The following is a 109,933-nucleotide window of genomic DNA, read 5'->3' as shown; positions in this document are numbered from 1 at the left end:
TACAAGGACTACCTGCGCCCGCCCGCCAAGAGGAGGGAGAGGGAAGAGGGGGGAAAGGTCCTGGACACCAGCGTCCTGGTGGACGGCCGGCTCCCCGAGGTGGCGGCCACGGGTTTTCTGGAAGGCCCCCTCTACGTGCCCCACTTCGTCTTAAAGGAGCTCCAGCACTTCGCCGACAGCCCTGACCCCCTGAGGCGGGCCAAGGGGCGGCGGGGCCTCGAGGCCCTGGAAAAGCTCAAGGAGCTCCTCCCGCTAGAGATGGTGGAGGAAGCCCCCAAAGGGGAAAGCGTGGACGAGAAGCTCCTCTTCCTGGCCCGGGACCTAGGGGCGGCCCTGGTCACCAACGACCTGGCCCTCCTGCAGATGGCCCGCATCTACGGGGTGAAGGCCCTCTCCGTCCAGGCCCTGGCCCAGGCCCTGAGGCCCCAGCTCCAGGTGGGGGACACCCTCAAGCTCCTCATCTTTAAGGAGGGGAAGGAGCCCCACCAGGGGGTGGGCTACCTGGAGGACGGCTCCATGGTGGTGGTGGACGAGGGGATCCGCTACAAGGGCCAGGAAATAGAGGTGGTCATCACCCAGGCCATCCAGACCCAGGTGGGCCGCCTCTTCTTCGCCCGTCCCGCCGGCCAAAGCTAAGCGCCCAGAAGGTATAATGCCCCTGGCCTTCTAAGGCCGGGAGGTGGAGCTTGAACCTGCACGAGTATCAAGCCAAGGAGATCCTCGCCCGCTACGGGGTGCCGGTGCCACCCGGCAGGGTGGCCTACACCCCCGAGGAGGCCAAGAGGATCGCCGAGGAGTTCGGCAAGCGGGTGGTCATCAAGGCCCAGGTCCACGTGGGAGGGAGAGGCAAGGCCGGGGGCGTGAAGCTGGCCGACACCCCAGCCGAGGCCTACGAGAAGGCCCAGGCCATCCTGGGCATGAACATCAAGGGCCTCACCGTCAAGAAGGTCCTGGTGGCCGAGGCGGTGGACATCGCCAAGGAGTATTACGCCGGCCTCATCCTGGACCGCTCAAAGAAGCGGGTGGTCCTCATGCTCTCCAAGGAGGGGGGCGTGGACATTGAGGAGGTGGCCGCACAGCGCCCCGAGGCCATCCACAAGTTCTGGATTGACCCTCACAAGGGCCTGAGGCCCTTTGAGGCCCGGGAGATGGTCCGGCGGGCGGGCCTCGAGGGCAACCTCAACAAGCTGGCCCAGGTGCTGGTGGCCCTCTACCGGGCCTACGAGGGGGTGGACGCCTCCATCGCCGAGATCAACCCCTTAGTGGTCACCACCGAGGGCGCCATCGTGGCCGCCGACGCCAAGATCGTCCTGGACGACAACGCCCTCTTCCGCCACCCCGATCTGGCCGAGCTCAGGGAGGTGGAGGCCGAGCACCCCCTGGAGGTGGAGGCTAGCAACTACGGCTTCGCCTACGTGAAGCTTGACGGCAACATCGGCGTCATCGGCAACGGGGCGGGGCTTGTGATGTACACCTTGGACCTGGTGAACCGGGTGGGGGGCAGGCCCGCCAACTTCCTGGACATCGGGGGCGGGGCCAAGGCGGACGTGGTCTACAACGCCCTCAAGCTGGTCCTCAAGGACCCCGACGTCAAGGGCGTCTTCATCAACATCTTCGGCGGCATCACCCGGGCGGACGAGGTGGCCAAGGGGGTCATCCGGGCCCTCGAGGAGGGCCTCCTCACCAAGCCGGTGGTCATGAGGGTGGCGGGCACCGCCGAGGAGGAGGCCAAGAAGCTTCTGGAAGGGAAGCCCATCTACATGTACCCCACGTCCATAGAGGCGGCCAAGGCCATCGTGGCCATGGTGGGAGGTGCGGCGTGATCCTGGTCAATAGGGAAACCCGCGTCCTGGTCCAGGGCATCACCGGCCGGGAGGGGCAGTTCCACACCCAGCAGATGCTGGCCTACGGCACCAAGATCGTGGCCGGGGTAACCCCGGGCAAGGGGGGGACCGAGGTCTTGGGCGTCCCCGTCTACGACACGGTGAAGGAGGCCGTGAAGAACCACGCCATTGACGCCTCGGTCATCTTCGTGCCCGCCCCCGGCGCAGCCGACGCCGCTTTGGAGGCGGCCCACGCCGGCATTCCCCTCATCGTCCTCATCACCGAGGGCATCCCCACCCTGGACATGGTGAAGGCGGTGGAGGAGATCCGGACCCTGGGGGTGCGCCTCATCGGGGGGAACTGCCCCGGGATCATCAGCGCCGAGGAGACCAAGCTGGGCATCATGCCGGGCCACGTCTTCAAAAGGGGCAGGGTGGGCCTCATCAGCCGCTCGGGGACCCTCACCTACGAGGCGGCCGCCGCCCTCTCCCAGGCCGGCCTCGGCACCACCACCACCGTGGGCATCGGCGGGGACCCGGTGATCGGCACCACCTTCAAGGACCTCCTCCCCCTCTTCAACGACGACCCCGAGACCGAGGCCGTGGTCCTGATCGGCGAGATCGGGGGCTCGGACGAGGAGGAGGCCGCGGCCTGGGTGAAGGCCCACATGAAGAAGCCGGTGGTGGGCTTCATCGGGGGCCGCTCTGCCCCCAAGGGGAAGCGCATGGGCCACGCCGGGGCCATCATCATGGGCAACGTGGGCACCCCGGAGTCCAAGCTGAAGGCCTTCGCCGAGGCCGGCATCCCCGTGGCCGACACCATTGACGAGATCGTGGAGCTGGTGAAGAAGGCCTTGAGCTAAAGCCCTTTAAGACCCCGGCGTGGCGAAGGCCACGCCGGGGCACTTACGTCCTCCCCGTGGCCTCCGCCATGGCCAGGAGACGGGCGGCGTGCTCCTGGGTGAGCTGCCCCGGAAGGAGCCGCCAGGCCCAGTTGCCCGAAGGGCGCCCCGGGTAGTTCATGCGGGCTTCGGAGCCCAGGGCCAGAACGTCCTGCACGGGGTAAATGGCCAGCCTGGCCACGGACTTCATGCAAAGGCCCATGAGGGCCCAGGGCACCTCTTCCTCCTGGCGGAAGCTGATCCCCCAGTCCGCCAGGTACCGCTCCAGGAAGGCCCGCTCGTGGGGGGAGGCCGTGCGGTACCAGCCCAGGGTGGTGTCGTTGTCGTGGGTGCCGGTGTAAACCACCACCCGGCCATGGGCGGGGTAGTTGTGGGGGAGGAAGGGGTTTTCCATGCCGTCGTCAAAGGCGAACTGCAGGACCTTCATCCCCGGAAGCCCGTAGCGGTCCCGCAGGGCCTCCACCTCGGGGGTGATGACCCCCAGGTCCTCGGCCAGGATGGGCACCTGGCCGAAAACCTCCTGGATGCGGTCAAAGAGCTTCTCCCCCGGAGCCTTCACCCAGCGCCCCTCCACCGCCGTGGGGCAGGAGGCCGGGATCTCCCAGTAGGCCTCAAAGCCCCGGAAGTGGTCCACGCGCACCAGGTGGAATAGCTCCAGGGCCTTGGCGAGCCGGGCTATCCAAAAGGAGAACCCCTCTCTCTCCAGGACGTCCCAGCGGTAGAGGGGGTTGCCCCAGCGCTGGCCGGTCTCCGAGAAGTAGTCGGGGGGCACCCCCGCCACCACCAGGGGCCTTCCCTCCTCGTCCAGGTGGAACCACTCGGGGTGGGCCCAGACCTCGGCCGAGTCCTCGGCCACGAAGATGGGCATGTCCCCGATGATCTGGATCCCCAGGGCCTCGGCCTCCTCCTTGAGGGCCTTCCAGGCCTCAAAGAAGAGCCACTGGGTCCAGGCGTGGAAGGCCACCTCCTCCGCCAGGGCCGCTTCCGCCTCCTTCATGGCCTTCTCCTCCCGCCGCCTCAGGGGAAGGGGCCACCGGTTCCAGGGAAGCCCCCCGTGCTGGGCCTTGAGGGCCATGAAGAGGGCGTAGTCCTTGAGCCAGGAGGCCTCCTTCTCCTGGAAGGCGAGGAAGTCCTCCCGTTCCTTCCTGGGAGCCTTTTCCAGAAAACCCTGGTAGGCGGCCTTAAGGGCGGGCCATTTCCAGGCGTAGAGCCAGCCGTAGTCCACCCGCCCCTGGGGGAAGCCGGGGTCCTTTAGGACCAGGTAGCCCTTCTCCGCCAACGGCCTCAGGTCTATGAGGTAGGGGTTGCCGGCGAAGGCGCTGAGGGCCTGGTAGGGGGAGTCCCCGTAGCCCGTGGGGCCCAGGGGGAGGACCTGCCAGAAGCGCCCCCCGGCCCCTTTTAGGAAGCGGAGGAAGTCCCGGGCCTCGAGGCCCAGGACGCCCACGCCGTAAGGCCCGGGGAGGCTCGTGGGATGGAGGAGGAGGCCAAAGGCCCTAGGAAGCTCCATGCCCCAAAGTATACCCTGGGGCTGGAAAAGCTTCCAGGGACACCCGCCCCCCTACCCTACCCTGTTCCCCTTCTCGTCGTACACGTAAAACCCCCGGCCCACTTTGCGCCCCAACAGCCCCGCCTGGACCATGCGGCGAAGCAGGGGGGAGGGCCGGTACTTGTCGTCGCCGAAGCCCCGGTGGAGGACCTCCATGATGGCCAAGCAGGTGTCCAGGCCGATGAAGTCGGCGAGCTCCAGAGGCCCCATGGGGTGATTCATCCCCAGGCGCATGATGCCATCTATGGCCTCCTTGGTGGCCACCCCCTCCCTCAGGGCCTCCACGGCCTCGTTGATCATGGGCATGAGGAGGCGGTTGGACACGAAGCCCGGGTAGTCCTGGACCTCGAGGGGGGTCTTCCCCATCCGCCTGGCCACCTCCACCACCACGTCCCGGGTGGCCGCCGAGGTGAGCTCTCCCCGGATCACCTCCACCAGCCCCATCAGGGGCACGGGGTTGAAGAAGTGCATTCCGATGAAGCGCTCGGGCCGCCCCGAGTACCGCCCCAAAGCGGTGATGGGGATGGAGCTGGTGTTGGAGGCCAGGATGGCCTCGGGCTTGGCCAGGGCCCCAAGCCTCTCCAAGAGGGCCCGCTTGGCCCCCTCGTCCTCCACGATGGCCTCCACGATCAGGTCGGCCTCTCCCAGGGCCTCCAGGTCCAAGGTGGTGCGGATCCGCCCCAAAGCGGCCTCGAGGGCCTCCTCCGTGATGCGCCCTTTCTCCAGAAACTTGGCCAAGGAGCGCCGGATGGCCCCTAGGCCCCGCTCCAGGGCCTCCTGGGAGACGTCCAGGAGCACCACCTCGTAGCCCGCCTGGGCCGCCACCTGGGCGATGCCAGAACCCATCTGCCCCGCGCCCACCACGCCGATGGTCTTGACCTCCATAGGCCACCTCGGCGGCTATTTTACCCGCAGGTTCACCAGAACCACGCCCACAAGGGCCAGGGCGCCCCCCAGGAGGGAAAGGGGGGAAGGCACCTCGCCAAGCCACAGGTAGGCGATGAGGATGGCCAGGACCGGGGAGAGGTAGAGGAAGGAGGAGAGCCTGGAGGCGGGCGTCCTGGAGAGGGCGTAGGTCCAGGTGAGGTAGGCCAGGGCCCCGGGGAAGACCCCCAGGTAAAGGGCGGAAAGGAGGGCGGGCCGTGGGGCCTTTAGCAGGGCCTCGGGAAGCCCGGGGAGGAAGAGGAGGAGGGGCAGGGTGCCCAGGACCAGGGTGTAGACCGCGATCGCCTCGCTCCCGTAGCGGGCGAAGAGGGGCTTTTGCAGGACGAAGTAAATGGAGGTGGCGAGGGCCGAGAGGAGGATGAGGAAGGCCCCCGGGCTGAAGGCGAGCCCCCCGCCCTCCCCGAAGGCGATTAGGAGGGAGCCCAGGAGGGCCAGGGCGAAGCCCAGGACCCCCAGGGGGCGAAGCCTCTCCTTCAGAAAGAAGTAGGAGAGCACCGCGGTGAAGACGGGCCCGGTGGCGATGAGGAGGCTCGCCGCCCCGGCGCTCACGGTGAGCTGCCCAAAGACCAAGGCCACGTGGTAGACGGTGATGCCCAAAAAGCCCAGGAGGAAAAGCCGGGGCAGGTCCTCCCGCCTGGGAGGCCTGAGGCCCCGGGCCCGAGCGTAGAGGAGGAGGAGGCTTCCCGCCACCAAAAAGCGGAGGAGGACCAGATGCCCCGGGGAAAGCCCCTTGAGCCCCGCCCTGATGGCGGCGAAGGCGCTGGCCCAAAAGAGGATGGTGACCAAAGCGGCCAGGAGGGCTCTAGGCTCCATGGGGCAGGACCAGGTAGTAGAGGCCCCGATCTAAAAAGCCCCTCTCCAGGAGGGCGTTCACCTCCCGGGCCGTGACCCGGAGGACCCGGGCCTTGACCTCCTCGAGGGCCAGGTAGCGGCCGGTGTAGAGGTACTCCAGCCCCAGGTGGAAAAGCCGCCCCATGGGGGTCTCCCCGGCGAAGACCAGGCCCGTGGCCAGGGGGGTCTTGGCCTTCTCCACCTCCTCCTCCCCAACCCCTTCCCTGGCCAGGCGGGCCAGCTCCTCCTGGAGGGCCGAGAGGACCTCCCCCTTGTGGGCGGGGTCCGCCTGGACGTAGGCGTGGAAGAAGCCCGCCCGGTCCGCCTCCTCGTGGCCGAAGGAGGCCGCCTCGGCGAGGCCGGTGTCCACCAGGGCGAAGTGGAGCCTGCCCGAGCCCTCCTCCCCCAGGAGGTGGGCCAGGACCTGGGCGGGAAAGCGGGCCTCCTCCCCGTAGGCGAAGCCGGGGAAAAGGCCCACCAGGTAGAGGGCCTTGGCCTTGTCGTAGGGGCGTTCCAGAAGGCCGGTGGCGGGCGCCAAAGGGGGATAGGCCCGGCCCGCCTCCCCCCGGTAGAAGCCCTCGGTGAGGCGCTCCGCCTCCTCCAGAAGCCAGCCGAAGTCCACCTTCCCCGTGGCCGCCAGGACCATGTTGCCCGCCAGGTAGCGCCGCCTATGGTAGGCGGCCATCCCCTCCCGGGTGAGGGCCCTTATGCTCTCCTCCGTGCCCAGGACGCTGTTGCCCAGGGGATGGTCCCGGAAGAAGGCCCTCCTGGCCCAGTCGTAGGCCATGAAGCCCGGGCGGTCCTGGTAGCGGGCGATCTCCTCGAGGATCACCTGCTTCTCGGTGGCGAAGTCCTCCTCCCGCAAAGCGGGGAGCATGAGCCGGGAGAAGAGCGCAAGAAGGGGCGGGGCGAACTCGGGCAGGACCGCCCCGTAGTAGACCGTGGCCTCCTCCGAGGTGAAGGCGTTGTACTGGGCCCCCATGCGGTCAAAGGCCAGGTTGACGGAAAGGGCGTCCATCCCCTCGGGGCCCTTGAAGACCATGTGCTCCAGGAAGTGGCTCACCCCGCTCTCCTGGGGGGCCTCGTCCCGGGCCCCGGTCTTCACGAAGTAGCCCAGGGCCACGCTCCTGGCCTCGGGGAGGACCTCGGCGATGACCCTGAGGCCGTTTTTCAAGACCGCTTCCCTAAACATCCTCCACCTCCCCCAAAAGCCCCACCCAGGGGTCCCGGTAGGGGTGGGCCCTTAGGAAGGCGTTGACCTCCTCCAAGGTGGTGCCCTCCACCCTCGCCTCAATCTCGGCCAGGGGGCGCACCCGGCCCAGCATGTAGAGGTCCCGGGCCATGGAGGAGGCCCTGGTCCTGATGGACTCGTCCCCCATGACCAAGGCGGTCCTGAGGCCCACCTTGGCCCGGGCAAGCTCCTCCTCCGTGACCCCTTCGGCGAGCCTTTCCATCTCCTGAAGCATGACGGCCAAAGTCTCCTTGGCCCTATCCCTGGTGGTGCCGGCGTAGGCCATGAGGAGGCCCTGCCCCTTCACCCCCGCCGGGAAGGCGGAGACGGCGTAGACCAGGCCCCTTTTCTCCCGCACCTCGGTGAAGAGGCGGCTGCTCATCCCGCCGGATAGGACCTCGAGGGCCAGCCTGGCCGCGTAGAAGCCCGGGTCCTCGGGGCCCACATCGGGATAGGCCAGGCCGATCTGGACCTGGGCCGTGGGCCGCCTCAGGGCGAAGCGCTCCGGCGAGGCGAGGATGGGCGGGGGATAAAGGACCTCCTCCCCTTCCCAAAGGGCCAGGGGCTCCAGCGCCCCAAGGAGCCTCTCCCAGGAAACCCCCCCGGCCACGGCCAGGATGGCCCCCCTGGGGGTGTAGCGCCTCCCGAAGTCCTCCCTGAGGGCTTTGGGCGTGGCCCGCTTCAGGTCCTCCTCCCGGCCCAAGGGGTCGCGGCCGTGGGGGGAAAGAAAAACCCGCCGCCTGAGTTCAGAGAAAAGCTTCCTGGCGGGCTGGTCCTCCTGGGAGAGGAGGCTTTGCAGGGCCACGGAGCGCACCGCCTCAAACCCCTCCTCGGGAAGCCTGGGCCGGGTGAGGAGGAGGGCGTAGAGGCGGAAGACCTCCTCCAGGACCTCGGGCAGGAAGCTGGCGGCGAAGGCGGTGTACTCCAGGCCGGCCCCGCTACTCCGCCGCACCCCCAAGGCGTCCAGGGCCTGGGCCAGGCCCCTGGCGTCCAGCTCCCCCGCCCCCTTCCAAAGCCAGCCCTCCAAGAGGGTGCTGGCCCCTTCCAGGCCCTCGGGGTCGCTCACGGCCCCGGCGGGGACCAAAAGCTGGAAGGCCACGCCGGGAAAGTCCCGCTCCTCCAGGGCCACGGTAAGGCCATTGGGCCATCGCTCCACGCGGCTCACAGGCCTAAGGGTATCATGGGGAGCGTGAAGGAGGGGGAGGTCCGGGAAAGGCTCCTGAGGCCCATCCTCCGGGAGCTCCAGGACGGGGCCAGGGACCGGGTGGTGGTGGGGGGCCTCGAGGGCTTGGTCCGCAACCTGGCCCGCCCCTTTCCCAAGCTCCTGGACCTGTTCCAGGGCTACGGGGAGAAGGACCCCGAGGCGCGGAAGAAGGTCCTGGAGGAGGCCCTCCGCATCCTTCAGGACGGCCAGGAGAAGGCCCCACCTCCCGGGCCAAAGCCCCGGCTGAAGCCCCAGGACCCCGCCCACCTCCTGGCCCCGCCCCAAAGCCGGAAAAAGCTCTCCGAGCTGGGCCTTCACACCGTGCGGGACGTCCTCCACCACTACCCCCGCCGCTACGAGGACCGCCGGGCCCTCCCCGGCGTGCGCTACCTGGAGGACGGCCAGAAGGCCACCCTCTCGGTCAAGGTCCTGGCCAAGGAGCTGGTGAGGACCCCCAAGAAGGGGATGCAGCTGGTCCAGGTCAAGGCCATGGACGCCTGGGGGTGGCGGCTTACCCTGGTCTGGTTCAACCAGCCCTGGGTCCTCTCCCAGATAGAGGAGGGGGCCACGCTGATCGTCACCGGCCGGGTGCAGCGTAGGAACGGGGTCCAGCTTCTGGTGGAGCACTTTGAGGACGAGGGCACGGAGTCCCTCTCCACCGGGCGCATCGTCCCCATCTACCCCGCCAAGGAGGGGGTGGGGCAGGCCTTTTTGCGCCGCACCGTCCACCGGGCCCTGGAGATGGCCCTGCCCCTCCCCGACCCCGTGGAGCCCTACCGGGAGGGCCTGGCCCTCATGCCCTATTCGGAGGCCCTCAGGGCCATCCACTTCCCCGAGGACGAGGAGGCCCTCAAGAAGGCCCTTCTCCGCCTGAAGTTTGACGAGTACCTCCTCCTGGAGCTCAAGGCCCTCCTGGACGCCGGGGGGGTGGTCCTGGGGCGGGCCTTCCGGGTGGAGGAGGCCTGGGTGGAGGCCTTTAAAAAGGCCCTCCCCTTCCCCCTCACCCGGGCGCAGGAGCGGGTCATGGCCGAGATCGCAAAGGACATGCAAAGCCCCCGCCAGATGGCCCGCCTCCTCCAGGGGGACGTGGGCTCGGGGAAGACGGTGGTGGCGGCCTTCGCCCTCTACCTCGCCGCTATGAACGGGGCCCAGGGCGCCCTCATGGCCCCCACGGAGATCCTGGCCCGGCAACACTTCCAGAACCTCACCCGCTACCTCTTTCCCCTGGGGGTGAGGGTGGAGCTCCTTTTGGGCTCCATGTCCTCCCGGGAAAAGGAGGCCGCCCTGGCCCGGCTCCGCTCCGGCGAGGCCCAGGTGGCCGTGGGCACCCACGCCCTCATCCAGGAGGGGGTGGAGTTCCAAGACCTGGGCCTGGCCGTGGTGGACGAGGAGCACCGCTTTGGGGTTTTGCAGCGGCGGGCCCTCCTCAAGATGGCCAAGACCCCGCCCGACGTCCTGGTCATGTCGGCCACGCCCATCCCCCGCTCCCTGGCCCTCACCCTCTACGGGGACCTGGAGGTGAGCGTCCTGGACGAGATGCCCCCGGACCGCACCCCGGTAAAGACCAAGGTCCTCCCCCACCGCCTCCGCCTCCAGGCCTACGCCTTCGCCCGGGAGGAGATCAAAAAGGGGCACCAGGTCTTCGTGGTGGCCCCGGCCATTGAGGAGTCCGAGCTGGACCTGAAGGCGGCCACCCTCCTCTACGAGGAGCTCCAAGGCCTCCTCCCCGAGGCCAGGATCGCCCTCCTCCACGGGAAGATGCCCGCCCGGGAGAAGGAGGCGGTCATGGAGGCCTTCCGCCAGGGGGCCTACGACCTTTTGGTCTCCACCACGGTCATTGAGGTGGGGGTGGACATCCCCCGGGCCACCCTGATCATCGTGGAAAACGCCGAGCGCTTCGGCCTGGCCCAGCTTCACCAGCTAAGGGGCCGGGTGGGGCGGGGAGGGCTAGAGGGCTACGCCATCTTCCTGGCGGGGGAGGCGGGCCAGAAGACCATGAAAAGGCTAAAGGTCCTCGAGGCCTCCACCGACGGCTTTTACATCGCCGAGATGGACCTGAAGCTCCGGGGCCCCGGGGAGCTCAGGGGCACCCGGCAGTCGGGCTACCCGGAGCTTAAGCTTGGCGACCTGGCGGAGGACACCGAGGTCATAGAGCGGGCGCGGGCCCTGGCCAAGGCCATCGTGGAGGAGGACCCGGACCTCTCCCTCCCCAAGCACCAGGCCCTCAAGGAGGAGCTGAGGGCCCAGGCGGAGCGGATCGGCTTCCGGGAGGTCATCTAGCCCCCATGGCCCTCGAGGCCCTCCCCCACCCCCTCCTCCCCGCCTTCTTCTCCCCGGGCGGGGCTTTGCGGGCCAACGCCCTCCAGGCCTACCTCCTCTCCCTCACCCCCGCCTACGCCCCCTACGCCCCCCTTCCCGTGGTGCGGCTTTTCGTCCTCTCGGAAAAGGACTGGCGGGCGAGGCTCCCCTACCCTTACGGCCTCCCCTTCCAGCACACGGGGCTGGAGGGCCTCATCCTCTACGCCCCCCTCACCTACCCGGAGAGGCTCCTCCACCGCCTCCGGGAGGTCCTCCTGCCCCTGGGCCCGCCCCCCGGGGAGATCCCGGCCTTTTTGGACCTGAACCTGGGGCACGAGTACGCCCACGCCCTCCAGGTGGCCTGGAGGCTCCGCACCGGGGCCAGGTGGCTGGACGAGTTTTTGGCCAACTACCTCTTCCTCCTGGGGCTAAAGGAAAAGCGCCCCGAGCTGGCCCAGGAACTCCTCCTCTTTGGCGCATACCTGGCCCGCCTGAACCCCCAGAAGAAGAGCCTCTCCCTCTACGAACGAAGGAGGGGCAACCTGGAAAGCGCCCTCTGGTTCCAGGCCCACTTCACCCTAAAGGCCTGGGAGATCCTGGAAAAGGACGGGGACCGCCTCTTAAAAAGCTTTTTGGCGGAGGCCCCCCTGGACCGCAGGAAGGGCCACCGCCTCCTTCTCGCCCTCTACCCGGACCTGAAGGCCTGGTTCGCCGCCTTCGGCCTCAGGGGCGCACCCTAGGGGCCACCTTCCCCTCGGCCAGGGCCTTCAGCCAGTCCAGGAAGCTCACCTCCCCCACCTTCAGGGTGTAGAGCTCGGGCCGGGGCAGGATGCAGTGCTGGCTCCCCGGGGCCAGGTAGAAGGTGTAGTTCTCCGCCTGGGCCGGGGTGAGGACGGCCTTCTGGGCCTCGGTGGCCCACTCCCGGGCCGTGGCCTCGGAAGGGGTCCTCTCCCCCTTCATGAGGGCGTAGAAGTAGATCTGGGTGCCGTCCAAAACGGTGGTGTACTGGGCCAGGACCGCCTTGGGGTAGGCCCTGCTCAGGGCCAGGTAGATCTCGGAGACGCTGGGCCTGGCCGAAAGCCCGGGAAGCTCGGGGAAGCGGGGGTTCCAGCGGGCGTAGCCGGGGAAGTCCGGCGTGGCCACCCCCATCCCGGCGTCCCCGCAGACGGCGATCTGGGCGTTTTTGTAGGTGGAAAGGACTTTATCCGCCCAGAAGATGGCCCCGTAGGCCCCGGCGCTGCACCCGGTGACGAAGACCCGCTCCGCCTGGGCGTGGTTCCTGAAGACGTACTCCAGGGCCGCCTGGGCGTTCCTGGCCCCCTGGTGGTGGACCTTGAAGCCGCCGTAGTCCACCGTGGCCCGGCCCACGTGCAGGTCCCCCGTGCAGTAGGGCACGAAGACGTGGGTCCAGCCGAAGAAGGGGTTGGCCACGCTCATGCGGTTGTAAATGCCCTGGGCCAGGAGGAGCTCCTGCGCGTCCACCCGCTTGCGGTAGGTCTGGCTTTGCGGGCCGCAGGTGGCGGCGTCCCAGCAGGCCCCGCCACCCTGGAAGTCCAGGACCACCTTCTTGGGGTCCCCGGGGCTCACGTAGAAGCGGTAGGGGGAGCCGTCCGAGCACACCCCACCCGGCACCTCCACCGCCTTCCAGAAGGCCTCCAACCCCTGGGCCAACGCCAGGGCCAGCACCACCACCAAAGCGATAAGCCGCTTCATTCTTCTACCTCCGGAGGGCATTCTACCCGCCTTCCTGTACCCGGTCAAGAAACCAGCCCACCCCAAAAGCGAAACCCCTCCCCCGCCCCACCGGGCAGGAGAGGGGTCGCAATCCCCTTACGGGGCTAAGTGGCTTGCAACTGCAAGCGTTGGGGTTTAGCCCAGCGTGGAACATCACAATGTCGCAATCCCCTTACGGGGCTAAGTGGCTTGCAACGCGTGGCCGAATGGGTCCGGGACCATCACCGGGTCGCAATCCCCTTACGGGGCTAAGTGGCTTGCAACCTTTTGTCGGGGCCATCAAGTGGGCCGTCCAAGAGCTGTCGCAATCCCCTTACGGGGCTAAGTGGCTTGCAACACGTAGAGACCGGGGACGTGCGGGTATACATCCTCACTCGTAACGTCGCAATCCCCTTACGGGGCTAAGTGGCTTGCAACACTCTACCCCCCTAAGAATGCCCTTCTAGACGGCACCGCCGGAGGGGGTGTTTGTGAGAAAGATGAACCTTGGAATATACATCGGCCAAAGGGTGGGCGTTTTGCGGGGTTTAGGCCGATGGGAAGACTTCGGAAGAGGGGTCAAGGGAGAATGCATAGGCGAATATCGCCGTCCCCGTGGGAAGAAACTGGTTTTCAAGGTCCCCTCCCGGATGCCCGGGACATGGACATTATAGCACTTTCGGGCAACGGTGTACCAAGTACAAAAGTTTGTCGGGAGAGGCGTAAAGAAGGTTACTATACGCTACGGAAGCGTGAAGAGATGGCTTCGCCCCGTAACAAGGCAGATGGTGGAAGTAACTAGTGGATGCGTAAGTATTGCGGCGTGCACGCTTCTTTGCCCTGGCTTCGGCGTGGGCCGGGGTGAGGTGCCCCCTTCGGAAGGCGGCGAGGACCACGGCGTGTGCAAACATCACACGGCCCGGTTCAGGGTGGGTATACTCTTGGGAACATGGTTCGGGATGGGCTGGACCTGGCCCTGGCGGGGCTTCTCCACGACGTGGGCAAACTTTACGGCCGGGCCCTCTGGGGGGAGCGGGACGAGCGGCTTCCCGACCGCACCCACACGGCCTACACCGCCCATTTCGTCCAGAAGGAGGCCGAGCTCTTCCGAAAGGCGGGCTTGGACCCGGACTGGCTCGCCAAGACCGCCAGCCGCCACCACGAGGGCTGGCGGGACCGGCCCCAGTACCAGCCCCAAAGCCCAGAGGAGTGGTGCGTGGCCCTGGCCGACACCTACGCCTCCCAGGAGCGGGAGGAGGGCGGCCAGGGGGGAAGCCCGCCCGAGGTGCCCCTGCAGCCTCCCTTTAGCCAGCTCCGCCTCCAGGGCAAGGAGGGCAGGGATGGCGGCTACCTCCCCGTGGGGGGAGGGGGCCGGGTGGGCCTGGCCCCGGGGGCCCTCTACCCGGAGGCCAGCGTCCCCATGGGCAAGGCCACCTACGGCCGCCTGGTGGAGCGCCTCGAGGCCCGGCTTTCCGAGATGGCCCGCCTTTCCCTCACCAAGGAGGCCCTCCTCCTGAACCTCGCCCTCGCCTTCCAGGAGGCGCTTTCCCTGGTGCCCGCCGACACCCAGTCCGAGCCCGATGTGAGCCTCTACGACCACCTCCGCCTCACGGCGGCCATCGCCCACGCCCTCTGGCTCTACCACGGTGGCCAGCCCTCGGTGGAAGAGCTGCGGCGGGACGGGGAGAAGTTCCTCCTGGTGGTGGGGGACCTGGGGGGCATCCAGGGGCACATCTACCGCATCTCCGGGGCGGAGACGGGGGTGGGGGGCATCGCCAAGCGCCTGAGGGCCAGGAGCCTGGAGGTCAGCCTGGCGGCCGAGACCATGGCCCTGGGCATTCTGCGAAGCCTGGGCCTCACGCCCCTGAACCGCATCCTGGGGGCCGGGGGGAAGTTCTACCTCCTCCTGCCCAACACCAAGGAGGCCCAAGAAGCCCTGGAGGAGGCCCGGGAGGCCTGGGGGCGCTGGGCCCTCAGGCGGGGGGGAAGCCTTATACCCAACCTGGCCTCTCTGGCCTTTGAGGGTAAAGAGTTCCGCGACTTCGCCGGGGTCCTGAAGGCGCTTCACAAGGAGCTGGCCCAGGCCAAGCTCAAGCCCTTTCCCTTCCTGAAGAAGACCGAGGAGACCCGGGGCGAGGCCTTAAGGCCCTGCGCCGCCTGCGGCCTGAGGCCCGCCCTAAAGGACGAGCCCGGAAGCCTTTGCCCGGACTGCGAGCGGGAGCGGGAGGTGGGGGGGCTTCTTCCCAAGCGCGACCGGGTGGGCTTCTTCCCCGATGGGGCCCCCAGGCCCTTTTTCGCCTTCCCAAGCCTCAAGGTGGCCCTGGAGGACGGGCCTGGGGCGGTCCACGTCTTCCGGGCGGAGCTGGACTTCCGCCCCTCGGCCGTGCCCACCGAGGCCAAGCCCCTTCTTGGCCACCTGCCCCGGGTGGCCCACGCCCTGAAGGCCCAGGGGGTCTCCCTGGCGGACTACACCGCCTGGGCCCGGGAGGAGGGGCTTTTGGAGGAGGAGGAAGGTGGGGAGGACCGGGTCCTGACCTTCGGGGAACTGGCGGCCCTTTCGGAGGGCGCGCCCTACCTGGGGGCCCTCATGCTGGACGCCGACCGGATGGGGGAGGCCTTCGCCACGGGCTTCAAGCGGGAGGAGCGGGACCTGGCCACCCCAAGCCGTCTGGCGGCCCTCTCGCGGACCCTCGAGGTCTTCTTCGCCACCGAGGTCCTGGAGCTCATCCGGAACCCGGCCCTCTACGCCGGGCGCCTGGGGTGGGATGCCCTCAAGGCCAGGCGGAAGGGCGAGCGCTACCCCCTCATCTACAGCGTCTACTCGGGCGGCGACGACCTCTTCCTCCTGGGCCCGTGGGACGTCCTCCTGGACTTCGCCCTGGACCTGGAGAGGCTCTACGCCCTCTTCACCGGGCACGAGGCCCTGACCCTCTCCGGGGGGTTTGTGTTGGCGGGGCCCAGCCTGCCCATCCCCGAGCTGGCCCGCCTCCTCACCCGGGCGGAGAAGGCGGCCAAGGAGGCTGGGCGGGGGCGGCTTTTCCTCTTCGGGCAGGCGGTGCCCTGGGCCCATCTCCGAAATCTCCGCCAGGAGGTGGAGGCCCTGCGGAGCGACCTAAGGGCGGAACGGGTCTCCCGGGCCCAGGTCTACCGGTGGCTTTCCCTGTGGCGGCGGTTCTGGGGGCAGGACATGAACGAGGGTGAGAGGATGCGTTACAAGCCCCTCCTGGCCTACGCCCTGAGGCGGGTCCGGGAGCGGGACAAAGGGGCGTGGAAGAGGTACATGGGGCTTTTGGACCATCAGGGCCCGGCCTGGCGGTACCTGCCGGTCTGGGTCCAGTGGGGCTTATATCTTTCTCGGAAGACTAGGGAGGAGCCTTTGGAGGTGAAAGCATGAGTGGAAGCCTTATATCCAGGGCCTACAAGTTGGCATTTGAGTTGGTAGATAAGACGGCGCTCACATCCAGCCAGTTCCGCAACTACTTTGGGGAGCTTCGGATCATTTACAATGATTTTACAGAAAGGAGGGTTTCATGGGATGAAACCCGCCTGCGCCTGGAGCTATTGCTGGCACGGTTGGCTTATGGTACCCGAAAGAAGGGGGGTGTTCCCAGAGAGCTCTTTGAGGTTTTGGCCGAGATGTTAAAGGGTACTGTTGAAGCCGATGCAGAAAAGGGCCCAACTCTCTTGGAAAGCGCTATGCGGCAGGTAGAAGCAATTTTGGCCCTTTTCTACCCCTTGCGCGATCTCAAAGATGACATTGAGAACCACAATAGGAAAAATCGGCATAATCCCCGAGATTTCCGTAAGGAAGCCGAGCTCTTCTTCGGTCGCCTTTTGAAATAGGGGAGGTTAGGATGCAGCTCAAAAAGGTGCTTCGTATCCGCTCGGTCCTACTGGCCAAGACGGGCCTCAGGATCGGCATGAGCCGGGACCAGATGGCCATCGGCGACCTGGACAACCCCGTGATCCGCAACCCCCTCACCGACGAGCCCTACATCCCGGGCTCCAGCCTCAAGGGAAAGCTCCGCTACCTCCTGGAGTGGAGCCTGGGCGGCCCTTACATCCTGGAGGCCAAGGAGCGGCACGTCTACGCCTCCCCCGACCCCAAAGACCCCGTGGCCCGCATCTTCGGGCTGGCCCCGGAGAACGACGAGGCCTCCCTGAAGGTGGCCCGGGAGCGGGGCCCTACCCGGCTGTTGGTGCGGGACGCCTACCTCTTGGAGGACTCCAAGCGGGAGCTGGAGCGCACCGCGGCCAGGGGCGGGCTTTACACCGAGATCAAGCAGGAAGTCTTCATCCCCAGGCTTGGCGGCAACGCCAACCCCCGCACCACGGAGAGGGTGCCCGCCGGGGCCCGCTTCGGCGTGGAGATGGCCTACCGCGTCCTGGACGATCTGGATGAGGAGTACTTCCAGAACTACCTCCTTAGGGCGCTGGAGCTTTTGGAGGTGGACGGCCTGGGCGGGCACATCAGCCGGGGGTACGGCCAGGTGTACTTCCTCCACCCCAAGAAGCCTTGGGACGCCCAGGAGGGGCTTCCCCTGAAAGAGCGGCTTTTGGTGGAGGAGATCGCCCTAGGGGCCTAGCATGCGGGCCACCCTGTTCCGGCTCTACTTCGAGGGGCCCCTTAAGGAGCTTCCCCGGGCGCCCGCCCTCCTGGGCCACGTGCTCTGGTGGTACCGCTACACCCACGGGCGGGAGGCCCTCGAGGGTCTCCTGGAAAAGCCCCTGCCCTTCCGCCTCTCCAGCGTCTTTCCCGAGGGCTGGCTTCCCCGGCCCAAGCTACCCCCCGTCCAGGTGGAGGAAACCGAGCGGAGGAAGGCCATAAAGAACCTCACCCTGGTGAGCCTGGAGACCTTCCAGGCCTTGGCGGAGAAGGGAGAGGAGGTTCTGCTGGAGGCTCCGGAGGTTCTGGGCAGGGCCAGGCCTCCCGAACCCCGGAGGCTCCGCCGGAGCCGGGTGGGCATAGACCGGGGTACGGGGGCGGCCAGGCGGGGCATCCTCTTCACCCAGGAGCTCCTCTTCCCCGACCCCAGGACGGCCTACGCCCTTTACGTGATGGGAGAAGCCCCCTTTGACCTGCGGGACGCCCTGGCCTTTGTGGGAGAGATGGGCTTTGGCGGAGGGGCCAGCGTGGGGCTTGGCCGCTTCCGGGTAGAGGGGCCCCGGACGGTGGAGCTTCCCGAAGCCAAGGAGGCCAACGCCTACGCCACCCTGGCCCCGGGGCCACTGGAAGGCGCCCTTTACTACGATCTAGAGCCCTACTGGGGCCGGCTGGGCGGGGGCTATGTGGGTAGCAAGCCCTTCAAGGGCCCTTACCTCAGGACCCGGGAGGGGAGCGTCTACCAAGAGCCCACCGCCCTTTACCTGGACACCACCCCGCAAGACCCCCCGGAGGAGGGCGTCAGGGTGCGGGAGTTCCTGGGGGTTTTCCCGCTGGGGGTGAGGCTATGAGCTTCCTGGAGACCTTCCGCTTGGAGCTGGAGGCCATCAGCCCGGTCCACGTGGGTACCGGGGAGACCTATCCCGCCTACGCCTACGTGCCCGATTTTGAGAAGAAGGAGGTCCACCTCCTGGACCCCGGCGTCCTTCTCCTGGCCTTGCCCGAGGCCAGGCGCCGCCAGTACCTGGAGAAGGTAGCCCAGGGCCCCAAGGCCGCCCAGGACATCCTGGCCTACCTCCACAAGGAGGGCCAGCTTCCCCAAGAGGCCATCCTTCGCACGCTTCCCGCCAGCGTAGCCTTCCTGAAGACCATCCAGGAAGCCACGCAGGAGGCCCTTTTGGAGTGGCGGCCCCTGCCCCGCTCCCCCCTGGGGGCCTACCTACCCGGCTCCAGCGTCAAGGGCGCCCTGCGCACCGCCTGGCTTTTCTGGACGCTGGTGGAAAGGGACCAGGCGGCGACCTTTGACGAGAGGGAGGGGGTGTGGCGGCTGAAGAAAGGGAGCGGGGACGTCCACGTCCGCCCTTCCTGGAACCCTAGCCTCTGGGAGAACCAGGCCTTTGAGGGGGTGGTCCTGGGCTACATCCGGGAGGGGCGTCGGGGGATGACCCTTGATCTGTACCAGGACCCCTTCCGGGCGGTGCGCCTTTCGGATTCCGCTCCCCAGGAGACCTTCTTGAACCGCATCGGGGTATTCCATCCAAAGAAGGACACCTCGGGCCTGACGCTCCTGGCGGAAACCTTCCGCAAGGGAAGCCGCTTCACCCTGGGCTTCCGCTACCACGGAAGCTTAAGCCGGCACCGGGGCGTTTCCATGCCCATCCCCCCGAAGGACCTCCAGCGGGCTTTAAGGGAGTACTACACCAAGGTGGCGGAGTGGGAGCGCAGCTTTGCTGAAGAACATGGGCTCAAAAATGCCCTTGGTGTCTATGAGGATCTTTTCCAGCGCCTAAAGGACCCCGAGGTCTTCCCCATTCGCATGGGCTTTGGCTCAGGGCGCCTTGCCCTCAGGCTGGCGCTCCTTCTGCCCGAGGACCACCCGGAGGCCCAGGAGCCCAAAACGCGCAAAACCGCCGGGAGCGTGAAACCTCAGGATGGCCTTCCTTTAGGCTGGATGGTGGGGAGGTTCCATGCCTGAGGACCTGCAAACCCTCTGGGAGGCCTACAAGCAAGCCGTCCGTTCCGGCGGCAACCCGCAGGCCCTGTACCAGGAGATGGTCTGGCCCGCGCTGGTGGCCAGGTGGAAGGAAGCCCCCAACGTCCACCCCCGCCGGGAGGCCTTCGCCGTTTCCGTGCACACCCTGGGCACCAGCCCCGAGGCCACCATCTTGGCCATTCTCGGCACAGGGGCCGAACGGGTCTACGTCCTGCACACCAGGGAAAGCGCTTCCTATTTGGAGCGCCTGCAGAAGGAAACGGGTAAGCCCATCTACCCCCTAGAGGTCGGCAAAAGCGACGTGGCCGCCATCTACCGGGAGGTGAAGCGGATTCTGGACCAGCATGGCGATGTCCCCGTGGCCCTGGACCTGACCAGCGGCACCAAGGCCATGAGCGCCGGCCTAGCGGTGGCCGGGTTTTTCTTCCGCCGCTTCTACCCCAAGGCCCGCGTGGTCTACGTGGACAACGAGGACTACGACTCCGAACTCCGCCGCCCCCGGGCGGGCACGGAAAGGCTCATCATCCTGCAGGACCCCCACGAGGTCCTGGGCGAGGTGGACGCCCTTTTCGCCAAGGAGCTTTACGGAAGAGGGGAGTTCGCGCAGGCGGCCAAATACTTCCAGAAGATGGTGGGCGCCACCGGGGATGGGCGCTGGACCCTCTACCAGAGCCTGGCGGAGATGTACGAGGCCTGGCACGCCTTGAACCTCCCCGAGGCCCATAAAAAGGGCTCGGGCCTCCTGGAGAGGCTGGCCCAGAACGCCTGGCTCAACCACCCCCTGAACCGGAGCCGGGACCTCTTGGAAAAGCAGGTGTCCCTTCTGGAGGCGGGCAAGGCGTTCCTCGAGGGGAAGGACCTGGGTCACCGGAGGGGGGTGGGGGCGGTGGCCCGCACCCTCCTCCACTTAGGCGAAAAGGAACATCGGCCGCTCCTCGCCGCCCTTTACGCCTACCGGGCCCTCGAACTCCTGCTGCAGGAAAGGCTTTACCGGTATGGCCGCCTGGCGGACCAACCCAACCTGACCCCTGAGGAAGAAGCCGCTTTGCGGAACGCGCTGTCTGAGATTTTGGGCGAGCCGCCTTCGGCGGTGGAGGTCCCCAAGAAGCTGGGCCTGTTGCACCTCATCGGCCTGCTTCGGCTCCTGGGAGACCCCCTGCTGGCCGGCAAGCCCGCGGGCGAACTCCGGGGCCTTGGGGGGGTCCTCCAGGCCCGCAACACCAGCCTCCTCATCCACGGGTTTGAGGTACCCACCGGCAGGCAGGTCGGGGCCTTGAAAGGCCTCGCCAAGGACCTCCTGGCCGACTTGGACAAGGAGCTGGGCCCGGCGGTAAGCCTCGAGCCCCTGCCTTTGGGTTTCTGATGGTCCTGGTCGCCTTGGTCCTGGTCCTGGAAGGGGAGGGCCCCCCGGAGCCCCTGGGCCTGAGGGGGTTCTTCTACACCCTCCTTAAGGAGGCCTTCCCCGAGCTCCACGACCAGGGGGAAAACCCCTTTGCCCTGGGCTTTGGCCTCAGGGGAGGTGAGCCCTGGGCCCGGGTGAGCCTCCTCAGGGAGGACCTCTACGGCCGGCTTTCCCCGGCGCTGTTTGGCCTCGAGGGCCGGGAGGTGCGCCTGGGCAGGCCCTTCCGGGTCCGGGCCGTGTTGCAGGAGGGCCACCCCTGGGCGGGCCTCACCACCTACGCCCGCCTCTTCCAGGGGCCCCATAGCCCCAATCTGCCCCTAAGGTTTTATAGCCCCACCTTCTTCCGCCGCAAGGGGGTGCAGTATCCCCTGCCCGAGCCCCGCTTGGTCTTGGAGAGCCTCCTGAGGAGGCTCGAGGCCTTTGGCCCTTTGAAGGCGCCCCAACAGGTCCGGGAGGCCCTTCTGGAGAGGACCACGGTCCGCTTCCTGGAGGGGAGGACCCAGATGGCCAGGACGGAGGTGGACACCGTGGGCTTTGTGGGCAAGGTGGTCTACCACCTGCCCAAGGCCACGGAGGAGGAGGCCCTTTGGCTTTCCGCCCCGGGCCGCTACGCCTTTTTTAGCGGCGTGGGGGCCAAGACCAGCCTGGGCTACGGCCTAGCCCGGGCCTTCACTCAGGTGGGCCCTCAGGACGCCTAGGCTTAGCGCCAGAAAAAAGGGCCCGAGACCCCCATGCCGGGGTGGTATCAGGCCCACTCCACCCGGCTCCCCGAGGGGTGCTTGCGCACCCGCAGGCGGGCGGGAAGCCGCTCCGCCAGGGCCTCCACATGGGTCACGATGCCCACCAGCCGCCCCTGGGTGGGGAGGGACTCCAAGACCCCCGCCACCACATCGAGGGCCTCCGGGTCCAGGGTGCCGAAGCCCTCGTCCAGGAATAGGGCCCCAAGCCGGCCCTTGGAAAGCTCCTCGGAAAGGGCCAAAGCCAGGGAGAGGCTGGCGAGAAAGCTCTCCCCGCCAGAAAGGGTCTTGACCGGCCGCTCGGCCTCGGTCCAGAGGTCTAAAACCCAGTACTCCCCCTCTTTGGCCCGGAAGCGGTACCGCCCCCCGGAGAGGGTGTAAAGGAGCTCGTCGGCCCGCTCCACCAGGCTCCCCTGCCTTAGGCCTAGGGCGTACTCGGGGAAGTTGTCGCCCCTCAGGTCCTGGGCCAGCTTCTCCCATAGGGCCATCTCCCGCGCCACCTCGGCCAGCCTCTTCTCCGCCTCCTGGCGGCGCCTCAGGGCCTCCCGCAGGTCCTTTCGCCTCTCCTCCAGAATGGCCACCTCCTGGCCCAGCTTCTCCAGGCGCTCCAGAAGGCTCTTCAGGGCGCCCGCGGCCTCTTTGGCCCGGGCCTCGGCCTCGGGAAGCCCGGGGGGTGGGGCGTCCTGGAGAAGGGCCTTCAGTTGCGCCTTCGCCTCCTTGAGAAGGGCCTCCACCTCCTTAAGTTCGTTCTCGTGGCGGCGGATGCGGGTCTCAAGGGCCTCCCTCTCCTCGGGGCTTAGGGCGTGGGCCCGGGCCTCGGCCTCGGGCATGAGGCCCTTCACCCGCTCCTCGGCCTCGGCCAGGGCCTTGGCCTGCTCCGCCTCCTGGGCCTTCAGGGCGGAGACCTTTTGGGCAAGGTCCGCCATCCCGTCCCGAAGCCTTCGGTACTCCCTTTCCTGGGCCTCGAGGGCCCGCACCCTCGCCTCCAGGCGCTTGAGGTAGGCGGCCACCCCCAGGCCTTCCGTCCTCTCCTGGATGTGCTGGCGAAGCCCGGCGCCCAGGGCGGCCTTCTCCTCCCGGAGGCGCCTGAGGCCTTCCTCCACCTCCCCCAAGGAGGCCTCCCCCGCCTGGGCCCGGAGCTTTTCCTCTTCCTGCCGAAGCCGGTTGACCTCCTCCACCAGGCCCTTGACCTCTCCCCCAATCTCCTTGTAGGTGTCCCGAAGGGCCTGCAGGGCCTCCTCGGCCTCCTCCAGGGCCTTTTTCAGGGCCTCCGGGTCCCCGGGGATGGGCTCGGCGGCCAGGGCGTCCAGCTTTTCCTTCAGGCCCCGGGCCTCCCCCAGGACCTCCCCCCGCCTCCCCTGCACCCGGCGCAGGGCCTCCTCCAGCTCCCGCCGCCTGGCCTCCAGGTCGGGTAGCTCGGGGCGCGGGGGAAGCTCGTGGACGGGCCCGCCGCAGAGGGGGCAGGGCTTGCCCACCTCCAGGAGGTCGTGGAAGGCCAGGAGGCCCCGCCGCCTCTCCTCCCGCCTCAGGGCCTCGAGGGCCTCCTTAAGCCCCGCCTCCTCCTTTTCCAGGGAAAGAAGCTCTTCCTCCAAAGCCTTGAGGCGCTCCCGGAGGCGGTGGGCCTCGGCTCCCTGAAGGCGGGCCTTGAGGTCTTCCACCTCCTTCCGCTTCTCCCGGCCCGCCTCCTCGGTCTTCGCCAGCCTTTGCTGCGCCTCCTCCAGCTGGTCCTCCTTGGCCTTGAGGCGCCTTCTGGCCTCTTCCAGCTGGGAAAGCCCGCTTAGGAGGCGCTCCAGCTTCGCCTCCTCCTCCAGGGCCGCCTCCAGGCGCTCGGGGTCCAGGCGGGGGGCGGGGTGGTCCAGGGGGCCCACCCGGCGGAGGAGGGCCTCGAGGGCCCTGAGCCCCTGGGCCTTTAGAAGGGCGTCCCGGGCCTCCTGCAAAGCGCTCTCGTCAAAGGCCAGGGCCTTCAGGGCCTCCTCAAGCCCCCTCACGGCCCCCTCGGCCTCCTTGAGGCGGGCGCGGGTGGCGGCGAGAGCCCCTTCCTTCCGCCTAAGGTCCTCCCAGAGGGGGAGGGCCCTGGCCGCCTCCTCGCTCAGGGCCAGGCGGGCCCGGAGGTTTTCCATCTCGGAAGCCTCCTTGGCAAGCCTCTCCCGCTTGGCCTCCAGCAGGGCCATCCGCCTAAGGAGCTCCAGGAGGGCCTCGGCCTCTTTGGCGCGGGCCTCGAGGGTGGGCTTTTCCCCTTCTAACCGGCGGCGCTCCGCCACTAGGGCCTCCAGGGCCTGGTCCAGCTCCGCCAACGCCTCCGGCGTGGCCCCGGCTAGGCCCATAAGCTCCCCTTCCAGGCGGCTTTTCTCCTCGGCGTAGCGCGCCTTCTTTTCCGCCGCTTTCTCCCGCACCCGCTCCAAGCGGGAGAGGCCGAAGAGGTCCATGAGGAGCCTCCGCCGCTCCCTGGGCTCCCCCTTTAAAAAGCGGTCAAACTCCCCCTGGGGCAGGAGCAAGGCCCGGGTGAAGGCCTCGTAGGAGAGGCCCAGGAGGTCCTCAATGGCCTCGTTCAGGCGGTCCAGGGTTTCCAGGGGGACGAGCCTTTCCCCATCCGTCAGGTCAAAAAGCCGCCCCTCGCTCCTCTTGCCCCGCACCCGCTCCACCCGGTAGGTGCGCGCCCCCACCTGGAAGGTGAGGCGGACCCTGGCCTCCCCCACCCCGGGGTGGACCAGCTCCTTGACGCCCTTCCCCACCCGGGGCACGAGGCCGTAGAGGGCGAAGGCCATGGCGTCCAGGAGGGTGCTCTTGCCGCTTCCCGTGGGGCCGGTGATGGCGAAGAGCTCCACATCGGAGAAGTCCACCCCCTGCTTCTCCCGGTAGGGGCCGAACCCCTCAAGCTCCAGCCGCAAGGGTCTCACTCTCCACCTCCTTCAGGGCCTCTTCAAACCGCTCCAAAAGGGCCTCCTTCTCCTCCCGCTCCCCCAGGTAGCGGGCGTAGGCCTCCTTAAGGCCCAAATGGGCGCCCCCGGGAGGGAGTGGGGGCAGGTCGCCCGCCCCCTCTATGGCGAGAAGGTGGGGCAGGGCCCGGTAAAGGCGCTCCTTCTCGGCGGCGGAAAGCCTCCCCTCCACCACCAGGCGCAGGTAGCCGGGAAAGCGCTCCATCTCCAAAAGCCGCCCGTCCAGCTCCTCCCGCTTCAGGCGGAAGGTCTTGAGGGGCTTGCCCCAGCGCTCCCGGATGGGGTGGACCCTAGCGGGCCCCGAGGGGGGAAGCTCCACCAAAAGGGCCCCCCTCTCGGCGTCCTCCCCCTCGCCGAAGTCCAGCTGGACGAGGCTCCCCGAGTACCAGGCCAGGGGGGCCTCGGAAACCTGCTGCTGGCGGTGGATGTGTCCCAGGGCCAGGTAGCGGGCGGAAAGGGGCAGGGCCGAGTGGGGCACGGCGTAGGACCCGGCCAGGTGGAAGAAGAACTCCCCGCCCCCGGGCCGGACCCCCTCCAGGGCGAAGTGGGCCAGCATCAGGGGGCTCGCCAGGTTGGCCAGGACCCGGCGCATGGCCTCGGCGTAGGTGCGGTGGCGCTCCTCGGCCTCCTGCAGGACCCGCTTCACCAGAACCCTCTCGGACACGAAGGGGAGGAGGGCGGCCTCGAGGTCCGCCACCCGCACCACCCCCCCTTCCTCCTTGAAGAGGGGGTGGCCCCGCACCCTGGCCCCCGCCAGGGCGAAGAGGGGGGAGAGGGCGGAGAGGCGCTCCTTGGGGTCGTGGTTGCCGGCGATGACCAAAGCGGGCACCCCCAGGGCCTTGAGCCCCATGAAGAACTCCACGGCGTGGCCCTCGGCCTCGGCGGAGACCTGGGGGCGGTCAAAGAGGTCCCCCGAGACCACCACCAGGTCCACCCGCTCCTCCTTCACGATCCCCAGGAGGGCCTTCAGGGCCTCTCCGATCTCCGGCGTCCGGTCCACGCCTCTTAAAATCTTTCCCAAATGCCAGTCGGCGGTGTGTAATAGGCGCACCTTTCCATTCTAGTGGACGTGGGGATGCTCCCCGGGCCCCGCCTTCCCTCCCTGGAAGAGGAAGGCCGCCACCAAGGTGGTGAGGGGCACGGCCAGGAGAAGGCCCAAGGAGCCCAGGACCATGGCGGCGATCTCGGCGGCGAAGGGCTCGGTGTTGAGGAGGAAGCGCAAGGGGGTGGGGTCCTTGGTGAGGAGGAGGAAAAGGGGCAAAGAGCCCGCGGCGTAGGCCAGGACCAGGGTGTTGACCAGGCTCCCGATGTGGTCGTAGCCCACCTCCATCCCCCTCCGGTAAAGCTCGCCCAGGCCAAAGCGGGGGTTGGCGTGGGCCAGGGCCTGGACCACGGCGGCCTGGGTCACGGTCACATCGGTAAGGGCCCCCAAGGCCCCCACCACCACCCCCGCCAGGTAGAGGGAAAGGAGGTCCACCCCGCCCCACTGCTTGAGGAGCAGGGCCTCCTCCGAGGCCAGGCCGGTGAAGCCAATGGCCCCCACGAAGTAGAGGCTTAGGAGGAGGACGAAGAGGACGGAAGCCAGGGTTCCCAAAAGGGCCGCCGTGGTCTTCCGGTTCACCCCGTGGACCAAATAGATGGTGAAGAGAAGCACCCCCAGGCTTCCCAAAAGGGCGTAAAGGAGGGGGTTTCCCCCCGAGGCCACCCGGGGCACGATGAAGTAGACCACCACCAGGAGGCTTAGCAGGGTGCCGAGAAGCCCCCTAAGCCCCTTGCCCCGGCCCAGGAGGGCGGCGAGAAGGGCGAAGAGGAAGAGGAGGCCCACAAGCCAGGGCATTCGGTCGGGTTCGGCCACGTAAAGCCGCCCCCCCTCCTGGTAGAGGACCACCCGCATCCCCGGCCGAAAGCCCCCGCCGTCGGCGGGGAGGAGGGCCTCCTTGACCTTGCCCTGGACCTCCACCCGGGCCACGCCCTCCGGGTCCAGGGCCAGGATGCGCCCCAGGAGGTAGCCCCCCGGCTCCTGGGCTAGGGCGGGAAGGCAAAAGAGGAGCAAGAGAACCAAAGCCCGCATGGGGCCACTCTACCCCACCGATGCCACCCCACGCTGGCCCAAGCCAGCATGGGGGCCCCGGCAAAAGGTTCCTAGGGAAGCCGCCGGGCATGGCGGACCGAAGAAAACAGAAAGCAAGGGTATGAAAAGCGCTTCTCAAGTTTGCTATCCTTGGGGCATGGAGCGCTCCACGAGGCAGAGGCGGGCCATCCGGGAGGTCTTCCTGGAAACGGACCGCCCCCTCTCCCCCCAGGAGGTCCTGGAGCTGGCGAGGAAGCGGGTGCCCTCTTTGGGCCTGGCCACGGTCTACCGCACCCTGAAGGGCCTGGTGGAGGAGGGGTTCCTCACCCCGGTGGCCCTCCCCGGCGAGCCCCCCCGGTACGAGCGGGCGGGCCGGGGGCACCACCACCACTTCCTTTGCCGCCGCTGCGGCCGGGTGTACGAGCTCTTCGGCTGCGACCTCCTGGAAAGCGCCCTCCCCCCGGGCTTTCAGGCCGAGGGCCACGAGGTCACGGTCTACGGCCGGTGCCCGGAGTGCTACTCCCAAGCGGGGTAGAGGCGAATGGGCCCCGTCCAGCGCACCTCCTCGAGGGCCCGGTCGTGGCGGAGGAGAGCGGCCAGGCGGGCCCGGGAGTAGACCCGGTAGGGCTCCTTGGGGATGAAGGCGGTGACGATGTCCACCTGCCTTGGGGGGGTGTAGTCCAGGACCACGTGGAGGGGAAGCTTGAGCCTGGGGGGAAAGACCATGTACCCCAGGACCAGCATCCGCCCCTCCTCGGGGTAGATGCAAAGCTCCCGCCCCCACTCCAGGGCCCTCAGGATGTCCAGCTCGGTGAAGCCCTCCTGGAGCATGTGCTTGGCCACGTGGGGCCCCAGGCGGTAGCGGCCTTCCCTGATGAGGGGTAGGAGGTCGCTAAGGCGGCGGAGTTTGCGCATGGCCCCTCCTTGGAGGGCCAGTTTACGCCTCCTCCCGGTCCAGGGAATGTGGCCGGGGAAAGAGCTTGCCCAGGATGCCCACCACGCCTAAGATGGGGTCCAGGGTGGCCCTACGCTGGCAGAGCCCGGTCTATCTGGAGCGGGAGAGGCTTCTTTCCCTCTTACCCGAAGAACCTGGGTTTGTGGTCCTCCTCGAGGCCCCGGCAGGCTTCGGCAAGAGCGTCCTGGCGGGCCAGCTTGCCGCCAGGCTGGGGCTTAGGACCCTCTGGGCCAGCGCCAGACTGGGCGAGCCCAGGGCTCTCCTGGCCAGGACCCTGGACCTCCCCGAGGAGGCCCCCTGGGGGGCGGTGGTGGCGGCCCTCAAGGAGGCCCCCACCCTGGTGGTCCTCGAGGACCTGGAGGGGAGGGAGGACCTCACCCCCCTCCTAAGGACCCTGCCTTGCCTCCTGGTCCTGGCAAGCCGCACGCCCCTCCCCTACCCCGAGCTCCCCAAGCTCCTGGCCGAGGGCCGGCTGGTGCGCCTGGGGGCGGAGGAGCTGGCCTTCACCGTGGAAGAGGCCAGGGCCCTCTTCGGGAACAGGCCCGGGGCCGAGGAGGCCCACCGGGCCACGGGGGGCTGGCCCCTCCCCCTCTTTCTCTCCGCCCTCACCGGGAAGCCCCCCGAGAGGCGGGCCCTCCTCCAGGGCCTAAAGGAAAGCCTGAGCCCGGAGGCCTTTCAGGAAGGCTTCCTCCTGGCCGCCCTCCCCTACCTGCCCAAGGAGGCCGCCACCCCCGCCACGGAGGAGCTTTACGCCAGGGGCCTCCTGCGCCTATTACCCCAGGGCTACACCCTCCACGCCCTCCTCAAGGAGATGGCCTTGGAAAGCCTGAAGCCCGAGGTGCAGGAGGCGGTGCGGGCCCTGGGGAAGAGGCTTCCCCCGGAGCTTCTGGCCCAGGCCTACCACGCCGCCGGGCTTCACGAGGAGCTTCTTGAGCTTTTAGAAAGGCCCATCCAGATCAACCTGGCCCCCGAGGTCCTCCTCTCCTGGCGGGCCCTCCTGGAAAAGGGGGGCGAGCGGGCCCGGCTCCGGCTGGGGGAGGCCCTTCTGCAAAGCGGCCAAAGGGAAGGCTTCGCCCTCCTCAAGCCCCTGGCCGAGGCCCAAGACCCCAGGGTGGCCCTCACCGCCTGCGGCCACCTGGCCTACTACCTGGCCGACCCCCTCCTGGGCCAGGACCTCCCCCAGGCCCGGGCCTACCTGGAAAGGGGCCTGAGGCTGCTGGAAGGGGTTCCCCCCGAGCTTGCGGGCCGCTTCCTCAACGACGCCGCCCGGGTCCCGTGGGAAGAGGGGCGGCCCGAGGAGGCCTTTAGGCTTCTGGAGGAGGCCCTAAAGCGCCTGCCGGAAGGCAGTCCCTATCGGGTGGCCCCCCTCACCAACCTGGCCTTCCTCCGCTTTGAGCTGAAGGGGGACCTCGAGGGCCGCATCCGGGCCCTGGAGGAGGGGGCCCCTCTTGGCCTTCGCTACTCTCCCGTGAACTACCCAGGCCACCTGAGGGACCTGGGGCGGCTATACCTCCTCCTGGGGGACAAGGCGCGGGCCATGGCCTACCTGAAGGAGGCCCGGGAGGCCCCGGGCCACCCCCTGGCCAGCCTCGAGGCGGCCATGCTCCTGGCCTACCTCCAGGGGGACGAGGCGGAGCTGAAGGCCCTGGTGGCCCGGGCGGAGCTCTGGGAAAACCCCTACCTGGTGGGCCGGGGCCTGGCCCTCCTGGCCCTTCTGCGGAAAGACCCCGGCCTTTTGCAAGGGGTGGAGGGCTTTCTGCCCGCCCTGGCCAGGGCGGAGCTCCTCAAAGACCCGGCCCTCCTCCCCCCCTACCCGGCGGAGCGGGAGGAGCGGCTTTACTGGCACGCCGCCCGCTACCGCCTCCTCCGGGAGGAAGGGGACTTAAAGGCCCTTTTGGGCCTCACCCAGGAAGGTCCCCGCCTCCTTCCCGGGCTCATCCCCCTGGACCTCCTCCCCAAAGACCGCCCGGAGCTGGCCCGGCCCTACCCCCTGACGGAGGTGCTGCAGAGCGGCTGGAAGGAGGCCGTGGCCCTGAGGCTCGCCGAGATCCCTCCCCTCCAGGTGGAGGTCCTAGGGGCCTTCCGGGTGAGGAACCCCTTGGGCGAGGTGGAGCTCAAGGGCAAGGCGCGGGAGGTTCTGGCCCTCCTCCTCCTCCGGGTCCCCCGGGAGGAGATGGCCTTCATCCTCTGGCCCGACACGCCGGAGGCCGACGCCCTCAACAACCTCTCCGCCTGGCTTTCCCGCCTGCGCAAGGCCCTGGAGCCCTGGGGGGTTCCCACCTATTTGAAGGAGGAGGGCCTGGTCCGAACTGAAAGCGACCTCATGGCCTTGGAGGAGGCCCTCGCCCGCAAAGAGGCCGAGAAGGTCCTGGCCCTCTACCAGGAGCCCCTCTTCCCCGGCCTGGACCACCCCCTTCTGGACCGGAAGCGGGAGGAGCTCTACCACCGGGTGCGGGCCCTCTTCCTAAAAGCGGGCGAGCCCAGGTATCTGGAGCGCCTTTTGGAGCTGGACCCCCTGGATGAGGAGGCCCTCCTTCCCCTGGCGGAAGGGTGCCTCTCCCGGGGCCAGCGGGCCCGGGCCCTAAGGCTTCTCCAGGCCTACGAGAAGCGGCTTTGGGAGGAGCTTAGAGAGAGGCCTTCCGGGGAGATTGCCGCCCTTCTGCGCCGCCTTCAGGCTTAATACCACCCCAGGCTGGCTTGCGCCAGCATGGGGTGGCCTTAGCGGTAAGGTCCCAGGGCCCCTGGGTCCCGCACGGCGATGAAGGCCCCGTAGACCCGGGAGGCCCCGGCCATCAGGAGGGCCTCCCGGGCCCTTAAAAAGGTGGCCCCGCTGGTGAGGACGTCGTCCAGGAGGAGCCAGGCCCCCTCCACCCGCTCCACCGGGGCGAAGAGGTCCTGGGGAAGCGCCCTTCGGGCCCGGCCCCGGGTGGGCTGGCTCGGGGCGTAGCGCCGCCGCCTGAGGACCCTTCGGTAAGGGAGGCCGAGGAGGCGGGCCACCTCACGGGCCAGAAGCTCCGGGGGGTTGTAGCCCCTCTGGAGGAGGCGGGGGAGGAGGGTGGGGACCGCCGCCACCCCCTTTAGGGCCCACCCCGCCTGCAAAACGCCCTCCGCCAGGGGGCGGGCCAGGAGGGGGGCGAGGCCAAAGCGCCTCCCGTACTTCAGGGCCCGCACCACCCGGCCCCACCGGCCGTAGGCCCCCAGGTAGACCATCTCCCCCTGGACCTTAGGCCATAGCTCCGCCCGGCAAGCCCGGCAGAGGGAAGGGGCGTCCAAAGGGCCGCCGCACCCGGGGCAGGCATGGCCGAGAAGGCCCTCAATGAAGCCCCAGAGCATCCCTCAAGGCCTCGTCAAAGGGCGGGTAAAGGATCCCCTTCTCCGTCACGATGCCGGTCAGAAAGCGGTGGGGGGTCACGTCAAAGGCGGGGTGGTAGGCGGGAAAGCCGGGAGGGGCGATGGGCAGGCCCCGGATGTGGGTGACCTCCTCCGGCGGGCGCTCCTCAATGGGGATGCCCTGGCCCGTCTCCAGCCAGGGGTCCACGGAGGATAGCGGCAACGCGGCGTAGAAGGGAATGCCGTGGTGGTGGGCCAGGACCGCCAGGGCGTAGGTGCCGATCTTGTTGGCGAAGTCCCCGTTCAGGGCCATGCGGTCCACCCCCACGATGACGGCGTCCACCTGGCCCCTCTGCATGAGGAAGCCTGCCATGTTGTCGGCGATGAGGGTGGCGGGGACCCCGGCCTTCATGAGCTCAAAGGCGGTGAGGCGGGCTCCCTGGAGGTAGGGCCTGGTCTCGTCCACCCAGACGTGGCGGACCCGGCCTTGGCGGTGGGCCTCGAGGATGGCCCCCAGAGCCGTCCCCCACCCCCCCGTGGCCAGGGGCCCGGTGTTGCAGTGGGTGAGAACCTGGCCCCTCAAGACCTTGGCCCCGTGCTGGCTGATGGCCCTTTCCGTCTCCTCCACCTCCCGCCAGAGGGCCTTGGCCTCCTTCAGGCTTCCCTTTAGGTCCCCGAAGTGGGGCCGCATCCGGTCCAGGGCGTGGAAGAGGTTCACCGCCGTGGGGCGGCTTTGCCGCAAGAGGCGGTCCGCCTCCTCGAGGTCCTCCCCCGCCATGTGGGCCAGGACCATGCCGAAGGCGGCGGAAACCCCGATGGCCGGGGCCCCCCGCACCACCATGTCCCGGATGGCCTGGGCCATCTCCCGGGCGGTGCGCACGGGCACCCAGACCTCCTCCTGGGGAAGGCGCCTCTGGTCCAGAAGCCAGAAGACCCCTTCCTCCTCGTCAAAACGGAACGGCAGAAGGCGCTCCACGCCCCAAGCTTAAGCCAGGCGAAGCACCTTGTCGTCCCCGGGCCTTGGCCTTCCCCGCCCGTCCCGGTTGGAGGTGGTGACGTAGAGGGCCCCGTCCGGCCCCACCTGGACCTCCCGCAGGCGGCCAAAACCGGATAGCGCCGTCTCCCCCCCCGCCACTCGCCAGCGCCCCCTTTCCCCCTCGAGGTCCAGGCGCAAAAGGGCCTCTCCTCTAAGCCCGGCCACGTAAAGCCCGCCCCGGAAGAAGGCCAGGTTCCCCGGGGGAAAGCCCTGGGGCCAGAGGTAGAGGGGGTCCCGGTACCGGGGGTCGTTCCCCCTCCCCACCACCCTCGGCCAGCCGTAGTTCCCCCCAGGGACGACCACGTTCACCTCGTCGTGGCCATAGCCTTGCTCCCCGCTGGGCCCGTGCTCGCTCAGGAAGAGCTCCCCCGTCACGGGGTGCCAGGCCAGGCCCTGGGGGTTCCGGTGGCCCAGGCTGTAAATCTCGGGCCTGGCTCCCTTCTGGCCCAGGAAGGGGTTCCCCGGGGCGGGCTCCCCTTCCGGGGTGAGGCGGAGGACCTTCCCCCCCAAGGAGGCCAGGTCCTGGGCCAGCTCCCGCTCGTAGACCTCCCCCGTGGTCACGTAGAGCATCCCATCCGGTCCGAAGGCGATCCGGCCTCCCGAGTGGAGGCCGTGGGGCCGGGCGGGGATCCCGTCCAGAATGACCCGCTCCAAGACCCCCCTCTCCCCCAGGTGGCGGAGGCGCACCACCTGGTTCCTCAGGCCCCCCGCCTCCACCGTGCGGTAGGCGTAGACATAGGGCGCCTCGGGAAACCGAGGGTGGAGGGCCAGGCCCAAAAGCCCCGACTCCCCCCGGGCGTAGACGGGAAGCTCGGCGTAGGTGGAAAGCCGCCCGCTCCGGAAGAGCCGGATCCTCCCCGGCCTTTCCGAGATCAGCATCCCCCCATCGGGCAAAAAGACTAGGGCCCAGGGGACCTCGAGGGCCCCCACCACCTCCTCGGCCCTGAGCCCCTGGGCCCGGGAAAGCCCTAGGCCCAAAAGCCCCGCAAGAAGCCGCCTGCGGCTCAGCATGGTGCCTCCTCTGGGAAAGACTACCCTAAGGCCAGGCCCCGCCCCAAGGGCGGGGGCCACGTTACCAAAGGAAGGCTCCTAGGGCCGCACCGACCCGGATAGCCTGAGGAGGAACCGCTCCGTGCGGTAGCGCACCGTGGCCTCCTGGTCGCTGGTGGCATCCCCGGAGATCCTGGCCCCCACGTAGAAGGTGCCGCTCTGCAAAGCCTGGACCTGGGCCGCCGTGGCCTGGGCCTGCCCCTCCACGCACACCTCCCCCGTGGAGAGGCCCGAGACATCCTTTGTACCCTCGGCCAGCTTGTTGGCCTCCAGGAAGAGCGTCCCCGCATCCCCGCCCAGGTAGGCGGTGTAGGCCACGCTCCCCCGGAAGCTCGCTCCCGGGGTCTCCGAAGCGAAGCAAACCTTATAGTCCAGGACGGCCCCCGTGAGGTTCACCCGGGGGTCGGGGGTGTACTGGATCTCCACGGGGCCCACCGTCTGGGGGTTGGGATTGATCCCCCCCTGCCCCACCGTGAAGGTGCCCGAGAGGTCGGCGTAGTTCAGGACGTTGACCTCGTAGCTGAAAGGGACGCTACAGGCGGAAACCCCCAAAAGGAGCCCTACCCAGAGCCAGCCCTTTGCCGGAAAGCCGTACCCTTTGCCGTTACGCATCCCTGCCTCCTTTCCGGGACCCTGGGGTCCCTACCTCCATCTTCCTCAGGGGGGCTTACAAAAACCTTAACCACCCCCCACCTCACTACCCCCTACCCCAGCGCCGGGCGGGCTGGTCTTTCGGTTTCCCATGGTCTTCTTCTCCGTCCCCCTTGGGCTTCTCCTTGCCCTGGTCCTCCTGCTTCAGAGCTTGGTCCTCCAACCTCTCCGTGAGTCCCTTTAGCAGGCGCTCCGAGAACCCCAGGACCACCAAGAGCCCGTAGGCGGCGGGCGGGCTGAGGAGGGGCTTTAGCCCCTCTCCCAAGGCCCGGACCTCCACCAAGGCCCAGAAGACCAAGTACCCCCCCACCGCCCCCAGGGCCCCCAGCACCGGGGCCAGGAAGAGGGGGACCCAGTAGGCCCCGTAGTCCGTGGGAAGCTCTTTCGTGGCCACCACCCGCAGGAGCCGGGAAAGGACTCCCCCGAGGAAGCCCAGAAGAAGCCCCGTCCCCAGGTCTAGCCCGTTGGGAAGCCCGGGAGCGAAGGACCCCAGGGCCCACGCCAGGCCAAGCCCCACCAGGAGAAGCCAAGCCGCTTTGTTGTGCAGGGTGAGGAGCCGGGCGTACCTCGTGTCCCGGGCGTCGTAGAGGGCGGCCAAAAACTCCTCCAGGAGGGCCCTTTGCACCCTGGAGTCTGGCTTTTGGCAACACCGGGCGTTGGATTCTGCTTGACCCGAACCCTGGCCAGGCTCCTGAGGGTCGGTGGAAGGTGAAAGCGCACTAGGCACGATCTCATTGCCGGAGCCTCCACCCTGGGATGGGGACCCCTGTTGGGGGTCCTGGCCCTCCAGGCCTAGGGCACGCTTTAGCTGTTTCCGCCAAAGCGCCTTTTCCTCCTCCGAGAACACCCCGAGCTCCCCCAGGCCCCGCACCAGGCGGGCCCTCACCTCCTCATCCTTCATTAGCTCCACCGCCCGCCGCTCGGCCCGGTGCATTAGGGCCCAGGCCGCCATCTCCCGCTCGCCGTTCCAGAGGAGGAGGGAGAGACGTGTCCAAATCTGGCCCCAGAAGCCCCGCCCTTCCAAAAGATCCCGAGCCTTTCGCAGGCACTCCTCGGTGTCCTCCCGGGCGTCCCGCTTCTTCTGGTCGTCCTCCTGCTTCTGACCCTCTTCCCACCCCTGCACGTGTTCGGCCCAAAGCCCCTCCAACTGGGCCCGGGCCAGGGCCCGGGAGGGGCAGGCGATGAGGTACGTGCGGGCGATGAGGAAGAGGAGGAGGTAGACCAGGGCCAGGAGGCAAAGGGGAAGCCCCGGGGCCCTTCCGGGAGAAGCCGGCTCCTGGAGGAGGTCCTGCGCCAGGGCCAGGCTAGCGCAGGCAGACCACCAGGTGGCAACCATCCGTTTGGTCCTGCGCATCTCTGCCTCCTTCCCGGGACCCCGGGGTCCCTACCTCCATATCCCGGCAACCGTGTGGGCTCACGGAGCGCCCTGGAACGGATCCCCCACAAGGACAAAGGGCTCGTCCTGAGAAGTGGTAGAGTTAAAGGCGATGCCCACGATGACGCGGTTGTCAAGGCTTACCGCAGAGATACCCTTAAGGGTGACCCCCGGCGGCAACACATCGGCGAAGACGGTGTTCAGGTTCTCCACCGCCTGGGTGTCGCTCCGCCAGCGAACGGCAAGCCCATCTGAGCTTCCGAAGACGTAGGCCACGCCGTCCCTAACGCGCACGGCGCCAAAACTCATGTTGACGCTGTAGACGTTGCCTCCGTACCACACCTTGGCTCTTGCGGAAGAGTTGCTGTCCGAGAAGGCCACGGCCTGCCCGTCGGGGGAGATCCGGCTCCAGTAGGCCCCGCCAATGCGGGAGACCAGCTGGGTGTACTGATTGCCGTTCAGGTCGTAGACCCATCCTTGGTATACCAACTGAGCCGAGGCCTTGCTGGCGTCCGGGGTGATGTCGTGGAAGATGCCGTAATTAACTCTGGTGTTCTGATGCCAGATGGTGTAGTTTTTCCAGATGGTAGGTGTAGGAAAGTCCGGGTATACCCGTCCCACGATGTAGACGTCGCCTCCACTCTTAGCGCAAGCGTAGGCCACGTTGCCGCCAGCGGGGTGATCGGGAAGGGGGATGGGCTGGAGGGTGGTCAGGTCCCAGGCCAGGGCCCTGTCCCCCGAAGACGCGCTGGTAGACGCGCTACCGTAGCCGCAACCCACCTGGCCGTCGGCAGTAACCCCCAGAACAATCCCGTAAGGAGTACTGGGAACGCCCGTGTCCAGGACGGTGGCCTGTTGGGCGATGGCGCTCAGCCAGTAGAAGCCCGGGGAGAGGGAAGCGGCGTTGATCCGCCAGACCATGGGCCTACGGGCACCCGACACGAGGGCGCCCCCAACAAGAACGCTTCCGTCACCGGAGACCTGGTAGACGTAAGCGTTGGTGTAGGGCGTCAAGACTGTCACCGTCAGGTCCGCCTCCCGGATGAGGCTCCCCGAGGTCCCCCGCACCTTGAGGCGGTAGGTGCCCGTGGGCGTGGTGGGCTGGGCGGAGAGGGTCAGGGAGCTCGTACCAACCTGGACCGTATCGGGAGAAAGCGTGAGGCCCTGGGGCACCTGGTCCTGCCCCGCCACTAGGGAGAGGCTCACCGTCCCGGTGAAGCCGTTTTGGGGGGTGATGGTCAGTTGGGTGGAGTTGCTACCCCCCTGCTGGACCGAGAGGCTCGTGGGGTTGAGGGAGATGACGAAGTCAGGGGGCGCGTTCACGGTGAGGGTAAGAGCCCGCTCGGTCACCTGGTTCCCGTAGGCCGCCCGCACGGTGAGGTTCCGGCTCCCTGTGGGGGCGTTCGGAGCCACCTGCACCTGCAGGGTCTCCGGCACCTGCTGGCCTCTGGGCACGTTCAGGTTGCGCTGGACGGCGTTGGGGCTCAGCCAGGAGACGGGCTGCCCCCCCTCTAAGACGATCAGAGAGACCGGCCCCTGGAAGCCGTTCTGCGAGGCGAAGGTGAGGGTCAGGGTCACGGTCTCCCCCTGGACCACGGTGGGATTCTGGGGCGAAATCCCCGCCAGGGTGAGGTCTGGCTGGGGCTGGCCCCCGCCCCCGCAGGCCGCCAAGAGCAGGGCTAAACCGGTCAAGAGTCCGTGCCACACGCCTTTACGCATACCTGCCTCCTTCCCGGGACCCTGGGGTCCCTACCTCCATCCTCCTCAAGGGGGCTTACAAAAACCTTAAACGGGGAGGGGGGCCCCGCCCCCTCTCCCCCCACCCGAAAAAGGCGGCCTCAGGCCCTGGGGTCCAGGATCACCTTCACCGCCTGGCCCGAGGCCAAGAGGCCGAAGGCCTCCCGGTACTGGCTCATGGGCAGGCGGTGGGTGAGGAGGGGCGTAAGGTCCACCCGCCCCGAGTAGACCAGGGCCGTGCCCTGCATCCAGGTCTGCCAAAGCCGCCGCCCGGCGATGCCAAAGGCGGTGATCCCCCGCATGACCAGCTCCCCCGCCAGGTCAAAGCGGATGGGGTCCGAGGGGATGCCGAGGATCCTGGCCTCCCCCCCGGGGATGAGGGCCTTGAGGCCCTGGTGGATGGCGGCTTCATTCCCGGAAAACTCCAAAAGCACCTCCACCCCGTTTCCCGTCACCTCCCGCACCACCTTTAGGAGGTCCTCCTCCAAGGGGTTGATAAGGCGGTCGGCGTAGGCCTTGGCGAAGGCCAGGCGGTAGGGGTTAGGGTCGGAGACCAGAATGGGCCCCGCCCCGCTGGCCCGGGCCACCATGGCCGCCATAAGGCCGATGGGCCCCGCCCCCGTGATGAGGACGCTCTTCCCCGAGACCCCGCTCCCCGCGTAAACGGTGTGCACGGCGTTGCCGAAGGGCTCCAGGATGGCCGCCACCTCAAAGGGGAGGTCCTTGGGGTTCACCCAAGCGTTTTCCGCCGGCACCACCACGTATTCGGCGAAGCCCCCGTCCCGGTCCACCCCCAGGATCTCCGTGTTCAGGCAGACGTGGTAGTTGCCCGTGCGGCAGGCGGGGCAGGCGTGGCAGACGATGTGGCTTTCCAGGCTCACGTGGTCCCCCACCTGGGGCCGCTTCACCCCGGGGCCCACGGCCTCCACCACCCCGCTGAACTCGTGCCCGGTGACGAGGGGGGGGCGGATCCGCCCCCTGGCCCAGGCGTCCCACCGCCAGATGTGGAGGTCGGTGCCGCAGATGCTGGCAGCCTCCACCCGCACCAGGATCTCCCCGGGGCCAGGCTCGGGCACCGGGCGCTCCACCAGGGTTAGGCCCTCCTCAGGGGCCAGTTTGGCCAAAGCCCGCATACCGGAGGCATCCTACCACCGGTAGAGGGCCCCCACGCTGAAGCGGACGGTGTCGGAGGCCTCGAGGCCCAAAGAAACCGCCAGGCTCGAGGTGAGGTCGTAGCCCAGGGCGAAGTCCAGGCGGGAAAGCCTCCCGTCCCCGAACTGGAAGGTGGTGCCCAGGGTGAAGGTGAGGCCGTCCCGGCGGTACTGGGCGGAGAAGGTCTGCTGGCCCCTCAGGTCCACCTGGTAGCCCAAGAAGAGCTCCGGGCTCAGGTACTTGCCGATGGAGAAGCGGGTTTCCCCGAGCCCCCCGCCCTGGAAGAGGGGCACCTCCACCTGGAAGCGGTCCAGACCGAGGGCCTTGGCCAGCTCCCGCTCCAGCTGGCCCAGGACCAGGTTCTCCAAGGCGGCCCCCAAGGCGGCCTGGGGCAGGGTCTCCGTGAGGCGGGCCACATCGGGGGTGCCCAGGGCGAGGAGGGCGTAGATCTCGGGCTCGGAGAGGGGAGGCTCGGAGGTGAAGCGGGGCGTGAGGCGCACCTTGACCCGCCCGTTTTCCCGCACCAACTCCCCTTCGGCCGAGAGGAAGACCTGGTAGCCCCGGGTCTCCGCCTTGGCCTTGAGGGTGAACCGGGGGAGAAGGCCCCGGTCGGGGGAGAACTGGAGGCGGCTTGAAGCTGGGTCCAGGGTGAAGAGGGAATCCCATAGGCGGAAGCTCCCCCAGAGGGCCTGGACCTCCCCGGTGAGGAAGGGGTCCTGGTACGTGCCCCCCAGGTAGACCTCTCCCTTCAGCTCCCCTTGGGCCAGGCGCTCCTGGACCAGGACGCCCCGCTCGGCGAAAAGCCGCACCCCCTCAAAGACCAGGGGGACGGGGGCGGGCTTCTCCGCCACCTTTACCCCTTCGCTGGAAAGGTTCCTGGCGCTGGCCTCGGGGATGGCCAGGCGAGCCCTGAGGACCTCGGCGTTGCCGGTCAGGTGGTAGGTGCCCTTCTCCTCGTAGAGGAAGAAGCTCTTCACGTCCAGGAGGCCATCCTGCAGGTAGTACTGGGGGTAGGAGAGGGGAAGCCGTCCGTAGCCCGCCAGGCGCAGGGGGAAGAGGGTGCCCTCCGCCTCCGCCTGCCCCAGGCGCAGGGCCACCCCGTAGGTGGGGTAGCGGAAGCTCACCTCCGCCGGGGTGTCCTCCTTGAGGCCGGGGAGGGAGACGGCGCCCTTGGCACTCACCTGGAAAGAATCCAGTGTGCCCTCGAGCCCCAGGCGCCCCCGCCCGGGGAAGGGCGCGGTGAGGGTGATCTCCCCTTCCGCCCTCGCCCCCCCGTTCAGGGCCAGAAGGCCCTTGGGCAGGTACCCGGCCACCGGCCCCAGGCGGAAGCGGAAGGCCTCCATCTGGACCTGGAAGCCCTCCTGGGTGAGCCGGAGGGCCAGGGTGCCCGAGGCCTCGGGGCGGTAGGGCTTGAGGGCAGGGATCACCTGGAGGACGGGGGTGAAGGCGGTGTCCTTGAGGTTCAGGTAGAGGTCGCTTCCCCTAGGGCTCCAGTACCCCCCGCCCTCCCAGAGGCCCTTGCCCGAGAGGCGCAGGTGGTCCACATAGAGGGTCTCCCCCCCATAGCGGAAGGCGGCCCGGCCCCGAAGCTCGTCCCCGCCGCCCCTAAAGACCAGGCTCTCCCCCACCAGAACCCCCTCCCCCCGCCTGGGGTCGGAGAGGGGGAAGCGGAGGCGCGCCGCCCCCGTCCAGTAGGCCTCCCCCTCCAGAGGCCCCGCCACGGCGGCCAGGAGAAGGTGAAGGGGGAAGGCCCGGGGGGAGGCCGAGAGGTCCACCCGGTCCCCCTCCAGGCCCAGGCGGAAGGGGCTTTCCCCAATCCGGCCCTCCCCCTCCCCCCTCCCCGGGGCCAGGCTAACTTTCAGGCTCAGGGGAAGCCGCCTCTCCGCTACCTCCACAAAGCCCGCCACCTCCCCCTGGGCCTCCCGGGCCGCCACACGCAGCCTCCCGGAAACCCGCCCCTTCAGGTAGGGAGCGTAGCGGGCCAGGAAGTCCTCCAGCGCCGTCTCCTCCAAGGTTAGCTCCCCCTCCAGGGGAAGAAGCCGCCCCTTCACCCCAATCCGCCCCACCCCGCCCGCCAAAACCCCCTCCACCCGGTAGCCCTCCCCGTGGACCCGGCCCCCAAAGCGGCTCCCAAGGGGGGCAAGGGGGAGGTCCACCTTAAGCTCCCCCCCCGCCGGGTAGGTGAGGCCTCCCGAGAGGTAGGGCCCCTCCGCCACCAGCCTGGCCTCAAGAAGCCTTCCGGTCAGGGTGAGGGCCTGGGGGCCGGCCCGGTAGTCCAGCCGGTAGGCCCCTTGCAGGTCCACCTCCCCCAACAGACTCCCCGCCCCCGCCGCCCACCAGGGGGAGGCAGGATGCCGGCCCACCAGGCGCACCCGGTCCCCCGCCCCCTCGAGGTCCAGGAGGAAGCCCCCAAGCTCCAGGGCAAGCCTCCCCGAAACCCGCCCCTCCCCGTAGCGCAAGGCGCCCTCCCCTTTGGGGCTCGTGAGCTCCAAGGCCAGCGCCGAGAGGTCCAGCCTGCCCTCAAGGGGAAGGTCCAGGCCGGGGACCCGGTAGCCCAAAAGCACCTCCTTCCCCTCCCCGCGGGCGGCGAGGCCAAAAAGGGCCGTCTCCCCTCTCGCCTCCCGGGCCAGGAGGTCCACCTCCAGCCCCGAAACCTCCAGCCTGGGCCAGAGGAGGGCCACCCCCACCCCCAGAACCTCCCCCTTAACCTCCGGCAAGCCCTTCCCCGCGAAGTCCAGCCACCCCTCCCGGAAGGCCAAGCGGCCCCCCCAAGCCTCCTTCCAGGACACCTGGCCCTCCAGGTCCCCCGAGAAGGCCAGGGCAAGCCCCTCCGTCCCCACCCGCCCCACCGCCCTGGCCTCCCGCCCAAAGGCGGAAAGGGAGAGGTCCACATGGGCCCCAGAAAAAGGCCCCTCCGCCCGGCCCGAAAGGGCCAAAGGCCCCAGGCGGAAACCTTCCAGGACCAGGCGCACCCCCTCGAGCCCCACCTCCCCGGAAACCCCCTCCCCGGCCAGGGCCACCCGGAAGCCGGGAAGGCCCTTAAGCTCCAGGGCCAGGTCTCCGTAGCGGTAGGTGCCCAAAAGCCAGGGGCCGGGGTAGGTGCCCTCCGCCCATAGCGCCCCAAGTCCCTGGGGAAGGGGGCCCCCGTAGCGGTAGGTGAGGGCGAGGGGGAAAAGCTCAAGCCGCCCCTCCAGGGGAAGCCCCTCCCCCTCGAGGTCCAGCCCCGCCCCCCGGCCCAAGAGGCGCACCGCCCCGTAAGGGGTGGCAAGCCGCCCCTCCCCGGTGAGCTCCCCAAGAAAGCCCTCCTGGGCCCGGTAGGCGTACCGGCCGGAAAAGGCGGAGGCCCCGTAGGTGAGGCCCCCCTCGAGGTCCGCCCTCAGGCCCGGGCACTCCCCCAGAGGAGGGGGCAGGCAGAAAGCCCCTTCCACCCTCCCCCCCAAGTCTCCCTCCCCCCGGAGGGTGAACCGCCCCTCCCCCAGGTCCACCTCCCCCTCAAGCAGGGGGTAGCGGAAGGCGAGGGCCCCCAGAAGCCCCTCCCCGTAGCGGGCCTCCCCTCGGAGATGGGGGCCCAGAAAGCGGAGGGCGAGGGAGCCCTCGTAGCGGGCCTCCACCCCCTCTCCCAGGACCTCGCCCTTAAGCTCCGCCCTGAGGGGCCAGGGCCAGACCTTCCCGGAAAGCCTCCCCTCGGGGCGCTCCAGGACCACGGCCACAGGGTCTGCAAAAGGACCATCCGCCGAGGCCCGAAGCCGCGCCGGGAGGCCGAAGGGGGTGAGGTCCTGGTCCAGCTCCAGAGAAAGCCGCCCCTCCGCCAGGGCCAGGCGGTAGCCCTCCCCCTCGCCGAAGAGGGAGAGGGCCTTGGGGTCCAGGCCCGCGCCCCGGTAGCGGAAGGCGAAGGGAAGCCTCTTCCCCTCCCCCACCAAAGCCCCCTCCCCCTCCAGGGAAAGCTCTGGAAGCCTGCCGGAAAACCGCCCCCCGGCCTCCAGACGGGCCTTGCCCCAGGCCCGGCTAAAGCCCAGGGTCCCAAAGACCTCCAGGCCCGAGGCCTCCCCCTCCGCCTTCAGGCCCTCCCCCAGGACCTGGAAGCGCAGGGGACCCTCCCCCAGGGCCCGCACCTCGAGGCCCCGCCCCACCGCCTTCAGGCTCCCCCGGTACCCCTCTGGCCCATATCCCAGGTCCGCCTCCACCTGGAAGCCCTCCACCTCCGCCCGTCCCCGGGCCCAGAGGGAAAGCCCATCTTCGTAGCGGGCAGAAAAGGCCATGGGCGCCTCCCAGAGGGCCTCGGCCTCGAGGCCTTCCCCCGAAAACCTGAAAGGCCCCTCCTGGACCAGGTAGCGGAGGCTCCTTAGCCTCCCCTCCCCCTCATAGCGGCTTCCCGAGAAGGCGAAACGCCCCTCGCCTTCGGCGTAGGCCGAGGCGTAGCCCACCTCCCCCTCCCCCTTCACGGCCAGGAGGTCCACCACCCCCCTAAGCCAGGCCTCCCCCAGGGCCTCCTCCCGGTAGCGGGCCTGGACCTTCAGGGCGGAAAGAGGCCCCGCAAAGCCCACCTCTACCCCCCGGTAGCGGAAGGCCCCGGAGGCCTCCTCCCCCAGGCGGAAGGCCCCCTCCCCCTCCAGCGCCCCCAGGCCCTTCAGCTTCCCCTCCCGCCAGTCCCAGGAGAGGCCCAGGCCCCGCTCCGGGAGAAGGAGGCTCAGCAGGGTACCCCGGTAGGTGGCGGCCAGGGCCTCTTGGCCCAGGCGCAAGGCGGCCTCCCCTTCCCCTTCGCCGGAAAGGGCCAGGCGGGCCCAGGCCTTCCCGGTGAGCGAGACCCCAAAGGCCTCCGCCAGCGGGGCCACCTCCTCCAAGGCCAGGACCACCTCCCGCCCCTCCAGGTGGGCCTCCCCGCCGGGGAGGCGGAGGTTCAGGGAAGGCCCGTCTCCGTACGCCCCCCGCCAGGAGAAGGCTAGGCCCGCCCAGCTTCCTTCCCCTTCCCCCGCCACCTTTAGACCCTCCCCCTGGAAGCTTCCCGAAAGGCGCCCCGCCTTCCCCAGGAGGGCCAGGGGAAGGTCCAAATGGCCCCGGTAGCGCACCCCCTCCCCCTCCAGGGAGACGGGGCCCAGGAGGCGGTAGCGAATCCCCCCGGCCGTGCGCACCTCTCCCTGGAAGGCCATGGGGTCCAGGTGGGGCACCTGGGCCTCCCCCAAAACCTGGAAGCGCAGGTCCCCCCAGGGCCCACCCCCCTCCCCCCGGGCCAGGACCTCCAGGCCGCCCGCCCTATACGCCCCCAGGAAGGTGAGGGAGGCCCCTTCCGGGCTAACCCTCCCCTCGCCCTCCAGATAGGGCCCGGAAAGGCGTATCCGGGCCGATAGAAGCTCCTCCCCCTGGAAGAGGGCCTCGCCAAAGGAGGCCGCCAGCCGCATCCGCTCGCCCCGGTGCCCCCAGGTGCCAAAGGCCCGGGCCGGGAGGCCAAAGGGGGTGAGGTCGTACCCCTCGGCCTGGAGGAGGAGGGAAAGCCCCCCCTCGTACCCCCCCAGGACCCGGAGGCCCGGGGCCTGGCCCAGGAAGCGCAAACTGGCCCCCTTCCCCGAGAGGGCCAGGCGCAAGCCCCCCTTGGGAAGCCCCACCTCCCCCCGGTAGGCCAGGGTGGGGAGGTCCATAGACCCCTTCAGGCTCCAGGCCCCGAGGACCGGCACCTCGCCCCCGCCTACGAGCCCAAGCCGCCGCCAGGGGCCTTCTCCCTTCACCTCCCCGTAGGGGGTGGAAAGGGTGAACCGGCCGCCCTCGAGGCCCCCCTGGGCGAGAAGCCTCCCCTCCGCCCCCCGGTAGCGGAAGGGGAGGTCCAGGCGGAAGGGAAAGCCCTCCGCAAAGGCCACCCGCCCCACCCCCAGGACCTCGGCCCCCTCCCGGGTGAGGCGGAAGGTGAGGGGAGGGAGGGAAAACCCTTCGGGCAGGGGGGGCAGAAGCCTCCCCACAAGGCGCACCTCGGGGTAGACCTCCCCTTCCCCCTCCAGAAGGCCAAAGACCTTTAGGGCAAGCCGCTTCCCCTGCCCAAGCACCCGCCCCGAGACCCCATAGGGCGTGGCGAAGTCCAAGAAGCCGGAAAACCCTTCCCGGTAGGCCAGGTCAGCCCTCAGGCCCACCCCCCCAAGTTCCCCCTGGCCCTGGAGGCGGAGGCCCTCCTTGTAGGTGAGGCGAAGGCCGAGGCCTTCCAGGAGGAGGCCGGGCCCCGGGTCATACCGCCCCTTAAGGGGCACCTCCCCTAGGGGGGTTAGAAGCCTCCCGGCCAAATCCGCCCCCAAACGCCTCAGCCCGGCCTCCAGCTCCAGGTAGCGCCCCTTCAGGAAAAGCCTCCCGGAAAGCCCCCCCTCCCGGTAGAGGGCCTTTCCGTAAAGCCGCATCTCGTCCAGGGCGCGGATGGGAAGCCCCCTTAAGGTGAGGGCCAGAGCCCCGCCCCGGTAGCTCCCCTCCCCGTAGGGGCTCTGGAAGCGGAAGCCCCAAGCCTCCTGGCGCACGCCCAAGGGAAATCGGGCGTAGGGAGCGTCGTAGCGGAGCTCGGCGCTAAGCCTCCCCCCAAGGAGCCTTCCCTCCCCCTCCAGGCTTCCCACCACCATGGGGGTGGGGGCCAGGGTCAGGGCGAGGCTACCCCAGGTGCCGGAAAGCCCTAGGGGCCCAAGCCGTCCCGCCACCTTCTCCCCTTCCCCCCGCACCTCGCCGGAGAGGTCCAGGGGGGCGAAGAGGGGAAGCCGCACGCCGGGGCTTTCCAACCCAAGCCGCCACCTCTTCCCCTCTTGCCGGAAGTCCACCGCCGCCAAGCCCTCTAAAGGCCTGGGCCAGGCGGCCCTGCCCCGCACCCTTAGGCGGCTTCCCTCCCCCTCCAAAGCCAGGCGGCTTCCTAAGGTGTCCTCCAGGCTTCCCCCATAGCGCCCCCCCCTCAGGGCGAAGCTCAGGGCGTAGTCCCGGTCAAAAAGCCTGCCCTCCGCCTTGGCCTCCAGGATGAAGACCCGGTCAAAGGCCAGCGTGCCCCGGTGGCGGAAAGGCTCTCCCAGAAGCCGCCCCTCCCCCACAAACCGCCCCCGGACCCGGACGGCCTCCCACCCCTCCCCCTCGAGGGAAAGCCGCCCCTCACCCTCCAGGGGCAGGGTGAGGCCGTAGTGCCGGGCCAGGGCGGGCAGCTTAGGCAAGCCTTCCATCTGGAAGCGGTAGCGGTGGCCCTTCAGGTCCACCAGGGCCTTCGCCCGAAGGGGCCCCTCGAGGCCCACCCCCTTCAGGACCGCCTCTACCCGCTCGTCCCTAAAGAGGACCTCCCCCTCCACCCCGGTGAGGGGGAAGCCCACCAGCTCCACCACCCCCCCTTCCACCCGGCCCCTGCCCTCCATCCCCGAAGGCCCCACCTGGAAGACCCCAAAGAGCCTGCCCCCCTTCAGCCCCTCGTAGAAGAAGGCCAGCCCCCGCACCTCCCCCGCGTAGGCCACCTCCCAGGCGGAGAGATCTGGGGAAAGGGCCTTGGCCTCCCCCTGGAAACTCCCCCCGGGGAGCCGGGCCAGGAAGCGGTAGGGGTTTTCCCCCACCAGGCTAAGGCGCATGGAAGGCAGGAAAAGCCGCCTTCCCCGGGGAAACTCCGCCTCCACCTCCTCCAAGCGCAAGGAGCGGAAGACCACGCGGACGGCGGGGGGCGGCCCCGGCTTTTCCGGAATCAGGGCCTCCCAGGTGAGCCGGAGCCGGGCCTTCCTCAGGGTGAGGGCCAGGGGAAGCTCCCGCCGCAAAAGGCCCAAGAGGTCGTAGAAGAGGTCCACCTCCTCGGCCTGAAGCCGAATCCCCTCCCCCTCCAGCTCCACCCACCTGAGCCGGAGGCCCAGGAGGAGGTGCCCGGAAACCTCCCCCACGCTTCCCCGAAAGCCCAAAAGGGGCAAGGCCCGGTCCACCGCTCCCTTCAGGAGGGGAGGCCAGGCGGGGAGGAGGAGGAAAAGCCCCAGGAGGAGGAGAAGGAGGCCCCGCCGCATCCCCCTTAGCATAGGGAGGGGAGATGAAAACCGCATGGCACGAGGGCTAAAATGGCCCCATGCCGCGCCTTGTGGCCTTGGTGAAGGGAAGGGTACAGGGGGTGGGCTACCGGGCCTTCGCCCAGAAGAAGGCCCTAGAGCTGGGCCTTTCCGGCTATGCGGAAAACCTCCCCGATGGCCGGGTGGAGGTGGTGGCCGAAGGCCCCGAGGAGGACCTGAAGGCCTTCCTCCACCACCTCAAGCAGGGCCCCCGCCTGGCCCGGGTGGACGAGGTGGAGGTCCACTGGGCCGAGGAGACGGGCCTCAAGGGCTTTTACGTGTACTGAGCCCAGGCCTGGGGCCGGACCCCGGCCTTCAGGAGGCCCTCCGCCAGGGCCTCCCTTAGCTCTTTGAGCCCGGTGCCCTTGAGGGCGGAGACCGCCACCCCCCCAAGCCGCTCCCGCAGGTAGAGGAGGTCGTAGGGGGCGGCCCGGTCCGCCTTGGAGAGGGCGAGGACCCTGGGGGCCTCCACCCCAAGCCCCTTAAGAAGCTCCTCCACCACCCGGTACCGCTCCAGCCCCCCCTCCTGGGAAGCGTCCAGGACGTGGAGGAGGAGGTCCGCCTCCCGCACCTCCTCGAGGGTGGCCCGGAAGGCGGTGAGGAGCTCCTCGGGCATCCTGCGGATGAAGCCCACGGTGTCCGTGAAGAGGACCTCCCCCACCCCGGGCAGGAAGCCCCGGCGGGTCAGGGGGCGCAGGGTGGCGAAGAGCTTGTCCTCCCCCGGCTCCCCGCCCTTGGCCAAGGCCGAGAGGAGGGTGGTCTTGCCGGCGTTGGTGTACCCCACTATGGCGATCAGGGGCACGCCCTTCCTCTTGCGCTGCCGCCTGGCCTCCTCCCGGCGCTGGGCGTACTCGGAAAGCTTGCGGGAGAGGTGGGTGATCCTCTCCAGAAGCCGCCTCCGGTCCACCTCCAGCTTGGTCTCCCCCGGCCCCCGGGTCCCGATCCCGCCCCCAAGGCGGCTCATCTCCTTCCCCCGGCCCACCAGCCTGGGCATGAGGTATTTGAGCTGGGCCAGCTCCACCTGGGCCTGGGCCTCGGGGGTCTTGGCGTGGAGGGCGAAGATGTCCAGGATCAGCTGGGTGCGGTCCAGGACCTTGAGCCCCGTGGCCCGCTCAATCTCCCGGGCCTGGGTCGGGGTGAGCTCCAGGCCGAAGATAAGGGTGGAGGCGTTCTCGTGGTAGGCCAGGCTCTTGAGCTCCTCCAGCTTCCCCAGGCCCACCAGGTACCTGGGGTCCAGGTGCTGGCGGAAGACCAGGACCTTTTTAACGGGGACGCCCCCGGCGGTGCGGGTGAGCTCGGAGAGCTCCTCCAACCCCGCTTCGGCCTCGGGGCCCTCCCCCAGGTCCACCCCCACCAGAATGGCCCGCTCCCCGCTCCCGTCCAAAACCTCCCGCACCCGGGCCTGGCGGGCCATCTCCTCCTCCAAGGCCTCCACCTCCGCCAGGAGGTTTAGGTCCAGGTACTGGAAGTAGGGCCTGGGGGGCAGGATCCGCCAGTCCTCCCCGGTCTTGGGCGGAGCGAGAAGGGCCAGGTGCAGGGTGGTGGGCCGGCCCGCCTCCACCTCGAGGGCCGCCAGGCTGTCCAGGCGGTTCAGGAAGAGGACGGAAAGGTCGGGCCGGGAAAGCCCCCCGGGAGCGAGGTGGGTGTGGAGGAGGCGGAAGCCGGAAAGCCGCCTCTCCCCCCTCGCCCCCTCGGGGATGGGCAGGTCCTTGGCGTCCCCCACCCCCACCCGCACCACCCGGCCCTCCCGGTCCAAAAGAAGGGCCAAAGGCCGCCCCACCTCCTGGCTCAGGGCGGCCAGGGCCTGGGCCAGCTCGGGGGTCAGGACCCGCTCCTTGGGAACCCGCCGCCGGTAAAGGTTGGAAAGCCGCTTGAGCTCGCTCTTCTTGAGCCCCTCCGTCTTCCCGAAGACCTTCTCCAATGCCCCCTCAGTATAGCATGGAGGGCGTGCGGGGCTTTGTGGCCCTCCTCTTCCTCCTCTCCCCGGTCCTGGCCGCGGAGTACGCCTGGATCGTGGTCCTGGGGGCGGCCCAGTACGGGGGAAGGCCCTCCCCCGCCTTGGAAAGGCGGCTTCTTGCCGCGCTCGCCCTCTACCAAAAGGGCCTCGCCCCCCGCATCGCCGTGGCCGGGGGCAAGGCCGCCGGGGATACCTTGAGCGAGGGCGAGGCCGGCTGCCGCTACCTCATGGCCCGGGGCGTGCCCCAAGAGGCCCTCCTTTGCGAGACCCGAAGCCAGAGCACCTACCAAAACCTCCTCTTCTTGAGGCCCCACCTCGAGGGCAGGGTCCTTCTGGTCACCGACGCCCCCCACCTCCCCCGGGCCCTCTTTCTGGCCCGCCTTCTGGGCCTTAAGGCCGAGGGCTACCCCGTGCCCGGGCGCTACCCTCCCCAGTACTGGCTCCGGGAGAGCCTCTACCGCCTCTGGCTCTACCTGGGCCTGAGGCCCCTCGCCCAGGAACACCCTTTGGGGAAGCTCCTCTCCCAGGCTACTTTTCTTCAAGCCGCCCCAAGGAGTCCAGATAGCCCTGCAAAAGGGCCCTGAACTGGCTCAGAAAAAGGGCCTTGTCCCGCCGGGCCCGCTCAGCCTCCTCCCGGAGGCGCCGCAGCTCCTCGGCAGCCTCCCTCAGGACCTGCTCCTTGGCGGCCATGGCCTCCTTGCGGATGAGCTCCGCCTCCCTTTCCGCCTGGGCCTTGAGCTCCCGGGCGATCCTCTCCGCGGCCACCACCGCCCGCTTCAGCTCCCCTTCCGCCTCCTTCAAGCGGGCGCTTTCCTCCTCCAGGGCGCGAAGCTTCTCCCTGAGGGCCTCGTTTTCCCGAATCAGGGCCTCCATGGCCTCAGCCACCTGGGCCAAATAGGCCCGCACCGCCTCCTTCTGGTAACCCCGGAAGGCGGTGGGGAACTCCTGGTAGCGAACGTCCAAAGGGGTTAGGTCCATGCGCCCTTCAGTCTACAAAAAGGGCCCGGCCGACCCGGACCATGGTGGCCCCCTCCTCCACCGCCCACTCGTAGTCCTGGGACATGCCCATGGAGCGCTCGGGCAGGCCAAAGCGGTCGGCCAGCAGGGAGAGCCTGCGGAAGATGGGCCGGACCACCCCTTCCGGCCCCATGGGGGGCACGGTCATGAGGCCCAGGACCTCGAGGTGGGGCATCTCCCGCACCCGGGCCAGGGCCTCGGGAAGCTCCTCCTCCAGAAAGCCGTGCTTCTGGGGTTCCCGCCCCAGGTTCACCTCCACCAACACCCTAAGCCGCATCCCCGCCTTGGCCCCCACCCCTTCCAGGGCCTCGGCCAGGCGCAGGGAGTCCAGGGAGTGGATGAGGTGGAAGCGGGGAGCGAACTTGGCCTTGTTGCGCTGAAGAGGACCCACCAGGTGCCACTCCGCCTGGAGAAGCTCCATCTTCTTCAGGGCCTCCTGCACCCGGCTTTCCCCCAGGGGAAAGGCCCCGTAGCGGAGGACCCGCTCCCGGATCTCCTCCACCGTGCGCCCCTTGGTGACGGCCACCAGGCGCACCTCCTTGGGGTCCCGCCCGGCCCTCCGGCAGGCCAGGGCGATCCTCTCCAAGACCTCGGGCAAGCTCATGGGAGCTCGGCCAAGATGCCCCGCACGAAGCGGCGGAAAACGGGGCCCGTCCTCCTGGCCACCTCCAGCACCTCCTCCTCGGTGGCGTGGTGCTCCCGCTCGGGCACGGCCATGTCGGTGATGGTGGAAAGGCCCAGGACCCTGGCCCCCAGGTGCCGCAGGGCGATGACCTCGGGCACCGTGGACATGCCGATGGCGTCCGCCCCGAGCTCCCGGAGCATCTTGAGCTCGGCCCGGCTGGCGAAGGAGGGCCCCAAAAACCAGGCGTAGACCCCTTCAAAGAGGTGGAGGTCCTGCTTTCTCGCCACCCGCCGGGCAAGTTCTATGAGCTCCGGGTCGTAAGCCCCGAACATCACCGGGAAGCGGGGCCCCAGGCGCTCGTCGTTTTTGCCCCTTAGGGGATTCACCCCGGAGGGGTTCAGGTAGTCCAGGTGGAGCATGATGCCCCCGGCCTGGAAGCGGGGGTTGAGCCCCCCGGCGGCGGAGGTGAGGAGGAAGGTCCTGGCCCCTAGGAAGAAGCCTACCCGCACCGGGAACACCACCTCCTCGGCGCTATAGCCCTCGTAGTAGTGGACCCGGCCCTGGTAGACCAAAACCCGCTTCCCTTCCAGGGTTCCCAGGACGAGTCTCCCCGCGTGCCCGGGGGCGGTGGAAAGGGGGAAGTGGGGGATCTCCCCGTAGGGCATCTCCGCCACCTTCTCCACCTCCTCGGCCAAAGGCCCAAGCCCCGAGCCCAGGACGATGCCCACCTCGGGGGCGAACCCGGTCTTCTGGCGGATAGCGGCCACCGCCTCCTGGATCTTCTCGTAACCCCCCATGCCTGCCATTCTAACCGCCTCTTCACTCTTTACCGGTATGCTCTTGCCCATGAAGCGCTTTCTGGCCCTAGCCCTCTTCAGCCTTCTCGCCCTGGCCGCCCCCATCAAGGACGTGGTGGTGGAAGGCGGCGACCCGGTCCTCCAGGCCCTGGCCCGGGCCGCCCTGCCCTTTGGCGTGGGGGACGAGCCCGGTGACCTCGAGGCCGCCAGGAAGGCCATCCTGGCCACGGGCTACTTCCGGGAGGCCGAGGTACGCCTAGAAGGCGAGGTCCTCAAGGTGCGCCTCGTCCCCTACCCCCCCATCGCCGAGGTCAGGGTGGAGGCCAAGGCCTTCCCCCAGGAAGCCCTCCTGCGCTTCCTGGAGGAGGGATTCGCCATCGGCAAGGAGGCCACCTATAACCCCCTAAGGGCAGGGGAGGCCGCCAGGGCCCTGGCCCAGGCCTACCGGCAAAACGGCTTCCCCTTCGCCCCCAAGGTGGAGGTGGAGGCCAAGGAAGTGGAGGGGCCCATGGCCCTCACCTTCCGGGTGGAGGAGGCCAGGGAGGTCAAGGAGGTGCGCCTTTCGGGGGTGACGCTCCTCCCGGAAGGCGACCTCTTGAAGCTCCTGGAGCCCCTAAAGGGCCCCTTTGACTTCGCCAAGTACCAGGAGGCCCTGAGGGCCATCGCCGCCCGCTACGAGGAAAAGGGCTACCGCTATAGCGGCCCCGACCCCGCAAGTAGCGCCCTCGAGGACGGGGTCCTCACCGTGCGGGTGCGGGAGCTTAAGGTGGCCCGGCTGGAGGGCGAGGGCTTGGACCTCTCGGGCTTCCCCCTTAAGGAGGGGGACTACCTGAACTACAACCGCCTCCTGGAGGGCGTGCAGGAGCTTTCCCGAAAGCTCTCCCGCATCGTCACCTTCACCCTGGCCCCCGAAGGGGAGGGGGTGGCGGTCCGCCTGGAGCTGGGGCCAGAAGGAGGAAAGATCGCCCAGGTGCAGGTCATGGGCAACACCGCCATCCCCGCCGAGGCCATCCTTCAGGCCCTCCGCCTCAAGCCCGGCGAGGTCTACACGCCCCTCCTGGCCCAGGAGGACGCCAGGAAGGTGGCGGAGCTCTACCGGGAGCGGGGCCTCGAGGTGGCCGACGTCCGCTACGGCTTCCAGGACGGGGTCTTCCGGCTGGAGGTGGTGGAGCTCAAGATCGGGGGCTACCGCCTGGAGTGGCAGGGGGACCACCGCACCCGGGAGGAGGTGATCCTCCGGGAGCTTCCCAAGCCCGGAAGCCTCTTCAGCGTGCCGGAGCTCAGGAAGGCCATCGCCCGCCTCATGGCCACCGGGCTTCTCGCCGAGCCGCCCCGGGTCTCTTTGGCCCCTTCGGAGAGGCCCGACCAGGTGGTGGTGGTCCTGGGGCTGAAGGAGGCCAGGACCGGCCTCTTCCAGCCCGCCATCGGCTGGAGCTCCCTGGAAGGGTGGTCGGGAAGCGTCGCCTTCAAGGAGACCAACCTCTTCGGCCTGGCCCACCAGGTGGGCCTGGATCTGGCCTTCGTGCAAAACGATGCCCGGGACAACCTCTCTCTCTCTGCCAGCTACACCATCCCCTGGCTTTACGTGGACTTCTTGGACCTAAAGGAGGTGCGCACCAGCCTGGCCTTCAACCTCTTCTCCACGCCCATCGGCAACAACAAGCTCCTCCAGGGCGCCACGGACACCGGCTGGGAGTACACGGAAAGGCGCACGGGCGGGGGCTTCAGCCTGGCCCGCCCCTTCTCCAAGGACCTGGAGAACCTGAGGCTCACCTTGGGCCTTTCCGCCAGGCGGTCCACCTACGCCCTCGAGGTCTATGACCCCAACGCCCCCTGCGACCCCGCCGTCGCCGACCCCGCAAGCCCCAAATACTGCGACGGCGCGGGCTACAAGAACCCCGCCCTGGCCCAGGGGCTCCTCCCCACCCCCGGCTGGACCCTGAGGTTGGACACGGGCCTAGCCTACGTGGACGTGGACAGCCCCCGCTTCCGCACCCAGGGCTACGAGGCGAGCCTCGCCACCGGCCTCGGCCTCTCCTTGCCCGACGCAGGGGGCCAGAGCTTCTTCGTCCCCCTGGTGGCCACGGGCAAGACCTACCTCCCCCTGGACGAGGCCAGGCGCCAGGCCCTAGCCTTCCGCCTCTCGGTGGGGACCCTCCTGGGCTTCCCCCCGGAAAGCGAGCGCTTCTTCCTCTCGGGAAGCGGGGCCGAGGCCTTCCTCCTAAGGGGCTACGAGGACCGCAAGTACGGGGGGCTTTCCTTCGCCACGGGGAGCCTGGAGTACCGCTACGACTTCAACCTCTCCCCCCAGGGGGGCACCAACCTCTACGGCATCCTCTTCGCCGACCTTGGCCTCGCCGACAACACCGGGGGGCTCAAGTGGGGGGTGGGGATCGGCTTCCAGCTGGACCTGGACATCCTGGGGGCCCTCCTCCCCTCCCTGCGCCTGGACTACGCCTTCAGCCCGGAAAGCCCCACGGGCCGGCTTCACTTCCGCATCGGGCCGATGTTTTAGAGTTCCTTCAGGATGCGCTCCAGCTCTCGCTTAAGAGGCTCAAGCTCCTCGCTGACGATCTGCCAAAGGACCTGTGGGCTCAGGCGAAAGTACTCGTGCACGGCGTAGTTCCGAAGGGCCTTGATGGCCCTCCAAGGCAGGTGCGGGTAGGCCTCCAAAAACTCCTCGGGGAGACGGGCCACCGCTTCGCCCATGACCACAAACTCGTAGGTCACCGCTCGGAGGGTCTTGGCGTCCTTTGCAAAACTCTCCTGGTCCAGGCCCTGAACAAAGGCCTGGATGTTGGCGATGGCCGCCAGCATGTCCCCTAAGCGCTCCTTTATGCCCCTAGGCCGCACGAACAGCGCTCCGCAAAACGCTTTCCCTGAGGTCCTCCCGCAGGCCATCAGGGGTCGTGAGGTCCACAGGTCGGCCAAGCCAGGCTTCCAGGCGCTCCTTCAGTTCAAAGAAGGCGAATCCCAAAGGGCGCTCCAGCACCACGATGAGGTCCACATCGCTCTTTGGGCCGGCCTCGCCCCGGGCGGTGGAGCCAAACACATAGACCTCCCCAACGCCCAGAGCCTTGAGCTCCTCCCGGTGGGCTTCCAAGATGGCCCGCACCTCCTCGAGGCCCATACCCTTATGCTAGCCCAAAGGGGCTACGCCCTTGTCAGCGAGGCGCCCACCGAAACAAACTGGGGGGAACCATGAAGGCGTACCTGGGCCTCTACACCGCCAGGCTGGAGACGGGAGCCCGGAGCCTCAAGGAAAAGCGGGCCCTCATCAAGCCCGCCCTGGAGAAGGTGAAGGCCCGCTTTCCCGTCTCCGCCGCCAGGCTCTACGGCCTGGACGCCTGGGGGTACGAGGTGGTGGGCTTTAGCCTCCTGGGGAACGACCCCCATTGGGTGGAGGAGACCCTGAGGGCGGCGGCCCGCTTCCTGGCGCAAAACGGCGCCTTCCGCGTGGCCCTGGAGGAGTACCGCCTCGAGGCCTTTGAGCTGGACGGCGTTATGTAAGTACCCCGCCGTGGCTCTTGCCACGGCGGGGGCCCCAAAAGGGCGTACAGGAGCCTAAAGCAATGGTCGGCCACTTAGGAGCAAAAGGGCCTGGGCCGCTTCCCAGCTTTGGCCCCTCGCCCTAGAGCGCCTCGGCCTCCTCCAAGGGGGGCCTACCCAGAACCTTGGCGTAAAGGACCAAGGGATCCAGGTCCAGCCCTCCAGGCCAGACCGGGGCCTTAAGCTCCGGGTCCACCCGAACCTGGACGAAGAAGCCCGGGTCCCTAAGCTGACCCAGGAGGCCGGGCAAGGCCTCCTGGGAGAGGTCCACCACCCCCTCCGTCCCGTCGGAAAACCGGAGCCAGAGCTTAAGCCCCTCCAAGGCCTTGGCCTCCACCACGTCCACCAGCACAGGCCCCTACACCCGCTCCACCGCCAGGGCCGTGGACCCTCCGGTCCCGTGGCAGATGGCGGCGAGGCCCCGCTCCTCCCCCTTGGCCCTTAGGGCGTTCAGGAGGGTCACCACGATCCTGGCCCCGCTGGCCCCGATGGGGTGGCCCAGGGCCACCGCCCCGCCGAAGACGTTGAGGCGCTCGTAGGGCACCCCCAGGAGGCGGCTGAAGAGGACGTTGTTCAGGGCGAAGGCCTCGTTGTTCTCAAAGAGGCCGAAGTCCGAAACCCGCAGGCCGAGCCGGTCCAGTAGCCGCTTGGCCGCCGGGACGGGGGCCTCGGGGAAGCGCCAGGGCTCCCCGGCGGCCCAGGCCCCGCCCAACACCTTGGCGATGGGCCTAAGCCCGTGGGCCCGAACCGCCTCCTCCGAGGCCAAAAGAAGCGCCGCCGCCCCGTCGGAGATCTGGCTGGCGTTGCCCGCCGTGAGCACGCCTTCCTTCTTGAAAGCGGGCCTCAAGGCGGCCAGGGACTCCGGCGTGGTCTCCGGGCGGATCCCCTCGTCCCTGTCCACCACCTGGGGCCCCTTCTTGCCGGGAAGCTCCATGGGGGCGATCTCCCAGGCGAAGTGGCCCCCCTCCGTGGCCTCCCAGGCCCGCCGGTGGGAGAGGTAGGCGGCCTCGTCCACCTCCTCCCGGCCCACCCCGTAGTCCTGGGCCAGGCGCTCCGCCTGCTCCCCCATGGCCTCACCGGTGAAGGGGTCGGAAAGCCCGTCCCGGAGGAGGATGTCCTGCAGGTTCTCCGGGGCCCCCATGAGGAACCTGTACCCCCACCGGGCCCGGTGGGAGAGGTAAAACCCCGCCTGGCTCATGGACTCCATCCCCCCGGCCAGGACCAGGTGGGCCTCCCCGGTGCGGATAAACTGGGCGGCGTTGATGAGGGCCATCATCCCCGAGGCGCAAACCATGTCCACCTGGTACCCGTCCACCTCCTTGGGGATGCCCGCCTTTATGGCCGCCTGCCGGGGAAGGAGCTGCCCGTGCCCCGCCCTTAAGACGTTCCCGAAGACGTAGAGGTCCAGGCTCTTCCCCTCCACCCCCGCCCGCTCCAAAGCCGCCCGCATGGCGTGGGCCCCCAGGTCCACCGGGCTCACGTCCTTCAAGGCCCCCCCGAACTTGCCGATGGGGGTCCTGGCCGCGGAAACGATGTAGACCTCCCGCATAGCCCCATCATATCCCCCCATTTGGGGGATGCGCCCCAAGGCCCGGACCCCCATCCTGAAAGGCATGAGGAAGGGTATCGCCACCCCCATTACCCTGGTGGTCCTGATGGTGGTCTTCACCAGCCTCCTGGCGGCCACAGGCTACATGGCCCTGGGCGCCTTGAGAGGCGGGGCCTCCGAGCGGGTTACGTACCAGGCCTTTACCCTGGCGGAAAGCGCCCTCGAGGCCTTCCCCCTCCTGGTCCGGTGCGGCGATAACCTCCCGAGCGCCTACACCCTCTCGGTTTCCGGAGGCCCCGCCCTGAGCGCCACTTACAGCTATCCCAATCGGGAAAGCACCGTGCCCCCGGGCGGGGGCAACATCAGGGTCCAGGCTGTGGCCCAGGTGGGGGGCGGAAAGGCCACCTTGGAGCAGACCTTTCGGGTGGGTTGCGGCATCCTAGGCGCCGTTCCCGCCGCCCTCACCTCGAGGCCCCGGGTAGAGGTGAGCGGCAACGCCAAGATTGTTGGCTTTGACTTCGCCGCGGATAGCGGGTTCCTGCCTGTGGCCACGGTAAGGCTAAACGGAAGCCTGAACCTGCTGTCCGCCCTGGACCAGAACACCGGGACCTTTAACCTTGACGTGGACGATGCCACCCTCATTCCCACCGGGAGCTACCTCAGAATAACCACCGGAGGCACCCCGAAAACCTACCGCGTGGAAGGCAAGAGCGGCAACACCCTCACCCTGACTCCCCTCTTCACGCGGGGTTTGACGGATGTCATCCTTCCTGGGGCCCCGGTGGAGCTCGCCCCCTATGGGGTGAAAGCCTACGACCTCAGCACCAACACCCTCACCCTGAGCGACGCCCGGGGGCTCGTGAAGGGGCAAAAGGTACGCGTGGGAAGCTTTGAGGGCGTGGTGGAGAGCGTGGAAAATGTGCAGGTAAAGGTCTCCTGGAGTGGAACTCCCCCCACCTCCATCCCGGAAGGCACCCCCCTGGTGGCCCAGGTCCTGGGGGCCGCCAGCAGCCGGACCATTGACACCTCTGGAGGCGGCCAGATTCTCTACGGCTCAGCCCCCTCTTCACCCCTGGTCCCCACTTCCCCAGACGACCTCTTCCAAAGGGTCTTCGGCATGAGCAAGGAGGAGTTCCGCCGCCTCTACCCCCCCGTTTCCGCCAGCTCCTTCGGGGGCACCCTCCAGAACTGGGAGATCAAGAGCGTTTCGGGGCCCCTGAACCTCACGGGAAACAGGGAGCTTTGCGGCAAGGGCATCCTGGTGGTCTTCGGAGAGCTCACGGTGAACGGCACCTGCCCGCAGGGGTTCCAAGGGCTCGTCTACGTGGCCGGAGACTACGACCAGCAGGGCAACGCCGGTCTCCGTGGGGCCGTGGTGGTGGAGGGCGTGGCCAACCTCGAGGGGTGCGGCCCCCAGGGGGGCGGAGACGATTGCTGGACCAACATCGCCGGAACGCAGGGCAAACAGGCGGGTGGGAAGATAGAGTATGACCCCCTGGTCCTCTACAGGCTCCGCGTCATGAGCCAAGGCCTCACCTCGGTCAGTCCTGTTTCCGGCACCTGGAGGCGTCTGTGAAGCGTGGGCTTTCTCTGCTGGAGCTCCTAATCGTGCTGGCCGTACTGGGCCTCCTCCTGGGCCTGGGGGTCCCCAACTTCCTGCGCTGGCGGGCCCAGGCGGAGGTGGACGAGGCCGCCCGCTCCCTGGCCCAGGCCTTCCAGTACGCCCGGGCCGAGGCCAAGCGCACGAACGCAGCTAGATGCGTGCGGGTCTGGAGGGATGGCTTTAGCGTAGGTGAAAGCTGCGCCGATCTGAGCGCCCCCACGCAACGTTTCTCCCGGGTGCAGGTCAGCGAAAGCAACTACGCCACTTTCCCTCCTCTGGACGTGGTCTTCCAGCGCCCTTACGGCACCACAGACGCCCCCCTAAAGAAGCTGACCCTGCGACACACCCGCTACCCCGACCTGACCCGGAGCGTTCACGTGATAGGGGTCATCGGAAAGGTGGTGGTCCGGTGAAAAAGGGTTTCTCCCTCGTGGAACTCCTCGTGGCCCTGGCCATCTTTGGCCTTCTGGACGCGGCCATTCTTTCCGGGCTCCTGGGCATCTTTAGGGTCAACCGCTCGGCGGGCACCGAGGCCCGGGCCGTGGTGGTGGCCAAAGACTACCTGGAAAGGGCGAGGCGAGAGGGGACCTACTCTGGCACCACCCTGAGCCTGCCCTCCTTCACCCAGACCGGGGGCTTCAAGGTTGCGGTGAGGGCCGGGGGTAGGCTCACCCCCTCCCAGCCCGTGAGCCTCAGGGACTGCACGGGAAACCCCACCACGGGCTACACCTGCTCGGTTAGCTGCGCTCAAGGCGCATCCACGGTGGCCTGTTCCCTCCTCGCTGTGGAGCTCACCCTGGAAGGGAGCGGCAGGACCTACACCTTCTACCGGGAGTGGAGACCATGAGACGGGGCTTTACCCTGCTGGAAATCCTGGTGGCCCTGGCGGTGCTGGCCATCTTCACCACCGCCCTCCTGGCCTTCACCCAGGGGACCCTCACGGCCAACCGCGTGGCGCGAAAGCAGACCCAGCTCCTGGAAGAGCTGAAGGACGCCGCAGGCTACCTGGCCGATACCCTGCAGGAAGCCCAAAGGGTCCTCTCCTCGGCCACGGTCAACGGAAGCCCTTGCCAGCCCCCCACCTGCTTGGCGGTCCTCCTACCTGAACCGGGTGGCACCTGCGCCCTCCGGGCCTACAGGCTGGAGGCCAGGTCAGCTGTGGGGGACGACTACAAAAGCCCAGACCCCTGGGCCGACGCCAACACCCGCATGCTCCGCGAATACCGGCTGGGAGGACAAAGCTGTTCGGCCACCACCTTCAGCGGCGCCCAGCCCTACGTGGTCCTTGACCTGGTGGATAACGCCAGCACCTTGGCCTTCTTCCAGGTGCAGACCTCCCCCACCGCCATCACCCTCAACATCCGGCTCAAGGCCCCGGAGGGAGGGCGCATCCTCTTCGTGCCCGGAGCGGGTCAGACCTACAGCCTCCGGGTCTACCCCCGAAACGCGCCGTAGCTTTCACATGGCTTTCACACCCCTCCCCTACCTTGAAGATGACCCCCCCAAAAGGGGGGGTTGACAAGAAGGAGGAGCGGGCGGAAAAATGGCCCCAGAAAGGAGGTGAGAGAGGGGTAAAAAGAGAGAAAGCAGGGCTAGGTGAGAGGCAGGCAAGTCGGCTCTAGGCACTCATGGCCGCGCGATACATAAAGGCGCGGAAATCTCTAAGGAGGAAGAAAGATGCGCAACGCTAAAGGCTTTACCTTGGTTGAGCTCCTGATCGTCATCGCCATCATCGCCATCCTGGCTGCGGTTCTGATCCCCAACCTGCTGAACGCCCGCAAGCGGGCCAACGACACGGTGGCCCTCTCCTACGTGCGCAATGTGGTGACGGCCATTGAAGCCTCCCGGGATGCCGCTACGGGACAACTTGACAAGAATAAGACGAACTGCAAGGACTACGTCTCTCCCGTCCCAGCCATCATAGGTGATAATGGTTGCACCATCAGATACATTAATAACGATACTGACGTAGAGATTACGGCTACTTACCAGGGGGGCACCAAGGCCCAGGTCGTTTACAAAGACGGACAGCTAACCCTGGGCAACTCATCCACGAACAACAACAACAACAACAACAACAACAACAACAACCCGTAAGGACCTGACCGCCTAAGGGTAGCTGGGCCCGGGTTTCCCCCGGGCCCCAAAAACATAACCCAGTCGCTACCCCAGCATTTTCTGAGCCACGAAGCTGAGGTTATGGGCGGGGCAGGCCGGGCTACACTCTAGGCGTGGGCGCGGCCAAGGCGGTGCGGCCTCTTGGCCTGGAGGAGTATCTGGCCCTGGAGAGTGAGGCCCCGGCAAAGCACGAGCTGTGGGCCACCCAGGGTAAACTACCAGCTTGAGCCAAAGCAGGTCTTAGGCTGTAAGCGTGGAGAGGGTCTTCCTGGTTTATGTGGACGAGTCCGGGGAAACAGGACTGGACCTGGCAAACCCCCAACAGCCCCTCTATTTGCTCCTGGCCGCCCTGGTGCCAGCGGGCCCCGACTATGAAGCTTTGTCTAGACAGCTGGAAGCCCTGTCGCAGGACCTCCAAAAAAGGCTCCAGCTGGGCCACCCCGCCCCGCTTCATGCCGTGGAATTCTACCAGCGCACGGGGTTTTTCCGGAAGGCGCCTCTTCCCCTTTCCCCGGAAGAGGCCTTCGTCTACTTCCAGCGGGTCCTGCAAACCGTGGCCCAGGTGGTGCCGGGGTGGGTGGGCGTCTACGCGAACAAGAGGGAGATGGCCGATATCCTGGGGGACAGGAAAGGGCGCAATCTAGCCGAAGGGCTCCGCCGGGACTTGATACAGGCTCTTCTAGAGAGGCTTCGGGAGGAGCTGGACCGTTTGTCCGGATACGGCTTCCTCCTCGCCGAGGCTCGCTACCCGGCCCAGGACCACGGCCTGTGGCGGCAAGCCTTGGCCCACTTGCGGGCAACGCACCCCACACCTCGCCTCCAAGGGGTCCCGGCGCTGGTGGAGAAAGAGCACCTTCCCCTGGCAGCGGCGGATTTCCCCGCCTACGTCCTAGCCGACTACCTCAAGCGCTCCCTGGGGGTTGGAAGACGCCGCCCCCACATGGAGGAGTGGTTTGAGCGCTTCTTCGGAGGCAAGGTGGCGCTCTACCCCGTGGGAGAGGAGGTCTTGAAGAGGATCAAAACGTACTAAGCCCGGGCAAAGCCCGGGCCCAGTCCCTAGCTACAGGGTAGGCCCTTTTGCGCCCGAAGTCAACGGGATGTAGCCAGGGCGAGGCCCTGCGCGGCCAAGGCGGTGCGGCCTCGTGGCCTAAAGGAGTGCCTGGCCCTATAGCAAGGGGCCACTTCCCGGCCCGTCGGAAGGGGGACGGACTCCCGGACACTTTGGGCTTCCTAGCACTAAAATGAACCTGGCGATGAGCTTAGGGGTGTCCATCCCTTCCCAAGCCCTGGCAGAGGTCTGCCGTCGGTACGGGGTCCGGCGCCTCCTCCTCTTCGGCTCCTTCGCCCGAGGAGAGGCCGACGAGGAAAGCGACCTGGACCTCCTGGTGGAGTTCTTCCCCGGGCGCCCCCCAGGCCTGGGCTTCGTGCGGCTTCAGGAGGAGCTGACCCGCCTCTTCGGGCGCAGGGTAGACCTCCACACCCTGGGAAGCCTGAGCCCTTACCTCCGGGAGGAGGTCCTGAAGGAGGCCCGCCCTATCCATGAGGCGGCGTAATCTTTCCGACCGTGTCCGGCTCCTCCACATGCGGGACGCTTGCAGGCGCGCTTTGGAAATCACGCAGAACAAAGACCCCAGAAGCTTGGCCCCAGAAGAAGAAACGTCCTCGCTCTCGTCCGCCTCCTGGAAATCCTTGGAGAAGCGGCTAGGGGCATTTCCGAGGAATTCAAGCGCCTCCACCCTGAAATTCCCTGGCGGGAGATCGTGGCCACCCGCAATCTCCTTATCCACGAGTACTTTGGCGTGGACATGGAGGTGGTGGCGGCCATCCTGGAACAAGACCTCCCCCCACTTCTGGAGCAGCTAGAATCCCTCTTGGCAACTCTGGACCGCCCCGAGCACTAGAGGGTATGTTCTGGAACAGACCCCGATTTTGCCGAAACGGGCCTCAAGCGCAGTAGCGTAGTGCGCCTTAGCCGCCTCGCCGTGGTGGACAAGGGCCTCCTAGTGGGAAGCCTGGGGAGGGTAAACCCTGAACGCTTTGACCGCCTTCGGGCGCGGCTATGTCGGTGGGTGCGCGGGACCGCCTAAACCTCTACCCCCTCGTAGATGGCCTCCAGGTTTAGCCCCACGCCGAGGCAGGGCACCTCCACCATCCCCTCCCCCTCCCAAAGGCGGTAGAGCCAGACTTCCCCCTGGCGGAAGTAGCCCTCCACCCGCCTTTCCCGGGAGTCCACCAGGAGGTAGCCCTGGAGGCTTGGGAGCTCCCGGTAGCGCCAGAGCTTCTCCCTTCGGTCTATGGCCTCGGTGGCCTCGGAAACCACCTCCACCACCAGGCAGGGTGCCTCCTCGTAGTGGGTGTGCGGAGGCTTCCCCCCGCAGACCACCATGAGGTCAGGGTAGTAAAAGGTCCTTACGGAAACCCGAAGCTTGACGGTTTCCGTGTAAATCCGGCACCCCTTGGCCAGGGCCTCGGGCCTGAGGAGGGCGTAGAGGTTGCCCACGATGCGGTTGTGAGCAAGACTCGCCCCCGCCATGGCGTAGGGCACGCCCTCGAGGAGCTCGTGGCGCACGGGGGAGCGCTCTTCCAGGGCCAGGTAGGCCTCGGCGTCCAGAAGCTCCAACGTCTTCGCTGCCTCGCCCATGGTTCCAGTCTACTCTGCTATCCTGGGCTTAGATGACCACGGAGGAACGCCTTTACAAGCTGGAAGGCATTGTGGAAGGGGTCATGGCGGTCCTGCCCGAGAGGGTCTCCGCCCTGGAGCACCGCATGGACCTCCTGCGCCAGGAGGTGAAGGCGGAAATCGCGGGGCTCCGCCAAGAAGTTAAAGCGGAGATCGCGGGACTCCGCCAGGAAATGGCCGGTCTCCGCCAGGAGGTGAAGGCCGAGATTGGGGTCCTTCGCCAGGAGATGGAGGAGAAGTTCAACGGCCTCCGCCAAGAGGTCAGGGCCGAAATCGGGGGCCTCCGCCAGGAAATGGAGGAGAAGTTCAACGGCCTCCAACAAGAGGTCAGGGCCGAAATCGGGGGCCTCCGCCAGGAAATGGAGGAGAAGTTCAACGGCCTCCAACAAGAGGTCAGGGCCGAAATCGGGGGCCTCCGCCAGGAAATGGAGGAAAGGTTCGGCGCCCTCCGCCGAGAGATAGAAGAAAAACACGATGGCCTCCGTCAGGAGGTAAAGGCGGAGATCGCCGGACTCCGCCAGGAGGTAAAGGCAGAGATCGCCGACCTCCGCCAGGAGGTAAAGGCGGAGGTCGCCGGACTCCGCCAGGCGGTGAATGCGGAAATCGCCGGACTCCGCCAGGAAATGGCCGGTCTCCGTCAGGAGGTGAAGGCCGAGATCGGCAACGCCTTCAACAAGGCCATGCTCTACTTCACCGCCCTGGCAGCGGTGCTGGCCCTCATCACCTTCCTGCGCTAGGCGCTGAGCTCCTGCCGCTCCTGCAAGACCTCCACGTGAAGGGGGGCAAAGGGGGCCTCCTGGTGGAGGCGAAGGAGGCCCAGGCGGTGGGCCTCCAAAAGAGCGGCGAAGGCCACCGCCCGCTCGCCCCAGCTCCCCAGGGGCAGGGCCTGGAAGACCGCCCTCCCCCGAAGAAGCCCCCGAAGCCGCTCCCAGGCCTCCTTCAGCCCAAAGGTCTCCCGGGGAAGGGCCAGAACCGCCCGGCGGAAGGGCCTGGCCGCCTGCCAGAGGGTCTTGGGGGAAAGCCGGAGGGCGGGCCTGGGGAGGGGGGGTGGGGCCACGGGAAGGAGCCTGGCCCGGGCTTTAAGCCGCGCTTCCAGAAAGGCCACGGTCTCGGAGAGGTCCAGAAGGGCCTGGACCAGGGGGGCTTCCTTGCCCTCCTCGGCCTCCATGGCCCTTTCCGGGGAGAGCTTGAGGACGAGAAGCTCCGCCAGGATGGGCAGGACCTCGCTCCTCTCCTTGAGGGACGGGGGGAGCTGGGCCAGGGCGTCCTCAATGACCTTCAGCACGGGGACCGCCCTGGGGGATATCCGGCCCCGCCTCAGGGCCTCCCTCAGGGCCTCGGGGGTGCCGGAGAAGCCGGGGAAGGCGATCTGGATCACCGGAGCACCGGGCGCTTCCTGGGCAGGAGGAGGCCCACCTTCTCCCGCACCTCCTCCATGGTGGCCTGGGCGACGCTTCGGGCCCGGCGGGCGCCCTCCAAGAGGGCGTCCATCACGTAGTCCGGGTCCCGCTTCAGGGCCTCGGCCCGTTCCCGAATGGGCCTCAAGGCGCGCATCAGGTGTTCAAAAAGGATGCGCTTCACGGTCAGGGTCCCGACCCCCGCTCGGCGGTACTCCTCCTTCAGGGCCGCCACCACCTCCTCGGGGGCGAAGTAGGAGAGGTAGGTGAAGACGATGGTCCTCTCGGGGTCCCCGGGGTCTTGGAGGCGGATCCTCTGGGGGTCGTCGGGGAGGTGGCGGATCTTCTCCCAGATGCTCTCCTCGGGCTCCAGAAGGCCGATGGTGTTGCCCAGGGACTTGCTCATCTTGGCCTTGCCGTCAATGCCCGGGACCCTGGGGGCCTTGGGGTTGAGGAGGGCCTGGGGCTCGGGGAAGGTCTCCCCGAAAAGCCCGTTGAAGCGGCGGGCGATCTCCCGGGTGAGCTCTATGTGCTGGACCTGGTCTTCCCCCACGGGCACGGTGTCCGCCTTGTAGATGAGGATGTCCGCCGCCTGCAGGACGGGGTACATGAGGAGGCCGCTCCAGACGGTCTCCTGTTTGGCCGCCTTGTCCTTGAACTGGGTCATGCGGGTCAGGTCCCCGAGGGGGGTGAGGGTGGTGAAGACCCAGGCCAGCTCCGTGTGCTCGGGCACGTGGGACTGGACGAAGAGGGTCACCTTCTCGGGGTCCAGCCCCGCCGCCATGTTGACCAGGGCCGCCTCAAAGGTGCGCTGGGCCAGGGTGGCGGGGTCGTAGGCCAGGGGGTTGGTGAGGGCGTGGTAGTCCACGATGCAGAAGAAAGCGTCCCGGCCCAGCTTCTCCCCGATCTCCACCCACTGCTTGATGGCCCCCAGGTAGTTGCCGATGTGGATCTCCCCCGAGGGCTGGATGCCGGAAAGGACGCGCTTCATTACCCCTAGGGTACGGGCAAGGCCCCAAGCCGTCAACCAAAAGCTTGGGCCCCGCTTGAGCGGGGCCTTCTGGTGCCGGGGGCGGGACTTGAACCCGCACGTCCGCGAGGACACACGACCCTGAATCGTGCGCGTCTACCAATTCCGCCACCCCGGCAGACGCAAGGGTCATTGTAGGCAAGAAGGCCCCTTTCGTCAAGCTTGACCTTTGGGCCCCGGGCCCTTTAGGCTATAGGGCAATGCGGCGGGTCCTTCTATCCCTAGACCGGGCAGGCCCGGTTTAGGGAAAGGCTTTGCGCCGCACTCCCCCGGGCCCAGGAACCCGGGGGTTTTTTCTAGGGAGGGAGCATGGGAAAAACGCTTTACGACAAGGTTTGGGAGGCCCACGAGGTGCGAAAGCTCAGGAATGGGCAGAGCCAGCTTTTCATAGACCTCCACCTCCTCCACGAGGTCACGAGCCCCCAGGCCTTCGGGATGCTGAAGGACCTGGGCCTCAAGGTGCGCTATCCCCACCGCACCTTCGCCACCGTGGACCACATCGTCCCCACCCACGACCGCACCGAGCCCTTCCAGGACCCTCTGGCCCAGAACATGCTGGAGGCCCTGAGGCGCAACACCAAGGAGCACGGCATCACCTTCTTTGACCTGGGCAGCGGCAACCAGGGCATCGTCCACGTTATCGGCCCCCAGCTGGGCCTCACCCAGCCCGGGATGACCATCGCCTGCGGCGACTCCCACACCTCCACCCACGGGGCCTTCGGGGCCGTGGCCTTCGGCATCGGCACCAGCCAGGTGCGGGACGTCCTCGCCACCCAGAGCCTGGCCGCCAAGAAGCTCAAGGTGCGGCGCATCAACGTGGACGGAAAGCTAGGCCCCGGGGTCTACGCCAAGGACGTGATCCTCCACATCATCCGCACCCTGGGGGTCAAGGGGGGCCTGGGCTACGCCTATGAGTACGGCGGGAGCACCGTGGAGGCCATGGACATGGAAAGCCGCATGACCCTTTGCAACATGTCCATTGAGGGCGGGGCCCGCATCGGCTACGTGAACCCCGACGAGACCACCTTCGCCTACCTCGAGGGCCGCCCCTATAGCCCCAAGGGGCCTGAGTGGGAGGAGGCCAAGAAGCGCTGGCTTTCCTTCCGCTCCGACCCCGATGCCACCTACGACGACGTGGTCAGCTTCCGGGCCGAGGAGATCGCCCCCACGGTCACCTGGGGCATCAACCCGGGCCAGGCCATCCCCGTGGACGGGCGGATTCCCCTTCTGGAGGAGCTCCCCGAGGAAGAAAGGGCCGTGGCCGAGGAGGCCCTGGCCTACATGGGCTTCAGGCCCGGCCAGCCCATCAAGGGGGTGCCCGTCCAGGTGGCCTTCATCGGGAGCTGCACCAACGCCAGGCTCTCCGACCTCCGGGAGGTGGCCCGCCACCTCAAGGGGCACAAGGTGAAAAAGGGCGTGCGGGCCCTGGTGGTGCCGGGCTCGGAGTGGGTGGCTAAAAAGGCGGAGGAGGAGGGCATCGCCGAGGTCTTCCGCGAGGCGGGGTTTGAGTGGCGGAACCCCGGCTGCTCCATGTGCCTGGCCATGAACCCGGACCGCCTGGAAGGGGACGAGCTGGCGGCCAGTAGCTCCAACCGCAACTACAAGGGGAGGATGGGAAGCCCCAGGGGCCGCACCGTCCTCATGAGCCCGGTCATGGTGGCCGCCGCCGCCGTGACCGGAGAGATCGCCGACGCTCGGGAAGTGTTTGGCATCGGGAGGTGAGCCATGCTGGAGAAGTTCACCGTCATCAAGGGTCGCGCCGTGCCCATCAGGGGCGAGGACATAGACACCGACCGCATCATCCCCGCCCGCTTCATGAAGAGCATCACCTTTGAGGGGCTGGGCCAGTACCTCTTTTACGACGAGCGCTTTGACGAGGCGGGCAACCCCAAGCCTCACCCCCTGAACGACCCCCGCTACGGGGGGGCCACCATCCTCCTGGTGGAGTCGGGCTTCGGCTCCGGTTCCAGCCGGGAGCACGCCCCCCAGGCCATCAAGCGGGCGGGCTTCAGGGCCATCATCGGCGAGAGCTTCGCCGAGATCTTCTTCGGCAACGCCATCGCCATCGGCCTTCCCGCCGTGACCATGGCCCCCGAAGACCTGGCGGCCCTCTTCCAGGCCGTGGAGGCCAACCCCGAGCTGGAGGTGGAGATTGACCTGGTCAACAAGGAGGTCCGCTTCGGGGGCCGCACCGCCCCCCTCTTCATCCGGGAGGAGGCCCGGGAGGCTTTGGTGGAGGGGCTTTGGGACCCCATCGGCGAGCTTCTGGAGGCCGGGGAGCTTTTGGACGAGTTTGACCGCAAGCTCCCCTACCCCAAGGAGGCCCCATGAGGGTAGCGGTCCTGCCCGGGGACGGCATCGGCCCCGAGGTCACGGAGGCGGCCCTCAGGGTCCTTAAGGCCCTGGACGAGCGGGAGGGCCTTGGCCTCACCTACGAGACCTTCCCCTTCGGGGGCGCCGCCATAGACGGGTACGGGGAGCCCTTCCCGGAGGTGACCCGAAAGGGGGTGGAGGCGGCGGAGGCGGTGCTTTTGGGAAGCGTGGGGGGACCCAAGTGGGACGCCCTTCCCCGCAAGATCCGGCCCGAGTCGGGGCTCCTCGCCCTCAGAAAGAGCCAGGACCTCTTCGCCAACCTGCGCCCGGCCAAGGTCTTCCCCGGGCTGGAGAGGCTTTCCCCCCTCAAGGAGGAGATCGCCCGGGGGGTGGACGTGCTGATCGTGCGGGAGCTCACCGGGGGGATCTACTTCGGGGAGCCCAGGGGGATGTCGGAGGCCGAGGCCTGGAACACCGAGCGCTACTCCAAACCCGAGGTGGAGCGGGTGGCCAAGGTGGCCTTTGAGGCGGCCAGGAAGCGCAGAAGGCACCTGACCAGCGTGGACAAGGCCAACGTGCTGGAGGTGGGGGAGTTCTGGCGGAAGACCGTGGAGGAGGTCCACAAGGGCTACCCCGACGTGGCCCTCGATCACCAGTACGTGGACGCCATGGCCATGCACCTGGTGAAGAACCCCGCCCGCTTTGACGTGGTGGTCACCGGCAACATCTTCGGCGACATCCTCTCGGACCTGGCCAGCGTCCTCCCGGGCTCCTTGGGCCTCCTCCCCTCGGCCTCCTTAGGGCGGGGCACCCCGGTCTTTGAGCCCGTGCACGGCTCGGCCCCCGACATCGCCGGCAAGGGCATCGCCAACCCCACGGCCGCCATCCTCTCCGCCGCCATGATGCTGGAGCACGCCTTCGGCCTGGTGGAGCTGGCGAGGCGGGTGGAGGCCGCCGTGGCCAAGGCCCTCCGGGAAACCCCCCCGCCCGACCTGGGGGGGAGCGCCGGAACCCAGGCCTTCACGGAGGAGGTTCTGCGGCACCTGTAACACCACCCCATGCTGGCTTGCGCCAGCATGGGGGCCCCGGCAAAAGGTTCCTGGGGAAGTTACCAGGGTGGGCCGAAGGAAACAGGAAACAAGGGTATTAAGATGGGGGTATGATCCGGCACCGCTTCAGCGCCGAGGACTTCCACCGCATGGCCGAGGCGGGGATCCTCTCCGAGGACGATCGGGTGGAGCTCATCCGGGGGGAGGTGGTGGAGCTGAGCCCCATTGGGAAGCGGCATGCGTACGTCCTGAACACCCTCGTGGACCTCTTGAGCGCCCTACGGGATCAAGGTGTGCTCTCGGTGCAAAACCCCCTCGTGCTTTTCCCGGACACCGAGGTCTATCCCGACCTCGCCCTCCTCCAGCCCCCGAGGACCCGGTACCGCAACCGCCTGCCCGAGGCCAAGGACGCCCTCCTGGTGGTGGAGGTGGCCGAGACCAGCCTGGACCACGACCTCAAGGTGAAGCTCCCCCTCTACGCCCAAGCCGGGATACCGGAGGTCCTTGTGGTGGACCTGGTGCGGGACAGGGTGCACGTCTTTCGGAACCCCAAGGGGGAAGCCTACCAGGAAGCCAGGGTCCTCGAGGACGGGGAGCTTGAGGTCCTCTCCCTGAAGGTGCCCGTCAAGGAGGTCCTACCGTGACCCGCCACAAGATCTCCCTGGAGGAGTTTCACCGCATGGTGGAGGCCGGGGTATTTCCCGAGGACCTGAGGCTGGAGCTGGTGGAAGGAGAACTGGTAGAAATGAGCCCTATAGGGAAGCGGCACGCGGCCAAGGTCAACCGGCTCCTCGCCCTCCTCCTGCCTTTGCTCCAGTCTGGAAAAGCCCTTATCTCGCCCCAAAACCCCCTGGTGGTGGGTGAATCCGAGCTCTACCCCGATCTGGCCCTCTTGAAGCCCCGCCCCGACTTCTATGAAGAGCGACTACCCGAGGCCTCCGATGCCCTTTTGGTGGTGGAGGTGGCGGACACCACCCTCCGCTACGACCTGGGCACCAAGCTCCCCCTCTACGCCAGGGCAGGGGTGCCCGAGGTCTGGGTGGTGGACCTAGAGGGCGGGCGGGTCCTGGTCCACCGGAAGCCCCAGGGGGAGGCCTACGGGGAGGTGGAGGCCCTGGGCCCGGGGGAGGTCCTGGAGTTCATGGGCGTGGCGGTGCCCGTGGAGGCGCTCCTATGAGGAAGACCCTGGTCCTCACCGGGGCCAGCCGGGGCATCGGGAAGGCCCTGGCCCTGGAGCTGGCCAAGGCGGGCTACAACCTGGTCCTGAACGCCAGGCGGGAGGCCCCGCTTTTGGCGGCGCTGGAGGAGGTGCGCGCCTTGGGGGCCAGGGCGGAGATGGTCCCGGGGAGCGCCGGGAAGGCGGAGGTGGCCGAGGCCCTGGTGGCGAAGGCCCTGGAGCTGGGCAACTTCGCCGGCTTCATCCACAACGCCGGGGTCCTCCACCCGGGGCCCCTCCTCTTTGAGTTGGCGGAGAGCCTCTTTATGGAGGTCCTCGAGGCCAACCTGATCGCCGGCTACCAGCTGGCCCGCTTCGCCTACCCCCACCTCCTCCAAAGGGGCGAGGGCCTGGCGGTCTATCTGGGCTCGGGCGCAGCCGAGACCAACCTGCCCGGCATCGGGGCCTACGCCGTGGCCAAGGCGGCGGAGGAGCACCTGGCGAAGCAACTCGCCGCCGAGGCCCCGGAGGTCACCTGCTTCGTCTACCGCCCGGGGGTGGTGGAGACGGACATGCAGAAGGCGGCCCGGGAAGCCCAAGGGGGCGGGGCCCCCGTGCTCCAGCGGGTCTTCCGCGGCTACCGGGAGGAAGGCCGCCTGCTCACCCCCGAGGAGGCGGCGAGGGCCCTGGTCCGGCTCCTGCCCAGGGCCAGGGCCTTTCACGGCAAGATCGCCACGTGGAGGGACGCATGAGGTCGGATCGGATCAAGAAAGGCTTACAGCAGGCCCCGGCCCGGAGCATGCTCCGGGCGGTGGGCGTGGGGGACGAGGACTTTGGGAGGCCCTTCGTGGGGGTGGTCAACACCTTCACCGACGGGATGCCCTGCAACTACCACCTGAGGGAGCTGGCCCTGGACCTGAAAGCGGGGCTCAGGGAGGCCGGGGTCTTCCCCTTTGAGTTCGGGGCCCCCGCCATCTCCGACGGCATCAGCATGGGCACCCCGGGGATGCGGGCGAGCCTCGTAAGCCGCGAGGTCATCGCCGATAGCATTGAGCTCGTCGCCCAGGGCTACCTCTACGACGGCATGGCGGTCCTCTCCGCCTGCGACAAGACCATCCCCGGCGGCGCCATGGGGGTCATCAGGAGCGGGGTCCCCGGCATGGTCCTCTACGGGGGGACCATCGCCCCCGGGGAGTGGCGGGGCCGCAAGCTCACCATCGTGGAGGTCTTTGAGGCCGTGGGCCAGCGGGCGGCGGGCAGGATCACCGACGAGGAGCTTTTGGAGATTGAGCGCCGGGCCATCCCCGGCCCCGGGGCCTGCGGGGGGCAGTACACGGCCAACACCATGGCCATGGCCCTCGAGGTCCTGGGCCTCTCCCCCATGGGCTACAACGCCATCCCCGCCGTCCACCCGGAAAAGCCCAGGACCACCAAAGAGGCGGGAAGGATCCTGGCCTGGGCCATAGAGCACGACTGGAAGCCCCAAGACTTCCTCACCCGGAGGAGCTTCCTGAACGCCATCGCCGCCGTGGCCGCCACGGGCGGCAGCACCAACGCCGTGCTGCACCTTCTGGCCATGGCCAAGGAGGTGGGGGTGGAGCTCAGCCTGGACGACTTTGACCGGGTCTCCCGCAAGACCCCCGTCATCGCCGACCTCCGGCCCTGGGGTACCTACACCGCCTGGGAGCTTTATGAAGCGGGGGGCACGCCCCTGGTCTTCAAAAGGCTCCTGGAGGCGGGCCTCCTCTTTGGCGAGGAGAAGACCCTCACCGGGCGCACCCTGGCGGAGGAGGTGGAACAGGCCTTCAGGGAGGCCGAAGGGCAAAAGGTGGTCTTCCCCGTGGAGCGGGCCCTGAAGCCCCAGGGCGGGCTCGTGGTCCTCCGGGGGAACCTGGCCCCGAGGGGAGCGGTCTTGAAGCTTGCGGGCACGGAGCGCACCTACTTTGAGGGCCCGGCCCGGGTGTTTGACTCCGAGGAGGAGGCCATGGCCAAGGTCCTGGCCAAGGAGATCCGCCCCGGGGACGTGGTGGTCATCCGCTACGTGGGGCCCAAGGGGGCCCCTGGCATGCCGGAGATGCTCTCGGTGACCAGCGCCATCGTGGGCGAGGGCCTGGGCCCCGAGGTGGCCCTCCTCACCGACGGGCGCTTCTCCGGGGGCACCCGGGGCCTCATGGTGGGGCACATCGCCCCCGAGGCCTTTGTGGGCGGGCCCATCGCCCTCCTCAAGGAGGGGGACCGGGTGCGCATAGACGTGGAAAACCGCCTCCTGGAGGTCCTCCTCCCCGAGGAGGAGCTTGCGAGGCGGAAGGAAAGCTGGAAGCCACGCCCCCCCGCCTTCCGCCACGGCGTGTTCGCCCGCTACGCCGCCCTGGTGGCCCAGGCCGACGAGGGCGCGGTGCTGGAAACGCCCCACGCTGGCATGGGGGCGGAAGGTCCACCTAGGGCCTTTTGATCTGGTCTGGGGCCAGGTTCTGGCCCCGCTCCTTTTTGATTTCCTCGGGCTTGAAGGGCTCCCCCTTGGCCTTCAGAAGGGCCATTAGGTGGTTTAGGAGGGCGGCGAGCTCCTCGTCCTTGAGCTGGGCGAAGCCGGGCATGAGCCCCGAGGCTCCCTTCTTGCCGTAGAGGACCACCAGGATCAGGTACCGCCGCCCTTCTGGCGTAGCCAAGAGGGAAGCCGCCTCCCCCAGGCCCGGGTAGGGCCTCACCCCCTGGGCCTTTTCCCCGTGGCACTGGGCGCAGGTCTTGGCCCAGAGGGCCTCCGGCCCCTGGGCCAGGGCAGGCAGGAAGAGGAGGAGAAGGGGAAGAAGGCGTTTCATAGGCCCAGTATAGGCCCTGGCCTCCTCCTCAGCCTTTAGCGGGCCTTGACCTCGGTCCAGACCCGGTCGTAAAGGGCGATCTCGGGACCCAGGTCCTTCAGGTACTCCAGCCTGGCCCGCACCTCCTCCGGGGGGAAGACGGCGGGGTCTTGGCGCATCTCCTCGGGTAAGAGGGGGATGGCCTGGGCCACCGAGGTGGCGTAGCGGGTGTAGGCGGCGAGCTCGGCGGCGTTTTCCGGCCTCAGGAGGAAGTCTATGAAGCGGTAGGCCAGGTCCTGGGAAGGCCCCCGCTTGAGGACCACCAGGGCGTCGGTCCAGATGGTCCCCCCTTCCTTGGGGATGACGTAGCGGAGGCGCTTGTCCTCCTGCCGGGCCTGGAGGACGTCCCCGGAGTAGGCCAGGGAGACCGCGGCGTCCCCACCCAGGATGCGGTTCAGGGCCTCCACCCCCCCGGCGAAGCCCACGGAGCGGGCCTTGGCGGCGATGAGGAGCTCCTTGGCCTTCTCCAGGGCCTCTGGATCGGTGGTGTTGACCGAGTAGCCCAGGTACTTGAGGGCGGCCCCGATGGTCTCCCGCATCTCGTCCAGGAGGAGGAAAGGGCCCACCTGGGCCTTGGGGTCAAAGAGGACGGCGTAGGAGTCCACAGGGCCCCGCACCAGGTCCTCCCGGTAGGCCAGGCCCGTGGTACCCCAGAGGTAGGGGACGGAGTGCTGGAGGCCGGGGTCGTAGGGGGGGTCCTGGAAGAAGGGGTCCAGGTTGGCCAGGTTCTTGAGCTTCCCCTTGTCCAGAGGGGCGACGAGGCCCTCCCGGGCCATCTGCAGGACGTAGTAGTCGGGGGCCACCACCAGGGAGAACTCCCGGTCGGCCCCCGCCTTCAGCTTGGCCAGCATGGCCTCGGGGGACTCAAAGGTGTCCAGGACCACCTTGGCCCCGGTCTCCCGCTCAAACTTCCTGACCAGCTCCTCGGGGATGTAGTCGGCCCAGTTGAGGAAGTAGAGGGTCTCTACCTCCGCCCGCTTGGGGCAGGCGGTGAGGAGGAGGGCCAAAAGGAGAAGGGAAAACCTTGCGATCATATGCGCCTCCGGCTAAGAGCATACCCCAAGGCCAGGAAGAAGGCGGAAAGGCCCACCAACAGGGTGGAGAGGGCGTGGACCTTGGGGCTCACGCCCAGCTTCACGCTGGAGTAGATGTAAAGGGGCAGGGTTGTGGCCCCGGGCCCGGCGGTGAAGAAGGTGACCACAAAGTCGTCCAGGGAGAGGGTGAGGGCCAGGAGAGCCCCGGCGGCCACGCCAGGCCAGGCCAGGGGCAGGGTCACGTAGAGGAAGGTCTGGAGGCCCCTGGCCCCCAGGTCCCGGGCGGCCTCCTCCAGGGCCGGGTCCAAAAGGAGAAGCCTCGAGCGCACCACCAGGGTCACAAAGGCCACCTGGAAGGTGATGTGGCCCAGGATCACCGTGAGGAGGGAAAGCCGGGGAAATCCGAGAAGCTCCCGGGCGAAGGCGAAGAGGAGGAGGAGGGAGACCCCCATGACCACGTCGGGCACCACCACGGGGATGTAGAGGAGGTAGGTGAGGATCCCCCGGCCCCAAAAGCGGTAGCGCACCAGGCCCAGGGCCAAAAGGGTGCCCAGCACGGTGGAGACCAGGGTGGAGGTGAAGGCCACCACCAGGGTGTTGAGGAAGTACTCCAGGACCCTGGGGTCCTGGAATAGGGCCCGGTACCAGTCCAGGGTGAAGCCGGTGAAGCGCACCCCCCGGCGGCTCTCGTTGAAGGAGAGGGCCGCGATGACCAGGATGGGAAGGTAAAGGAAGAGGTAGACCAGAAGGGCGTGGAGGGAGAGAAGCCGCCTCATACCAGGTCCTCGAGGCCCCGTTCCCCCTGGAGCCTCCGGTAGAGGTAGAGGGCCAGGAGAACGAAGGCCATCAGAAACACGCTCAAAGCCGCCCCGAAGGGCCAGTCCCGGGTCAGGCCGAACTGCTGCTGGATGAGGTTGCCGATGAGGACCACCCGCCCCGCCCCCAGGAGGTCCGCCACCACGAAGGTCCCCATGGCGGGGATGAAGACCAGGACGCTTCCGGCGAAGAGGCCGGGGTAGGTCTGGGGGAGCACGGCGTGAAGGAAGGCCCTAAAGGGCCTCGCCCCCAGGTCGTAGGCGGCCTCCAGAAGCTGCCAGTCCACGCGCTCCACGCTGGCGTAGACGGGCAGGACGAAGAAGGGCAGGAAGGTGTAGACCGTGGCCAGGATCACCGCGGCGAAGGAGGGGTAGAAGGCGTAGGGGCCAAGGCCAAAGGCCAGGAGGAGGGCGTTCAGAAGCCCCTCTTTCTGCAACAGGACCAGCCAGGCGTAGACCCGGATGAGGAAGTTGGTGAAAAAGGGGATGAGGAGGAGGAGAAGGAGCAGGTCCCGCCTGGGGTGGCGGGCGATGTAAAAGGCCAGGGGGTAGCCGAGGAGGGCGGCCAACAGGGTGGCTAGGGCCCCCACCCAGAGGCTCTGGGCGAAGGCCTCCAAGTAGGGGGCCTCCAAAAGCCTCAGGTAGTTGTGGAGGCCCAAAGGCCCCAGGAGCTCCCCGTAAGGCCCCCGGCGCATAAGAGAGGCCAGGAGGACGAGGAGCGTGGGCAGGAGAACGAAGAGGAGGAGCCAAAGCCCCCCGGGCCCCACGGTCACCAGGACCCGGAGGAGGCGCTGCCGGGGGGTCGCCGCCTCATTCATGGATCACCACCAGGTTCTCCGGGGGGAGGTAGCAGATAACCTCTTCCCCGTAGGCGAACTCCTCGGAACCGGGCTCTTGCAGGTCCTGGTTCAGGGTGTAGGCCAGAAGCCGCACCTCCCCCGCCCGCAGGTAGTACTGGTTTTCCGCCCCTGTGTAGACGATCTCCTCCACCTGGGCCACGACCAGGTTCTCCCGGGGCGGGGTCGCCCCCTTGGGGTAGAGGCGGATCTTCTCGGGCCGGATGACCAGAAGGGCCTCCCGCTCCAGGGGGGACTTAAGGCGAAGGGGGCCCAGAGGGGTCTCGGCCCCCAGGGGGTGGGGCCGGGCGGGAAGGAGGTTGGATCGGCCCAGGAAGTCGGCCACAAAGCGGTTTTTTGGCCTTTCGTAGACCTCGTCGGGGAGGCCCACCTGCTCCACGCGCCCCGCGCGCATGACGGCGATGCGGTCCGACATGACCAAGGCCTCCTCCTGGTCGTGGGTGACGAAGACGAAGGTGGTGCCAAGGCGCCTCTGGAGCTGCATGAGCTCCACCCTGAGCTCTTGGCGGAGCTTCAGGTCCAAAGCGGAAAGGGGCTCGTCCAAAAGGAGGACCTGGGGCTCCAGGACCAGGGCTCTTGCCAGGGCCACCCGCTGCTTTTGCCCGCCGGAAAGCTCCCTGGGGTAGCGGCCCTCGAGGCCCAGAAGGTCCACCAGCTCTAGGGCCCAGGCTACCTTTTTGCGGATCTCACCTTGGGGAAGCCCCTTCATCCTGAGGCCGAAGGCGATATTCCCCGCCACGGTCATGTGGGGGAAGAGGGCGTAGTTCTGAAAGACAGTGTTCACGGGCCGCTCATAGGGGGGAACCCCCGCCATGTCCTTCCCCCCGATCAGAACCCGGCCAGCGTCCGGGGTCTCAAAGCCGGCGAGGAGCCTTAAAAGCGTGGTCTTGCCGCACCCCGAGGGCCCGAGGAGGCTGAAAAACTCACCCCTCCTGATCTCCAGGTCCACCCCGTCCAAGGCCACCACTTCCCCGTACCGCTTCCGCACCCCCTCTAGGCGCACCAGAGCGTCCCCGGCCACGGGGTAAGTTTAGCAACCCCGCCCCTCCCTGCAAGCCCCTAGGGCTCGGCCCGGTCCCGGTGCACCAGGAGCACGAGTCCCAGGGAGAAGAGGGTGGCCATGAGGCTGGACCCCCCGTAGGAGAAGAGGGGCAGGGTGAGGCCCGTCACCGGCACGACCCCCAGGGCCACCCCCAGGTTGACCAGGACCTGGAAGCCCAGCATCCCCCCCACCCCGGCGAGGAAGAGGCGGTCGGCGAACCTGGGGCACTCCAGGGCCAGGGCGAGGATTCTGAGGACGAGGAGGGCGTAAAGGGCCAGGAGGGCCGCCACCCCCACGAACCCCCACTCCTCGGCCCAGACGGCGAAGACGAAGTCCGTGTGGCGGAAAGGGACGAAGCCCAGCTGGGTCTGGGTCCCCTGGCCGTATCCCTTGCCCAAAAGCCCCCCGGAGCCGATGGCGATGGTGGACTGGATGACCTGAAACCCCTGGCCCAGGGGGTCCCGGTAAGGGTCCAGGACGATGAGGACCCGCTCCCGCTGGTAGGGCTTGAGGTTGGGCCAGACCAGGGTGGGCACCAGGACGGCCAGGGCCAGGGCCGCCAAGAGGAGGTGCTTCCAGGGTAGCCCCCTCACCAAGAGGACGGCGAAGACCCCGAAGAGGACCACCAGGCTCCCCCCGAGGTCGGGCTGGAGGAGGAGGAGGGCCACCACGGGCAGGGTGAGGAGGCCGGGAAGGACGTAGTCCCAGACCCTTCGGACGGGGCGGTCTTCCAGAAGCCGGGCCAGGGCCAGGACCAGGCCCAGCTTGGCCAGCTCTAAGGGCTGGAACTGCAAAGGCCCCAGGACGAACCAGGCCTTGGCCCCGTTGATCTCCCGCCCCACCAATAGGACCAGGACCAAAAGGGCCAGGGAAAGAGCGTAAAGGGGATAGGCCAGGGCGAAGACCAGGCGGCGGGAGAGGAACTGGACCCCCACTGCCAGGCCCAGGCCCAGGAATAGGGCGAGAAGCTGCCGGGAGAAGAGGCTTGGGTCCGGCAGGGCGCTTCGCAGGTTGAAGAGCCCCAGGGCCAGGATGGCCAGAACCAGGGCCACCAGGCCGAAATCGTAGGCCAGGAGGTTGGGGCGCCTCAGGACCATCACTTGAGGGGGATGTCGGCCATGAGGACCATCTTCTCCCCCCGCTCCTCCAAGGCCACGGAAAGGCCCTCCTCCTGGGCGGGGAAGTAGCGGCGGAGGACCTCGAGGAGGTCCCGCTTCAGGTTCTCCACCATCCCCGGCGACAGCTTGGCCCGGTCGTAGGCCAGGACCAGCTTGAGCCTCTCCTTGGCCTTCTCCTTGCTCCCTTTACGCCACCACATCAGCGCCCTCCAAAGAGCCTGCGCAACACCGCCATGAGCCCCTGGGCCTCGTCCACGCTCCTAAAGGGCACCTCTTCCCCGTGGACGCGGCGGGCGGTGTCCATAAAGGCGATGGCGGCGGGGCTTGTCCCCTTGAGGACCAAAGGCTCGCCCTGGTTGGTGGAGACGAGGACCTGCTCGTCCTCGGGGATGATGCCGATGGGCTTCAGGCCCAGGATCTCCACCACGTCTTCCACCGAGAGCATGTCCCCCCGGGAAACCATCTTGGGCCGCAGGCGGTTGATGACGAGGAGGTTTTCCCGGATCTCCCGGGCCTCCAGGAGGCCGATGATGCGGTCGGCATCCCGCACGCTAGCGACCTCGGGGTTCACCACCACCAAGGCCCCCTCCGCCGGGGTAGCCGCCGTCTGGAAGCCCTTTTCTATCCCGGCGGGGGAGTCTATGAGGACCCGGTCAAACCCCTCCTCTTCCAAAAGGTGGCGCACCAGCTCCTGGAAGCGCACCGGGTCCAGGGCCTCCTTGTCCTTGGTCTGGGAGGCGGGGAGGAGGTAGAGGTTCTCCACCCGCTTGTCCCGGATGAGGGCCTGGCGCACCTTGGCCCGGCCCTCCAGGACGTCAATGAGGTCAAAGACCACCCGGCCCTCGAGGCCCATGACCACGTCCAGGTTCCTGAGGCCCACGTCCACGTCAATGACCGCCACCTTCTCGCCCAGCTTGGCCAGACCGGCCCCCAGGTTGGCGGTGGTGGTGGTCTTCCCCACCCCACCTTTGCCCGATGTCACCACGATGGCTCTCGCCTTCACCGCTTAACCTCCTCGGAATCCAGGGTCTCCTCCAATGCGCGGAGAAACTCCAGTACCCGCTTACCCCGGGCGGTCAGGGTGTATTCTACCCGGGGCGGCACCTCGGGGAAGGCCCGCCTCTCCACGAAGCCCAGAAGGTGATACTCCCGAAGCCTCTCCGCCAGGGTCCGGGGGGAGAGGAGGAGGTAGGCCTGCAGATCGGAAAAGCGGGAAGGCCCCCGGCCCAGGGCCAGAAGGATCTCCGGGGCCCCCCGCCGGGCCAGGACCTTGAGGACCTTGCGGGCGTTCTTGGAGAGGGCCATGGCCTAATGCTATCAAAAGGGAAAGCGTGGGGCTACAATGGGGGCGTGAAGGAGGCGAAGCCCGACTGGAAGGACTTTCTGGCCATGGTCCTAGCCCTCTATAGCCTCCTCCTCCCGCCCCTTCTCCTCATCTTGGGCCTCCTCTTCCTCTTCCTTCTCCTCCTCCGCCTCCTGTAAAACTAGGGCATGGAAGGCCTCTTTGAGTCCCTGCCCGAAGGCTACCGGGAAAAGCTGGGCCGCCCGGGGGAGTACCCCTTCACCCGGGGCATCTACCCCAGGATGTACCTGGAGAGGCCCTGGACCATGCGCCAGTACGCCGGCTTCTCCACCGCCGAGGAGACCAACGCCCGCTACCGATACCTCCTGGCCCAGGGGCAGACGGGCCTCAGCGTGGCCTTTGACCTCCCCACCCAGCTGGGCCTGGACCCCGACCACCCCATGAGCGTGGGGGAGGTGGGGCGGGTGGGGGTGTCCATCGCCACGCTGGCGGACATGGAGAAGCTCTTCCAGGGCATCCCCCTGGACCAGGTCTCCACCAGCATGACCATCAACGCCCCCGCCATGATGCTCCTGGCCCTTTACCTCCTGGTGGCGGAGAAGCAGGGAGTCCCCTGGGAAAAGGTCTCGGGCACGGTGCAGAACGACATCCTCAAGGAGTACTTCGCCCGGGGCACCTACATCTACCCGCCGGGCCCCTCCATGCGGCTCGTGACCGACATCTTTGAGTTCTGCAGCCAAAAGGTGCCCCGGTGGAACACCATCAGCATCTCCGGTTACCACATCCGCGAGGCCGGGGCCACCGCCGCCCAGGAGATCGCCTTCACCCTGGCGGACGGCAAGGCCTACGTGCGGGCGGCTTTGGAACGGGGCCTGGACATTGACCGCTTCGCCCCCAGGCTCTCCTTCTTCTTCGCCGCCCACAACGACATCTTTGAGGAGGTCGCCAAGTTCCGGGCGGCGCGGCGCCTCTGGGCCCGCATCATGCGGGAGGAGTTCGGGGCCAAGGACCCCAAAAGCTGGATGCTCCGCTTCCACACCCAGACCGGGGGCTCCACCCTGACCGCCCAGGAGCCCCTGAACAACGTGGTGCGCACCGCCTACCAGGCCCTGGCCGCCGTCCTAGGGGGCACGCAGAGCCTCCACACCAACGCCTACGATGAGGCCCTGGGCCTGCCCACGGAGAAAAGCGCCCTCCTGGCCCTGAGGACCCAGCAGATCCTGGCCTACGAGAGCGGGGTCACCCGGGCCGTGGACCCCTTGGGAGGGAGCTTCTACGTGGAGCACCTCACCGAGGCCCTGGAACGGGAGGCGGAGAGGCTCCTCGGGGAGATAGAGGCCCTGGGGGGCGCGGTGGCCGCCGTGGAGGCGGGCTACTTCCACCGGGCCATAGAGGAGTCCGCCTGGCAGTTCCAGAAGGAGGTGGAGGAGGGCAAGAGGATCATCGTGGGGGTCAACCGCTTCCAGGACCCAAAGAGCCCCCTCAACGAGCCCGTCCCCGTCCAGCGCATAGACCCCGAGCTCCACGAGAAGCGCAAGCGGGAAGTGGCCGAGTTTAAGCGCAACCGGGACGGGGAGAGCGTCCGGGTGGGCCTGGAGAACCTGAGGCGGGCGGCGAGGGGAAGCGAGAACCTCTTTCCCTATGTGCTGGAGGCCTTCCGGCGCCGGGCCACCCTGGGCGAGGTCTGCGGGGTCTTGAGGGAGGAGTGGGGGGAGTACCAGCCCGGGAGGTGAGGATGGAAGAGGCGCTTTGGGCCTTTCTGGAAAGGCACCTCAAGAGCATCTACGACGGCGACCCCGAAGGGTATAAGGCCACCACCCACGAGGAGCTATCCCTTTACGAGTGGTTCGTGACCCCCCACCGCTTGGACGGCCTCCCCTTCCACCTCTTCATGACGGAAAGGCGGTGGGCCACCCGGGGCCGCCCCTACCGGGTGGACCTCCTGGAGCGGCGCCTGCAGCTTTACGGCGACGTGGCCATCTTCAGCTACACCCTCCTCCTCACCGTGGAGGAGGAAGGGGGCCTCAGGCACACCGCCGTCAACGAGAGCCGGGTGGCCGTGCGCTTTCCCGAGGGGTGGAAGGTGGTCCACGTCCACAAGAGCCCGGCCCAGTAGAACCGCCCCATCCTGGCGCAAGCCAGGATGGGGGCCCCGGTAGGCCTGAGGCTTAGGAGCCCTGCTTCAGCCTCTCCACCACGGAGCGGTCCTCGAGGGTGGAGGTGTCCCCCTTGATCTCCTGCTCCCCGGCGGCGATCTGCCGCAGGAGGCGGCGCATGATCTTGCCGGAGCGGGTCTTGGGCAGGGCGTCGGTGAAGCGCACCTCGTCGGGGCGGGCGATGGGGCCGATGACCTTGGCCACGTGGGCCTTGAGCTCCTCCCCCAGGGCCCCGGAGGGAGTGTGGCCCTCCTTCAGGGTGACGAAGGCCACGATGGCCTCTCCCTTCAGGGGATCGGGCCGGCCCACCACCGCCGCCTCGGCCACGGCGGGGTGGGAGACCAGGGCCGACTCAATCTCCATGGTGCCAAGCCGGTGCCCGGCCACGTTGAGGACGTCGTCCACCCGGCCCAGGATCAGGTAGTAGCCGTCCTGGTCGCGCCTGGCCCCGTCCCCGGTGAAGTAGACCCCGGGGTGCTGGCTGAAGTACTGCTGGATGAAGCGCTCCGGGTCCCCCCAGACGGTGCGGAGCATGCTGGGCCAGGGCCGGGTGATGCAGAGGTGCCCGCCCTCGTTGGGGTTCTCCACGGGCCGGTGCTCGGAGTCCAGGATCTCCGGCCTGATGCCGAAGAAGGGCTTGCCGGCATGCCCGGGCTTCATGGCGTGGGCCCCGGGCAGGGTGGTGATCATGATGCCCCCGGTCTCCGTCTGCCACCAGGTGTCCACGATGGGGCAACGCCCCTTGCCGATCACCTGGTAGTACCAAAGCCAGGCCTCGGGGTTGATGGGCTCGCCCACGGTCCCGAGAAGGCGGAGGGTGTCCAGGCGGTGCTTTAAGGGCCAGTTCTCCCCCCACTTCATGAAGGCCCGGATGGCGGTGGGGGCGGTGTAGAAGATGGTGACCCCGTACTTGTCCACGATCTGCCAGAAGCGGTCGGGCTCGGGCCAGTTGGGGGCCCCCTCGTACATGACCGTGGTGGCCCCGTTGAGGAGAGGGCCGTAGACCACGTAGGAGTGCCCGGTGATCCAGCCCACGTCGGCAGTGCACCAGTACACGTCCTCGTCCTTGAGGTCAAAGACCAGCTTGGTGGTGTAGTAGACGTAGGTCATGTACCCGCCCAGGGTGTGGAGGACGCCCTTGGGCTTCCCGGTGGAGCCCGAGGTGTAGAGGATGAAGAGGGGGTCTTCCGCCTCCATGGGCTCGGGGTCCGCCCGGTCGGAGACCACCTCCATGAGCTCGTGCCACCAGTGGTCCCGGCCCGGGGTCATGGGCACCTCCTCCCCGGTGCGGCGCACCACCACCACGTGCTCCACGCTGGGGGTCTCCTTCAGGGCCTCGTCGGCGTTTTGCTTGAGGGGGACGATGCTCCCCCGGCGGTAACCCCCGTCGGCGGTAATGAGGACCTTGGCCTCGGCGTCCTTGATGCGGTCCGCCAGCGCCCCCGAGGAAAAGCCCCCAAAGACCACGGAGTGCACCGCCCCGATGCGGGTACAGGCCAGCATGGCGATGGCCGCCTCGGGGATCATGGGCAGGTAGATGGTGACCCGGTCCCCCTTCTTGACCCCCAGGCGCTTGAGGACGTTGGCGAACTTCTGCACCTCCCGCCAGAGGTCGTGGTAGGTGAGGACCCGCTCCTCCCCCGGCTCCCCCTCCCAGATGAGGGCGGCCTTGTTTTTGCGCCAGGTCCCCAGGTGGCGGTCCAGGGCGTTGTAGGAGAGGTTGGTCCTGCCCCCCACGAACCACTTGGGGTGGGGCAGGTCCCCCTCCAGGACCTTCTGCCAGGGGGTGAACCAGTGGAGCTCCGAGGCCACCCGTCCCCAGAAGCCCTCGGGGTCCTCGAGGCTCTCCCGGTAGAGCCTTTCGTACTCCTCCTCGCTCCCGATGTGGGCCTGCTTGCGGAACGCCTCGCTAGGGTAAAAGACCCGCTCCTCCTTGAGCACACCCTCAATCCGGTCCATAGGTCCTCCTTCGCTTTCCGAGGATAGGCGGCCCGGGCCCACGGGGTCAAGAAAAAGGGGGTTTGCGAAATGGCGAAAAATCTCCCTTTTCTTGACAGCGGGCCTTTTCCCTCGGGAAGATGGGGCCAGATGCCGCGGCGAAAGGGGCTTTCCACGGTGCAGGCGGCCCTGCGCGTCCTGGCCTATCTGGCGGAGCACCCGGAAGGGGTGGAGGCCAAGGAGGTGGCCAGGCACCTGGGCCGGAGCCTCTCCGCCGCCTACGCCCTCCTCAACAGCCTGGTGGAGGAGGGCTTCGCCGTCAAAGGGGAAGGGCGGTACACCCTGGCCCGGGCCCGGCCCGCCCCTAAGGCCCAGGGCTTCCTGGAGGAGGCCCTGGAGGAGCTCTACCTGAGGACCCGGGAGCGGTGCTACCTGGCCCTCCTCACCCCGGAAGGGGTCCGGCTCAAGACCCGGGGGCGGCAGGGCCAGCCCAACCCCCTGGGGGAGACCCTGCCCCCCGAGGCCCACGCCCTGGCCCTGGGCAAGGTCCTCCTGGCCCACGGGGTCCTGCCCGTCCCCCCCCTCTTCCCCAAGACCCCCTACACCCTCACCGACCCCTTGGCCCTCGAGGCCGAGCTGGAGCGGGTCCGGGCCTCGGGGCTGGCGGTGGGGATGGAGGAGTACGCCCTGGGGATCTCCGCCCTGGCGGCCCCCCTCCTGGGCCCCAAGGGGGAGGTTCTGGGGGCTTTGGGGGTGGTGGTGCCCGCCCGGCGCTTCCCCTTCGCCTTCAGCCGCCTGGCCCGGGCCCTCTCGGAGGTGGCCCAGGTCTCCGCCCACCTGCCCGCCCCCGAGCCCCCTCCCCTCCCCCCGCCCGCCGAGGTGGGGCCCCAGGTGGAGGTGGTGGAGCCCCCTAGTGAGCTTTTGGAAAAGGCCAACCTCCAGGACTTCCCCGCCCTCTACCGCCAGAGCCTCGAGGACCCGGAAGGCTTCTGGGGCGACTTCGCCCAAGGGCTCCTTTGGGCCAGGCCCTGGGAGAGGGTGTATGACGCCGAAAGCCGGGCCTGGTTCCAAGGGGGCCTCACCAACGCCGCCCTGAACGCCCTAGACCGCCACCTCCCGGAAAGGAGCCAGCAGGTGGCCCTCCTCACCCTGGACGGGGAAGGGACCCTGGAGAAGTGGACCTATCGGGAACTCCACGACCTCTCCGCCCGCCTAGCGGGGGTGCTGAAGGACCTGGGGGTGGGTCCGGGGGACCGGGTAGCCCTCTACCTGCCCACGGGGGTGGAAGCGGCCATCGCCATGCTGGCCTGCGCCCGCCTGGGGGCGGTCCACATGGCCCTGCCCATGGGCCTGGGCCCCGAGGTCCTGCGCCAGCGGCTCCTAAAGGGCGAAGCCCGCCTCCTCATCGCCGCCGACGGGTACTACCTAAGGGGCCGGTTCGCGCCCACCCGGGCGGCGGTGGAGGCCGCCCTCTCGGGCCTAGACCTCCCTGTCCTCTGGCACCGGAGGGGCACCACGGAGTTTCTGGAACGGGCCATGGAGGGCAAGCCCCAGGAGGCCCTCCCCGTCCCCTCCTCCCACCCCCTCTTCCTCCTCCACACCTCGGGCTCCACGGGCACGCCCAAAGGGGTGGTCCACGGCCACGGGGGGTACATGGTGGGCGTGGCCTGGGCCCTGCGCCACCTCTTTGACCTGAAACCCGGAGAAGTCTTCCACACCACCGCCGACCTCTTCTGGATCGTGGGCCACTCCTTCGGCCTCTACGCTCCCCTCTTCCTCGGGGGGACGAGCCTCCTCTTGGAGGACCGGCCCGACCACCCCAGCCCCAGCGCCTTCTACCAGAGGCTGGAACGCCTGGGCGTGAGGGTCCTCCTCACCTCCCCCACGGTCCTCCGCACCCTACGCCGCCACGGGGAGGCCAGGCCCACGGGGCTAAGGCTCGTGGGCAGCGTGGGGGAAGCCCTGGCCCCCGAGGTCTGGCGCTGGACCAGGGAGAACCTGGCCTGGCCCCTGGACAACTGGTGGCAGACGGAGCTGGGAGCCCCGGCCCTGGCCACCCCCCTTCCCCTCCCGGCCAAGCCCGGCTTCGTGGGGGTACCCCTGCCCGGGGTGGAGGCCCGGGTAGTGGACGGCGAGGGACGGGTCCTGCCCCCGGGGGAGAGGGGCCACCTGGTCCTCCTACGGGCGGGGCCGGCCCAGCTGGTGGGCCTCCTGGGAGGGGAGAACCCCTGGCGGGGCGGGCTCTACCTCACGGGGGACCTGGCCCTCATGGACGAGGAGGGGTACTTCCGCATCCTGGGCCGCTCCGAAGAGGTCATCAAGCTGGGGGAGGCCAGGCTGGGCACCGCCGAGGTGGAGGCGGCCCTCCTCACCCACCCCCAGGTGGCCGAGGCCGCCGCCATCGGCCTGCCCGGGGAGGAGGGGGAGAGGCTGGTCCTCTTCGTCGTGCCCAGGACCAAGGACCTGCCCGAAGAGCTGAAGCCCCTTCTGGCGGAGAAGCTCAAGGCCCACCTCTTCTGCCACCTGGGGCCTTTGGGGCCGGTGGAGGTCTTCTTCACCGAAAGCCTCCCCCGCACCCGGAGCGGCAAGATCCTGAGGCGGCTTCTCAAGGCCGAGCTTTTGGGCGTGGACCCGGGGGACACCTCGGGGCTGGAGGATGGTTATGGCGGTGGAAAAGATTCTTAAGAGCGAGGAAAAGCTTTGGGCACCGGAGCACCTGAGGAAGGCGGCCAACCTCCAGGACTTCTATGGGGAGTACCGGCGGAGCCTCGAGGACCCCGAGGGCTTCTGGGGGGCGTGGGCCAGGCGCTTTTACTGGGAGAAACCCTTTGAGAGGGTCCTGGAGTGGAACCTGCCCGAGCACTGCTGGTTCTTGGGGGGCACCACCAACGCCGTGTACAACGCCCTGGAACGCAACGTGGAGCGGGGCCTCAGGAACAAGGTGGCCCTCCTCTACCTCTCCGAGGAAGGCCAAGAGGCCAAGCTCACCTACGGGGAGCTTCTGGACCGGGTGCGCCGCCTGGCCACGGCCCTGAAGGCCCTGGGGGTGGGGAAGGGCGACCGGGTGGTCATCTACATGCCCCTCACCCCGGAGGGTATCCTGGCCATGCTGGCCACCGCCTACCTGGGGGCCATCCACAGCGTGGTCTACGCCGGCCTCGGCGTGGGGGCCTTAAGGGAGCGGATTCTGGACGCCGGGGCCAAGCTCCTCATCGCCGGGGACGTGAGCTATAGGCGGGGCAAGGTGGTGGACCTCCGCTCCATCGCCGAGGAGGCCATCCGCGACCTCCCCCTCAAGGTGGTCTGGTTCCAGCGCCTGGGCAAGGCGGAGCTTCCCCCGGGGCACTACGACTTTGAGGAGCTCCTCTTCGGCCACCCGCCCGAGGCCCGGGCGGAGATGGTGGAGGCCGAGCACCCCCTCTTCATCCTCTACACCTCGGGCTCCACGGGAAAGCCCAAGGGCGTGGTTCACGTGCACGACGGGTACATGGTGGGCACTACCTACCACCTGCGCACCTTCTTTGACGTCAAGGACGACGACCTCTTCTGGGCCACCAGCGACATCGGCTGGATCGTGGGCCACTCCTACATCGTCTACGCCCCTCTCCTGGAGGGCATCACCAGCGTCCTGCGGGAAGGGGCCCCCGACTACCCGGACCCCGGGGCCATCTGGCGGGCGGTGGAGCGCTACCGGGTGAACGTCATGTTCACCGCCCCCACGGCGGTGCGCATGTTCATGAAGTTCGGCCCCGAGTGGCCGAGGAAGTACGACCTCTCCAGCCTTCGCCTCATCGCCGTGGCCGGGGAGCCCCTGAACCCCGAGGCCCTGCGCTTCGCCTACCAGCACCTGGTGGACGAGGGGAGGCAGGGCTTCGTGGCCGACAACTGGTGGCAGACGGAGCTGGGAGGCCCCACCCTGGGCACCCCCCTCACCCTCCCCGCCAAGCCCGGCTTCGCCGGGGTGGCCCTGCCCGGGGTGGAGGCAGCGGTGGTGGACGAGGCGGGGAGGCCCGTGCCCCCGGGGCAGGGCGGGCTTCTGGTCCTCAAGCGCCCCTTCCCCCACATGATGCGCACCGTCTGGGGCAACCACGACCGCTACCTGCAGTACTGGCGGGAGATCCCCGGCAACGTCTACGTGGCCGGGGACGTGGCCAGCCAGGACGAGGAGGGCTACTATAGCGTCCTGGGCCGGGCCGACAACGTCCTCAACGTGGCCGGGCACCGCATCGGCACCGCCGACGTGGAGAGCGCCCTGGTCTCCCACCCCGCCGTGGCCGAGGCGGCGGTGATCGGGGTACCCGACCCCGTCAAGGGGGAGGCCATCAAGGCCTTCGTGGTCTTGCGCCTGGGCCAGACCCCTTCCGAGGAGCTTAAAGACAGCATCGTCCAGCACGTGCGAAGGGAGCTGGGCCCCATCGCCACCCCGAGCGAGGTGGTCTTCCTGGACAAGCTCCCCAAGACCCGCTCCGGCAAGATCCTGCGGCGGCTTCTTAAGGCCCAGGAGCTGGGCAAAGACCCCGGGGACCTCTCCACCCTCGAGGAGTAGCGCCCAAACGGCCACCCCGCCGGGAAGCTCCGGTGGGGTTTTGTTTCTGGGAAACCGCCCCTTTAGCGCATAGCGAAAAAACCCCCGTTTCTTGACACCCTCCTCATGGGCCTCTAAGATGACCGCCACCAAACCGGGGTAAGGCAAATCCTACGCATCCCCAAGGCCCTATCCGGTTTGGCAAGGGAGGGAGCTATGGACGGAGGCAAGCTGGCGGAGTACTGGCGGAAGAACCTGGCCCTGATCCGGAACCTGCTGGTGATCTGGGCGGTGGTGGCCTATGGGCTCGGCATTTTGCTGGCCCCCGCTCTCAACAGCATCCGGCTCTTCGGCGGTCCGCCCTTGGGCTTCTGGATCGCCCAGCAGGGGGCCATCTGGGTCTTCATCGTCCTGATCTTCGTCTACGCCATTAGGATGCAGGCCTTGGACCGGGAATACGGCTTTGAGGACTAAGGGGGTAAACCGTGAGCGTTGAAGCCTGGACTTGGACCATTGTGATTCTCAGCTTTGCCCTTTACTTGGGCATCGGCTACTGGGCCCGGGTGCGGGAGACGGCGGGCTTCTACGTGGCGGGCCGGGGGGTGCCCCCGGTGGCCAACGGGGCCGCCACCGCCGCCGACTGGATGTCGGGGGCCAGCTTCATCTCCATGGCGGGCCTCATCTCCTTCCTGGGTTACGACGGGGCCGTCTACCTCATGGGCTGGACCGGCGGGTACGTCCTCCTGGCCCTCCTCCTCGCCCCCTACCTGCGCAAGTACGGCAAGTACACCGTGCCCGAGTTCGTGGGGGACCGCTACTACTCCAACCTCGCCCGGGTGGTGGCCATCATCAGCGCCCTGTTCGTTTCCTTCGTCTACATGGTTCCCCAGCTCAGGGGCGTGGGCATCGTCCTCTCCCGCTATTTGGGGGTGGATGTGGCCACGGGGGTCTGGGCCGCCGTCTTGGTCACCGCCTTCATCGCCGTGATCGGCGGCATGAAGGGGATCACCTGGACCCAGGTGGCCCAGTACACCGTACTCATCTCCGCCTACCTGATCACGGGCATCGCCCTCTCCAACCTCCTCACCGGCAACCCCATCCCCCAGCTCTCCTTCACCTTCAGCGACTTCGCCGTGCGCCTGAGCCAGCTCCAGGTGGAGCTGGGCTTCAAGGAGTACGTGGCCCCCTTCCAGAACCTCTCCGCCCTCAACGTCTTCCTCATCACCCTGACCCTCATGGTGGGGACCGCTGGCCTCCCCCACGTGATCATCCGCTTCTACACCGTGCCCAGGGCCTCGGACGCCCGCTGGAGCGCCGGCTGGGCCCTCCTCTTCATTGGCCTCCTCTACACCCCCGCCCCCGCCGTGGCCGTCTTCTCCAAGTACAACCTCCTCAACACCCTGGCCAATAAGCCCCTGGAGGAGGTGCGCCAGATCGACTGGGTGGCCAAGTGGGAGAAGACGGGCCTCCTCAAGTTTGAGGACAAGAACGGGGACGGCATCCTGCAGATGAGCGGCAACAAGGACGTCAACGAGGTCACCATTGACCGGGACATCATCGTCCTCTCCACCCCCGAGGTGGCCAAGCTGGCCCCCTTCATCGTGGGCCTGGTGGCGGCGGGGGGCCTGGCCGCCGCCCTCTCCACGGCCGCAGGCCTCCTGATCGTGATGGCCAGCGCCATCTCCCACGACCTCTACACCCGGATGATCAACCCCAACGCCTCCGAGGCCACCAAGCTCACCATCGCCCGGGTGGTCATCGCCCTGGTGGTGATCCTGGCCGCCCCCTTCGGCATCAACCCCCCGGCCTTCATCGCCCAGCTGGTGGCCTTCGCCTTCGGGCTTGCCGCCAGCACCTTCTTCCCCGCCATCCTCCTGGGCATCTTTGACCGGAGGATGAACATGCAGGGAGCGGTAGCGGGGATGATCGTGGGCCTGGTCTTCACCGCCACCTACATCGTGGGCACCAAGTACCTGGGCTGGCCCAACTTCATCTTTGGCATCACGGCAGAAGGCATCGGCGCCATCGGTATGCTCCTCAACTTCCTGGTGGCCTACCTGGTCTCCCGGGCCACCTCGTCCCCGCCCCAGGAGATCCAGAAGCTGGTGGACGAGATCCGCGTGCCCAAGGGAAGCGGGGCCGCCGCCGAGCACTAGGCCTTTCCGCCCATCCCCTGGGCCTCCGGGCCCAGGGGGCTTATACTTGGAGGCAAGATGAAGCTTTTGCGGTTTTACCTGGGAAGCCTGAGCGCCCTTTTCGCCTTTTACCTCCTGGGCCACTACCTCCTGGGCTTCCCCTTCCCCACCCCCTGGATCCTCCTCCAGATCGCCTTGGGAGTAGCCTTAGGCCTTGGGCTTGGCCTCCTCTACCACCGCATCTGGCCCCTACCCCCACCCGGCCTAGGCCGCGTGGTGCGGCTTTTTGTGCTCCTGCCCCCGGCCTTTGTCCTGGGGGTGGGCCTCGTGGTCCTGTTTCAGGCGCAGGTGGCTCTGCCCTACATCGTCCCCCTGATAGCCTGGCTGACCCCGGACCATGGACCTAAAGACCATCCCACCCCTAAAGGACCTGCCTGAAGAGGCCCTGGCCCGCCTCGAGGCCACCCTGGAGCGGCTTGCCTACCCGGAGGGGGCCACCATCCTGGCCCAGGGCGGCCCCCCCAGCCAGCACCTCTACCTGGTGGCCCGGGGGCGCGTGGCCCTGGTGGACGGGGAGGAGGAGGTGGAGGTCCTGGGCCCCGGGGCCTTCTTCGGCTTCCCCTCCCTCTTCCTGGGGGAGCCCCCGGCCCTGGGGGTGGTGGCCAAGGAAGGGGTGGAGGTCCTCCGCTGGCCCAAGGAGGTCTTCTTCTGGCTCCTCTCCTACCCCGAGGCCGCCCGTTACTTCGCCGCCCGGCTGGGAGACCGGGTGCGCCTCAGGGCGGGGGTCCGGGCCGACCTCTTCACCCCCGTGGGGCGGCTCGTGCGCCGCCCGCCCCTCTACATCGCCCCCGGGGCCACGGTGGCCGAGGCGGCCAGGAGGATGGCCCAGGAAGGGGTCTCCAGCCTCCTGGTGGAGGGGGAGCCCTTGGGCATCCTCACCGACCGGGACCTGCGGAACCGGGTCCTGGCCCAGGAAAGGCCCTCCTCCACCCCGGTGGGGGAGGTGGCCACCCGCCCCCTCTTCGCCCTCCCCGCCGACACCCCCCTCTACGAGGCCCTGGCCGCCATGGTGGAGCGGGGGATCCACCACCTGCCCCTATTGGAGGGGGCGAAGGTGGTGGGCGTGGTGACCCACACCGACCTGGTCCCCGCCATCAGTCCCCTCCTCCTCCTCCGGCGGGTGGAGCGGCTGGAGCTCAGCCGCTACGCCGAGGAGGTGGCCCGCCTGGTGGAGAGCCTGGTCCACAGCGGCCTCCCCCCCACAGGGATCGGCCGGGTGGTGGCGGGCCTCAACGACGCTCTCATCCGGAGGCTCGTCAAGGAGGCCGAGGCCCGCCTGGGGCCGCCCCCCATCCCTTATAGCTTCATGGTCTTCGGCTCGGAAGGGCGTAGGGAGCAGGCCCTCCTCACCGACCAGGACAACGCCCTGGTGCTCAAGGAGGAGGGGCACGAGGCCTACTTCCAGGCCCTGGCGGAGGCCGTGGTTGAGGGGCTCATCCGGGCGGGCATCCCCGAGTGCAAGGGAGGGTACATGGCCACCCGCTGGCGCATGCCCCTAAAGGACTGGCTCTCCACCTTCCGGAAGTGGATGGAGGCCCCAGAGCCCCAGGCCCTCCTGGAGACCCAGATCTTCTTTGACTTCCGCTCCGTGGCCGGGGAGCTCTCCTTAAGGCCCCTGGAGGAGGCCATCCTGGAGGGAAGCCGCAAGGGGGTTTTCCTCTACCACCTGGCCCAGGCGGCTCTAGCCTTCCGCCCCCCCCTGGGCTTCCTGGGCCGGGTGCGCACCGAGGAGGGGTATGTGGACCTGAAGCGGCACGCCCTGGCCCCCATCGTGGCCCTGGCCCGCCTCTACGCCCTCATGGCGGGAAGCCGGGCCCTGGGCACCGAGGAGAGGCTCAAGGCCGCCGCCCAGGGAGGCACCCTGAGCCAGGAGGGGGCGGAGCGCCTGGGGGAGGCCTTCGCCTTCTTCTTCGGCCTGAGGCTGAAGGCCCAGCTGGAGGCCTTGGAGAAGGGGGCCCCTCTGGAAAACCGCGTCCTGTGGGAGGCCTTGAGCCCCGGCGAGAGGCGGCGGGCCCTCGAGGGCTTCCGGGCCATCCAGGAAGTCCAGGAGAGCACGGCGGCCCGGTTTCAGCTACGATGAAGGCCAAGGCCCTGGCCCTCTTCTTCCTGGCCTTCTTCCTCTTCCTCATGCCCCTTGCCCTCTTTCCCTTAGCGCCCTGGGGGCCTTTCGGCCTCCCGCCCCTTTACCTCTACCTCTTCTTGGCCTGGGGCCTGGTCCTCTTCCTGGCCTACTGGTTCTTTCGCAAGCCGTGAGCCCCGCCCTCCTCCTCACCGGCCTCTTCCTCTACCTGGCCCTCCTCTTCCTGGTGGCCCTCCTGGGAGAGAGGCGGGGGAGGGCCTTGGTGCAAAGCCCCTGGGTCTACGCCCTCTCCCTGGCCGTCTACGCCACCGCCTGGACCTTCTTCGGCAGCGTGGGCCGGGCGGCCACCCAGGGGGCCTCCTTCCTCCCCGTCTACCTGGGGCCCACCCTGGTCCTCCTCCTCTGGCCCTTCCTCCACGGAAGGCTTTTGGAGCTGGCCCGGGCCCACCGCCTCACCTCCTGGGCGGACTACCTCTTCCTGCGCTACGGCCACGCCCCCCTGGCCACCCTGGCGGCCGCGTTTTTGGTGCTGGGCCTCCTCCCCTACCTGGCCCTGCAGCTCAAGGCCATCGCCCAGGCCTTCCTCTTCCTGAGCGGGGAAAGAGCCCCCATGGCGGACGTGGCCCTCATCACCACCCTCTTCCTGGCCCTCTTCGCCATCCTCTTCGGCACCCGCCGCCTGGACCCCTCGGAGAGGCACGAGGGCCTGGTCCTGGCCGTGGCCTTTGAGTCCTCGGTGAAGCTTTTCGCCCTCCTCCTGGTGGGGCTGGCCGCGCTTCTTTTCCTGGGAAACCCCTTTTTGGAGGTCCCGAAGAGGCCGGAGCTCTGGCCCCTCCTCCTGCCCCCGGAGGGGCTTCCCGGCTACCTGGACTGGGTGGGCCTCACCCTCCTCTCGGGCCTGGCCTTCCTCTTCCTGCCCCGGCAGTTCCACGTGAGCGTGGTGGAGAACGTAAACCCAGGCCACCTCCCCCTGGCCGCCTGGGCCTTTCCCCTCTACCTCCTCCTCATCAACCTGCCCGTCCTCCCCCTGGCCCTTCTGGGCCGGATCCACTTCCCCCAAACCAACCCCGACCTCTTCGTCCTGGCCCTGGCCCAGGAAGCGGGGCCCGCTCTGGCCCTCCTGGCCTTCCTGGGGGGGGTCTCGGCGGCGACGGCCATGGTGATCGTGGAGGCCCTGGCCCTTTCCATCCTGATCTCCAACCATCTCCTGTCCCCTCTCCTCCTCCGGGCCAAGGCCCTGGGAAGCCTCCTCCTCTGGCGAAGGCTTTCCATCCTGGCCGTCATGCTCCTGGCCTACCTCTACTTCCGCTTGGCGGGGGAGGCCTACGCCCTGGTGGCCATGGGGCTCATCTCCTTCGCCGCCGTGGCCCAGCTGGCCCCGGCCGCCCTCCTCGGCCTCTACTGGAAGGGGGCCACCCGGGAAGGGGCCTTGGCGGGGCTTCTTGGGGGCATCCTCCTCTGGGCCTACACCCTCTTCCTGCCAGCCCTGGCGCGGTCGGGCTGGCTCCCCCCGGTCTTCCTGGAGGGCCCCCACCCCCTCCTGAGGCCGGAGGGGCTCCTCGGCCTGCGGGGCCTCGAGGCCACCACCCACGGCTTCTTCGCAAGCCTCCTTCTGAACCTGGGCCTGGTGGTGGGGGTTTCCCTCTTCACCAAGAGGGAGGCGCCGGTGGAGGGGCGGACCGGGGAGGTGGGGGCGCTGGCCAACCTCCTCTCCCGGGTCCTGGGCCCGGAGGCGGAGGCGGCCTTCCTCAAGGAGGCCCAGGACCTCCCCGGCCCCCAGGCGGCGGCCAAGGCCGAGGCCCTCCTGGCGGGCGCGTTGGGGCCCGCCACCGCCCGGCTCCTCATCCTTTCCGTCACGGAGAAAGCCCCGCCAGAGGCCCTTCTGGAGGAGGCGGCCCGGGAGTCCAAGGAGGTTAGGGCCTACGCCAGGGCCCTCGAGGAGGCGAGGCGGGAGCTCGCCCAGGCCTACGAGCGCCTGAAGGCCCTGGACCAGGCCAAGGACGAGGTTCTGGCCGCCATATCCCACGAGCTCAAGACCCCCCTCACCGCGGTGCGGGCCCTGGCGGAGATCCTGGAGGCCCATCCGGACCTGCCGGAGGCGGAGAGGCGGCGCTTCACCGGCCTCTTGGCCAAGGAGGCGGCCCGCCTCTCCCGCCTGGTGGAAGAGGTCCTGGCCTACGCCAAAGTCCAGGCGGGGATTCCCCTGAGGCTTCAGCGCCTGGACCTGCGGGAGCCCGCCCAAGAGGCCCTGGCCCTGGTGGCCCCCCTGGCCCGGGAACGGGGGGTGCTTCTGGAAGGCCGCCTGCCCCATGGGGCGGTCCAGGCCCTCACCGACCGGGACCGGGTCCTCCAGGTGCTCCTGAACCTCCTGCAAAACGCCATCCGCCACGCCCATAGCCGGGTTATCCTGGAGCTCACGCCTTTGGGGAGGGAGGCCTTCTTCTATGTGCAAGACGATGGCCCCGGGGTGCCCGAGGAAAAGAGGCCATGGCTCTTTGAGCCCTTCCAGAGCTTCGCCGGGGGCACGGGCCTGGGCCTCTACCTGGCCCGGAGGCTCGCCGAGGCCCTGGGGGGGCGGGTCTTTTTGGAAGCGGGCGAGGGGGCGCGCTTCGCCTTCGCCCTGCCCTTGGAGGTGGACCATGCGGATCCTGGTGGTGGATGACGAGGAGAGCATCCTGGTGCCCCTGGAGTTCCTCCTGAAGAAGGCCGGGCACGAGGTGGCCCTGGCCAGAACGGGGGCAGAGGCCCTGAGGCTTTTGGAAGAGGGGCCTTTTGACCTCCTGGTCCTGGACCTGATGCTGCCGGACCTGGACGGCTTCGCCGTCCTGGAGCGGCTACCCCAGGGCAGGAAGCCCCGGGTCCTGGTCCTCACCGCCCGGGGCCGGGAGGCGGACCGGGCCAAGGCCCTGGCCCTGGGGGCAGAGGCCTTCATGGCCAAGCCCTTCGGCATCCAGGACCTGCTGGCGGAAGTGCAAAGGCTTTCGGAGGGCTTGTGAGGGAGGTCTTCCGCTTTTTGGGCGCCCTCCTCCTGGGCCTCCTCCTGGTGGGGGGGGTGGTGGGGCTCGCCCTCTTCCTCCTCCTCCAGGGCGAGGAGGCCCTGGCCCGGGAGCTCCTGGAGCTGGCGCGGGCCAAGGCCCCCCTCCTCCTCTTTGTGGCCTTCCTCTTCGCCCTGGCGCTGGGGGCGCTCCTCCACCCCCTCTTCCTGGGCTACCTGGCGGCCACCCGGGCCCTGGGCCAGGAGGCGGAGATTCTCCTGGCCAACCCGGGCCACCGCCTGCCCCTAAAGGGCCCCCTGGAGCTCCAGGCCTTAGGCCGCCTGGTGCAGCGCCTGGCCGAGGAGAAGGCCGCTTTGGAGAAGGAGGTGGAGGCCAGGGTCCAGGAGGCCAAGGCCCTCGTGGAGCGGGAAAGGGCCATCCTCTCCGCCCTCATCGCCCACCTGCCCCAGGGGGTGGTCCTGGCCAACCCCCGGGGCCAGGTGGTCCTCTACAACCCCAAGGCCCAGGAGCTCCTGGGGGAGGGCCTGGGAATCGGCAAAAGCCTCTTTGGCCTGCTGGACCCGGGGCTTTTGGCCCACGCCCTGAGGCTTCCCAAGGAGCGCTTCCTCACCCAGGCCAGGGGGAAAAACCTCCTCCTGCAGGCGGTGCCCCTATCGGAGGGGATGGGGCTGATCCTCGAGGCCCAAAAGGGGGAAGAGGGCCTGGACGAGGCCACCCTCCACCGCCTCAAGGACAAGCTGGCGGGCCTCAAGGCCCTGGCGGAGATCCTGGCCCAGGAGGCTCCCCCGGAGGTCCGGCCCCTGGCCGAGAAGGCCCAGGAGGCCGCCCAGGAGCTCGCCCAGCTGGTCCAGGCCCTAAAGCCCCCGCCACAAGCCGCCGAGGTCCTGGCCCAAGACCTCCTGGCCCTCCTGGCGGAGACCCTGGAGCGGGAGGCCGGGGTCCAGCCGGGCCTGGCCCTGGAGGAGGAGGCCAGGTGGCTTCTCCTCAGGGTGGACACCTATGCCCTGGGCCGGGGCCTGGCCGCCACCCTGAAGGAGGCGGAGGAGGTCCTCCTGGAAGGAAGGGCCCTCGAGGGCTTCCTCCGGCTCAGCCTCCTCTTCCCCCACCCCGCCCCGGACCCCCACCCCCTCCTGAAGGAGGCCGTGGAAAAGGCAGGCGGAAGCCTGTGGCGGGAGGGGCACCGCCTCATCCTCCTCCTCCCCGCTGTGAAGGCCCCGAGCCTGCCCGCCCCCCCTGGTCCTCCCCCCAGGGCCGAGGTCTTTGACCTGAGCCTCCTGGAGGTCTCCGAGGCCCTCGAGGAGGCCCCCCTGGAGGGCCTCCTCTACACCGCCTTTGACCTGGAGACCACGGGGCTGGACCCCAAGGAGGACACCATCATCGCCCTGGGGGCGGTCCACCTTCTGGGAAGCCGGGTCCTCCGGCACGAGGTTTACGAGGCTCTGGTGGACCCGGGCCGCCCCATCCCCAAAGCCTCCACCGAGGTCCACGGCCTCACCTGGGAGATGCTGAAGGGCAAGCCCAAGCTGGAGGAGGTCCTCCCCGCCTTCCGGGCCTTTTTGGAGGGAAGCGTCCTGGTGGCCCACAACGGGGCCTTTGACATGGCCTTCCTGCGCAAGGTGGGCATAAACCAGCCCCCCCTGGTGGACACCCTCCTCCTGGCCCACCTCCTCTTCCCCGACCTCAAGGACCACCGCCTGGAGCGCCTGGCCGAGCGCTTTGGGGTTCCGGTCCTGGGCCGGCACACCGCCTTAGGGGATGCCCTCATGACCGCCGAGGTCTACGCCCGCATGATCCCCCTCCTGAAGGAGAGGGGCTTCCGCACCCTGGTCCAGGCGCTCCGGGCCTGCGAACGGCTCCCCCTGGCCCGGCTCAAGTACTGAAGCGGGCCAGGGCCTTCCGGCCGATGTCCCGCCGGTAGACCGCCCCGGGGAAGCCCACCCGGGGGATGAAGGCGTAGGCCCGCTCCAGGGCCTCCTTCAGGTCCTTCCCCAGGCCCACCACGTTTAGGACCCGCCCCCCGGCGCTCACGAGCCTGCCCCCTTCCCGCCGGGTCCCGGCGTGGAAGACCAAGACCCCTTCCGGGGGCTCGGGGAGGTGGAGGGGGATCCCCTTCCTGGGGTTTTCCGGGTAGCCGGGGGCGGCCAGGACCACGCAGGCGGCGGCCCCCTCCCGCCAGGAAAGCCGGGTGCCCTGAAGCCTCCCCTCGGCCACCTTCAGGGCCAGCTCCACCAGGTCGCTTTGGAGAAGGGGCAAGACGGCCTGGGCCTCGGGGTCGCCGAAGCGGGCGTTGAACTCCAGCACCTTGGGGCCTTCCCGGGTGAGCATGAGGCCGGCGTAGATCACCCCCCGGTAGACCACCCCCTCGGCCTCCAGCCCCCGGACGAGGGGCCAGAGGATCTCCTCCTCCACCCGCCTTAGGGTGGCCCCGTCCATGGGGTAGGGGGCCACCGCCCCCATCCCCCCGGTCATAGGGCCCTGGTCCCCGTCCAGGAGGCGCTTGTGGTCCTGGGAGGGGAGGAGGGGGAGGACGGTCTTTCCGTCGGTGAGGGCCAGGACCGTGGCCTCCTCGCCCTCCAGGTACTCCTCTATCACCACCTCGCCCCCCTCGGCCCGGTTCAGGATGTTGGCCACGGCCTGCTTGGCGGTGTGGAGGTCAAAGGCCACGGTGACCCCCTTGCCCGCCGCCAGCCCCGAGTCCTTGACCACGATGGGCACCCCCACCTCCTCCAGGTACTCCAGGGCCAGGAGGGGGTCCTGGAAGGTTCGGTAGCGGGCCGTGGGGATGCCGTAGCGCTCCATGAGGCTCTTGGCGAAAGCCTTGGAGCCCTCAATCATGGCCGCCTTCTGGGTGGGGCCGAAGACCTTGAGGCCCCGCTCCCAAAAGGCGTCGGCGATCCCCTCCACCAGGGGGGCCTCAGGGCCCACCAGGGTGAGGTCTATGCCCGCCTCGAGGGCCCAGTCCGCCAGGGCCTCCACCTCCCCGTTCCAGGGGACGCGCTCCGCCAAAGCCTCCATCCCGGCGTTGCCGGGGGCGGCGTAAAGGCGCTCCACCAGAGGGCTTTGCGCCGCCTTCCAGAGAAGGGCGTGCTCCCGCCCCCCGCTTCCCACCACCAGGACCTTCATGAAGGGGATTCTACCAGGGCCAAGGCCGCCAGGGCCTTTTCCCTCACCTCCTCGGGAAGCTCAAGGAGCTCGGCCCGAAGGGCCGGGTGGTCCTCGGCCAGGAGGTGGGCGGCGAGGAAGGCTCCCCGGCCCCAGGCCCCCGCCCGGCCCAAAAAGGCGGGCCCCGCCAGGTCCTCCATGCCCCAGGCGCGAAGGAGGGCCCAGACGCGGAGGTGAAGGGGCCTTTCCTTGGGGGAAAGCCCCTGGAAAAGCCGGGCCGCCTCCTCCCCCAAAAGGCCCTCCAGGCCCTCGGGCGGGGGAAAGGCCAGGCCCAGGAGGAGGAGGCGCACCGCCCTCGGGTAAAGGCGGTGCTCCAGGCGGAGGACCCGGGCCTCCAGGACCTCGGGGGTGTCCCCGGGGAGGACGGGCACCCGCCCCTGGAGGAGGATGGGCCCGGTGTCCATGCCCTGGTCCACGAAGTGGACCGTGGAGCCCGTCTCCTTCTCCCCCGCCTCCAGGACCCGCTGGTGGACCCTTAGGCCGGGGAAGTCGGGGAGGAGGGAGGGGTGGATGTTGAGGAGGCGGCCGTACCAGGGCTCCACGAAGCGGGGGGAGAGAAGGCGCATGAAACCAGCGAGGAGGACGAGGTCCACCCGCCGCGCCTCCAGGAGGTCCAGGGCCTCCCCCTCAAAGGCCCGCCGCCCCCGCCAGGGGAGGGCCACCGCCTCCACCCCGCGCCTTTTCGCCCGCTCCAGGGCCAAGGCCTCGGGGTTGTCCGAGACCACCAGGACCACCTCCCCTAGGGGGTTCCCCGGGGGAAAGGCCTCCATGAGGGCTTCCAGGTTGGTCCCCCGGCCCGAGGCCAAGACGGCCAGGCGGGCCGGGCGGCCTAGGGGAAAAGGCCCCATCTAGCCTCCCAAGGCCTCGGGGTGGTGCTTCTGCCAGTAGCGCACCAGGCCCTGGAGGTTCATGAAGGGAGGGTCGGCCAGCTCGTAGAGGCGCATCCCCGCCTCGTCCAACCCGGCCCTGGCCAGGCCCTCCCTCACGTAGGCCTCAAAGCGCCGGGTCATCTCCTCCGGGGAAAGCCCCTCCTTGAGGCGGTTTAAGACCCAGCCCGCCCAGGCCTCGAGGGCCTCCCTCAGGGCCAGGAGGTGGGCCTCCACGTCCTCGTAGGCCCCGAAGTGGGTGAGGTAGAGGGCCTCGGGCCTCAGGGCCAGGAGGCGATCTATGGAGGCGTACCAGCTTTCCAGGTGGATGTCCGGGGGCGGCGTGGGGGGCAGAACGGGCCCGGGGGCGATGCGCACCCCGGCGATGTCCCCGGCGAAGACCACCCCCTCCACCAGGTAGGCGTGGTGGTGGCTTGCGTGGCCCAGGGTCTCCAGGGCCTGGACCCGAAGGCCCCCCACCTCCACCACCTCCCCGTCCCCTAAGGCCCGCACCCGCGCCTCGGGGATCCCCCGAAGCTCCCCCCAAAGGGGCTTAAGCATCTCCCCGTAGATGCGCCTGGCCGACTCCAGGAGCCGGGAGGGGTCCACCAGGTGGGGCGCCCCCTTGGGGTGGACGTAGACCGTGGCCCCCCCCTCCGCCAGGCGCCAGGCCGCCCCGGCGTGGTCCAGGTGGATGTGGGTCACGAAGACGTGGCGCACCTCCTCGGGGGCATAGCCCGCCTCCTCCAGAGCCGCCACCAGCCGGGCGTAGGCGCTCTCGGGCCCGGTCTCTATGAGGATGGGCCCCTCTTTGGACTCCAGGAGGAAGCTGGCGATGACCCGCTCCACCCCCTGGAAGCGGAGGTCCAGGACCTTCACCACGGCCTCGCCTCCTTGGGCCCGATGCGGGTGTGCAGGGTACCGATGCCCTCCACGGCCACCTCAATGCGGTCGCCGGGGTTTAAGGCCCCAACCCCGGAGGGCGTGCCGGTGAGGACCACGTCCAGGGGCTCGAGGGTCATGAAGCTGGAGATGTAAGCCAGGATCTCCGCCACGCTGAAGATCATGGCCGAGGTGTGCCCCTCCTGGCGGAGCTCGTCGTTGACGTAGGTGCGGACCCAGGTGTTGGAGGGGTCCAGGTCGGTCTCCACCCAGGGCCCGAGGGGCAGGAACTTGTCGGCGCTCTTGGCCCGGACCCACTGCAGGTCCTGCTTCTGGGCATCGCGGGCGGTGATGTCCACGGCGATGGTGTACCCCAGGACGTGGTCCAGGGCCCGCTCAGGCGGGACGTTCCGCATCCGGTCTCCCACCACCACCGCCAGCTCCCCCTCGTAGTGGAGCTCCTGGGTGAAGTGGGGGTAGGGCACGGCGTCCCCGGTGTTCCAGGGGTCCTTGGGGTTCCCCGGGTGGGCCAGGGCGTTGGGGGCCTTCAGGAAGAGGCCGGGCTCCTTGGGCAGGTCCTCCCCGAAGCTGTGGCCCATCTCCCGGATGTGCTCCTTGTAGTTTCGCCCCACGCAGACGATCTTGCTAGGGGTGGCGGGCACCAGAAGGCGCACCGAGGCCAGGTCGTACCTCCGCCCCGTGGGGTTCCCTCCGGGCCCGTCCGTCTCCAAAACCAGCTCGCCTTCCAAAACGCCCCATCGGCCCTCGTTGAAACGCAGGACCTTCATGCCCTAAAGCTACCATCTTCCCCTAAGGATTTGCAGGCCCCTCAGGCCCACGGCCAGGGCCGAAAGGAGGGCCCCCAGCCGGCCCTCGCCCGGGAGCAAGAAGAGGAGGGCCAGGTAGCCGAAGATGGCCCCGAAGGGGATGGGGTAGACCCCACGCCGACTCCTGCCCCAGTAGAGGGCGTGGTAGAGCCCGGCCACCAGAAGGCCGAGCCCCGCCGCAAGAAGGGTCGTCTGGGGGTACCAGAAGAGGAAGAAGCCCAGGGATGGGGCGATCCCTCCCCCGCCCCGGAAGCGGAAGAAAAGGGGCCAGTTGTGGCCCGCCACCACCGCCCCCGCCGCAAGGGGCCGCCAAGCCTCGGGGGTGAGGAGAGCGGCCAGAACCCCCTTCCCCACGTCAAAGAGGACCACCATGAGCGCGGCCAGGGGGCCCTTTTGCCGGAAGACCCCCGAGCCCCCGGGGAGGTCCTTTTGCCGGACCTGGGGGAAGAAGAGGAGCCCCCCCACCAAAGAGCCCAGGAGGTAGGCCAGAAGAACGTAACCCACGCCCCCATTCTTGCAAAAGGGAGCCCTTTGCCCTATCCTGAGGGTGGAAGTTTCCATGAAGCCCTTCCACAAGCCATGAAGAAGAAACCTACCATCCACGAGGTGGCCGCCCGCGCCGGGGTGGGCCTGGGCACGGTGAGCCGGGTCCTCAACAACCACCCCGCCGTGCGGCCCGAAACCCGGGCCCGGGTCCTGAGGGCCATGGAGGAGCTGGGCTACACCCCCAACCCCCACGCCCGCAGGATCGCCGGGGGGCGGAGCTACACGGTCTCCGTCCTCCTTCCCTTCGTGGCCACGGAGTTCTACCGCAGGCTCATTGAGGGCATTGAGAGCGTCCTCCTGGAGAAGCGCTACGACCTGGCCCTCTTCCCCATCCTCTCCCAGGCCCGGCTCAAGCGATACCTGGAGAGCACCACCCTGGCCTTCCTCACCGACGGCCTGATCCTGGCCTCCTACGACCTCACCGAGCTCTTCGGGGAAGGGCGCCTGCCCACGGAAAGGCCGGTGGTCCTGGTGGACGCCAGAAACCCCCGGTACGACTCCGTCTACCTGGACAACCGCCTGGGGGGGCGGCTGGCCGGGGCCTACCTGGCCCGTTTTCCCGGCAGCATCTTCGCCATCAAGGTGGAGGAGGAGCCGGACCGGGCCTTCCGGCACACGGTCTTCAGCGAACGCATGGCGGGGTTTCTGGAGGCCATTAAGGAGGCCAGGCGGCCCTTCCCGGAGGGCCACCTCTACGTGACCCGCCTCTCGGCGGAAGGGGGGCGCCTGGCCCTCCGGCACTTCCTGGAAAAGGCCTCGCCCCCCCTCAACATCTTCGCCGGGGCCGACCAGGTGGCCCTGGGGGTCCTGGAGGAGGCCCAAAGGCTCGGCCTCACCCTGGGCAAAGAGGTGCGGGTCCTGGGCTTTGACGGCCACCCCTTCGCCGAGGAGGTGGGGCTTTCCACCATCGTCCAGCCGGTGGAGGCCATGGGGGCCCGGGCGGCCCAGCTCCTCCTGGAGAGGATGCAGGGGTACGGAGGCCCCCCCAGGGAGGTGCGCTTTGAGCCCACCCTGGTGGAGAGGGCCTCCACCGGCACCCCGCCCGAGGCCCCCTACCTGCCCTAGAATGCCCCCATGCAGCCGGAAGCCTTCCTCTTCCCCCTGCGCCTGGTGATCCTCATGCCGGTGGCGGGGCTCCTTCTGGGCTCTGTCTACTTCGCCTACCTCGCCCTCCTCGAGGCCCTCGCCGCCTGGCAAAGCCCCCTGGAGGAGGCCCTGACCCGCCTGATAGGAGCGGTGGACCTGGGGCTCCTTTCTGCTGTCTTCCTCATCTTCGGCCTCGGCCTCTTTGAGCTCTTCATCCGCAAGCTGGACCTGCCCATGGAAAGCGTGCTCCGGGTGGAAAGCCTTTCCGACCTCAAGGGCAAGCTGGGCCAGGTCATCGTCATGATCCTGGTGGTGAAGTTCTTTGAGAAGGCCCTGGCCTTCAAGCCCAAGGAGGCCCTGGACTTCCTCCTCTTCGCCGGGGGCGTGGCCCTGCTGGCGGGGGCCCTCTGGCTCACCAAGGCCAAGGAGTGATCGTCTACCTGGACCAGAACTACGCCAGCCGCATGGCCAAGCACCTCCTGGGCCAACCCGGGCACGAGGCCTTCGGCAGGCTCTTCCTGGCGCTAAAGGGCAGGGCCCTGGCCCCCCCTTCCCCCTTCCACGTCCTAGAAACCCTTTACCCGGCGCGGGGGCCCAAGGAGAAGGCGGGCTACCTCCTCCCCGCCCTCGTGGAGGTCTTCTCCGCCCTCTCCGGGGGGCTTTGGGTCCGCCCCTGGCAGGAGATCGCCAAGCGCCAGGAGCGGGGCCTCTACCTGGAGGACTTCCTCTGGCCTGGGGGCGACTGGGAGACCCCCGCCGACCTCTCCCCCTTTGCGGGGCTTCTGCAAGGCCTCCCCGAGGATCCCCTCGAGGCCCGGGCCTGGGCCCTGGAGGAGATCCAAAGGCGGACCGGGCTCCGGGAGGTGCCCTTTACCCGCCTCCTCGCCACCCTCCTGGCCGAAAGCCGTAAGGACAAAAGCCGGAAGCCCCGCCCCTCGGACCTCCTGGACTTCGTCATGGCCGCCACGGTCTACCCCTACGTGGACCGCCTCCTCACCGACCGCTACCTCAGGAACCTCCTGGGGAAGAAGGCGGTGGGCGGGCGCCGCAAAGAGGTGGAGGCCCTACTCCTGAGCCTGAAGGGGGAGTAGACTTCGGGGGATGAGAGGCATCCGGGACCCCCGCCTCGTCCCTATCGCCGAAAAGGTCATGGCGGGCGAGCGCTTGAGCTTCGCCGAGGGCCTCGTCCTCTACGAGACCAAGGACCTCCCCACCCTCATGCGCCTGGCCAACCTGGTGCGGGAAAGGAAGCACGGCCACAAGACCTACTTCGTCCACTCCATCCGGGTCTCCCAGACCAACATCTGCTACGTGGGCTGCACCTTTTGCGCCTTCCAGAGGCGCTTCGGCGAGGAGGGGGCCTGGGACTGGGATGTGGAGGAGGTCGTGGCCTGGGTAAAGGCCCGCTACCAGGAGGGCCTCACCGAGATCCACCTGACGGCGGGCCACCACCCCAAGAGGCCCTTCCAGTACTACCTGGACCTGGTCCGGGCCCTGAAGGAGAACTTCCCCGGGGTCCAGGTGAAGGCCTGGACGGCGGCGGAGATCCACCACTTCTCCAAGATCGCCCGCCTGTCCTACCAGGAGGTCCTCCTGGCCCTGAAGGAGGCGGGGTTGGACGCCATGCCGGGGGGCGGGGCGGAGATCTTCGCCGAAAGGGTGCGGAAGCGGATCGCCCGGGCCAAGGTCTCGGCGGAGGGGTGGCTTGAGGTCCACCGCACCGCCCACGAGCTGGGCATCCCCACCAACGCCACCATGCTCTACGGCCACATAGAGACCCTCGAGGAGCGCCTGGACCACATGGAGCGCCTGAGGCGGCTCCAGGACGAGACCGGGGGCTTCATGAGCTTCATCCCCCTGGCCTTCCAGCCCGACGGCAACCAGCTGGCCCGGGAGCTGGGCAAAAAGGAGTTCACCACCGGCCTGGACGATCTCAGGAACCTGGCCATCGCCCGGCTTTACCTGGACAACTTCCCCCACATCAAGGGCTACTGGGCCACCTTAACCCCCGAGCTCGCCCAGGTCTCCCTGGACTGGGGGGTCACCGACATAGACGGCACCCTCATTGAGGAGCGCATCGTCCACATGGCGGGAAGCCCCACCCCAAAGGGCCTCACCAAGGAGGCCCTGGCGGGCATCATCCGGAGCGCGGGCCGCATCCCCGTGGAGCGGGACGCCCTCTACCGGGAGGTGCGGGTCTGGGACCAAGTAGAGGCGTGAGCTACCGCCTGGGCCTCCCCCCCTACGCCAACGTGGCCCCCCTGGCCCACTTCCTGAGGCCCGAGGGTTTTGAGCTGGTTCGGGCCCCGCCCACCGCCCTCAACCGGATGCTGGAGGAGGGGGCGCTCACCCTCTCCCTGGCCTCGAGCCTGGCCTATCTGGAGCGCCAGGAGGCCTGGGGGCTTTTGCCCGACTTCTCCGTGGCCGTTTTGGGACCGGTCTACTCGGTGAACCTCTTCCACCGGGTGCCCCTGAAGGACCTCAAGCGGGTGGCCCTCACCGGGGAGAGCGCCACCAGCGTGGCCCTCCTCCGCCTGCTCCTGGAGGAGGAAGGCGTAAGGCCCGCCTGCGAGCGGGCCGAGGGGGAGCTGGAGCTTCTTGAGCGCTACGACGGGGTCCTCCTCATCGGGGACCGGGCCATCCGGGCCTACGCTGGCCTCCTCCAAAACCTCCCCGAAACCCCCATGGCCCTCCCCACCCGCTTCGGCGAGGTGGAGGTGACCGATTTGGCTATGGCCTGGTTCCGGAGGACCCGCCTCCCCTTCGTCTTCGCCGTCTGGGCCTACCGCCTGGAAAGCCCCCCGCCCAAAGCCGTGGTCCAGGCCCTGAGGCGGGCCCGCCTCCTGGGCCTGGGCCGCCTGGAGGAGGTAGCCCAGGCGGAGGGAAAGCGCCTTGGCGTCCACCCCGCCCTCCTCCTCCACTACCTGTGGAACTTCCGCTACCACCTGGAGGAGCCAGACCGCCTGGGCCTGAAGGCCTTCGCCGAGGCCCTGGGCCTGCCCTTCCGACCGCGCTACTACCCTAAATAGCGCTTGACATATCGTAGCGCTTGGTGTAGCGTAGCCTTGGGCCGCTGGCCCAAGGAGGGTAAAGATGCGTTGGAACCTGGATCCGGCCCACACCAGCATCACCTTTTCCGTGCGGCACATGATGGTGGCCACGGTGCGGGGAAGCCTGAACCTGAAGGAGGGCTTCGCGGAGACCGACGAAAGCGGCAAGCCCCTCCGGGTGGAGGCCCGCCTGGACGCCAGGAGCATCCACACCGGCGTGGCCGACCGGGACAACCACCTGCGCTCCCCCGACTTCCTGGATGCGGAGCGCTACCCGGAGATCGTCTTCCGGAGCGAGAAGATCACCCCCCTGGGGGAAGGCCGCTACCGGGTGGAAGGGGAGCTCACCATCCGGGACGTGACCCGGCCCCTGGTGCTGGAGGTGGAAACCTCGGGGCCCATCAAGGACCCCTGGGGCAACGAGCGCCTGGCCGCCCACTTTGAGGGAAAGCTCAACCGCAAGGACTTCGGCCTCACCTGGAACATGGTCCTGGAGACGGGGGGCCTCCTGGTGGGCGAGGAGGTCCGCTTTGGCGTGGACGCCGAAGTGGTGGCGGCCAAGGAGGCCGTGGGCGCATGAGGATGGCCCCTCTTCGCCTCGCCCTACTGGCCACGGGGATGGCCCTGGGTACCAACCTTCTCCTCTACGCCCTGGCCCGGCTGGCGGGCGTGCCTTTCCAGGTGGCCCCTCCCGGAAGGCCCCCCGAGGAGGTGGGCCTGGCCGCCGTGGCCCTCTTCACCGCCCTGCCCATGGCCCTAGGGTTCGCCCTCTACGTGCCCTTTAGACGGCGAAGCCCCAGGGCCTTGCCCATCTTCGTGGGCCTGGCCCTGGCCGTCTTCTTCCTGATGCTCTTCCCCCCCTTGGCCGCCGCCTCTGATCCCAGAACCGAGCTTTCGCTCATCGCCCTGCACGTGCCCCCTGTGGCCTTTTACCTGTGGGGTCTTCCCCGAACGGAGGAGGCCCTTTGAGGCGGCTTTTGGGGCTCACCCTGAGGGTGCGGGACCTAAAGGCCCAGCTGGCCTTCTACCGGGACCTCCTGGGGCTTGAGGCGGAGGCCGACCCGCCCCGATACCGGCTCTTCCCCCAGGGGCGGGGCTTCCTCCTGGATCTGATCCACGACCCGGAGGCCCCCCTCCGCCCTTACCCCTCGGTGGGCCTCTACCACTTCGCCCTCCTCCTGCCCGACGGGAAGGCGCTGGCCGCGGTCTTCCGCAGGCTTCTGGAAGGGAAGGCCCATTTTGAGGGAGCCGCGGACCACGGGGTCTCCGAGGCCCTCTACTTCCGGGACCCGGAGGGCAATGGCCTGGAGCTCTACCGGGACCGCCCCCGGGGGGAGTGGCCCGAGGGCCCCCTCATGTTCACGGCGCCCCTGAACCTGGAGAACCTCCTGGCCGAGAACCCCAGGCCCGCCCCCCTCCCCCCAGAAACCCTCCTTGGCCACCTCCACCTCCACGTGCTGGACCTCGCCGAAGCCGAAGCCTTCTTCGCGGGAAGGCTTCGCATGGCCGTGACCCTGCGCACCTACCCCGGGACCCTCTTCTTCGCCTGGGACGGCTACCACCACCATGTGGGGGCCAACACCTGGGCGGGGAGGCGCCTGGCCCCGGAAGGCTCCACGGGGCTTGTAGGCTATGCGCTGAAGGCCCCCCCAGAGGTCCCTCCCGGCCTTTACCGGGACCCCACAGGGGCCCTGGCCGAGGCCCCTTGACGCCACCCCCCTCCCTGCCCTACACTCTGGAGCAACTATGCGGACCTTTGGGCGCTACTACGGCTTTTATCCTCCCGCCGGGGGCGCCCTTGGTCTTGCGTAGCGGTTTTCCGCAAGCGGGCGCCCCCAAAAGGGGGCGCCCAAGCTTTAAGGAGGCGAGCCATGCTGATCGTGATGCGGCGGGGACACACGGAGGAGGAGCTTCAGGAGGTCATCCAGGAGATAGAGAAGGTGGGGTACCGGCCCCACGTCTCCCAAGGGGTGGAGACCACCCTGGTGGGGGCCATCGGCCGGGGGCCCACCCCCGAGCTCATGGAGCACTTCCGGGCCCTCCCCGGGGTGGCCGAGGTCATTCCCATCTCCAAGCCCTGGAAGCTGGCCAGCCTGGACGTCCAGCCCTTCCCCACGGTCCTGGACTTCCCCACGGGGAGGACCGGGGGCGGGCACGTCATGGTGGCCGCGGGCCCTTGCGGGGTGGAAAGCCGGGAGCAGACCCTGAAGGCGGCCCGCTACGTCAAGGCCTACGGGGCCCACATGCTCCGGGGCGGGGCCTTCAAGCCCCGCACGAGCCCCTACGCCTTCCAGGGCTTGGGGGTGGAGGGCCTCAAGATCCTAGCCGAGGCCCGGAAGGAGACGGGCCTCCCCGTGGTGACCGAGGTCCTTTCCCCGGACCAGGTGGAGCTGGTGGCGGAGTACGCCGACGCCCTGCAGATCGGGGCCAGGAACGCCCAGAACTTCCCCCTCCTCCAGGCGGTGGGGGAGGTGGGCAAGCCCGTCCTCCTCAAGCGGGGGATGAGCATGACCCTCGAGGAGTTCCTCATGAGCGCCGAGTACATCCTCTCCCGGGGCAACATGCGGGTCATCCTGGTGGAGCGGGGCATCCGCACCTTTGAGAAGGCCACCCGCTTCACCCTGGACGTCTCCGCCGTCCCCGTCCTCAAGAGCTGGACCCACCTCCCCGTCTGGATTGACCCCTCCCACCCGGCGGGGAAGCGGGACTGGGTCATCTCCTTGGCCCTGGCGGGCCTGGCGGCGGGGGCCGACGGCCTGATCGTGGAGACCCACCCCGAGCCGGAAAAGGCCCTCTCCGACGCCGCGCAACAGCTCCACGAGGAGGAGTTCGCCGCGCTTATGGCCCGGGTGCGCCGCCTGGCGGAGGCCCTGGACAAGACCCTCTCCGTCCCGGTCAAGGGATGAGGCCCCTCTTCGCCAAGGTGGGGGTCTTCGGGGTGGGGCTCCTGGGGGGGAGTGTGGCCCTGGGCCTCAAGGAGCGCTTTCTGGCCGAGGAGGTCCACGTCTACGACCCCGACCCCCTGGCCCTGGAAAAGGCCCTCTTCCTGGGGGTGGCGGACCGGGCCCACCGGGAGATCGGCCCCTGGGTGGGGGAGCTCTCCTTGGGCATCCTGGCGGCCCCGGTGGGGGCTTTGAAGGCCCTGGGCCAGGCCATCGCCCCCCACGCCCACCCCGAGAGCCTCTGGACTGACGTGGGGAGCGTCAAGGCCAAGGTGGTGGAGGCCCTGGAGAACCTCCTCCCCCACTTCCTGGGGGGCCACCCCATGGCGGGAAGCGAGCGGGCCGGGGTGGAAAACGCCCACGCTGGGCTTCTGGAAAACGCCGTCTGGGTCCTCACCCCCACCCATAGGACCACTCCGAGGGCCAGGGAGGGGATTCGGCGCTTGGTGGAGGCCCTAGGGGCCTACTCCCTCGAGGTTCCCCCCAGGCTCCACGATGAGCTGGTGGCCCGCATCTCCCACCTGCCCTACCTCCTGGCCGTGGCCCTAAACCGCATGGTGGCCCAGAGCCGGGACAAGGACCTCCTCATGTTCCTGGCGGCCGGGGGCTTCCGGGACCTGACCCGGGTGGCCTCGGGAAGCCCCAGGATGAGCCGGGACATGGTGGTGGAGAACAAGGAGGCCCTCAAAGGGGCGATAGAGGAGCTCAGGGAGGTCCTCCTGGAGCTAGAAGGCCTTCTGGAATCCCCCGAGGCCCTTCTGGAGGCGGCCGAGGAAGCCAAGCGCACCCGCGACAGCCTCCCCATCGTCCGCCGGAGCCTCCTGCCCGAGATGCACGACCTCTCGGTCCAGGTGCCGGACCGCCCCGGGGAGATCGCCCGGATCGCCACCGCCTTGGGCGAGGCCGGGGTCAACATCAAGGACATTGAGGTCCTCACCATCCGCGAGGAGGCGGGTGCCCTCCGGCTTGGCTTCGCCACCCGGGAGGAGAGGGAGCGGGCCAGGGAGGTCCTCAAGGAGGCGGGGTACAGGGTCCGCTAACACCACCCCATGCTGGCTTGCGCCAGCATGGGGTGGTATCAGGGGAGGAGCTTGCCGGGGTTCAGAACCCCCCCGGGATCCAAGGCCGCCTTGGTCCGCCTCAGGAAGTCCAGGGTGGCGGGGTCCAGGGCCTCGGCCATGAAGGCGCGCTTCATGACCCCGATGCCGTGCTCCCCGGAAAGGACCCCCCCGTGCCGCAGGGCCACCCGGGCGATCTCGTGGGCCAGCTCCCAGACCCGCTCCTCGGGCTCAAACCGGGGATCGTAGAGGATGTTGGGGTGGAGGTTCCCGTCCCCGATGTGGCCGAACTGGACCACAAGGAGGCCGTGGGCCTGGCCCAAGGCGGCGATCTCTCCCACCACCTGGGGTAAAGCGGAGCGGGGAACGGCGATGTCCTCGTTGACCCGCTTGGGGCGGAGGCGGCCTAAGGCGGGGCTCACGCTCCTCCGGGCCCGCCAGAGGGCCTCGGCCTCCTTCTCGTCCCGGGCCCTACGCACCTCGGCCCCAAGCTCCAGGGCCGTTCTCTCCACCAGGGAAAGCTCCTCTTCCACCAGCTCCCGGTCGTCCCCGTCGGTCTCCGCCAGGAGAAGAGCCCTATTCCGGGGCAGGCCCATGCCCAGGTAGTCCTCCACGGCGTTCACAGCGCTTTGGTCCATGAACTCCAGCTTGGCGGGCACCGCCCCCAGGGCGATGGCCCGGGAGACCGCCTCCGCCAGGGCCTCCACCTCGGGGAAGACGGCCATGAGGGTGGCCCGGTGCCGGGGCAGGGGAAGGAGGCGGAGCCTGGCCCCGGTGACGAGGCCCAAAGTCCCCTCCGAACCGATGAGGAGCCCAGGGAGGTCGTAGGCCTCCCGGCCCAGGCGCCACACCTCCCCCTCCCCGTCCACCCACTCCAGCTCCAGCACATAGTCCCCCGTGACCCCGTACTTGAAGCAAAGGGGCCCCCCGGCGTTTTCCCCCAGGTTCCCCCCCAGGGTGCTGGTGCGCAAGGAAGCGGGGTCCGGCGGGTAAAAGAGGCCGTGGGGCCTGGCGGCCTCCGTGACCTGGGCCGTGGTCACCCCGGGCTCGGCCCAGGCGGTACGGGCCTTGGGGTCCACCTCGAGGCGGGCCATGCGGGTGAAGGCCACCACGATGGCCTCCCCCAGGGGCACCGCCCCCCCGGAAAGGCCGCTTCCCGCCCCCCGGGGCACCAGCGGCACCCCGTGGCGCCGAGCCAGGCGCACCAGGGCCTGGACCTCCGCCCTGGACTCCGGCAAGACCACGGCCAAGGGGGCCTCCCCTACCAGGATGGCGTCGTAACGGTAGACCTCCTTCTCCGGGCGGGAGAGGAGGGCCCGGGGTCCAAAGGCCGCCTTCAGCTCTTCCTGAACCTCAAGCCCCATACCCCCAGGCTACCAGCCTGGGTCGCAAAGAGCGGTGCTGTCGGGGCGCACCAGGTTCAGGGCCCGCACGTAGGGGCCATAGACCCCGGCGGTCATCCCCCTAACCCAGAGCCGGCGGTCAGGGAGGGGCTCAATCCCAATCCCTTGAGGGGCCACGTACACCGCCCGGACCTCCCCGCTTGGGGTCACCTCCAGGTATCCCCGCACCTCGGGGCCAAGGATGGGGCCGAAAAGGCGGAATACCTCCTCGGGACGCGCCTGCCAGGGGCCTACCCCCTCCGGCACCCAGAAAAACTCTAAAGCGTCCAGGCGCCCCTCCAGGTCCAAGCGGTAGTCCAAGCGGGTGTTCCGGTCAGCGCAGTAGGTCCCCTGGGTGCGGAGGGCCTGGATGCGGGGCCCGGGGTAGGCCACCTCCAGGGTCAGGGAGCAGGCGGAGAGGAGGGGGAGAAGGAGAAGGGCGCGCATGCTTCCACCCTGTCCCAGGCTCCCCTAGAAGCAGGACTTTACCCACATCTCCGTTTCGTGGTAAATCTCCCCTTGCGGGCGCAGCCCGTATCTGGTACCGGGGGTGATCCATGGACATGCTCAAGGTGGCCGAGGCCAGGCTCCAGGAGTTCACGGGCCGTTTTGCGAGCGTTTTCCCCCGATAAGCGCCTCCACCGACGGTTTGAAGAGGTGGTGCGGGGCGCCTTGGCCGCAGGCTCAGCCCGGGTGAGCGAGATGGTGGCCTCGCTCCCTTCTCCCCTCCAGAACCGCTTCCACCAGGCCAAAGCCCTTTACCGCTTCCTGTCCAACCCACGGGTGGAGGCAGAAGCCCTCCTTGACCGGGTCTATCAGGAGAGCGCGACTGCCCTGGAGGG

103 protein-coding genes, 1 tRNA gene, 1 pseudogene and 1 CRISPR repeat array (1 of these 106 cut by a window edge) are annotated in these 109,933 nt (G+C 68.5%); of the genes and pseudogenes, 58 read left to right on the top strand and 47 right to left on the bottom strand.

Annotated elements, in window-relative coordinates:
- The 3 genes in view from BVI061214_RS07865 to sucD are tightly spaced (at most 50 nt apart) and all read left to right on the top strand, a layout consistent with a single transcriptional unit that may run on beyond the window.
- Positions 1-636: the 3' portion of a PIN/TRAM domain-containing protein gene (locus BVI061214_RS07865; protein ID WP_053767922.1), read on the top strand. The gene continues 369 nt to the left of window position 1, outside the view; 636 of the gene's 1,005 nt are visible here — the last part of the coding sequence; the start codon falls outside the window, past its left edge; its stop codon occupies positions 634-636.
- Between the two features lie 50 nt (positions 637-686).
- Entirely contained in the window at positions 687-1,823 is a 1,137-nt protein-coding gene (gene sucC / locus BVI061214_RS07860) for an ADP-forming succinate--CoA ligase subunit beta (RefSeq protein WP_053767921.1), read from the top strand.
- Positions 1,820-2,686: a succinate--CoA ligase subunit alpha gene (sucD, locus tag BVI061214_RS07855; protein WP_053767920.1), complete on the top strand. Its 867-nt coding sequence runs from the start codon at positions 1,820-1,822 to the stop codon at positions 2,684-2,686. Before sucC ends, sucD begins: the two co-directional genes overlap by 4 nt.
- A gap of 43 nt (positions 2,687-2,729) precedes the next feature.
- Here the strand turns inward: sucD and malQ are convergent.
- The 5 genes and pseudogenes from malQ to BVI061214_RS07830 all read right to left on the bottom strand — a co-directional run.
- A pseudogene (gene malQ, locus BVI061214_RS07850) lies at positions 2,730-4,256 on the bottom strand (4-alpha-glucanotransferase); the annotation flags it as partial.
- A 27-nt stretch (positions 4,257-4,283) separates the two neighbouring features.
- Complete coding sequence (locus BVI061214_RS07845; RefSeq protein WP_053767918.1) at positions 4,284-5,156, bottom strand: 3-hydroxyacyl-CoA dehydrogenase family protein; 873 nt, start codon at positions 5,154-5,156, stop codon at positions 4,284-4,286.
- A gap of 15 nt (positions 5,157-5,171) precedes the next feature.
- The gene (locus BVI061214_RS07840) at positions 5,172-6,029 is read right to left on the bottom strand and encodes a DMT family transporter (RefSeq protein WP_053767917.1); all 858 of its coding nucleotides are present in this window, start codon (positions 6,027-6,029) and stop codon (positions 5,172-5,174) included.
- Entirely contained in the window at positions 6,019-7,239 is a 1,221-nt protein-coding gene (locus BVI061214_RS07835) for a M16 family metallopeptidase (protein ID WP_053767916.1), read from the bottom strand. Before BVI061214_RS07835 ends, BVI061214_RS07840 begins: the two co-directional genes overlap by 11 nt.
- Positions 7,232-8,443, bottom strand: a complete 1,212-nt coding sequence (locus BVI061214_RS07830) for a M16 family metallopeptidase (RefSeq protein WP_053768620.1) — start codon at positions 8,441-8,443, stop codon at positions 7,232-7,234. The genes BVI061214_RS07835 and BVI061214_RS07830 overlap by 8 nt, the downstream gene beginning before the upstream one ends.
- Positions 8,444-8,458: 15 nt before the next feature.
- Between BVI061214_RS07830 and recG the strand changes: the two genes are divergently transcribed.
- Together recG and BVI061214_RS07820 are read left to right on the top strand one after the other, a co-directional pair.
- The gene (gene recG, locus BVI061214_RS07825; RefSeq protein WP_053767915.1) at positions 8,459-10,762 is read left to right on the top strand and encodes an ATP-dependent DNA helicase RecG; all 2,304 of its coding nucleotides are present in this window, start codon (positions 8,459-8,461) and stop codon (positions 10,760-10,762) included.
- A 5-nt stretch (positions 10,763-10,767) separates the two neighbouring features.
- Complete coding sequence (locus tag BVI061214_RS07820) at positions 10,768-11,520, top strand: hypothetical protein (RefSeq protein ID WP_053767914.1); 753 nt, start codon at positions 10,768-10,770, stop codon at positions 11,518-11,520.
- Here BVI061214_RS07820 and BVI061214_RS07815 read toward each other — a convergent pair.
- A complete protein-coding gene (locus tag BVI061214_RS07815) occupies positions 11,504-12,493 on the bottom strand; it encodes a pectin acetylesterase-family hydrolase (protein WP_053767913.1) in 990 nt (329 codons plus the stop codon). The two genes, BVI061214_RS07820 and BVI061214_RS07815, sit on opposite strands and share 17 nt — an antisense overlap.
- Before the next feature lie 105 nt (positions 12,494-12,598).
- Positions 12,599-12,931: a CRISPR direct-repeat array (repeat unit 36 nt; unit sequence GTCGCAATCCCCTTACGGGGCTAAGTGGCTTGCAAC).
- A gap of 511 nt (positions 12,932-13,442) precedes the next feature.
- On the opposite strand from BVI061214_RS07815, the gene cas10 reads away from it, so the two are divergent.
- From cas10 to cas6, 7 genes are read left to right on the top strand one after another with little or no spacing between them, the layout of a single operon-like run.
- Positions 13,443-15,887 (top strand): type III-A CRISPR-associated protein Cas10/Csm1, encoded by a 2,445-nt coding sequence (gene cas10 / locus BVI061214_RS07810; protein WP_053767912.1) that lies wholly within the window; start codon positions 13,443-13,445, stop codon positions 15,885-15,887.
- Entirely contained in the window at positions 15,884-16,336 is a 453-nt protein-coding gene (gene csm2 / locus BVI061214_RS07805) for a type III-A CRISPR-associated protein Csm2 (RefSeq protein WP_053767911.1), read from the top strand. Before cas10 ends, csm2 begins: the two co-directional genes overlap by 4 nt.
- Positions 16,337-16,347: 11 nt before the next feature.
- On the top strand, positions 16,348-17,079 hold the full coding sequence (csm3, locus tag BVI061214_RS07800) for a type III-A CRISPR-associated RAMP protein Csm3 (RefSeq protein WP_053767910.1): 732 nt from the start codon (positions 16,348-16,350) through the stop codon (positions 17,077-17,079).
- A 1-nt stretch (position 17,080) separates the two neighbouring features.
- Entirely contained in the window at positions 17,081-17,947 is an 867-nt protein-coding gene (csm4, locus tag BVI061214_RS07795; RefSeq protein ID WP_053767909.1) for a type III-A CRISPR-associated RAMP protein Csm4, read from the top strand.
- Positions 17,944-19,071 carry a type III-A CRISPR-associated RAMP protein Csm5 gene (gene csm5, locus BVI061214_RS07790; protein ID WP_053767908.1) on the top strand — a complete coding sequence of 376 codons (1,128 nt, stop codon included), beginning with the start codon at positions 17,944-17,946 and terminating at the stop codon, positions 19,069-19,071. The genes csm4 and csm5 overlap by 4 nt, the downstream gene beginning before the upstream one ends.
- The gene (locus BVI061214_RS07785) at positions 19,064-20,452 is read left to right on the top strand and encodes a TIGR02710 family CRISPR-associated CARF protein (protein ID WP_053767907.1); all 1,389 of its coding nucleotides are present in this window, start codon (positions 19,064-19,066) and stop codon (positions 20,450-20,452) included. The genes csm5 and BVI061214_RS07785 overlap by 8 nt, the downstream gene beginning before the upstream one ends.
- The gene (gene cas6 / locus BVI061214_RS07780; protein ID WP_053767906.1) at positions 20,452-21,189 is read left to right on the top strand and encodes a CRISPR system precrRNA processing endoribonuclease RAMP protein Cas6; all 738 of its coding nucleotides are present in this window, start codon (positions 20,452-20,454) and stop codon (positions 21,187-21,189) included. Before BVI061214_RS07785 ends, cas6 begins: the two co-directional genes overlap by 1 nt.
- Positions 21,190-21,236: 47 nt before the next feature.
- On the opposite strand, the gene BVI061214_RS07775 is transcribed toward cas6, so the two are convergent.
- The 3 genes from BVI061214_RS07775 to BVI061214_RS07765 are packed head-to-tail and all read right to left on the bottom strand — an operon-like array spanning position 21,237 to position 26,235.
- On the bottom strand, positions 21,237-24,125 hold the full coding sequence (locus BVI061214_RS07775) for an AAA family ATPase (RefSeq protein WP_053767905.1): 2,889 nt from the start codon (positions 24,123-24,125) through the stop codon (positions 21,237-21,239).
- Positions 24,100-25,215, bottom strand: coding sequence for a metallophosphoesterase family protein (locus BVI061214_RS07770; protein ID WP_053767904.1), 1,116 nt, complete (start codon positions 25,213-25,215; stop codon positions 24,100-24,102). The genes BVI061214_RS07775 and BVI061214_RS07770 overlap by 26 nt, the downstream gene beginning before the upstream one ends.
- A gap of 9 nt (positions 25,216-25,224) precedes the next feature.
- The gene (locus tag BVI061214_RS07765) at positions 25,225-26,235 is read right to left on the bottom strand and encodes a YibE/F family protein (protein WP_053767903.1); all 1,011 of its coding nucleotides are present in this window, start codon (positions 26,233-26,235) and stop codon (positions 25,225-25,227) included.
- Positions 26,236-26,392: 157 nt separating this feature from the next.
- On the opposite strand from BVI061214_RS07765, the gene BVI061214_RS07760 reads away from it, so the two are divergent.
- The gene (locus tag BVI061214_RS07760; protein WP_003047984.1) at positions 26,393-26,770 is read left to right on the top strand and encodes a zinc uptake transcriptional regulator; all 378 of its coding nucleotides are present in this window, start codon (positions 26,393-26,395) and stop codon (positions 26,768-26,770) included.
- On the opposite strand, the gene BVI061214_RS07755 is transcribed toward BVI061214_RS07760, so the two are convergent.
- Positions 26,752-27,150 (bottom strand): hypothetical protein, encoded by a 399-nt coding sequence (locus tag BVI061214_RS07755; protein ID WP_003047985.1) that lies wholly within the window; start codon positions 27,148-27,150, stop codon positions 26,752-26,754. The genes BVI061214_RS07760 and BVI061214_RS07755 overlap by 19 nt on opposite strands.
- A gap of 104 nt (positions 27,151-27,254) precedes the next feature.
- Between BVI061214_RS07755 and BVI061214_RS07750 the strand changes: the two genes are divergently transcribed.
- Positions 27,255-29,870, top strand: a complete 2,616-nt coding sequence (locus BVI061214_RS07750) for a transcriptional regulator (RefSeq protein ID WP_053768619.1) — start codon at positions 27,255-27,257, stop codon at positions 29,868-29,870.
- Between the two features lie 38 nt (positions 29,871-29,908).
- On the opposite strand, the gene BVI061214_RS07745 is transcribed toward BVI061214_RS07750, so the two are convergent.
- From BVI061214_RS07745 to BVI061214_RS07710, 8 genes are all read right to left on the bottom strand, one after another.
- Complete coding sequence (locus BVI061214_RS07745) at positions 29,909-30,523, bottom strand: ComF family protein (RefSeq protein ID WP_053767902.1); 615 nt, start codon at positions 30,521-30,523, stop codon at positions 29,909-29,911.
- A complete protein-coding gene (gene mtnA, locus BVI061214_RS07740) occupies positions 30,504-31,496 on the bottom strand; it encodes an S-methyl-5-thioribose-1-phosphate isomerase (protein WP_053767901.1) in 993 nt (330 codons plus the stop codon). Before mtnA ends, BVI061214_RS07745 begins: the two co-directional genes overlap by 20 nt.
- 9 nt (positions 31,497-31,505) lie before the next feature.
- Positions 31,506-32,567: a PQQ-dependent sugar dehydrogenase gene (locus BVI061214_RS07735; RefSeq protein WP_053767900.1), complete on the bottom strand. Its 1,062-nt coding sequence runs from the start codon at positions 32,565-32,567 to the stop codon at positions 31,506-31,508.
- 78 nt (positions 32,568-32,645) lie between these two features.
- Positions 32,646-33,218 (bottom strand): hypothetical protein, encoded by a 573-nt coding sequence (locus tag BVI061214_RS07730; RefSeq protein ID WP_053767899.1) that lies wholly within the window; start codon positions 33,216-33,218, stop codon positions 32,646-32,648.
- An 85-nt stretch (positions 33,219-33,303) separates the two neighbouring features.
- Positions 33,304-34,611: a hypothetical protein gene (locus BVI061214_RS07725; RefSeq protein ID WP_156303245.1), complete on the bottom strand. Its 1,308-nt coding sequence runs from the start codon at positions 34,609-34,611 to the stop codon at positions 33,304-33,306.
- Positions 34,612-34,671: 60 nt separating this feature from the next.
- A complete protein-coding gene (locus tag BVI061214_RS07720; protein WP_053767897.1) occupies positions 34,672-36,351 on the bottom strand; it encodes a hypothetical protein in 1,680 nt (559 codons plus the stop codon).
- 119 nt (positions 36,352-36,470) lie between these two features.
- Positions 36,471-37,502 carry an L-threonine 3-dehydrogenase gene (tdh, locus tag BVI061214_RS07715; RefSeq protein ID WP_053767896.1) on the bottom strand — a complete coding sequence of 344 codons (1,032 nt, stop codon included), beginning with the start codon at positions 37,500-37,502 and terminating at the stop codon, positions 36,471-36,473.
- Positions 37,503-37,514: 12 nt separating this feature from the next.
- Positions 37,515-45,497 carry a translocation/assembly module TamB domain-containing protein gene (locus BVI061214_RS07710; protein ID WP_053767895.1) on the bottom strand — a complete coding sequence of 2,661 codons (7,983 nt, stop codon included), beginning with the start codon at positions 45,495-45,497 and terminating at the stop codon, positions 37,515-37,517.
- Between the two features lie 59 nt (positions 45,498-45,556).
- Here BVI061214_RS07710 and BVI061214_RS07705 point away from each other — a divergent pair, with 59 nt between their 5' ends.
- On the top strand, positions 45,557-45,823 hold the full coding sequence (locus tag BVI061214_RS07705; RefSeq protein WP_053767894.1) for an acylphosphatase: 267 nt from the start codon (positions 45,557-45,559) through the stop codon (positions 45,821-45,823).
- On the opposite strand, the gene hflX is transcribed toward BVI061214_RS07705, so the two are convergent.
- Positions 45,811-47,457, bottom strand: a complete 1,647-nt coding sequence (hflX, locus tag BVI061214_RS07700) for a GTPase HflX (RefSeq protein ID WP_053767893.1) — start codon at positions 47,455-47,457, stop codon at positions 45,811-45,813. The genes BVI061214_RS07705 and hflX overlap by 13 nt on opposite strands.
- A 17-nt stretch (positions 47,458-47,474) precedes the next feature.
- Between hflX and BVI061214_RS07695 the strand changes: the two genes are divergently transcribed.
- Positions 47,475-48,077 carry a YdcF family protein gene (locus tag BVI061214_RS07695; RefSeq protein WP_053768618.1) on the top strand — a complete coding sequence of 201 codons (603 nt, stop codon included), beginning with the start codon at positions 47,475-47,477 and terminating at the stop codon, positions 48,075-48,077.
- On the opposite strand, the gene BVI061214_RS07690 is transcribed toward BVI061214_RS07695, so the two are convergent.
- From BVI061214_RS07690 to BVI061214_RS07680, 3 genes are read right to left on the bottom strand one after another with little or no spacing between them, the layout of a single operon-like run.
- Entirely contained in the window at positions 48,022-48,471 is a 450-nt protein-coding gene (locus BVI061214_RS07690; protein WP_053767892.1) for a DivIVA domain-containing protein, read from the bottom strand. The genes BVI061214_RS07695 and BVI061214_RS07690 overlap by 56 nt on opposite strands.
- A gap of 7 nt (positions 48,472-48,478) precedes the next feature.
- A complete protein-coding gene (locus BVI061214_RS07685; protein ID WP_053767891.1) occupies positions 48,479-49,114 on the bottom strand; it encodes a YggS family pyridoxal phosphate-dependent enzyme in 636 nt (211 codons plus the stop codon).
- Positions 49,111-49,941 (bottom strand): purine-nucleoside phosphorylase, encoded by an 831-nt coding sequence (locus BVI061214_RS07680; RefSeq protein WP_156303243.1) that lies wholly within the window; start codon positions 49,939-49,941, stop codon positions 49,111-49,113. Before BVI061214_RS07680 ends, BVI061214_RS07685 begins: the two co-directional genes overlap by 4 nt.
- Positions 49,942-49,981: 40 nt before the next feature.
- Between BVI061214_RS07680 and BVI061214_RS07675 the strand changes: the two genes are divergently transcribed.
- Positions 49,982-52,447, top strand: coding sequence for a BamA/OMP85 family outer membrane protein (locus BVI061214_RS07675; RefSeq protein ID WP_053768617.1), 2,466 nt, complete (start codon positions 49,982-49,984; stop codon positions 52,445-52,447).
- On the opposite strand, the gene BVI061214_RS07670 is transcribed toward BVI061214_RS07675, so the two are convergent.
- Together BVI061214_RS07670 and BVI061214_RS07665 are read right to left on the bottom strand one after the other, a co-directional pair.
- Entirely contained in the window at positions 52,444-52,785 is a 342-nt protein-coding gene (locus tag BVI061214_RS07670; protein WP_053767889.1) for a HepT-like ribonuclease domain-containing protein, read from the bottom strand. The genes BVI061214_RS07675 and BVI061214_RS07670 overlap by 4 nt on opposite strands.
- Positions 52,775-53,062, bottom strand: coding sequence for a nucleotidyltransferase family protein (locus BVI061214_RS07665; protein WP_053767888.1), 288 nt, complete (start codon positions 53,060-53,062; stop codon positions 52,775-52,777). The genes BVI061214_RS07670 and BVI061214_RS07665 overlap by 11 nt, the downstream gene beginning before the upstream one ends.
- A 71-nt stretch (positions 53,063-53,133) precedes the next feature.
- On the opposite strand from BVI061214_RS07665, the gene BVI061214_RS07660 reads away from it, so the two are divergent.
- Positions 53,134-53,442, top strand: coding sequence for a DUF503 domain-containing protein (locus tag BVI061214_RS07660; RefSeq protein WP_053767887.1), 309 nt, complete (start codon positions 53,134-53,136; stop codon positions 53,440-53,442).
- 121 nt (positions 53,443-53,563) lie between these two features.
- Here the strand turns inward: BVI061214_RS07660 and BVI061214_RS07655 are convergent, their stop codons facing one another.
- Both BVI061214_RS07655 and BVI061214_RS07650 read right to left on the bottom strand, forming a co-directional pair.
- Positions 53,564-53,833: a DUF2442 domain-containing protein gene (locus BVI061214_RS07655; protein ID WP_040684295.1), complete on the bottom strand. Its 270-nt coding sequence runs from the start codon at positions 53,831-53,833 to the stop codon at positions 53,564-53,566.
- A 6-nt stretch (positions 53,834-53,839) separates the two neighbouring features.
- Positions 53,840-55,030: a thiolase family protein gene (locus tag BVI061214_RS07650; RefSeq protein WP_053768616.1), complete on the bottom strand. Its 1,191-nt coding sequence runs from the start codon at positions 55,028-55,030 to the stop codon at positions 53,840-53,842.
- Between the two features lie 64 nt (positions 55,031-55,094).
- Between BVI061214_RS07650 and BVI061214_RS07645 the strand changes: the two genes are divergently transcribed.
- From BVI061214_RS07645 to BVI061214_RS07610, 8 genes are all read left to right on the top strand, one after another.
- Positions 55,095-56,606 (top strand): hypothetical protein, encoded by a 1,512-nt coding sequence (locus BVI061214_RS07645; RefSeq protein WP_053768615.1) that lies wholly within the window; start codon positions 55,095-55,097, stop codon positions 56,604-56,606.
- The gene (locus BVI061214_RS07640; protein ID WP_053767886.1) at positions 56,603-57,046 is read left to right on the top strand and encodes a prepilin-type N-terminal cleavage/methylation domain-containing protein; all 444 of its coding nucleotides are present in this window, start codon (positions 56,603-56,605) and stop codon (positions 57,044-57,046) included. The genes BVI061214_RS07645 and BVI061214_RS07640 overlap by 4 nt, the downstream gene beginning before the upstream one ends.
- Positions 57,043-57,480 (top strand): type II secretion system protein, encoded by a 438-nt coding sequence (locus tag BVI061214_RS07635; protein WP_053767885.1) that lies wholly within the window; start codon positions 57,043-57,045, stop codon positions 57,478-57,480. The genes BVI061214_RS07640 and BVI061214_RS07635 overlap by 4 nt, the downstream gene beginning before the upstream one ends.
- Positions 57,477-58,088, top strand: coding sequence for a prepilin-type N-terminal cleavage/methylation domain-containing protein (locus BVI061214_RS07630; RefSeq protein WP_053768614.1), 612 nt, complete (start codon positions 57,477-57,479; stop codon positions 58,086-58,088). The genes BVI061214_RS07635 and BVI061214_RS07630 overlap by 4 nt, the downstream gene beginning before the upstream one ends.
- Positions 58,089-58,310: 222 nt before the next feature.
- Positions 58,311-58,730: a prepilin-type N-terminal cleavage/methylation domain-containing protein gene (locus BVI061214_RS07625; protein ID WP_053767884.1), complete on the top strand. Its 420-nt coding sequence runs from the start codon at positions 58,311-58,313 to the stop codon at positions 58,728-58,730.
- Positions 58,731-59,004: 274 nt separating this feature from the next.
- Complete coding sequence (locus BVI061214_RS07620; RefSeq protein WP_053767883.1) at positions 59,005-59,781, top strand: DUF3800 domain-containing protein; 777 nt, start codon at positions 59,005-59,007, stop codon at positions 59,779-59,781.
- 223 nt (positions 59,782-60,004) lie between these two features.
- Positions 60,005-60,304 carry a nucleotidyltransferase family protein gene (locus BVI061214_RS07615; protein ID WP_053767882.1) on the top strand — a complete coding sequence of 100 codons (300 nt, stop codon included), beginning with the start codon at positions 60,005-60,007 and terminating at the stop codon, positions 60,302-60,304.
- Between the two features lie 39 nt (positions 60,305-60,343).
- The gene (locus tag BVI061214_RS07610) at positions 60,344-60,652 is read left to right on the top strand and encodes a HepT-like ribonuclease domain-containing protein (protein ID WP_248841738.1); all 309 of its coding nucleotides are present in this window, start codon (positions 60,344-60,346) and stop codon (positions 60,650-60,652) included.
- A gap of 182 nt (positions 60,653-60,834) precedes the next feature.
- Here BVI061214_RS07610 and BVI061214_RS07605 read toward each other — a convergent pair whose 3' ends face one another.
- On the bottom strand, positions 60,835-61,392 hold the full coding sequence (locus tag BVI061214_RS07605; RefSeq protein WP_053767881.1) for a Uma2 family endonuclease: 558 nt from the start codon (positions 61,390-61,392) through the stop codon (positions 60,835-60,837).
- A 32-nt stretch (positions 61,393-61,424) separates the two neighbouring features.
- Here BVI061214_RS07605 and BVI061214_RS07600 point away from each other — a divergent pair, with 32 nt between their 5' ends.
- Positions 61,425-62,168 (top strand): DUF1640 domain-containing protein, encoded by a 744-nt coding sequence (locus BVI061214_RS07600; protein ID WP_053767880.1) that lies wholly within the window; start codon positions 61,425-61,427, stop codon positions 62,166-62,168.
- Here the strand turns inward: BVI061214_RS07600 and BVI061214_RS07595 are convergent.
- From BVI061214_RS07595 to BVI061214_RS07585, 3 genes are all read right to left on the bottom strand, one after another.
- Positions 62,165-62,809 (bottom strand): hypothetical protein, encoded by a 645-nt coding sequence (locus BVI061214_RS07595; protein ID WP_003045895.1) that lies wholly within the window; start codon positions 62,807-62,809, stop codon positions 62,165-62,167. The genes BVI061214_RS07600 and BVI061214_RS07595 overlap by 4 nt on opposite strands.
- Positions 62,806-63,819 carry a tryptophan--tRNA ligase gene (gene trpS / locus BVI061214_RS07590; RefSeq protein ID WP_003045897.1) on the bottom strand — a complete coding sequence of 338 codons (1,014 nt, stop codon included), beginning with the start codon at positions 63,817-63,819 and terminating at the stop codon, positions 62,806-62,808. Before trpS ends, BVI061214_RS07595 begins: the two co-directional genes overlap by 4 nt.
- A 70-nt stretch (positions 63,820-63,889) precedes the next feature.
- A tRNA-Leu gene (locus tag BVI061214_RS07585) sits at positions 63,890-63,976 on the bottom strand.
- 191 nt (positions 63,977-64,167) lie between these two features.
- Between BVI061214_RS07585 and leuC the strand changes: the two genes are divergently transcribed.
- The 7 genes from leuC to ilvD all read left to right on the top strand — a co-directional run bounded on the left by leuC (position 64,168) and on the right by ilvD (position 70,828).
- Complete coding sequence (leuC, locus tag BVI061214_RS07580) at positions 64,168-65,580, top strand: 3-isopropylmalate dehydratase large subunit (RefSeq protein WP_053767879.1); 1,413 nt, start codon at positions 64,168-64,170, stop codon at positions 65,578-65,580.
- A gap of 3 nt (positions 65,581-65,583) precedes the next feature.
- Positions 65,584-66,189, top strand: coding sequence for a 3-isopropylmalate dehydratase small subunit (gene leuD / locus BVI061214_RS07575; protein ID WP_003045899.1), 606 nt, complete (start codon positions 65,584-65,586; stop codon positions 66,187-66,189).
- Positions 66,186-67,220: a 3-isopropylmalate dehydrogenase gene (gene leuB, locus BVI061214_RS07570; protein ID WP_053767878.1), complete on the top strand. Its 1,035-nt coding sequence runs from the start codon at positions 66,186-66,188 to the stop codon at positions 67,218-67,220. Before leuD ends, leuB begins: the two co-directional genes overlap by 4 nt.
- A gap of 110 nt (positions 67,221-67,330) precedes the next feature.
- The gene (locus tag BVI061214_RS07565; protein WP_053767877.1) at positions 67,331-67,864 is read left to right on the top strand and encodes a Uma2 family endonuclease; all 534 of its coding nucleotides are present in this window, start codon (positions 67,331-67,333) and stop codon (positions 67,862-67,864) included.
- Positions 67,861-68,397 (top strand): Uma2 family endonuclease, encoded by a 537-nt coding sequence (locus tag BVI061214_RS07560; RefSeq protein ID WP_053767876.1) that lies wholly within the window; start codon positions 67,861-67,863, stop codon positions 68,395-68,397. The genes BVI061214_RS07565 and BVI061214_RS07560 overlap by 4 nt, the downstream gene beginning before the upstream one ends.
- On the top strand, positions 68,394-69,128 hold the full coding sequence (locus tag BVI061214_RS07555; protein WP_053767875.1) for an SDR family NAD(P)-dependent oxidoreductase: 735 nt from the start codon (positions 68,394-68,396) through the stop codon (positions 69,126-69,128). Before BVI061214_RS07560 ends, BVI061214_RS07555 begins: the two co-directional genes overlap by 4 nt.
- Complete coding sequence (gene ilvD / locus BVI061214_RS07550; RefSeq protein WP_053767874.1) at positions 69,125-70,828, top strand: dihydroxy-acid dehydratase; 1,704 nt, start codon at positions 69,125-69,127, stop codon at positions 70,826-70,828. Before BVI061214_RS07555 ends, ilvD begins: the two co-directional genes overlap by 4 nt.
- Here the strand turns inward: ilvD and BVI061214_RS07545 are convergent.
- From BVI061214_RS07545 to BVI061214_RS07505, 9 genes are read right to left on the bottom strand one after another with little or no spacing between them, the layout of a single operon-like run.
- Positions 70,815-71,192, bottom strand: a complete 378-nt coding sequence (locus BVI061214_RS07545) for a c-type cytochrome (protein WP_053767873.1) — start codon at positions 71,190-71,192, stop codon at positions 70,815-70,817. The genes ilvD and BVI061214_RS07545 overlap by 14 nt on opposite strands.
- Before the next feature lie 35 nt (positions 71,193-71,227).
- Positions 71,228-72,265: a polyamine ABC transporter substrate-binding protein gene (locus tag BVI061214_RS07540; protein ID WP_053767872.1), complete on the bottom strand. Its 1,038-nt coding sequence runs from the start codon at positions 72,263-72,265 to the stop codon at positions 71,228-71,230.
- On the bottom strand, positions 72,262-73,041 hold the full coding sequence (locus BVI061214_RS07535) for an ABC transporter permease (RefSeq protein WP_053767871.1): 780 nt from the start codon (positions 73,039-73,041) through the stop codon (positions 72,262-72,264). The genes BVI061214_RS07540 and BVI061214_RS07535 overlap by 4 nt, the downstream gene beginning before the upstream one ends.
- Complete coding sequence (locus tag BVI061214_RS07530; RefSeq protein WP_053767870.1) at positions 73,038-73,898, bottom strand: ABC transporter permease; 861 nt, start codon at positions 73,896-73,898, stop codon at positions 73,038-73,040. Before BVI061214_RS07530 ends, BVI061214_RS07535 begins: the two co-directional genes overlap by 4 nt.
- Positions 73,891-74,958, bottom strand: coding sequence for an ABC transporter ATP-binding protein (locus BVI061214_RS07525; RefSeq protein ID WP_003045921.1), 1,068 nt, complete (start codon positions 74,956-74,958; stop codon positions 73,891-73,893). The genes BVI061214_RS07530 and BVI061214_RS07525 overlap by 8 nt, the downstream gene beginning before the upstream one ends.
- A 38-nt stretch (positions 74,959-74,996) precedes the next feature.
- Positions 74,997-76,076: a rod shape-determining protein RodA gene (gene rodA, locus BVI061214_RS07520; protein WP_053767869.1), complete on the bottom strand. Its 1,080-nt coding sequence runs from the start codon at positions 76,074-76,076 to the stop codon at positions 74,997-74,999.
- On the bottom strand, positions 76,076-76,297 hold the full coding sequence (gene minE, locus BVI061214_RS07515; RefSeq protein ID WP_003045924.1) for a cell division topological specificity factor MinE: 222 nt from the start codon (positions 76,295-76,297) through the stop codon (positions 76,076-76,078). Before minE ends, rodA begins: the two co-directional genes overlap by 1 nt.
- Positions 76,297-77,100, bottom strand: a complete 804-nt coding sequence (gene minD, locus BVI061214_RS07510; RefSeq protein WP_053767868.1) for a septum site-determining protein MinD — start codon at positions 77,098-77,100, stop codon at positions 76,297-76,299. Before minD ends, minE begins: the two co-directional genes overlap by 1 nt.
- Complete coding sequence (locus BVI061214_RS07505) at positions 77,097-77,402, bottom strand: winged helix-turn-helix transcriptional regulator (RefSeq protein ID WP_053767867.1); 306 nt, start codon at positions 77,400-77,402, stop codon at positions 77,097-77,099. Before BVI061214_RS07505 ends, minD begins: the two co-directional genes overlap by 4 nt.
- Before the next feature lie 45 nt (positions 77,403-77,447).
- Here BVI061214_RS07505 and BVI061214_RS14045 point away from each other — a divergent pair, with 45 nt between their 5' ends.
- From BVI061214_RS14045 to BVI061214_RS07495, 3 genes are read left to right on the top strand one after another with little or no spacing between them, the layout of a single operon-like run.
- Positions 77,448-77,579 carry a hypothetical protein gene (locus BVI061214_RS14045; RefSeq protein ID WP_282953994.1) on the top strand — a complete coding sequence of 44 codons (132 nt, stop codon included), beginning with the start codon at positions 77,448-77,450 and terminating at the stop codon, positions 77,577-77,579.
- Positions 77,580-77,588: 9 nt separating this feature from the next.
- Entirely contained in the window at positions 77,589-79,133 is a 1,545-nt protein-coding gene (locus BVI061214_RS07500; protein ID WP_053767866.1) for an acyl-CoA mutase large subunit family protein, read from the top strand.
- A gap of 2 nt (positions 79,134-79,135) precedes the next feature.
- Positions 79,136-79,516, top strand: coding sequence for a nuclear transport factor 2 family protein (locus BVI061214_RS07495; protein ID WP_053767865.1), 381 nt, complete (start codon positions 79,136-79,138; stop codon positions 79,514-79,516).
- Positions 79,517-79,568: 52 nt separating this feature from the next.
- On the opposite strand, the gene acs is transcribed toward BVI061214_RS07495, so the two are convergent.
- Entirely contained in the window at positions 79,569-81,515 is a 1,947-nt protein-coding gene (acs, locus tag BVI061214_RS07490) for an acetate--CoA ligase (protein WP_053768613.1), read from the bottom strand.
- 129 nt (positions 81,516-81,644) lie between these two features.
- On the opposite strand from acs, the gene BVI061214_RS07485 reads away from it, so the two are divergent.
- From BVI061214_RS07485 to BVI061214_RS07445, 10 genes are all read left to right on the top strand, one after another.
- Positions 81,645-84,179 (top strand): AMP-binding protein, encoded by a 2,535-nt coding sequence (locus BVI061214_RS07485; RefSeq protein ID WP_053767864.1) that lies wholly within the window; start codon positions 81,645-81,647, stop codon positions 84,177-84,179.
- Positions 84,157-86,040, top strand: a complete 1,884-nt coding sequence (locus BVI061214_RS07480) for an acetate--CoA ligase (protein ID WP_053767863.1) — start codon at positions 84,157-84,159, stop codon at positions 86,038-86,040. Before BVI061214_RS07485 ends, BVI061214_RS07480 begins: the two co-directional genes overlap by 23 nt.
- A 195-nt stretch (positions 86,041-86,235) precedes the next feature.
- On the top strand, positions 86,236-86,493 hold the full coding sequence (locus BVI061214_RS07475; protein WP_003045941.1) for a DUF4212 domain-containing protein: 258 nt from the start codon (positions 86,236-86,238) through the stop codon (positions 86,491-86,493).
- A gap of 11 nt (positions 86,494-86,504) precedes the next feature.
- Positions 86,505-88,175: a sodium:solute symporter family protein gene (locus BVI061214_RS07470; protein ID WP_053767862.1), complete on the top strand. Its 1,671-nt coding sequence runs from the start codon at positions 86,505-86,507 to the stop codon at positions 88,173-88,175.
- 57 nt (positions 88,176-88,232) lie between these two features.
- Positions 88,233-88,592 (top strand): hypothetical protein, encoded by a 360-nt coding sequence (locus tag BVI061214_RS07465; protein WP_053767861.1) that lies wholly within the window; start codon positions 88,233-88,235, stop codon positions 88,590-88,592.
- On the top strand, positions 88,552-90,294 hold the full coding sequence (locus BVI061214_RS07460) for a DUF294 nucleotidyltransferase-like domain-containing protein (protein ID WP_053767860.1): 1,743 nt from the start codon (positions 88,552-88,554) through the stop codon (positions 90,292-90,294). The genes BVI061214_RS07465 and BVI061214_RS07460 overlap by 41 nt, the downstream gene beginning before the upstream one ends.
- Positions 90,291-90,467 (top strand): hypothetical protein, encoded by a 177-nt coding sequence (locus BVI061214_RS13300; protein ID WP_169775284.1) that lies wholly within the window; start codon positions 90,291-90,293, stop codon positions 90,465-90,467. Before BVI061214_RS07460 ends, BVI061214_RS13300 begins: the two co-directional genes overlap by 4 nt.
- Positions 90,464-92,956 carry an ATP-binding protein gene (locus BVI061214_RS07455; protein WP_053767859.1) on the top strand — a complete coding sequence of 831 codons (2,493 nt, stop codon included), beginning with the start codon at positions 90,464-90,466 and terminating at the stop codon, positions 92,954-92,956. The genes BVI061214_RS13300 and BVI061214_RS07455 overlap by 4 nt, the downstream gene beginning before the upstream one ends.
- Positions 92,934-93,290, top strand: a complete 357-nt coding sequence (locus tag BVI061214_RS07450) for a response regulator transcription factor (RefSeq protein WP_003045950.1) — start codon at positions 92,934-92,936, stop codon at positions 93,288-93,290. The genes BVI061214_RS07455 and BVI061214_RS07450 overlap by 23 nt, the downstream gene beginning before the upstream one ends.
- Positions 93,287-95,170, top strand: coding sequence for a 3'-5' exonuclease (locus BVI061214_RS07445; RefSeq protein WP_053767858.1), 1,884 nt, complete (start codon positions 93,287-93,289; stop codon positions 95,168-95,170). Before BVI061214_RS07450 ends, BVI061214_RS07445 begins: the two co-directional genes overlap by 4 nt.
- Here the strand turns inward: BVI061214_RS07445 and purD are convergent.
- From purD to BVI061214_RS07420, 5 genes are read right to left on the bottom strand one after another with little or no spacing between them, the layout of a single operon-like run.
- Positions 95,160-96,413, bottom strand: coding sequence for a phosphoribosylamine--glycine ligase (gene purD, locus BVI061214_RS07440; protein WP_053767857.1), 1,254 nt, complete (start codon positions 96,411-96,413; stop codon positions 95,160-95,162). The two genes, BVI061214_RS07445 and purD, sit on opposite strands and share 11 nt — an antisense overlap.
- The gene (gene purN, locus BVI061214_RS07435; protein ID WP_053767856.1) at positions 96,410-97,300 is read right to left on the bottom strand and encodes a phosphoribosylglycinamide formyltransferase; all 891 of its coding nucleotides are present in this window, start codon (positions 97,298-97,300) and stop codon (positions 96,410-96,412) included. The genes purD and purN overlap by 4 nt, the downstream gene beginning before the upstream one ends.
- Positions 97,301-98,200 carry an MBL fold metallo-hydrolase gene (locus BVI061214_RS07430; protein WP_053767855.1) on the bottom strand — a complete coding sequence of 300 codons (900 nt, stop codon included), beginning with the start codon at positions 98,198-98,200 and terminating at the stop codon, positions 97,301-97,303.
- Positions 98,194-98,988 (bottom strand): fumarylacetoacetate hydrolase family protein, encoded by a 795-nt coding sequence (locus BVI061214_RS07425; protein WP_003045961.1) that lies wholly within the window; start codon positions 98,986-98,988, stop codon positions 98,194-98,196. Before BVI061214_RS07425 ends, BVI061214_RS07430 begins: the two co-directional genes overlap by 7 nt.
- Positions 98,989-98,997: 9 nt before the next feature.
- On the bottom strand, positions 98,998-99,588 hold the full coding sequence (locus BVI061214_RS07420; protein WP_053768612.1) for a glycerol-3-phosphate acyltransferase: 591 nt from the start codon (positions 99,586-99,588) through the stop codon (positions 98,998-99,000).
- Between the two features lie 18 nt (positions 99,589-99,606).
- On the opposite strand from BVI061214_RS07420, the gene BVI061214_RS07415 reads away from it, so the two are divergent.
- The 10 genes from BVI061214_RS07415 to BVI061214_RS07370 all read left to right on the top strand — a co-directional run bounded on the left by BVI061214_RS07415 (position 99,607) and on the right by BVI061214_RS07370 (position 107,691).
- A complete protein-coding gene (locus BVI061214_RS07415; protein WP_053767854.1) occupies positions 99,607-100,638 on the top strand; it encodes a substrate-binding domain-containing protein in 1,032 nt (343 codons plus the stop codon).
- A 9-nt stretch (positions 100,639-100,647) separates the two neighbouring features.
- Positions 100,648-101,091 (top strand): YqhA family protein, encoded by a 444-nt coding sequence (locus tag BVI061214_RS07410; RefSeq protein ID WP_053767853.1) that lies wholly within the window; start codon positions 100,648-100,650, stop codon positions 101,089-101,091.
- Positions 101,088-101,750, top strand: coding sequence for a hypothetical protein (locus BVI061214_RS07405; protein ID WP_053767852.1), 663 nt, complete (start codon positions 101,088-101,090; stop codon positions 101,748-101,750). Before BVI061214_RS07410 ends, BVI061214_RS07405 begins: the two co-directional genes overlap by 4 nt.
- A 10-nt stretch (positions 101,751-101,760) precedes the next feature.
- Positions 101,761-102,879, top strand: coding sequence for an aminofutalosine synthase MqnE (gene mqnE / locus BVI061214_RS07400; protein ID WP_053767851.1), 1,119 nt, complete (start codon positions 101,761-101,763; stop codon positions 102,877-102,879).
- Positions 102,876-103,688, top strand: a complete 813-nt coding sequence (locus BVI061214_RS07395; protein ID WP_003045972.1) for a menaquinone biosynthetic enzyme MqnA/MqnD family protein — start codon at positions 102,876-102,878, stop codon at positions 103,686-103,688. Before mqnE ends, BVI061214_RS07395 begins: the two co-directional genes overlap by 4 nt.
- Positions 103,689-103,752: 64 nt before the next feature.
- Positions 103,753-104,289, top strand: coding sequence for a YceI family protein (locus BVI061214_RS07390; RefSeq protein ID WP_053767850.1), 537 nt, complete (start codon positions 103,753-103,755; stop codon positions 104,287-104,289).
- Positions 104,286-104,678, top strand: coding sequence for a DUF6069 family protein (locus BVI061214_RS07385; protein WP_156303241.1), 393 nt, complete (start codon positions 104,286-104,288; stop codon positions 104,676-104,678). The genes BVI061214_RS07390 and BVI061214_RS07385 overlap by 4 nt, the downstream gene beginning before the upstream one ends.
- On the top strand, positions 104,675-105,418 hold the full coding sequence (locus tag BVI061214_RS07380) for a VOC family protein (protein WP_082333132.1): 744 nt from the start codon (positions 104,675-104,677) through the stop codon (positions 105,416-105,418). Before BVI061214_RS07385 ends, BVI061214_RS07380 begins: the two co-directional genes overlap by 4 nt.
- 162 nt (positions 105,419-105,580) lie before the next feature.
- The gene (gene aroF / locus BVI061214_RS07375) at positions 105,581-106,615 is read left to right on the top strand and encodes a 3-deoxy-7-phosphoheptulonate synthase (protein ID WP_053767847.1); all 1,035 of its coding nucleotides are present in this window, start codon (positions 105,581-105,583) and stop codon (positions 106,613-106,615) included.
- Positions 106,612-107,691, top strand: a complete 1,080-nt coding sequence (locus BVI061214_RS07370; RefSeq protein WP_053767846.1) for a prephenate dehydrogenase/arogenate dehydrogenase family protein — start codon at positions 106,612-106,614, stop codon at positions 107,689-107,691. The genes aroF and BVI061214_RS07370 overlap by 4 nt, the downstream gene beginning before the upstream one ends.
- A gap of 38 nt (positions 107,692-107,729) precedes the next feature.
- Here BVI061214_RS07370 and BVI061214_RS07365 read toward each other — a convergent pair whose 3' ends face one another.
- Both BVI061214_RS07365 and BVI061214_RS07360 read right to left on the bottom strand, forming a co-directional pair.
- Positions 107,730-109,073: an FAD-binding oxidoreductase gene (locus BVI061214_RS07365; RefSeq protein WP_053767845.1), complete on the bottom strand. Its 1,344-nt coding sequence runs from the start codon at positions 109,071-109,073 to the stop codon at positions 107,730-107,732.
- Positions 109,074-109,082: 9 nt separating this feature from the next.
- Positions 109,083-109,538 (bottom strand): hypothetical protein, encoded by a 456-nt coding sequence (locus tag BVI061214_RS07360; RefSeq protein ID WP_053767844.1) that lies wholly within the window; start codon positions 109,536-109,538, stop codon positions 109,083-109,085.
- A gap of 57 nt (positions 109,539-109,595) precedes the next feature.
- Here BVI061214_RS07360 and BVI061214_RS13810 point away from each other — a divergent pair.
- On the top strand, positions 109,596-109,933 hold a 338-nt coding region (locus BVI061214_RS13810), incomplete at its 3' end, for a transposase DNA-binding-containing protein (RefSeq protein ID WP_248841782.1).

Source organism: Thermus aquaticus, from assembly GCF_001280255.1.
GTDB classification, from domain to species: Bacteria; Deinococcota; Deinococci; order Deinococcales; family Thermaceae; genus Thermus; species Thermus aquaticus.
The sequence above is the reverse complement of the archived record's forward strand: the minus strand, read 5'-3'. Positions and strand labels throughout refer to the sequence as shown.

What these genes read in the sequence shown, in the direction of transcription:
- BVI061214_RS07465 (WP_053767861.1), top strand. Translation starts at nt 88,233, where the DNA reads ATGAAGCTTTTGCGGTTTTACCTGGGAAGCCTGAGCGCCCTTTTCGCC.
- BVI061214_RS07600 (WP_053767880.1), top strand. Translation starts at nt 61,425, where the DNA reads ATGACCACGGAGGAACGCCTTTACAAGCTGGAAGGCATTGTGGAAGGG.
- csm4 (WP_053767909.1), top strand. Translation starts at nt 17,081, where the DNA reads ATGCGGGCCACCCTGTTCCGGCTCTACTTCGAGGGGCCCCTTAAGGAG.
- BVI061214_RS07710 (WP_053767895.1), bottom strand. Translation starts at nt 45,497, where the DNA reads ATGCGGCGGGGCCTCCTTCTCCTCCTCCTGGGGCTTTTCCTCCTCCTC.
- BVI061214_RS07650 (WP_053768616.1), bottom strand. Translation starts at nt 55,030, where the DNA reads ATGCGGGAGGTCTACATCGTTTCCGCGGCCAGGACCCCCATCGGCAAG.
- trpS (WP_003045897.1), bottom strand. Translation starts at nt 63,819, where the DNA reads ATGAAGCGCGTCCTTTCCGGCATCCAGCCCTCGGGGGAGATCCACATC.
- BVI061214_RS07840 (WP_053767917.1), bottom strand. Translation starts at nt 6,029, where the DNA reads ATGGAGCCTAGAGCCCTCCTGGCCGCTTTGGTCACCATCCTCTTTTGG.
- BVI061214_RS07845 (WP_053767918.1), bottom strand. Translation starts at nt 5,156, where the DNA reads ATGGAGGTCAAGACCATCGGCGTGGTGGGCGCGGGGCAGATGGGTTCT.
- BVI061214_RS07390 (WP_053767850.1), top strand. Translation starts at nt 103,753, where the DNA reads ATGCGTTGGAACCTGGATCCGGCCCACACCAGCATCACCTTTTCCGTG.
- BVI061214_RS07705 (WP_053767894.1), top strand. Translation starts at nt 45,557, where the DNA reads ATGCCGCGCCTTGTGGCCTTGGTGAAGGGAAGGGTACAGGGGGTGGGC.
- BVI061214_RS07535 (WP_053767871.1), bottom strand. Translation starts at nt 73,041, where the DNA reads ATGAGGCGGCTTCTCTCCCTCCACGCCCTTCTGGTCTACCTCTTCCTT.
- BVI061214_RS07495 (WP_053767865.1), top strand. Translation starts at nt 79,136, where the DNA reads ATGGAAGAGGCGCTTTGGGCCTTTCTGGAAAGGCACCTCAAGAGCATC.
- BVI061214_RS07695 (WP_053768618.1), top strand. Translation starts at nt 47,475, where the DNA reads ATGGAGGGCGTGCGGGGCTTTGTGGCCCTCCTCTTCCTCCTCTCCCCG.
- BVI061214_RS07565 (WP_053767877.1), top strand. Translation starts at nt 67,331, where the DNA reads ATGATCCGGCACCGCTTCAGCGCCGAGGACTTCCACCGCATGGCCGAG.
- minE (WP_003045924.1), bottom strand. Translation starts at nt 76,297, where the DNA reads ATGTGGTGGCGTAAAGGGAGCAAGGAGAAGGCCAAGGAGAGGCTCAAG.
- BVI061214_RS07690 (WP_053767892.1), bottom strand. Translation starts at nt 48,471, where the DNA reads ATGGACCTAACCCCTTTGGACGTTCGCTACCAGGAGTTCCCCACCGCC.
- ilvD (WP_053767874.1), top strand. Translation starts at nt 69,125, where the DNA reads ATGAGGTCGGATCGGATCAAGAAAGGCTTACAGCAGGCCCCGGCCCGG.
- BVI061214_RS07480 (WP_053767863.1), top strand. Translation starts at nt 84,157, where the DNA reads ATGGCGGTGGAAAAGATTCTTAAGAGCGAGGAAAAGCTTTGGGCACCG.
- BVI061214_RS07720 (WP_053767897.1), bottom strand. Translation starts at nt 36,351, where the DNA reads ATGCGTAAAGGCGTGTGGCACGGACTCTTGACCGGTTTAGCCCTGCTC.
- acs (WP_053768613.1), bottom strand. Translation starts at nt 81,515, where the DNA reads ATGGACCGGATTGAGGGTGTGCTCAAGGAGGAGCGGGTCTTTTACCCT.
- BVI061214_RS07665 (WP_053767888.1), bottom strand. Translation starts at nt 53,062, where the DNA reads ATGGGCCTCGAGGAGGTGCGGGCCATCTTGGAAGCCCACCGGGAGGAG.
- BVI061214_RS07685 (WP_053767891.1), bottom strand. Translation starts at nt 49,114, where the DNA reads ATGAGCTTGCCCGAGGTCTTGGAGAGGATCGCCCTGGCCTGCCGGAGG.
- BVI061214_RS07365 (WP_053767845.1), bottom strand. Translation starts at nt 109,073, where the DNA reads ATGGGGCTTGAGGTTCAGGAAGAGCTGAAGGCGGCCTTTGGACCCCGG.
- BVI061214_RS07555 (WP_053767875.1), top strand. Translation starts at nt 68,394, where the DNA reads ATGAGGAAGACCCTGGTCCTCACCGGGGCCAGCCGGGGCATCGGGAAG.
- BVI061214_RS07815 (WP_053767913.1), bottom strand. Translation starts at nt 12,493, where the DNA reads ATGAAGCGGCTTATCGCTTTGGTGGTGGTGCTGGCCCTGGCGTTGGCC.
- BVI061214_RS13300 (WP_169775284.1), top strand. Translation starts at nt 90,291, where the DNA reads ATGAAGGCCAAGGCCCTGGCCCTCTTCTTCCTGGCCTTCTTCCTCTTC.
- BVI061214_RS07645 (WP_053768615.1), top strand. Translation starts at nt 55,095, where the DNA reads ATGAGGAAGGGTATCGCCACCCCCATTACCCTGGTGGTCCTGATGGTG.
- purN (WP_053767856.1), bottom strand. Translation starts at nt 97,300, where the DNA reads ATGGGGCCTTTTCCCCTAGGCCGCCCGGCCCGCCTGGCCGTCTTGGCC.
- BVI061214_RS07730 (WP_053767899.1), bottom strand. Translation starts at nt 33,218, where the DNA reads ATGCGTAACGGCAAAGGGTACGGCTTTCCGGCAAAGGGCTGGCTCTGG.
- csm3 (WP_053767910.1), top strand. Translation starts at nt 16,348, where the DNA reads ATGCAGCTCAAAAAGGTGCTTCGTATCCGCTCGGTCCTACTGGCCAAG.
- BVI061214_RS07725 (WP_156303245.1), bottom strand. Translation starts at nt 34,611, where the DNA reads ATGCGCAGGACCAAACGGATGGTTGCCACCTGGTGGTCTGCCTGCGCT.
- cas6 (WP_053767906.1), top strand. Translation starts at nt 20,452, where the DNA reads ATGGTCCTGGTCGCCTTGGTCCTGGTCCTGGAAGGGGAGGGCCCCCCG.
- aroF (WP_053767847.1), top strand. Translation starts at nt 105,581, where the DNA reads ATGCTGATCGTGATGCGGCGGGGACACACGGAGGAGGAGCTTCAGGAG.
- csm5 (WP_053767908.1), top strand. Translation starts at nt 17,944, where the DNA reads ATGAGCTTCCTGGAGACCTTCCGCTTGGAGCTGGAGGCCATCAGCCCG.
- leuB (WP_053767878.1), top strand. Translation starts at nt 66,186, where the DNA reads ATGAGGGTAGCGGTCCTGCCCGGGGACGGCATCGGCCCCGAGGTCACG.
- BVI061214_RS07820 (WP_053767914.1), top strand. Translation starts at nt 10,768, where the DNA reads ATGGCCCTCGAGGCCCTCCCCCACCCCCTCCTCCCCGCCTTCTTCTCC.
- recG (WP_053767915.1), top strand. Translation starts at nt 8,459, where the DNA reads ATGGGGAGCGTGAAGGAGGGGGAGGTCCGGGAAAGGCTCCTGAGGCCC.
- BVI061214_RS07630 (WP_053768614.1), top strand. Translation starts at nt 57,477, where the DNA reads ATGAGACGGGGCTTTACCCTGCTGGAAATCCTGGTGGCCCTGGCGGTG.
- BVI061214_RS07425 (WP_003045961.1), bottom strand. Translation starts at nt 98,988, where the DNA reads ATGAAGGTCCTGCGTTTCAACGAGGGCCGATGGGGCGTTTTGGAAGGC.
- BVI061214_RS07755 (WP_003047985.1), bottom strand. Translation starts at nt 27,150, where the DNA reads ATGCGCAAACTCCGCCGCCTTAGCGACCTCCTACCCCTCATCAGGGAA.
- BVI061214_RS07835 (WP_053767916.1), bottom strand. Translation starts at nt 7,239, where the DNA reads ATGTTTAGGGAAGCGGTCTTGAAAAACGGCCTCAGGGTCATCGCCGAG.
- leuD (WP_003045899.1), top strand. Translation starts at nt 65,584, where the DNA reads ATGCTGGAGAAGTTCACCGTCATCAAGGGTCGCGCCGTGCCCATCAGG.
- tdh (WP_053767896.1), bottom strand. Translation starts at nt 37,502, where the DNA reads ATGCGGGCTTTGGCCAAACTGGCCCCTGAGGAGGGCCTAACCCTGGTG.
- BVI061214_RS07485 (WP_053767864.1), top strand. Translation starts at nt 81,645, where the DNA reads ATGCCGCGGCGAAAGGGGCTTTCCACGGTGCAGGCGGCCCTGCGCGTC.
- BVI061214_RS07625 (WP_053767884.1), top strand. Translation starts at nt 58,311, where the DNA reads ATGCGCAACGCTAAAGGCTTTACCTTGGTTGAGCTCCTGATCGTCATC.
- BVI061214_RS07420 (WP_053768612.1), bottom strand. Translation starts at nt 99,588, where the DNA reads ATGGAAACTTCCACCCTCAGGATAGGGCAAAGGGCTCCCTTTTGCAAG.
- BVI061214_RS07475 (WP_003045941.1), top strand. Translation starts at nt 86,236, where the DNA reads ATGGACGGAGGCAAGCTGGCGGAGTACTGGCGGAAGAACCTGGCCCTG.
- BVI061214_RS07370 (WP_053767846.1), top strand. Translation starts at nt 106,612, where the DNA reads ATGAGGCCCCTCTTCGCCAAGGTGGGGGTCTTCGGGGTGGGGCTCCTG.
- BVI061214_RS07785 (WP_053767907.1), top strand. Translation starts at nt 19,064, where the DNA reads ATGCCTGAGGACCTGCAAACCCTCTGGGAGGCCTACAAGCAAGCCGTC.
- BVI061214_RS07415 (WP_053767854.1), top strand. Translation starts at nt 99,607, where the DNA reads ATGAAGAAGAAACCTACCATCCACGAGGTGGCCGCCCGCGCCGGGGTG.
- mqnE (WP_053767851.1), top strand. Translation starts at nt 101,761, where the DNA reads ATGAGAGGCATCCGGGACCCCCGCCTCGTCCCTATCGCCGAAAAGGTC.
- BVI061214_RS07385 (WP_156303241.1), top strand. Translation starts at nt 104,286, where the DNA reads ATGAGGATGGCCCCTCTTCGCCTCGCCCTACTGGCCACGGGGATGGCC.
- BVI061214_RS07735 (WP_053767900.1), bottom strand. Translation starts at nt 32,567, where the DNA reads ATGCTGAGCCGCAGGCGGCTTCTTGCGGGGCTTTTGGGCCTAGGGCTT.
- BVI061214_RS07615 (WP_053767882.1), top strand. Translation starts at nt 60,005, where the DNA reads ATGAGCTTAGGGGTGTCCATCCCTTCCCAAGCCCTGGCAGAGGTCTGC.
- BVI061214_RS07660 (WP_053767887.1), top strand. Translation starts at nt 53,134, where the DNA reads ATGAAGGCGTACCTGGGCCTCTACACCGCCAGGCTGGAGACGGGAGCC.
- BVI061214_RS07540 (WP_053767872.1), bottom strand. Translation starts at nt 72,265, where the DNA reads ATGATCGCAAGGTTTTCCCTTCTCCTTTTGGCCCTCCTCCTCACCGCC.
- BVI061214_RS07745 (WP_053767902.1), bottom strand. Translation starts at nt 30,523, where the DNA reads ATGCTCTGGGGCTTCATTGAGGGCCTTCTCGGCCATGCCTGCCCCGGG.
- BVI061214_RS07505 (WP_053767867.1), bottom strand. Translation starts at nt 77,402, where the DNA reads ATGGCCCTCTCCAAGAACGCCCGCAAGGTCCTCAAGGTCCTGGCCCGG.
- BVI061214_RS07450 (WP_003045950.1), top strand. Translation starts at nt 92,934, where the DNA reads ATGCGGATCCTGGTGGTGGATGACGAGGAGAGCATCCTGGTGCCCCTG.
- cas10 (WP_053767912.1), top strand. Translation starts at nt 13,443, where the DNA reads ATGGTTCGGGATGGGCTGGACCTGGCCCTGGCGGGGCTTCTCCACGAC.
- BVI061214_RS07410 (WP_053767853.1), top strand. Translation starts at nt 100,648, where the DNA reads ATGCAGCCGGAAGCCTTCCTCTTCCCCCTGCGCCTGGTGATCCTCATG.
- BVI061214_RS07530 (WP_053767870.1), bottom strand. Translation starts at nt 73,898, where the DNA reads ATGAATGAGGCGGCGACCCCCCGGCAGCGCCTCCTCCGGGTCCTGGTG.
- BVI061214_RS07680 (WP_156303243.1), bottom strand. Translation starts at nt 49,941, where the DNA reads ATGGCAGGCATGGGGGGTTACGAGAAGATCCAGGAGGCGGTGGCCGCT.
- BVI061214_RS07500 (WP_053767866.1), top strand. Translation starts at nt 77,589, where the DNA reads ATGGAAGGCCTCTTTGAGTCCCTGCCCGAAGGCTACCGGGAAAAGCTG.
- BVI061214_RS07675 (WP_053768617.1), top strand. Translation starts at nt 49,982, where the DNA reads ATGAAGCGCTTTCTGGCCCTAGCCCTCTTCAGCCTTCTCGCCCTGGCC.
- BVI061214_RS07460 (WP_053767860.1), top strand. Translation starts at nt 88,552, where the DNA reads ATGGACCTAAAGACCATCCCACCCCTAAAGGACCTGCCTGAAGAGGCC.
- BVI061214_RS07545 (WP_053767873.1), bottom strand. Translation starts at nt 71,192, where the DNA reads ATGAAACGCCTTCTTCCCCTTCTCCTCCTCTTCCTGCCTGCCCTGGCC.
- BVI061214_RS07605 (WP_053767881.1), bottom strand. Translation starts at nt 61,392, where the DNA reads ATGGGCGAGGCAGCGAAGACGTTGGAGCTTCTGGACGCCGAGGCCTAC.
- BVI061214_RS07765 (WP_053767903.1), bottom strand. Translation starts at nt 26,235, where the DNA reads ATGCGGGCTTTGGTTCTCTTGCTCCTCTTTTGCCTTCCCGCCCTAGCC.
- csm2 (WP_053767911.1), top strand. Translation starts at nt 15,884, where the DNA reads ATGAGTGGAAGCCTTATATCCAGGGCCTACAAGTTGGCATTTGAGTTG.
- BVI061214_RS07760 (WP_003047984.1), top strand. Translation starts at nt 26,393, where the DNA reads ATGGAGCGCTCCACGAGGCAGAGGCGGGCCATCCGGGAGGTCTTCCTG.
- leuC (WP_053767879.1), top strand. Translation starts at nt 64,168, where the DNA reads ATGGGAAAAACGCTTTACGACAAGGTTTGGGAGGCCCACGAGGTGCGA.
- BVI061214_RS07360 (WP_053767844.1), bottom strand. Translation starts at nt 109,538, where the DNA reads ATGCGCGCCCTTCTCCTTCTCCCCCTCCTCTCCGCCTGCTCCCTGACC.
- purD (WP_053767857.1), bottom strand. Translation starts at nt 96,413, where the DNA reads ATGAAGGTCCTGGTGGTGGGAAGCGGGGGGCGGGAGCACGCCCTTCTC.
- rodA (WP_053767869.1), bottom strand. Translation starts at nt 76,076, where the DNA reads ATGGTCCTGAGGCGCCCCAACCTCCTGGCCTACGATTTCGGCCTGGTG.